Raw genomic sequence first — 109,170 nt, forward strand, 5'->3', positions numbered from 1 at the left:
GCGGATGATGGGGCGCGACCGCGAACACGAAGGGCATCGAGCCGATCGGGCGGGCAACGTAGCCGCCGCCGGCCGGGCCGTCACCGGCCACGCCCACCAGCAGGTCGACGCGGCGGTCGAGCAAGGCTTCCCACGGGCCGGACAAGGTTTCCTGCACGATGCGCAAGCGGGTCTGCTCGGCCACCTGGTAAAAGGCGCGGATGTGCTCGTGCAGCGCCAGCACCGAAAACATGGAATCGATGCCGATGCCCAGTTCGGTCTCCCAGCCGGATGCGACCCGGCGTACGCGGTGCTCCAGGTCTTGCGCGGCCTTGAGCAGGTAGCGCCCTTCGGTGAGCAATTCGCGCCCGGCCGGGGTGAGCAGGATACGCGGGCCGTTGCGCTCGAACACCTGCACGCCCAGGTCTTCTTCCAGCTTGGCGACCGTGTAGGAAATGGTCGAGGGCACGCGGTGCAATTCCTGCCCGGCTTTGGAGAAGGAACCGCGACGGTCGATGGCGTCGACGATCAGCAGGGCTTCCAGGCTCAGTTTTAACATTCGATTTTTTCGATCATAGAGGACGAAATTTTCCGTTTTTTGATTCGCTTAACCCGGCCTATACTAGCTTCATCGGTGCAGCGAACTTGAAATCCACCGATCAGGTGAATTCGAAATTATTGCACATTAACTTAAAAGAAACGGAGCATATCATGTTGGAAATTCGTCAAGGCGCGGAACGTGGCAACGCAAATCATGGCTGGCTGCAATCGAAACATACCTTTTCGTTCGGTCATTATCACGATCCGAAACACACGGGGTTCGGTCCGCTGCTGGTGATTAACGAAGATAAAGTGGCGCCGTCGCAAGGTTTTGGCACCCACGGCCACCGCGACATGGAGATTATTTCCTACGTGCTGGAAGGGGCGCTGGAACACAAGGACAGCATGGGCACGGGCTCGGTCTTGCATTACGGCGATGTGCAGCGGATGAGCGCCGGCAGCGGCGTGCGCCACAGCGAGTTCAACGGCTCGGCGACGGAACCCGTGCATTTCCTGCAGATCTGGATCCAGCCGAACGTGACCGGCATTGCGCCGAGCTACGAGGAAAAGCACTTTGCGCCGGAGAGCAAAATCGGGCAGTTGCGCCTGATTGCGTCGAGTGACGGGCGCCAGGGTTCGGTGCTGATTCACCAGGATGCCGCGATCTATGCGGGGATCCTGAATGGCGGCGAGGTGATCGAGCACACGCTGGCCGAGGGGCGCACCGGCTATGTGCATCTGATCCGCGGCTCGCTGATGGTCAACGGCGTGCGCCTCAATGGCGGCGACGCCTTGAAACTGACGCAGGAGCGCGCGCTCAGGATCGAGAACGCCGAAGCGGCCGAAGTGCTGGTGTTCGACCTGCCTTATTAAGCCGAACCTGACGAACCCGGCGTGGCGCGCCGGCGGCCGCCACGCCCGGCGCCTACGCGGAAAACGTGCGCAGGCGCTTGGCCACGTCGGCCAGCCGGTACGGCTTGGTGACCAGGTCGAACTGCGCGAGCCCTACGCCGAACTGCTCGCGCAGCGCGGCGCCCATATAGCCGGAGGTGAGCAGGATGTTGATGTGGGGCAGAAGCTGCCTGGCGGCCTGCGCCAGCGCCACGCCGTTCATGTCGGGCATCACGACATCGGTAAACAAAACCTTGATGTCGCGGTGCTGCTCCAGCAGGCCGATCGCCTCGGCGCCGCTGTTGGCGGCAATGGCCTCGTAACCGAGACTCTGGAAGATGGCCACCGTCATGTCGAGCACGTCGGGCTGGTCATCGACGATGAGCGCCTTGTCGAGTCCGGACGCTGCCGGTTCGACCCCGTCCTCCCCGGCTTCAGCCGGGAAATACAGCGATATGCAAGTGCCCTCGCCGGGTGTCGACGCGATCGCGACGTGGCCGCCCGATTGCTGCATCAAGCCATACACCTGGCTCAGGCCAAGGCCGGTGCCTTTGCCGACCGGCTTGGTCGTGAAAAACGGTTCGAGGGCGCGCGCCGCCACCTCGGGCGGCATGCCGGCGCCATTGTCGTTGACCGAGATCAGCGCATAGGTGCCGCCAGGAAGCTGGCCGACCTCGTTATCGCCCAACTCGACCTGGCGCGTCTCGAGAGTAACCGCGCCGCCGTCGAGCAGGGCGTCGCGCGAATTGATCACCAGGTTCAGCAGCGCCGATTCGAACTGCGACACATCGGTGCGGACCTTACCGATGGGCGCCTTGCGGATCACGAAGGTGGCCGCGCTGGGGATCGCGCGCCTGAGCACGGCCTCGAAGGAGGCGATCACCCGGGACAGATCGAGCAATTCCAGGGTCAGCGGCTGCTGGCGCGCGAACGCCAGCAATTGACCGGTCAGCGCGGCGCCGCGCTGGGCGGCGCGCTCCATGCTGTCGATGATCTTGCGGTGCTGGACCGACTCCGGGGACGTTGCGCGCATCAGGTCGATACCGCTGCAAATGACGCTCAACAGGTTATTGAAGTCGTGCGCGATGCCGCCTGTCAGCTTGCCGATGGCTTCAAGTTTTTGCGATTGAGCAAGCGCTTCGCGGGTGCGCTCGAGCGTGATGGCCGCTTCGCGCCGCTCGCTGATATCGCGCGTGATCTTGGCAAAACCGATCAACTGCCTGCTCGAGTCGTACACCGGATCGATCACCACGTGCGCCCAGAACGTGGCGCCGTCGCCGCGCACGCGCCAGCCTTCGGTCTCGTAGCGTCCCTCGTGCTCGGCCGTCCAGAGCGCTTTTTCCGGCATCCGGTTGCGCTTGTCTTCCTCGGTATAGAAGCGCGAAAAATGGCTGCCTTCGACTTGCGCCAGATCGAGCCGCTTGATGCGTCGGGCGCCCTCGTTCCAGTTGGTGATGAGCCCGTCGGGCGACAACATATAGATGGCGTAATCGGTCACGCTCTGCACCAGCAGCCGGAAGCGCTCTTCGCTGGCATGCAGCGCTTCGAGCGTGCGGCGCTTTTCGGTGATGTCGCGCGTGATCTTGGTGTATCCCAACAGAACATCGTCGGCCCCGAAAATGGGATCGATGACCACGCTGGCCCAGAACAAGGACCCGTCCTTGCGCACGCGCCAGCCTTCGTCTTCGAACTTGCCGGTGGTGCGGGCGGCGTGCAGCGCCCGTTGCGGGACACCGTTGGCCCTGTCTTCGGGTGTGTAGAACGCCGAAAAATGCGTACCGATAATCTCATCCGGCGTATAGCCCTTGAAGCGTTCCGCGCCCGCGTTCCAGCTCACGACCTCGCCATCGGCCGACAGCATGTAAATCGCATAATCGGTGACCTTCGAAATGAACAGATTCAGGCGGTCGGCCTCAAGATAAGATTGAGACATGGCAATTTGATAAGCAAAAATACAATTGTACGCGCTTTTGTCCAGCCTGGATTTCCCATTGGAAGGCCCTTCCCGGCGCCGGCGCGACCATTCCCTGCCTGGCGCAAACGCCGCGCGGCGCCGCCTTTTAGAGCCCCTCGCCCAACGGCTGCCCGGGTTTTCCGCTACACTTGCGGCTACAGCAATAGTTTTGAGAACATCGCCATGCCCTCCCCTGCCACTGAAGAACTACTCGATTACACCACCTCCTGCGCGCTGCCCACCCCCTGGGCGCAGTTCACCCTGCACGCTTTTGTCGAGCACGCGACTGGCAAGGAGCACCTGGCGATGACCCTGGGCGACATCGGCGACGGCCAACCGGTCCTCGCGCGCGTCCACTCCGAATGCCTGACCGGCGACGTGCTGTTTTCGCAACGCTGCGACTGCGGCGCCCAGCTCGAAGGCGCGCTCAAGCGCATCGCCGAGGAAGGCCGCGGCATCCTGCTGTACCTGCGCCAGGAAGGACGCGGCATTGGCCTGGTCAACAAGATGCGCGCCTACCGCCTGCAGGAAGCCGGCGCCGATACGGTCGAAGCCAACCTGGCCCTGGGCTTTCACGCCGACGCCCGCAACTACGAGCTGTGCCAGCCGATGTTCGGCCATTTCGGCATCGATTCCCTGCGCCTGATGACCAACAATCCGCGCAAGATCGACGCCATGGAAAAACTCGGCATCAGCGTCAGCGAGCGCGTGCCCCTGCTGGTGAACCGCAACGCCTTCAACAACAGCTACCTGAACACCAAGGAAGCCAAGCTCGGCCACATGATGAGCGTCCTGGCCGAGCCGGTCGCGCAGGACGGCGAACTCTAAGGGAACCCCGCCGACGCGCAAATAAGCTAAGCTGGTGGCAAGATAGCGGAAACAGTGCTTGCCACCGAAGGATTGCATGAAATTTGTCAATACTGCAGTGCTTGCTTATTGCTTCGCGGCCCACGCCATCGCGGCGGCGCCGCCCTCGAAGCCTGCTGCGCCGCCCCGTCCGCCAGCTTCCCTCGCCATTCCCGCCGTCGTCCCGCCCACCGCCCCGGCCGTGCTGCCGCCCGGCGCCCAGCCGCCGGCCACGCCCATACCCGAAGTCGACGAGAACGCCGCCCTGCCGCCCCCCTCCTCGGCCGCGCAAAAAGTGTATTCCGCCGCCAAGGGCGACCTGTTACAAATCCGCATGCTGCTCAAGAACGGGCGCAGCCAGTCCACCGTCGGTTCGGGCTTCATGGTCGGCACCAGCAATCTGGTGTTGACCAATTATCACGTGGTCTCGCAAATGGCGATCGACCCGGATGTGTACGTGGGCGAATACATCGATACCGACGGCAAGAGCGGCCCGGTCGAGCTGCTGGCCGTGGACGTGCTGCACGACCTGGCCGTGGTGCGCATCAACCGCAACGGCAGCGGCTTTTTCAATATCCCCGACAAACTGGTGAAGCTGACCCAGGGCCAGTATCTGTATTCGCTGGGCAATCCTCTCGACCTCGGCTTCGCTATCTCGGAAGGCTCCTACAACGGCATCATCTCGCGCAGCTTTTACGACCAGTTGATGTTCACCGGCCCGATCAACTCGGGCATGAGCGGCGGCCCCAGCGTGACCGTGGGCGGCGACGTGGCCGGGGTGAACGTGTCGAAGCGGCGCGATGGCGAGCTGATCAGCTTTCTGGTGCCGGTGCGCTACGCCCAGGAACTGCTGAGAAAAGTGCGGGCGCAGACCGGCAAACCCAAGGATTTCAATCCCCTGATCGGCGAGCAATTGCTGGCGCACCAGCGCGCCATGATCGACCGCCTGCTCGATTCGCCGCTCTCGCTCAAGACCATGGGGCCGTACCAGGTGCCGGTGCGCGAGTCGGAGCAAGTGCGCTGCTGGGGACGCTCGAACGTCAAGGCCGAAGCCACCTTCAACGCCGACACCATGGCCTGCGCGATGGAGTCGGCCATTTTTGTGTCGGACTCGCAACAGACCGGGCATGTGTCGATGACGCACCAGTACGTGCGCTCGGCCATCCTGGACCCGGTGCGCTTTGCGGTGCTGGCCTCGACCCTGTTCAAGACCGATAACCTGGGCAGCACCAAAGACACGCGCCTGACCGGGCCGATGTGCACCGAGAAATTCGTCAAGACCAAGTCGCTCCCGCTGCGCGCGGTGACCTGCGTGCGCGCCTACCGCAAGTTCGCCGGCCTGTACAACTTCACCCTGCTCACCGCCAGCACCGACGACGCCCGCGCCACCTTGCAGAGCCGGCTCGACGTATCGGGCGTGTCGTACGAAAACGGCATGCGCACCACGCGCGCCTTCCTTGAAGCGCTGGCGCGCGGGAACAATAAATGAAGGCGCCCTACTTCATCGAAACCCTGGCGCGCAACGGCGACGTGCTGCACCGGCACCAGGTCGACACGCTGCCGATCCGCTTCGGGCGCGGCTACGACAACGACTTCATTCTCGACGACGCCTTCGCCGCGCCGCGCCACGCCGTGCTCGAAGCGGGCGACGAGGGCCAGGCCGTGCTGCGCGACCTGGGCACCAGGAACGGCGTGGTCCACCTGGGCAAGCGCAAGGACAGCCTGGTGCTGACCGGCGACACCGTCATCCGCATCGGCCACACCACCTTGCGCGTGCGCGGGGCCGACTTTCCGGTCGGGGCGGAGATGGTCGACCGCACCATGCACGGCTGGGAGGGGGGCATTCCCGGCATGGTCGGCCTGCTGCTGATCGGCGCCTTTGCGCTGATCACCACCTGGCTTTCCGACACCCAGGCGTTCCAGTTGATCCGCTACCTGCTGCCGCTGGCGTACGGCATCGGTATCGGCCTGGTATGGAGCGGCGCGTGGGCCTTCGCCAACCGCCTGTTCGGCCGCCACGCGCGGCTCGGGCGCCACCTGTTCATTTTCGGCTGCGGCCTGACGGCGGTGCTGGCCTACAAGCTCGGGGCGAGCGCCATGGCCTATGCGTTCTCGCTCGAAGCGCTCACCGCCTACAGCGCCCATGTGGCCATCGCCATCGTGGCCGGCGTGATCTTCTTCCACCTGGTGACGGTCAAGCCGCACCAGAGCCGGCGCTTTGCGCTGGCCTGCCTGATCATGGCGCTGGTCGGATCGGGCCTGACCCTGATCAGCAACCAGCTGCGCACCGGGCGCGTGGCGGACGAACTGTTCATGTCGGTGCTGATGCCGCCCTCGACGCGCGTCAGCCCCGATCACAGCGTCGACGAATTCATGACCGATGTCGCCGCCATGAAGGCCAGGCTCGACGCGGAGCGCGGCAAGAAGATCAAGGGCGACGGCGGCGACGACGATTGACGCGGCGCTTCAGGTTTTTTTGGCCATCAGCGGATGCAGCATCTCGCCACGCGCCAGCATCGCCGCAAAATTGGCGATGTGGCGCGCGCGCGTTTCGGGCTTTTTGGCGGTCTGGATGCGAAACAGCATCGCGTAGCGGTTCTGCGAATTGAGCGTGGCGAAGAACTCGCGCGCGCCGGGGTCCGCATCGAAGGCCGCCTCCAGCTCGGGCGGCACCTGCGCCGAACTGGCCGGCGCGTAAGCGGCGTCCCAGCGGCCATCCTGTTGCGCGCGCTCCACTTCGGCCAGGCCGGCCGGCTGCATCTTGCCCTCGGCGATGTAGGCGAGCGCCTTGGCGCGGTTGACCTGCGACCAGATACTGCGCGCGCCGCGCGGCGTCCAGCGCTGCAGCCAGTAGTGCTGGTCCTCGGCTTTCTTCTGGCCGTCGATCCAGCCGAAACACAGTGCCACTTCAAGCGCCTCCTGGTACGACACGGTTGGCTGCGGCGCGCCCTTCTTGGCGTGGCGCAGCCACAGGCCGCGCGAACCGGCGTGGTGCTCGGCCAGCCACTGCGCCCACGCGGCTTGCGAGGCGAATGCGCGCGGGGTGGCGTCCTGCGCCAGTGCTGTCTCCATCTTGATGCTCCCGATTCTTTGACATGAACCACAGAATACGCAATCATCAGCGCTTCGACCAGCCCCCCGCATCGCGCACACCTGCCTACTCATGCGATTACAACGCTCCACCATCGTCACCGGCGTCGCCTGGCTGCTGTTCTGGTCACTGCTGGTATCGGTCGCCATCGAAGATTACCTGCGCGACGGCGGTACCAAGCTATGGCAGCCGGTGCTGTGGGAAAGCTCCTCCATGGTGGCCGCAACCTTCTTGCTGGCGATCCAGCGCCGCTTCACGCGCCGCTACGACTACCTGCTGGCGACGCCCTGGCGCTGGTTCGGCCTGCAGGCGCTGTTTTTGCCGATGTACTGGGTCGCCTTCGTGCCGATCGCGTTCGGCATCCGCCATGCTGTGTATGCGCTGGCCGGGGCAAGCTACGAGCACGAAGGCTGGGTCGAAACCGTTGTCTACGAATCGCTCAAGCTGTCGTCGTTCATCGGCTTGTTCACGGTGATGGTGTTCGGCATCCTGTCGTACCAGCAGCTGCTGGAAGAAAAGCTGCGCGCCGAACAGGCCAGCGCCCTGCTGCGCCAGGCGCACCTGCAACGCCTGCGCCAGCAGATGCAGCCGCATTTCCTGTTCAATGCGCTCAACACCATCTCATCCCTGATGCACACCGACGTCGCGCGCGCCGACGCCACCCTGATCGAACTGGCCGACGTGCTGCGCGCCACGCTCGACGTGGGCGAACTGCAGGTGGCGCCGCTGTCGACCGAACTGCGGCTGGTGCGCGGCTACGCCCGCGTGATGGAAGAGCGCTTCGCGGAGCGCGTGAGCATCGCATGGCGCATCGACGACGCTGCGCTGGAGTGCCAGGTGCCGGTGATGAGCATCCAGCCCCTGCTCGAAAACATTTTCAAGCACACCGTGGAACAGCGGCGCGAGACGGTCCGCATCGTCATCTCGGCCAGCCGCCACGACAAGCTGCTGGTGGTGACGCTGGACGACGATATCGGCACGCTGGCGCCAGGCGCGCCGCCGGGGGTGGGCCTGTCCAACCTGCGCGAGCGCATGGCAGCGCTGTATGGCGACAGCGCCAGCATGCAACTGTCGCCGCTTGCGCCGGCCGGCGTGCGCGCAACAATGACCGTGCCATGCGCATCCTGATCGTCGACGACGAGCGCCCCGCGCGCGACAAACTGCGCCACCTGCTGGCGCAGGAAGACGGCGTGGACGCCATTGCCGAGGCGCGCGACGGGGTCGAGGCGATGCAGCGGATCGCGGCGTTCGTACCGGATGCGCTGTTCCTGGATATACAGATGCCCGAAGTGAGCGGCCTTGAACTGGCCGCCTCCTTGCCCGCGCCGGCGCCGCTGATCGTTTTCGCGACCGCCTTCGATCAGTATGCGCTCAAGGCATTCGACGCCAACGCCATCGATTACCTGCTCAAGCCCTACGACCAGGCCCGCCTGCGGCGCGCCATGCAGCGCCTGCGCGAACGCTTCCAGGCGCGCTGTGCGCAAACCCTGCCCCCCTTCGCCGGCGAGCACGCGTTGCGGCAGTTGCTGGTGACCGAACGCGGGGTCACGCGCGTGATCCGCGTCGACCAGATCGGGTGGATCGAAACGGCCGACAATTACGTCATCCTGCACACGGCGGGACAGCCGTTGATGCGCCAGACGCTGGCCGGGCTGCTGGTCAAACTGGGACCGGGCTTCATGCGCTGCCATCGCCGCGCGGCGGTGCAACTGGCCTGGGTCGAGCGGGTCGAGGCGCTCGACAAGGGCGACTGCGAACTGGTCCTGCGCGACGGCGCGCGCGTGCCCTGCAGCCGCCAGTACCGGGGCGCCGTGATGGATCGCCTGTAAGTAAGTGCGCCGTTTCGCCCCACCGTCATCCCGGCTCGCCACATTCCTGTGGCGTGCCGACCGGCCTTGATTCACGCTCGGTTTTTTTCACCTGCGAGCGCGCCATGACAACTTCTCCCGCCCGACTCTGGTTTCTCGACTGGGTCCGCATCATCGCATTTTTCGTCCTGATTCTTTACCACGTCGGCATGTATTACGTGACGTGGGACTGGCATATCAAGAGCCCCTTCGCCAGCGATGCCATCGAACCGCTGATGCTGCTCTCGTCCCCGTGGCGACTCGGCCTGCTGTTCATGGTGTCGGGCGTGGCCTCGAGCCTGATGCTGGTGAAAACCGGCGCCGCACGTTTTTTGGGCCAACGCAGCGTGCGCCTGCTGGTGCCGCTGGTGTTCGGCATGCTGGTGATCGTGCCGCCGCAGGCCTACCTGGAGGTGGTGGGAAAATTGGCCTACCAGGGAAGCTACGCCGACTTCATGCGCCTGTACCTGGGCGCCTACCACGGCTTTTGCAAGGGCGACGATTGCCTGGACCTGCCCACCTGGAACCACCTGTGGTTCGTGGCCTATCTGTGGGTGTACACACTGGTGCTCGGTGGCCTGGTGGCGGCGCTGGGCGGAAGCGTCGACCGGCTGGCCGCGCGCGTGGCCGCCTCGCTGGTGGGCTGGAAGATCATTGTGCTGCCGTTCGTGGTCCTGGCGATGGTGCGTCTGCTGTTGCAGCCCTACTTTCCGACCACCCACGCGCTGGTGGACGACTGGTTCAACCACGCGAACTACGTGCTGCTGTTCCTGCTGGGCGCCACGCTGGCCCGGGCGCCGCAGTTCTGGCCGCGCCTCGAGCCCTTGCGCTGGAGCGCACTCGGCATCGCGGCGGCCTGCTGGGCAACGCTGACCATCTGTTTCGCGCTGCCGGATAGCTTGTTCATTGCGCAAGCGCTGGAGCAGATGTGGAATCTGCAGCGCATCCTGTATTCGCTGTTCTCATGGAGCGCCATCGTTGCCGTATTCGGCTTCGCGTACCGTCACCTGAACCGCGACAGCGCCAACCGGCGTTACCTGGTGCAGGCGGTGTTCCCCGTGTATATCGTGCACCAGACGCTGATCGTCGTGATGGCACATGCAATCGCGCCGGCCAGGCTCGCGCCCGTCATCGAAGCGCTGGTGTTGATCGTGCTCACCTTGTGTCTCAGTTTTGCCGTCGTCGAAGTCGCGCGACGTTCGCGCGTATTGCGGCCGCTGTTCGGCATCAACCCCGTGCCAGCGCCCGCAAAGACCGGGCGCAGCGCGCAGGAAGCGCAGGAAGCGACAATGCAATGAACAAGGTAACGACGCACCGAATTGCCGGCGGGGGCAACACGCCCTCCCCGGCAACGGTCTTGCTAATTCCGACCGGCCCTGTGCCGGTCAGGCGCACCCCTCGCGCTTATTATTGATGATGTCTTGCTGTTCAGGTGTTCTTGCCGGTGCTCGCACCACCCGATTTGCTACCCGTGCTGGCGGACTGGCCTGCCGGCGACGCGCTGGTGCCGTGCGTCGCGCTGCTGCCTTGCATGCTGCCGTGCTGGTCGCTCTGGCTGCTGCCTGCCGAACCGCCCTGCGCGCTGCCGCTCTGGCCGCTCTGCATGCTGGTGCTGCCGCGCACTTCGGTGCTGCCGTTACCGCGCCAGGCGCCGCCCTGTTGCGTGAACGGATCACTGAACTTGCGCATGTTCTCCTGTTGGTTTTGCATGCTGCGTTCGGTTTCTTCGGAAGCGACGCGCGCCACTTCATCCGCCAGGGCGCGCGCCGTGCGGGTGGTTTCCTGCACGTGCTGCTCGGTCACGCGGGCCAGTTCGACCTGCGCATCGGCCGCCACGCGCGAGATGTGCTGCTGGTAGGCGCGCAGTTTTTCGGTGGCGGGCTGGGCGCGCGAGGCGGCAGCGCTGATCACGTCGGTCTGGCGGTCGGCCGTCAGAATTTGCTGGCTGGTCATGGCGGTTTCTTCCAGCAAGGTCTGGGTCAGCTGGATGTTCAGGGCACACAGTTGCTGGAACGAATTGAACAACGATTTCGACATATCGTTGAGGAAGGATACCTGCGCGTCGAAGTGGGTACGCACAGCAGGAGTTACCGATTGCGAATATGGAAACATGTAGTCCTCTTTTATGTAATGAATCAAATACAAGAAGTTGCGGCGCGGCGATAAGCGGCCTTGTTCAGCTGACCTTTTAGCGCGCCGCCGCAGCGCATGCCTGGTGAAGACTGTTTGTCGCCAATCAAAACGATGCGCCAGATCGTCTTCAGCACGAGTCACTAGGCTAGGGGACTAACATCTTGCGGGTTTGATATATATCAAACGTGTTCAAGTCGGCAACGTTGCCAACCGCTTTCTGTCTTGAAATGGTGCATTTGTGCTGCATCGCACCAAAAGCATGCCCGTGCCGGCCGGATTATCAGGCCGGCCAGGGGCTGGCAGTGGCTTGCGGACGTGGCACGGGCCTTGCTTGGATGCATGCTATTAACCAAACAAGGGAGCGTTGACGATGCTACTTAAAAACGACTTGCTCTATTACCCGGCGCAGGCGCGCACGGTCCGCATTTTGTGGATCGACAGCGCCGCCAGCGTTGCCTACACCTTCGACGTGGGCGTGAAAGGTGCGCATCCCGAGCTCGCGCCGCTGCATTGCCTGCACGCCGACCTGGGCGCGCGGCGCGCGCAGCTGATGCTGGTGGACCCGTATGCGGCGCGCGGCGATCCGTCCCTGCTGCCGGCGCGCCACCGCCAGGTGCGCGACCGCGCGTGGGCCGTGGTGCAAGGCTTGATCGCCGACGAACCGGCCATCTACCAGGCGCGCCACCGGGGGCGCATGGTGATGGCGCAAAGCGCGCTGCACGGCGTGTCGCACCCGTCCATCTACCGCTACCTGCGGCGCTACTGGGAGCGCGGCCAGCATCCCGATACGCTGCTGCCGGACTATAAAAACTCCGGCGCGCCGGGCAAGACGCGCGGCTCCAGCGCCGGCGTCAAACGCGGGCGCCCGCGCAAGGCCGGCACTCATCCGGGACTGAACGCCGACGACGGCATCCGCCGCACCTTTCACGCCGCCGTGGCGCGCTACAGCGCCACCCACGCGCAGTTCTCGCGGCGCGGCGCGTACCGCCAGATGATCGAGGATTTTTTCGATCCGCGCGAGGCCGACCGCTTGCCGACTTTCGGTCAATTCAATTACTGGATCGAAAAGGATGCACCGGGTGCGAGCGCCTCGGCGTGAACCGGCGCGCGGGACGACGCAGCTTACCCGGTCGTCTTGTCGTCGTCGTAGGCCGGCAAGGATTCGCCGCAATCCTTGCAGTACTTCGCATCCGGCTCGTGTCCTTCGCTCAGGCACGACGGACAGGTGCGCGTGGTCGGCCGCCAGTTCATGCGCTGCGACGTCATCTCGGCCGTCACAATCCCGGTCGGCACCGCCAGCACGCCCCAGCCCAGCAGCATCATGAACGCGGCGATCAGGCGCCCCAGGTTGGTCTGCGGCGTCAGGTCGCCGTAGCCGACCGTGGTCATGGTCACCGTGGCCCAGTACATCGCCATCGGAATGCTGGTGAAGCCGTTTTTCGGCCCCTCGACCACGTACATCACGGTACCCAGGATGAGCACCGCCATCATCACCACCGACAGGAACACGAGGATCTTGCGCCCGCTGGCGCGCAGGGCGCGGCCCAGGCGCAGGTATTCGGTGATGTACAGCGTCAGTTTGAAGATGCGGAAAATGCGCAGCAGGCGCAGGATGCGGATGTCCAGGAACGCCGACGCTTCCGGCACCAGCAGCGCAAAGTAGGTCGGCAGCACCGACACCAGGTCGATCACGCCGAAAAAACTGGTCGCGTAGCGCCATGGATGGCGCACGCAGCACAGGCGCGCGATGTATTCGGCCGTAAACAGCAGCGTGAAGGTCCACTCCAGCATATTGAGCGGGCGCTTGATGGCGCCGGTCGCCGCTGGCACGCTGTCGAGGATGACCACGGCGATGCTGAGCAGGATGACGGCCACGAGCAGCACGTCGAAATGCCGGCCGGCGCTGGTATCGGCTTCGAAAATGATCGTATAGATGCGTCGGCGCAGCCCGCTATCGGGTTTGCCGAAGACAGGCGGCGTGTGCGGAGCGATGTCCGCGGCGGCAGGCGTGGTGGTGTCGGTCATGGTGCCGGCAGGGTAGCACGGACGAGGGACGCCGGGCGGCGCCCCGTTTTAATTAATCGGCGTGGCGTTCGACCCAGACCGCGAAGGCGTCGACGAACTTCTGCAAAAAGGCCTTGGTGCTGTCGTTGGTGAGGTTGTCGCCGTCGTACTGGCTGGCGACATTGGCCAGGTAGGCTTCGGGCTGCTGCATGGCGGGCATGTTCAGGAACACCAGCGACTGGCGCAGGTGATGATTGGCCCCGAAGGCGCCGAGCGCGCCCGGCGTCACGCTGACCACGGCGCAGGGCTTGCTGCCCCAGGCGCTCTGGCCGTACGGACGCGAGCCGACGTCAATGGCGTTTTTCAGGGCGGCCGGCACCGAGCGGTTGTATTCGGGAGTGCAGAACAGGACCCCGTCGAATTCCTTGAGCTTGTCGCGGAATTCGGTGTAGACGGGCGGCGGCGCCGCGTCGTCGTCCTGGTTGTACAGCGGGAGCTGGCCGATCTCGATGATCTCCATTTCCAGCGTGGGCGGCGCCAGCAGCATCAGGGTCTTGGCGACCTTGCGGTTGAAGGAGTCCTTGCGCAAGCTGCCAATAATGACGGCGATTTTTCGTGAGGCCATGGCGGTCCTTTCGGGGGTGGTTGGTTGGTCGGAGATGCGTGATTTGCAAATCTTAACAATTTTCACAGTACCACGCGCGCGCGCTCCCGAACACCCCCGGAAGGCTTAATAGGCGATGGTAAAACGCTGGCGGCGGTGCGCCGGCTGTTCCAGCTCGTCGATCATGGCCACCGCGTAGTCTTCCACCGAAATGGCGCTGTTGCCGGCGCCATCGACCAGCAACTGGTCGCCGCCGAGGCGGAACACGCCACTGCGCTCACCTGGCGAAATCATCGCCGCTGGACTGAGCATGGTCCAATCGAGCGAGGCTTCGTCGCGCAGCAGATTGAGCGCTTGGCGCGCGCCTTCCGCGCTGGCGCGGTACGCGTCCGGAAAGCCTGGGGTGTCGAGCAGTTGCACGCCAGGCGCGACCTCGAGCGAGCCGGCGCCGCCGACGACCAGCAGGCGTGGCGCGTGCGCCTCCTTGACGGCGGCGATGATATTGCGCACGCCGGACAGGTAATACGACTGCACATCGCCGTGGGCGTGGCCGCTGAAGGCCGACAGCACCGCGTTCGCGCCGGCCAGTTGCGCGGTGAGCGCGGCGACGTCCATCACGTCAGCCTTGCGCGCCGTCAGGCGCTCGCGCGCGGCCAGCTTGTCGGGACGGGTCGCCAGCGCGGTGACGGCATGGCCACGGTTGAGTGCTTCATTCAATAAGGCTGTGCCGATGAATCCGGTGGCGCCGATCAAAACGATGTTCATTGCAATGCTCCTGCTGTGGGGTTGGTATGGAGAGCATCATGCCAGCAAGCATTGATCAGATAAACAGTGTCTTGCGCATTTCATTGTTACCGTTTTCTTATCAATGCAGCGGACTGGGCAATTTGAAGGCGGCTTGCGCTGACGCAAAGCGGACGCTGGCATAACGCCGATTATCGACAACACGCCTGACCGGGCGCATGAAACCGTGTCGTCGCGCGGTGCGGGGCGCCACCCACAGGAGGCACAGCATGGACAAGCATAGCAGTCTGCAAGGCAGGACAAACAGTGCGAGTTACGACCGGCCGCGCGTGGTCGTGCGCTTTCGCGAAGGGGTGCGCCTGGCGGACCGTCCCGACCTGGGCGAGCAGATCGAAAACACCGGCATCGGCCCGTGGCGGCGCCTCCTGGCGCAGTTCCCCGACCTGAAACTGAGCCCGGTCTTCACCGTGCTCAAATCGGACGACCTGCGCGAGCTGCAGCGGCGCGCGGCCGCCACGGACACGTCCTACCGGCCGGCCGACTTCAACACCTTCTATTATGTCGACGCGCCGCCCGAGACCGACCTGATCGAACTGGTACGCACGCTGCTGCGCTGGAACAGCGTCCAGACGGCCTACATCGACCAGGGCGGCCCCGACCCCGCCGTCAACGCGGCCAACGATCCGCGCTCGGTCAACCAGGGCTACCTCGATCCTTCACCGGACGGCATCGACGCCGAATACGCGTGGACCTTTACCGGCGGCGACGGCGCCGGTCAGCGCTTCATCGACCTCGAACGCGGCTGGACGCTCAATCACGAAGACCTGGCCGCGCACGGCGCCACCCTGCTGCACGGGACCCTGCTCGACACCTCGCGCGCGCACGGCACCTCGGTGCTCGGCGAAATCTGCGCGGTCGATAACGCGATCGGCTGCGTCGGCATTGCGCCCAACATCGCCTCGGTCGATGTGGTGTCTTTCCACGGCAGCACGCGCCCGAACGCCGTCATCGCCGCCATCACCAACCTCGCCTTCGGCGACACCTTGCTGCTCGAAGCCCAGGTCGCGCTCAACGGCACCGCCCTGCTCGGCCCCATCGAAGCCTACGATGCCGAGTACGAGGCGATCCGCCTGGCCACGGCGCTCGGGATCATCGTGGTCGAAGCGGGCGGCAACGGCACCAATAACGGCGGCACGCCGGCGCTGAACATGGATACCTACACCACGCTCGGCGGCCAGGCCATCTTGCACCGCGATCCGGGCAATCCGCAGTTCCGCGATTCGGGCGCGATCATCGTCACCGCCGCCAGTTCAACCGCGCCGCACACGCGCCTGGCCTACGGCCCGCACGGCAAGCGCATCGACTGCTATGCCTGGGGCCAGGGCATCAACACCTGCTCGTCGAACGACGCCGGCTCCACCACGGCCTACACCACGGGCTTTTCCGGCACCTCGGGCGCCTCGCCGATCGTCACCGGCGCGGCGCTGGCGGTGCAGGGGCGCGCGCAGGCGCAGCTGGGCTACCGGCTCAGTCCGCGCCAGATGCGCGCAGTGCTCAGCGACCCGGCCACCGGCACCCTGCCCTCGGCGCTCGAAACCACCCAGATCCGCGTCATGCCGAACCTGCGCAAGATCTTCGACACCTTCTTCAACGCCGGGCCGGACGTGTACCTGCGCGACTTCGTCGGCGATACGGGCCTGCCGCACACCGGCGCCATCTCGGCCAGCCCGGACATCATCCTGCGGCCCACGCCCGTGCCCTCGCCGCAGGCCAGCTTCGGCGCGGGCAGCGGCACCGAGAACAATGCGGGCCTCGGCTACAAGGCCGAAGCGGGCCAGGACAACTATATTTATGTGCGGGTGCTGAACCAGGGCGGCTCCGCCGCCGTCAACGTGCAGGCCACCGTGTACTGGGCGCCGGTGGCCACCCTGATCACGCCGGACCTGTGGAACCTGGTCGGCGCCACGGTCCTGCCGAACGTGCCGACCGGCGAGCAGCTGACGGTATCGAGCGCGCTGGTGTGGGCCAAGGCCGGCATTCCCGCACCGGGCCATTACTGCTTCGTCGGGCTGGTGGGAACAAGCGGCGACCCGGCGCCGGGACCGGCCGACTTCCTCAACTTCGATAACTTCCGGCGCTTCATCCGCGAGAACAACAACGTCACCTGGCGTAACTTCAACGTCGAGAACAACGATCCGGACGTCGAAGACCCGACGCTGCCGCGCGGCTTCAAGGCGCTGGCCTTCCTCGCGCCCGGCGCCCCGGACCGCGCCCGCAACATGGCACTGGAAGTGGTGGCGCGCCTGCCGGAAGGCGCGCGGGCAGTGCTGGAAGTGCCGCTGGTGTACTTCGAGATGCTGCGCGAGCGCCGCCAGTACGGGCGCGTGAAGATCGACAGCGAGCGCCGCGTGGCCTTTTTGGCGATCAATGCGAGCGGGCGCACGGCGTTCGGCGAGGTGCCGTTTCCCGCCAAGTCGCGCATGGCGATGCGCCTGCTGGTCGAGATCCCGGAGCAGTACCGCGAACGCACGTTCCAGGTCTACGTGCGCCAGTTGTTCGAGCGCGAGGAAATCGGCAGGGTTACCTGGCAACTGGAGCCCAGGCGCGACGGCAATTGATACGCCGGGCGTCATGGACGATAATGGATTGTTACCCGATCCTTATCAATGCCCATGGCGCCTCTCGACCAGATTGACCTGAACAGCCTGACCATCTTCGACGCCGTCGCCGAAGCGGGCAGTTTCACGGCGGCGGCCGAGCGGCTGGGCGTGGCCAAGGCCAGGATCAGCGTGCAGATCGCGCGCCTGGAACGCCAGTTGGGGGTGTCGCTGTTTACCCGCACCACGCGCCAAGTGGCGCCCACCGAGGCAGGACGCGCGCTGCATGCGCAGTGCCAGCCCTTGCTGCGCGCCCTGTCGGACGCGCTGGCGCAAGCCGGTAGCGAGCAGGGCGAGTTGTCCGGCATGCTGCGCATCTCCACCACGGCGCTGCAGGTGGAACACTCGATCGGCCCGGCGCTGGTGGCGTTCATGGCGCGCCATCCACGCATCACTGTCGATGTGCGTACCGCCGACAAGGTGGCCGACATGGTTGCCGAAGGCATCGACCTGTCGTTTCGCATGGGCTGGCTGCGCGACTCGACCCAGCGCGCCATCAAGCTGGGCGAGTTCACGCAGCATGTGGTGGCGTCGCCGGCGTACCTGGAACGGCGCGGTTATCCGGCCACGCCGCAGGACCTGGCGCAACACGACTGGGTGGCGCTATCGCTGATGCGCACCCCGCTGACCTGGACGTTTACCGGCGCCGATGGCGTCCAGGCCGTGGTGCACACCAATTCGCGCCTGCAGGTCGACTCGCCCGCCGCGCTGCTGGCGCTGATCGAACAAGGCGCCGGGGTGACGGTGATGGAAGGGCAAACCCTGCGCGCGAGTTTGAAGGCGGGCACGGTGGTCGAACTGCTGCCGCAATGGTCGCTGCCGCGCGGCGGCATGTACGCGGTGCTGCCGCCGGGACGCCAGGCGCCCGCGCGGGTGCGCGCATTTATCGAGTTCTATCGCGAGTTCTTGAGCGCGTTGTAAGAGACGCAAGCGGTAAACTATATTGATCGTCCCCGGACCGCGTCAGCAGGATCGAAGGAGTCTTCGCTGTGGATTTCGCCGTCATCATCCTGAACACGTGCATCGAGCGCCCTCGCGATGGAGATCATCTTGCGAATGACCGCCGGGTCAGGATTTTTTGTATAAACCTCGCCAAGTTCCCACCATAGCGGCCATTTCTCGGCGTGCGACACCACCAGCCAGTTTTCGGACCCTGGATTTTCGTGATCGGGTTCGATCTCGCTATCGCCAGACGCGTAGTCCAGCCACTCCGCTAACGAGATCGCCGGACCATGTTCATCAGCCCAGAACTGCCTGCGTGTTATGTGGAAATCGTAGCCCATCACTTGCATTTCTTAAGATGAAAAGTGGACTAAATCCTGCCGCGCCTGAACTCGGCCAGGAACTTTTTCGCCTGCGCCGCCGTCAGCACCACCACCGGGTCGCCATGCCAGGCGTACAAGAACGGCGTGCCCCCAAGACGGTCGGTCAGCTTGGCCGACAGCAGGAAGCGGGTGCCGGCCGGATGCAAGGCCGGGTCGACCAGCGCGCGCGCGCACTGCACGCGCAGGCTGGGGGCGAAGGCTTGCCCCGCCATCGGGCGGATGCGCAAGGCGCCGGTGCGCCCATCTTCGAACGACTCGACCGCAACGTCGCGGTAAGCCCAGGTATCACGGGTCATGCTGATGCTTTCGCAGGGACGACCGGCGCGCGCACCACATGCGCCTCGCGGATCGGCAGGTTGATCAGGGCGGCCGCCAGGGCCAGCACGATGTCGGCGTACCACATCCAGGTGTAGTCGCCGTAGGTCACGAACGACAGGCCGCCGAGCCAGGCGCCGAAAAAGCCGCCCACCTGGTGCGACAGCAAGGTCAATCCGAACAGCGTGGACAGATAGCGCATGCCGAACAGTTTGCCGACCAGGCCCGCCGTGGGTGGCACGGTGGCCAGCCAGGTAAAGCCAAGCGCGCCGGCGAACACGTAGAAGGTGGTGGCCGTTTTCGGCGCCAGCAGGTAGATGACGATGATCACGGCGCGGCTGGCGTACATCAGGGCCAGCAAGGACTTCATGCGGTAGCGGGTCGAGAGCGCGCCGGCGCTCAAGCTGCCGGCGATGTTGAATAGGCCAATCAGGGCGAGCGCGGTGGCCGATACTCCCGGCGACAGGTTGCACAGGGCGACTTCGCCCGGCAGGTGCGTGACCAGGAATGCGATGTGAAAGCCGCAGGTGAAAAAGCCGGCGTGCAGGCACAGGTAGCTGCGGTCGCGCAGCGCGATCCTGATCTGCGCACCGAGGCCGATGCCGGGCGCCTCGACCGGCTTGGCCGGGACCACGGCTGCGGGATCGGCCTTGGCCATCCCCGCGCCCTTGCGCAGCGGCCAAGCCAGCGGAATCGTCAGCAAGGTGGTGGCCGCCATGGTCAGCATCGCCATCACCCAGCCGGCGCTGTTAATGATCGCCTGCATCAGCGGGGCGAACACGAACTGGCCGAACGAGCCGCCGGCGTTGATGAAACCCGCCGCGAACGGACGGCGCGCGGCCGGCAAACGCTGCGCGGTGGCGCCGATCAGGATCGAGAAGCTGCCCGCGCCCGCCCCCGCCGCGCTTAAAAAGCCCATGGTAACGATCAGGCCCCACTGCGACGAGACGAACGGCGTGAGCGCCATGCCGGCGGCAAGCATGACGGCGCCGACGATAATCACCCTGGCCGAGCCCCATTTGTCGGCCACCGCGCCGAACACCGGCTGCGCCGCGCCCCACATGAACTGGCCGATCGCCATGGCAAAGCTGATCGAGGCGATTCCCAGCCCGGTCGCGGTGTTAATCGGAGACATGAACAGGCCGGTGGTCAGGCGCGCGCCCATGGTGATCATCAAAATCGCCGAGGCGGCGAGGATCAGCAGCCACGCGGCGCGCGGGGTCATCTCAGTCTGGGTGGGCATGATTCAGGTTCTCGATCAGGGGCGTTAGTCGGGCAAGCGTGGTGTCCAGTTGCGTGTGCAGGGCGCGCACGGCGTCGCGCCCGACCAGTTGTTCGAAGGCGCGCTGGGCGTCGCACCAGGCCAGGTAGGCTTGGCCCAGTTTTTCCTGGCCGGCGTCGGTGATGGTGACGATGCGCTGGCGGCTGTCGGCGCCGGGGCGCGCCGCGACCCAGCCCGCGTCGGTCAGCGGCTTGAGGTTGCGCGTGAGCGTGGTGCGCTCCATGCCGAGGCGCTCGGCCAGTTCGGCCACCGGCAGCGCGGCGCGCGCCACGTTGGCGAGCACGCTGTACTGGGTGGTCTTGAGGCCCACGGCGGCCATGTGCTGGTCGTACACGCGCGACATGGCGCGCGTGAGCTTGCGCAGCTTGAAGCAGGTACAGCCCAGGGGCTTGTCGGTGGTATCGGTCATGGTTTCGGGAAATAGGTGCAGGTACACTGATTATTCGAAGTATATTACAATCGATCTGCCTTGTGTGCATGGCCCGACTTTTTAATCAGCGATAAGAGGATGATGATGGAACAAACAGACAAACGCCAGCAATGGCTGGACGACGCCGCGACAATGCGCGCCAGGCTGGCCGCGCCGGGCGTGGCCGACCGCGCGCAACTACGCAGCCGCAGCGGGATCGAGTTCCTGGAAGCGATCGGCAGCGGCGCCCTGCCCCCGGCGCCGATCGCGCAGTTGATGGGCATTGTGCCGATCTCGGTGGAGCCGGGTCGCACCGTGTTCCAGGGAACGCCGGAGCTGGCGCATTACAATCCGAGCGGCGTGGTGCACGGCGGTTATGCGGCCACCATGCTCGACACCGCGCTCGGCTGCGCAATCCATACGATGCTGCCGGCCGGCAAGGGATACACGACCCTGGAGTTGAAGGTGAACTATCTCCGCGCGATGACGGACCAGACCGGGCCGGTGCGGGCCGAGGCGACCGTGGTCAGCGTGGGTGGACAGGTGGGCGTGGCCGAAGCGCGCATCACCGATGCGAACGGCAAGCTGTATGCCTTTGCGACCACGACTTGCCTGGTGTTCGATATCAGCGCTGGGTGATGGTGGAGAGATTGCCGCTGCCGTTTTGCAGCACGCTGGCGGTAAAGGCATTGCCGGTTTGCGTGATGCGCGAGAAATTGCCTGTCGTCCAGTTGAGTACACCATTCTGCACCGTGGTGGCGCGGTTGTAGTTGCCGGCCTGGAGGATCTCGGAGACGCTGCCGTTGAGCGTCGATGTTGCAGAGGCAAAGTTCTCGTTTCCAGCCTGGACGATGGTCGAGCCGTTGACTGCCCCGCTTTCATCGGCGCGCGCGACGTTGCGTTCGCCGTTTTGCGTGATCGACTGGTCCACCGTGAAGATGGTGCCTTTCTGGCGCACCCAGGCGTCGTTCAATTTGCCGGTCTGCGCCACCCTGACGAAGGAGTAGGCGGCGTCATCCTGGTCGATGAACACCTTGTTGAAGGTGCCGTTCTGGTCGATCTCCGGTCCGCCGTAGCCCGAGAAGTACTGATAGACCACGATCCAGTTAGCCGAACCGGTCTGGCGCGCCGCGACCGAAAACGTGGGCAGCTCTTGTTGATTGAGCGAGGCGTAATTGTTGCTGCCGCGCTGATGGAGCGACAGTTGCGAACTGTTCACGTTGTCCTGCCTGAACACGCCCACATTGCCCTGTCCAGACTGGAACATATGGCTATCGCTGCGGTCGGCGTGCTCTTGCAGGACGCTGGCAACATTGGCGCGGCCCTCCTGGCTGACCTCGACACGCCCGACAGTGGCGATCTGGACGATGCCGCCATCGCGGATGACGGGGTCGCCGATATAGTTGTCGGCGCCGCGCTGTACCACGCTCACTTGCGCGTAATCGGTGCTCTCGCGCTGCTCGACAAGACTCTTGTTGCCGCTGCCCTGCTGGGTGGTGTTAACGGACGTCTGCGCCGCCGCCGGGCCGCTGGCGCACGCCATGCCCGTGGCGAAGGCGATCGCCGTAAGTGCGGATTTCATGATGGGTCTCCCTGTGTTTGAACCTGACGAATCAGGTTCAAGTGTAGGGGTCGCGTTTTCAGGTCCGCCTGACGGCGATCAAGCTTCCCGGTCGCCGGGCCAGGCGGGCCTTGCTCACCGGTCCTTACGCGGTGACGGACTTGATCAACAGGCAGATCGCCTCGGCGGCCATGCCCTCTTCCCGGCCCAGGTAGCCGAGCTTCTCGTTGGTCTTGGCCTTGATGTTCACTTGCTGGGGCGAGACGCCAATGTCTTCGGCAATCCGCGACACCATCTGCGCAATATGCGGCGCCATCTTCGGCGCCTGGGCGATGATGGTGGCGTCGATATTGCCGATCGTGTAGCCGGTGGCGACCACGCGGTGCGCCACTTCGCGCAGCAGGGTGCGCGAATCGGCGCCGGCGAACATCGGGTCGGTGTCCGGGAAGTGCTTGCCGATGTCGCCCAGGCCGGCCGCGCCGAGCATCGCATCGATGATCGCGTGCAGCAGGACGTCGGCGTCCGAATGGCCGAGCAGGCCCATACGGTGCGGGATTGCGACCCCGCCGATAATCAGTTTGCGGCCCTCGACGAGGGCGTGGCAGTCGTAGCCGGTTCCGACGCGGAACGGCGGTGCGGGATTGTAGGATGCCAGTGCCATGGTCTCACTCATTTCAGGTTAAGGCGCGGCCAGGTACATCTCGGCGATCCGGATGTCCGCCGGCAGCGTCACTTTTAAATTACGGGGATGTCCTTCGACCAGCTTGGGCGAAAAGCCCAGGGCCTCGACCGCACTGGCGTCATCGGTGATGACGCTGGCGTCGGTGGCCGCTGCGAGTGCATCGCACAGCAGCTTGTAGCGAAACATCTGCGGCGTCTGCGCCAGCCACAGACCATCGCGGGCGACGGTGGTGATGCTGGCGGCATTCGCGCCGCTGCGCTTGACGGTGTCCACGACCGGCAGGGCCAACAGGCCCCCGACCGGATCGTCGCCCACCGTGGCGATCAGCTTGTCGATCAGCGCGGCGTTCAGGCCCGGCCGCGCCGCGTCGTGCACCAGCACCCAGTCGTGCTCGTGCAACTCGCCCTCCAACGCCCGCAGGGCGTTGCGGACCGACTCCATGCGGCTCGCGCCGCCGCAGCGCAGCACGGAGGCTGCGCCGGACGGCACGATGGCGTCGATATACTCGTCGCGCGCGCTGACCACGACGTAGGTATGGGCGATCAAGCCGCTCGACAAAAACGCGTCGAGGGTGTGACGCAGCATCGGCTTGGCGCCGATGGGCAGGTATTGCTTGGGGCAGCCCGACGCCATCCGCGCGCCAATGCCGGCGGCGGGGATCAGGGCAAAATAGCGCGGTGCGGAATGCTTCATGGCTGTTGTCGTCGTCAATGTCGTTTAGCCGGTCTTATAAGGGACTGTACCTCACCTTTGCAAACTTTGCTCAGGCGCGCATACTCTTGCGGCGTGTCGATGGCGGCCTGCAAAAGCTCCACTTTCGCCATCTCGTTCTTTATGTACGTCATCCAGCCAGTATTGATTTCCTGCTGCAACAGGGCGCGAGCCCGGCCCGCCGGCGCGTAGAGCGGCTTGTTGTCGAACCGTTTGGACAGCGCCGCGCGCACCGTGACTTCCACTTTCGGCAAATGGTCGAGATAGGTCTTGAGGTGGCGCATCTCATGCGCAAGAATCTCCTGATATGCGCAAGAACCGGGAGAAAACTCGCGTCCGACGTAGACCACGATGGGGCTGTAGAACAGCGAAACCGTGATTTTCGGCGCCACGCACTCGTAGCCGCTCAAGGGGTCTTTCAGCATCGCACCGTTGAGGCCGATTGACATGCGCGACTCGGTGCGGGTCAGTCCCAGCACGAAAGAGTTGGGGCGTCCGGGTTTCATGGCGGTCAGGCCGTGCAGCGACACCGTGTTGTTGATGGTGTAGCCGTTCTGCGCCGACGTCAATACCGACACCGCCTTGTCGATCGAATCTTCGCAGCGCACCTGGAACGCGGTGCGCGCGGCCCAGCAAGGGTGCGAGCCAAGCAAGCCCAGTGCGAACGCAAACGCGGACGCCAGGATGTTCATGGTCGCTCAGGCCGGGGTCCAGCTTCCGGCGATCAGCTTTTCGAGCCAGAAGGCGCCGATGATGGTTTTCACGTCGGTGACCTGGCCCGTGCGCACCATCTCGAGCAGTTCGGGCACGCTGGCGCTGAAGATCTCCAGGAACTCGCCGTCGTCCAGTTTTGCCGGGCCGGCCGTCAGGCCGCGCGCGACGAACAGCTCAAGGTGCTCGTCCGAGTAGGCAATGGCGTTGTGGATCGTACTGACAAATTGCCAGTCGGTCGCCGTGTAGCCGGTTTCCTCCTGCAGCTCGCGCCTGGCGCAGGCCAGCGGTTCCTCGCCCGCATCGATTTTTCCAGCTGGGAATTCGATGAAGACGCGGCCGAGCGGATAGCGGAACTGGCGTTCGAGCAGCACGCGGCCATCGTCCAGGATCGGCAGGATGACCACGGCGCCCGGATGGCGGATGTATTCGCGGGTGGCGACGGCGCCGTTGGGCAAGGTCACGCGGTCGTGCGAGACCTTGAGAAAGCTGCCGTCGTAGGCGACGCCACCATCGATACGTCGCTCTGTCAGGTGATCCTCAGTCAGGTGCGAGTCCAGGTGCGAGTCCATGTGCGGCTCCTTGCGGTTAATGTTGGCGCTTGCGCAGGTAGCGCATCACGAAGCCCGGGAACGCCAGCACCACGAACAGCGGCACGGTGATCATGTAGAACTCCTTGACCTGCACGAAGACGTTACCGATGCGCGACTCGAGCAGGTAGGCGATGCCGCCCACCACAAAGTACAGCACCAGTAATTCGGCCACGCGCAGCCAGCCCGACTTGTTCGGCGCCTCACCGGGCGCGCTGTTCAAGGGGATGACGCCGAACAGCCGTTCGTTGATGAACGGCAGGTTGGCCGCCGCCAGGGCAATGGCGATGGCCAACCAGCTCGATGACGACACGTCCATCAGGAACCGATAGTCTTCGTCATCGCGTTCAGGCATGCGGCCAGCAGCGGACCGGCGAACACGCCGAGCAGCACGGTAGCGATACCATTGATGGACAGGACCGCGCGCATGTCGAAGGGCGCGACGATCGGGGTGGTGTCGGTCGGCTCGTCGAAGTACATGACCTTGACCACGCGCAGGTAGTAGAACGCGCCGATCAGCGAGAACATCACCGCCACCACGGTCAGCCACACGGCGCCGGTCGAGAGCACCGCTTCGAGCACCGCGAACTTGGCGGCAAAGCCCATCATCGGCGGCACGCCGGCCAGCGAGAACAGCAAGATCGCCATGACGATCGCGAACCACGGGCTGCGCTTGGCCAGGCCCTTGAAGTCGTTCATTTCTTCGGCTTCGAAGCCGCTGCGCGAGAGCAGCATGATCACGCCGAAGGTGCCGAGCGTGGTCAGGACGTAGGTGATCGAGTAGTACATGGCGGCGCTGTACGCCGAAGCGGCGTTGCTGGCGTCGGCCATGGCTTTCGGATCGAGCGGATTGGCGACCACGCCGGCCAGCAGGCCGAGCAAGACAAAGCCCATTTGCGCGATGGTCGAATAGGCCAGCATGCGCTTGATGTTGGTCTGGGCGATGGCGGTCAGGTTACCGATCGCCAGCGACAGCACGGCCAGCACCATCAGCATCTGCTGCCAGTCGATCGCCATCGGCAGCAAACCTTCCACCAGCAGGCGGATGCAGATCGCAAACGCCGCCAGTTTCGGCGCGCCGCCCAGCAGCAGGGTCACCGCGGTCGGCGAACCCTGGTACACGTCGGGGACCCACATATGGAAGGGCACCACGCCAAGCTTGAACGCCAGGCCGGCCACCAGGAACACCAGGCCAAACACCAGGATGTGCGCATTGGCCTTGGCCGACGATGCCGCTTTCGAGATTTCGCCGATGTCGAGCGAACCGGTGGCGCCGTACAGCATCGAGATGCCATACAGCAAGAAGCCGGAAGCGAGCGCGCCGAGGATGAAGTACTTCATCGACGCTTCGGTCGACACGGCGTGGTCGCGGCGCAGCGCAACGAGTGCGTACAGCGACAGCGACATCAGTTCCAGGCCCAGGTAAATGATCAGCATGTTGTTACCGGAGATCATGATCATCTGGCCGAGCAGCGAGAACAGCGCGAGCACATAGAATTCGCCGCCCAGGTTGCCCGACAACATGCCACGCGCGGTGGCATAGGTGCGCGAGTAGACCAGCGTGATGCCGATGGCCAGGTAAGTGAACATCTTCAGCAGGTTCGACATCGGGTCCGACACGAACATGTTATGGAAGGTGTAGACCGTGGTGCCGGCCGCGTAGTCGGCGTAGCTCAAGGCGGCGCAGCCGAGCAGCGCACCGAGCGAGAGCAGGTACGTGACGATGCGCTTCTCTTCCTTGAGGAACATGTCGATCAACAGGATGCTTGATGCGGCGATCAGCAGGAAGATTTCGGCGTAAACCGGGATCAGGTTGGGATTCGTAGTCTGGATCATAGTCTTCTTTAGTGCGGCAGTTTCGACACGGCGACATGCTCGAGCAGGTCGGCGACCGAGGTTTGCATCGTGTCGGTGAACGGCGCAGGGTACAGGCCCATCGCGATCACGGCGATGGCCAGGATGCCGAGCATGACGAATTCGCGCGTGTTCAGGTCCGTCAGTTCGGCCACGTGCTTGTTGGCGACCTTGCCGAAGACCACGCGCTTGACCATCCACAGCGAGTATGCGGCGCCGAAGATAAGGGCGGTTGCGGCCAGCATGCCGATCCAGAAATTGAATTCGACCGCGCCCAGGATGACCATGAACTCACCGACGAAACCGGAGGTGGCCGGCAAGCCGCAGTTGGCCATCGAGAACAGCACGATAAAGGCGGCGAAGCGCGGCATGCGGTTGACCACCCCTCCGTAGTCGGCGATCTGGCGCGAGTGCATGCGGTCGTACAGCACGCCGATACACAGGAACATGGCGCCCGAAATGAAGCCGTGCGAGATCATCTGCACGATGCCGCCCGAGACCGACATCTGGTTGAACATGAAAAAGCCCAGGGTGACGAAACCCATGTGCGCGATCGACGAATAGGCGACCAGTTTTTTCATGTCCTTCTGGACCAGTGCGACCAGGCCGATGTAGATCACGGCGATCAGCGACAGGGTGATGATGAAGCCACCCATGTAATGCGATGCATCAGGGGTGATCGGCAGCGAAAAACGCAGGAAACCGTATGCGCCGAGTTTGAGCATGATCGCGGCCAGCACGGCCGAACCGCCCGTTGGCGCTTCGACGTGGACGTCCGGCAGCCAGGTGTGGACCGGGAACATCGGCACCTTGACGGCAAACGCCATCAGGAAGGCCAGGAAGATGAAGATCTGCTCTTTCATCGACAGCGGCAGCTTGTGCCAGGCCAGGATGTCGAAGGTGCCCGAGACGTTGTACAGGTAGACGATGGCGACCAGCGTGAGCAGGGAACCCATGAAGGTGTACAGGAAGAACTTGAACGAGGCGTACACGCGGTTCTCGCCACCGAACACGCCGATGATGATGAACATCGGGATCAGGGTCGCTTCGAAGAAGAAGTAGAACAGCAAGCCGTCCATGGCGCAGAACACGCCGATCATCAGGCCCGACAGGATCAGGAAGGAACCCATGTACTGGGCCACGCGCTTTTCGATCACTTCCCACGCCGAGATCACGACGATCACGGTGATGAAGGCCGTCAGCGGCACGAACCACAGCGACAGGCCGTCGATCGCCAGCGAGTACATGATGTTGAAGCGGCCGATCCACGGCGTGCTTTCGGCGAACTGCATGCCGTGCGCGGCGTTGTCGAAGTGCTGCAGCAGCGGCAAGGTGACCAAAAAGCTGGCGATGGACGCGATCAGCGCCAACCACCGGGTCAAGCCCGGCTTGTTGTCGCGGCCAACCGCAAGAATGGCCGCGCCAAGGACGATCGGAAGCCAGATCGCCAGGCTCAGATACGGAGGAAAATTAGAAATCGTAGACGGCATCATGTTTTATTGTCTTTGCGTGTCTGTTAAGCGTGCCAGAACGGGAGGAAGTACATCAGCGCGCCGAGCACACCGATGATCATCACAAACGCGTAGTGGTAGATGTAACCGGTCTGTCCGAGACGGACGATGGACGAGAACCAGCCAACCAGTTTCGCGCTTCCGTTGACGACCAGGCCATCGATGAGGCCCTTGTCGCCGATATTCCACAGGCCGTTGCCAAGCAGGCGCGCGCCACCGGCGAACACCACCTCGTTGAACTTGTCCATGTAGTACTTGTTGTCCAGCAGCGTATGGACCGCCTTGAAGTGGCGGTAGAACCAGGCCGGCACGCGCGGATTGACCATGTAGCAGTAGTACGCCGCAGCCACGCCGGAGATCGCCAGCCACAGCACCGGCGAGGTCAGGCTGTGCGTGACCATGGCCAGCGGGCCGTGGAATTCTTCGGCCAGGATGTGCATTGCCTTGTGATTCTCGCCAACGGTAATGACCTTGTCGAAGAACTTACCGAACAGCATGGGACCGATGGTCAGGTAGCCGATGACCACCGAAGGAATCGCCAGCAGGATCAGCGGCAGGGTCACCACCAGCGGCGACTCGTGCGGCTTCTGGCCAGGGGCCAGGCCGTGGTGCGCATGGTCGTCGTGTTCCTCTTCATGGTGCGCGTCGGACTCGTGCGCATCGGCGTGCTTGGCGTCATGCTTGGCGTCGTGCTTCTTATCGTGCTTGGCGTCGTGCTTCTTATCGTGCTTGGCGTCGTGGGCATGATGGTCGTGCGCATGCGCCTTGCCGAAACGCTCTTCGCCGTGGAATACCAGGAAGTACATGCGGAACGAGTAGAACGCCGTGACGAACACGCCGGCCATCACCGCAAAGTAGGCGAAGCCCGAGCCCCAGATGGTGCTCGCGTGGACCGCCTCGATGATGCTGTCTTTCGAGTAGAAGCCCGAGAAGAACGGGGTGCCGATCAGCGCCAGGGAGCCGAGCAGCGCGGTGATCCAGGTAATCGGCATGTACTTGCGCAGGCCGCCCATGTTGCGGATGTCCTGGTCGTGGTGCATGCCGATGATGACCGAGCCGGCGCCGAGGAACAGCAGCGCCTTGAAGAAGGCGTGGGTCATCAGGTGGAACACGGCGACCGAGTAGGCCGACGAACCGAGCGCCACGGTCATGTAGCCGAGTTGCGACAGGGTCGAGTAAGCGACCACGCGCTTGATGTCGTTCTGGATGATGCCCAAGAAGCCCATGAACAGCGCGGTGATCGAACCGATCACCAGCACGAAGGACAAGGCGGTGTCGGACAGTTCGAACAGCGGCGACATGCGCGCCACCATGAAGATACCGGCGGTAACCATGGTGGCGGCGTGGATCAGGGCCGAAATCGGGGTCGGGCCTTCCATCGAGTCAGGCAGCCAGACGTGCAGCGGGAACTGGGCCGACTTGCCCATCGCGCCGATGAACAGGCAGATGCAGGCCACCGACAGCAGCATCCAGTCGCTGCCCGGCAGCGTCATGGCCGACAGCGCGCCGGCCTGGTCGAACACTTCCTTGTAATTCATGGTCTGTGCCGACGCCAGCAACAGTCCAATACCGAGGATGAAGCCGAAGTCGCCGACGCGGTTGACCAGGAACGCTTTCATGTTCGCGTAGATCGCGGTCGGGCGGGTGTACCAGAAACCGATCAGCAGGTACGAGACCAGGCCCACCGCTTCCCAGCCGAAGAACAGCTGCAGGAAGTTGTTCGCCATCACCAGCATCAGCATCGCGAACGTAAACAGCGAAATGTAGGCGAAGAAGCGGTTGTAGCCTTCGTCTTCGGCCATGTAGCCGATGGTATAGATGTGCACCATCAGCGACACGAAAGTGACCACGCACATCATCATCGCCGAGAGCGAATCGATCTGGAAGCCGACTTCCATCTTGATTTTGCCGACGGTCATCCAGTTGTAGATGGTGCCGTTGAAGCTGGCGCCGTCGAGAACGTCCATCAAGGTCATCACCGACAGGACCAGCGCGATCAGCACGCCCAAAATCGTGACGGTATGCGACGTTTTACGGCCGACCAGGTTACCGAAGAATTTTGTTCCGAACAAGCCCGCAATCACAGCACCAGCCAGCGGCGCCAGTGGTACGGCAAGAAGGACGTTAGGGTTAAGAAGTTGCCCCGCCATGTTGAACCTTAATCGTTATGTATTCGAGTATGAATGTAAGCGCCGGACGGACCGGATTAACCTTTGAGGGTATCGAGGTCTTCCACGTTGATCGTGTCCAGATTACGGAACATGACCACCAAAATCGCGAGGCCAATTGCCGATTCGGCAGCGGCGACGGTCAGGATGAAGAAGACAAAGATCTGCCCCGCCGCGTCGCCCAGGTAATGCGAAAACGCGATGAAGTTCAAATTCACGGCCAGCAGCATCAATTCAATCGCCATCAGCAGGACGATGACGTTCTTGCGGTTCAGGAAAATCCCGACGATCGAGATCGCAAACAGCAGTGCGCCCAGGATCAGGTAGTGTGCGAGCGATAAAGTCATTTTGTCTCCTTGGGGACGGCGACCGGTGGCGTGACGTCCGCCGAACCGGCCTGGGCTTCGGCGGCGGCCAGCGCGGCCGCTTTGGCAGCCGCATCGATGGCGGGCTGGTCGACCGTTGCCATCTTCACGATGCGCAGGCGGTCGTTACGCTTGACGCGCACGGCGTCGCCCGGATGGAAGGCCTTGGTATCCTTGCGGCGACGCAGGGTCAGCGCGACGGCGGCGACAATGGCCACCAGCAGGATGGCGGCGGCGATCTCGAAACCAAGGATGTACTTGGTGTAGATCAGCAGGCCCAATTCCTTGGTGCCGCCGATGTTCGCGCCGACGGCCTCGGCCTCCTGCTCGAACTTCATGAAGCCGCGCCACAGCACGGCCGCCATTTCCAGCACGATCACCACGCCGATACCGGTGGCCAGCGGCAGGTAGGACCAGAAGCCCTCCCGCATGCGGTCCATATTGATATCGAGCATCATGACCACGAACAGGAACAGCACCATCACCGCGCCCACATACACGAGCACCAGCACGATCGCCAGGAACTCGGCCTTGAGCAGCAGCCAGATGCCGGCCGCGTTGAAGAACGCCAGCACCAGGAACAGTGCCGCGTGGACCGGATTGCGGGCAGTGATTACACGGGTCGCGGCGGCAAGCATAATCGCCGAGAACACGTAGAACATGACAGTTTTAAATTCCATAACTAACCCAGAGGACTTGCAGTTAAATGTGCTAAAAGATTAGCGGTAAGGGGCATCGGCCGCGCGCGCGGCGGCAATGTCGCCCTCGTAGCGATCGCCAACAGCCAGCAACATCTCTTTCGTATAGTACAGATCGCCGCGTTTTTCGCCGTGGTATTCCAGCACATGCGTCTCGACGATCGAGTCGACCGGGCAGGATTCTTCGCAAAAGCCGCAAAAAATGCACTTGGTCAAATCGATGTCGTAACGCGTGGTGCGGCGCGAACCGTCGTCGCGCTGTTCCGATTCGATGGTGATCGCCATGGCCGGGCACACCGCTTCGCACAGCTTGCAGGCGATGCAGCGCTCTTCCCCGTTGGGGTAGCGGCGCAGCGCATGCAGGCCGCGGAAACGCGGCGACATCGGGGTTTTTTCTTCCGGATACTGCACGGTGATCTTGCGCGAGAACGCATAGCGTCCGGTCAGCGCCAATCCCTTGATCAGTTCGGTCAGCAGCATGCTGCTGAAAAAGTCTTTCACTCGTTCCATTATCTCTTCCTTACTTCCAAATATTCCAGGATGTCTGCATCCAGCCAGCGACCAGGACCAGCCACACCAGGCAGATTGGAATGAAAATCTTCCAGCCGAGGCGCATGATCTGGTCATAGCGATAGCGCGGGAAGGTGCCGCGAACCCAGATGAACAGCGAGACAATCACAAAGGCCTTGGCGAACAGCCAGAAGAAGCCGAGGAAACCGCCCAGTACGCCGCCAACTTCGAGGAAGGCGAACGGTGCGTGCCAGCCGCCCAGGAACATGATCGAGGCCAGGGTGCCGATCAGGATCATGTTGGCGTATTCGGCCAGCATGAACATGGCGTACGACATGCCCGAGTACTCGACCATGTGGCCGGCCACGATTTCCGATTCGCCTTCGACGACGTCGAACGGGGAACGGTTGCATTCGGCCAGGCCCGAGGTCAGGTACACCACGAACAGCGGCAACAGCGGCCACACGTTCCACGACAGCATGGAGACGCCGTGCGCCACGCCCCAACCCATGTTCTGGCCGGCGACGATGTCGGAGAAATTCAGGCTGCCCGAGACCATCAAAACCACCACCAGCACGAAGCCGATCGGAATTTCGTACGAAATCATCTGGGCCGAGGCGCGCATCGCGCCCATGAACGAGTATTTCGAGTTCGACGCCCAGCCGGCGATGATGATGCCGTACACCTCGATCGAGGTGATCGCCATCAGCAGCAGCAGGCCGGCGTTGATGTCGGCCAGGGCCACGCCCGGACCGAAGGGCACCACCACCCAGGCGGCCAGCGCCGGCATGATGGTCATGATCGGACCGAGGATAAACAGGCCGCTCGACGCCTTGGTCGGCACCACGATCTCTTTGAACAAGAGTTTGAGCGCATCGGCGATCGGCTGCAGCAAGCCCATCGGGCCCACGCGGTTGGGGCCGACGCGGATCTGGATCCAGCCGATCAGCTTGCGTTCCCACAAAGTCGCGTAGGCAACCAAGCCCATCAGCGGCAGCAGGACGCACATGATCTTGACCATGGTCCAGATCAGCGGCCACACGTAGCCGATGTTGGTGGCACCCCAGGCGTTGACGCCATCAATCATTTCAGGCAGAGCCATCAGACCCCCTCCCCTGCTTTTTCAACTGTGATCGCACCGAACATCGCGCCCAAGGTGGCGGTCAGCGGATGCGCCGAGGCGACACGCACGGTGTTGGCCGGCAGGCGGGCATCGACGCCGGCCACCAGGATGGCCGAGCCCGAACCTTGCGACACTTTTACCTTGGCGCCGGCCTGCACGCCCAGCTTGGCGGCCAGGTCGGCCGGCAAGATCACCAGTGGCGCGTTGGCGTCGGCGGTGCGCAGCAGCGGCTCGGAACGGCGCGCGATGGCGTCGGCAAAGTAGATCGGCACATCGGTGACGCGTTCCAGCGCGGTGCCGGTGCCGTAGGCGGCGCTTTTCAAGGCGGCCTTGCCGGTGTTGTTCAGCTTGGCCGACAGGTCGGTCACGTCTTTGCCGAACAGCTCGTCGCGAATCGCTTCGGAGGTGTCGTACTCGAAACCGGACAGGCCCAGCAGGTTGCCTAGCACGCGCAGCACTTTCCATGCCGGGCGGGTGTCGCCGAGCGGCTTGACGGTGCCGTTGAAACTTTGCGCGCGGCCTTCGCAGTTCACGAACGTGCCCGAGGTTTCGCTGAATGGCGACACCGGCAGCAGCACGTCGGCGTACTCGAAACCATGCTGGAAGGCCGACATGACGACGACCATTTCGGCGCTGTCGAGCGCGGCGCGCGCTTGCTGCGGGTTGGCGCAATCGAGTTCCGGCTCGGCGTTGAGCAGCACGTAAGCTTTTTTCGGTACCGAAAACACTGGCGCCGCGTTCTTGGCGAACGCGCCGACCAGGTAACCGCCGACCGTGTTGGCGGCCTCGGTCAGGTAACCGAACTTGGCGCCGGTCTGTTCGGCGATCCACTGCGCAGCCGCGTGCAGCGCGGACGCTTGCGGATGGTGGGCGGCGGCGTTGCCGAGCAAGACCACGCCCGGCAGGTTTTCGTCGCCGGTGTTCAGGCTGGCGGCAATCGCCTTGGCGGCATCGCTTGCTTCGATGTTCTCGAAACCGGCCGGCGCGGCCACGCCCTTGGCGGCGGCGACCGCGGCCACGATGCTCGACAAGGCGGCGAGCCAGTCGGACGGCGCGGCGATGATCTTGTTGGCGGTCGGGATCAACAGTTCGTCATCCGATGCGTGCACCAGCGACAGCTTGGCGCCGCCCTTGACGGCAGCGCGCAGGCGCGTGGCGACCAGCGGATGATCCTTGCGGATGAACGAACCGATGACCAGTGCGCGCTTAACAAGCGACAGCTCGGCGATCGGCATGCCCAGCCATGGCGTGACCTGGCCGTCCAGCGCGAAGTCGCTCTGGCGCAGGCGGAAGTCGACGTGCTCGGAACCGATGCCGCGGATCGCCTTTTGCAGCAAATGCAGCTCTTCGACGGTCGAATGGGCGGTGGCGACGGCGGCGATGCTGTCCGCGCCATGCTCATGCTTGATGTTGCGCAAGCCGTGCGCCACGTATTCGAGCGCGGTCTGCCAGTCGGTCTCGGCCCACTGGCCGCCCTGCTTGATCATCGGCTTGGTCAGGCGCGACTGGTTGTCCAGCGCTTCGTACGAGAAACGGTCTTTGTCCGAAATCCAGCACTCATTGATGCTGTCGTTTTCCAGCGGCAGCACGCGCATGACTTTGCCGCCCTTGACCTGGACGATCAGGTTGGTGCCGAGCGAATCGTGCGGGCTGACCGATTTGCGGCGCGACAGTTCCCAGGTACGGGCGCTGTAGCGGAACGGCTTGGAGGTCAGTGCGCCGACCGGGCACAGGTCGATCATATTGCCCGACACTTCCGAATCGACGGTCTTGCCGACGAAGGAGGTGATTTCGGCATGTTCGCCACGGCCCAGCATGCCCAGTTCCATGACGCCGGCCACTTCCTGGCCGAAACGTACGCAACGGGTGCAGTGGATGCAACGGGTCATTTCCTGCATCGAGATCAGCGGGCCCGCATCTTTCGGCGGAACCACGCGTTTTTCTTCTTCGTAGCGCGAGTTCGACTTGCCGTAACCGACCGCCAAGTCTTGCAACTGGCATTCGCCGCCCTGGTCGCAGATCGGGCAGTCGAGCGGGTGGTTAATCAGCAAGAATTCCATCACGGATTTCTGTGCCTGTACCGCCTTTTCGCTGTTCGAACGCACGATCATGCCCGCCGAGACCGGCGTGGCGCAAGCCGGCAAAGGCTTGGGCGCCTTCTCGACTTCGACCAGGCACATGCGGCAGTTGGCTGCGATCGACAATTTCTTGTGATAGCAGAAGTGCGGAATGTAGGTGCCCAGCTTGTTGGCCGCGTCCATCACCATGCTACCCGGTGGGACTTCTACCTTCTTACCGTCAATTTCAATTTCAACCATGAGATTTCTCTGGCCTTAGATATAAGCGGGCACCAGACAGTGCTTGTGCTCGATGTGATATTCAAATTCTTCGCGGAAGTTCTTCACGAAAGCGCGTACCGGCATCGCCGCCGCATCACCGAGGGCGCAAATGGTGCGGCCCTGGATGTTGTCGGCGATCGAGTTGAGCATGTCCAGGTCGTCGGGACGGCCCTGGCCGTGCTCGATGCGGTGGACCATGCGGTACATCCAGCCCGTGCCTTCGCGGCACGGCGTGCACTGGCCGCAAGACTCTTCATAATAGAAATACGACAGGCGCAGCAGCGACTTGACCATGCAGCGCGTCTCGTCCATGACGATCACGGCGCCCGAACCGAGCATGGAGCCGGCCTTGGCGATCGAATCGTAGTCGAGATCGGTGTTCATCATGAGCTCGCCACGGATCACCGGGGCGGACGAACCGCCGGGAATGACCGCCTTGATCTTTTTGCCGCCGCGCATGCCGCCAGCCAGTTCCAGCAGCTTGGCGAACGGCGTGCCGAGCGGCACTTCGTAGTTGCCCGGCAAGTTGACGTCGCCCGAGATCGAGAAAATCTTGCTGCCGCCATTGTTCGGCTTGCCGATGGCGGCGTACTTCTCGCCACCCATGTTCAGCAGGAAGGGCACGGCGGCAAACGTTTCGGTATTGTTGATCGTGGTCGGCTTGCCGTACAGGCCGAACGAGGCCGGGAACGGCGGCTTGAAGCGCGGCTGTCCCTTCTTGCCTTCGAGCGACTCGAGCAGCGCGGTTTCTTCGCCGCAGATGTAGGCGCCGTAACCGTGCGCGGCGTGCAGCTGGAAGCAAAATTCGCTGCCCATGATCTTGTCGCCCAGGAAGCCGGCGGCGCGCGCCTCGTCCAGTGCGTCTTCAAAGCGCGCGTATTCGGCCCAGATTTCGCCGTGGATGTAGTTGTAGCCGACCGTGATGCCCATCGCGTAGGCGCCGATGGCCATGCCTTCGATCAGCGCGTGCGGATTGTAGCGGATGATGTCGCGGTCCTTGAACGTGCCCGGCTCGCCTTCGTCGGTATTGCAGACGAGGTATTTCTGGCCCGGGAACTGGCGCGGCATGAAGCTCCACTTCAAGCCCGTCGGAAAACCGGCGCCGCCACGGCCGCGCAGGGAACCGGCCTTGAGTTCGGCGATGATCGCTTCCGGCGTGATTTTTTCTTCCAGGATACGGCGCAGCGCGGAATAGCCGCCACGGTTCACGTAATCCTGCAAGTGCCAGTTCTGGCCGTCGAGGCCGGCCAGGATGACCGGGTCGATGTGACGTGAATGGAGCGATGTCATTTCTTGAGTTCCTCGACCAGTGCATCGATTTTGCTGTCCGACATCAGGCTGCACATGCGCTTGTTATTGACCAGCATCACCGGCGCATCGGCGCAGGCGCCCATGCACTCGCCTTCGACCAGCGTGAACTGGCCGTCGGCCGAGGTGGCGCGGTAGCCGATGCCGAGTTTTTCTTGCAGATAGTGACCGGCGTGCTCGCCGCCCGACAGGGCGCACGGCAGGTTGGTGCACACGGAAATCTTGTACTTGCCGACCGGCTTGACGTTGTACATATTGTAGAAGGTCGCCACTTCCTGCACGGCGATGGCGGGCATGCCGAGGTAATCGGCGACATCCTGCATCACTTCCGGCGGGAGCCAGCCTTTTTCATCCTGCGCAATGGCGAGCGCCGCCATGACCGCGGACTCTTTATGGTCGGGCGGATACTTGGCGACTTCACGGTCGATTTTTTTGTAAGACTGCTCTGATAACAACATGGTTGTGCCTCAAATGGTCGACTGCTTAGCGGTCGATACTGCCGAATACGATGTCCTGGGTGCCGATGATGGTGACGGCGTCGGCGAGCATGTGGCCGCGCGCCATTTCATCCAGGCTTTGCAAGTGCGCATAGTCCGGGGCGCGGATCTTCAGTCGGTACGGCTTGTTGGCGCCGTCCGACACAATGTAGATGCCGAACTCGCCCTTCGGATGCTCGACCGCGGCATACGCCTCGCCCGGCGGCACGTGGAAGCCTTCGGTAAACAGCTTGAAGTGGTGAATCAGCGACTCCATGTTCGACTTCATCTCGGTGCGGCGCGGCGGCGCAACCTTGTGGTTGTCGGTCATGACCGGGCCCGGATTGGCGCGCAGCCAGCGCGACGCCTGCTGGATGATGCGGTTCGACTGGCGCATTTCTTCCACGCGCACCAGGTAGCGGTCGTAGCAATCGCCATTGGTGCCGACCGGCACGTCGAAATCCATCTTGTCGTACACGGCGTAGGGCTGCTTCTTGCGCAAGTCCCACTCCACGCCCGAGCCGCGCAGCATGGGGCCGGTAAAGCCCATGGCCTTGGCCGCTTCCGGGCTGACCACGCCGATGCCGACGGTACGCTGTTTCCAGATACGGTTGTCGGTCAGCAGGGTTTCGTACTCGTCCACATAGGTGACGAAACGCTTGGAAAAGTCGTCGAGGAAGTCGAGCAGCGAGCCCTGGCGGTGTTCGTTCAGTTCATCGATGGCCTTGGCGCTGCGGATGATCGATGCCTTGTGCTTGGGCATCGCGTCCGGCAGGTCGCGGTACACGCCGCCCGGGCGGTAGTAGGCCGCGTGCATGCGCGCGCCGGACACCGCTTCGTAGCAGTCGAACAAGTCTTCGCGGTCGCGGAAGGCGTACAGGAAGGGGCCCATGGCGCCGACGTCGAGCGCGTGCGTGCCGAGCCACATCAGGTGGTTCAGCAAGCGCGTGATTTCGTCGAACATGACGCGGATATATTGGGCGCGCACGGGCACCTCGATGCCCAGCAGCTTTTCGATCGCCAACACGTAACCGTGCTCATTGCTCATCATCGACACATAGTCGAGACGGTCCATGTACGGCACGGTTTGCAGGTAAGTGCGGGTTTCGGCCAGTTTTTCGGTGGCGCGGTGCAACAGGCCGATGTGCGGATCGGCACGCTGGATGACTTCGCCGTCGAGCTCGAGCACCAGGCGCAGCACGCCGTGCGCGGCCGGGTGCTGCGGACCGAAGTTGAGGGTGTAGTTCTTAATTTCAGCCATTATTTCATCCCGTAGGTTTCTTCGCGGATCACGCGCGGAATGATTTCACGCGGCTCGATCGTCACGGCTTGGTAGATCACGCGCTTCTGTTCCGGGTCGTAACGCATTTCGACGTAACCGGAAATCGGGAAGTCCTTGCGGAACGGATGGCCGATGAAGCCGTAGTCGGTCAGGATGCGGCGCAGGTCGTTGTGACCTTCGAACAGGATGCCGAACAGGTCGAACGCTTCGCGCTCGTACCAGTTGGCGGCGCGCCACAGTTCGACCACGGAGGCGAGCACCGGGGTATCGTCGTCTTCGGCGAACACGCGCACGCGCACGCGCCAGTTGTGTTCGATCGACAGCAGGTGCGAGACGGCCGCGAAACGCGCGCCTTCCCAGGTACCTTCGCCGTAGGTGGAGTAATCCACGCCGCACAGGTCGAGCAATTGTTCGAAATGGAGGGCCGGATTGTCGCGCAGGGTCTGCATCGCGGCGTAATAGCCGGCGGCCTTGACCACTACGGTCACTTCGCCCAGCGCCACCGTAATAGCGGCGCCCTCACCCAGTGCGGTACGCAGGGCGAGTTCAAGGGCTTCGAGTTTTGTCGTCATGGTGGAAACCGCTTCTTAACGTGCGATGGTATTGGTGCGCTTGATCTTGTTCTGCAATTGCAGAATCCCGTACAGCAGCGCTTCGGCGGTCGGCGGACAGCCCGGCACGTAGACATCGACCGGCACGATGCGGTCGCAACCGCGCACCACCGAGTACGAATAGTGATAGTAGCCGCCGCCGTTGGCGCACGAGCCCATCGAGATGACCCAGCGCGGCTCCGGCATCTGGTCGTAGACCTTGCGCAGGGCCGGCGCCATCTTGTTGCACAGCGTGCCAGCGACGATCATCACGTCGGACTGGCGCGGCGAGGGACGGAACACGACGCCGAAGCGGTCCATGTCGTAGCGGGCCGCGCCCGTGTGCATCATTTCGACGGCGCAGCAAGCCAGGCCGAACGTCATCGGGAACATCGACCCGGTACGCGCCCAGTTGATCAGCTTGTCTGCTGTCGTGGTGATGAAACCTTCGTTTAATACGCCTTCAATTGACATGGCTTATTCCCAATCAAGGGCACCTTTCTTCCAGATATACCAAAAACCGACCACAAACTCGGCGATGAAGACCATCATCGTCACGAAGCCGGACCAGCCCAGTTCACGCATGGAAACGCCCCATGGGAAGAAGAATGCCGTTTCCAGATCAAACAAAATAAACAGGATTGCCACCAGGTAGTAGCGGACGTCGAACTTCATGCGCGCGTCTTCGAACGCTTCGAAGCCGCACTCGTAAGGCGACAGCTTGGCGGAATCGGGCTTATGGGGAGAGAGCAGATATCCCAGTACCTGCGGGACGACACCGACACCGATGCCAACCAGGATGAACAACAGGACGGGGAAGTAATTATCGAGGTTCACTTGATGGAGCCTATCTTGAACGATCGGTTAATGAAACACTGCATGTCGCAGCGCCCTACCGCACGAACCTGGCTTGAACCTTGCCACCAGGACCGTACGACTGATCCTCGCAAAAAAGCCAGCTTAGGCATAAACATGTTCGCTTATGCAACCTTGCTGGCTTTTATATTCTTGGTGCCGACGGCGAGACTCGAACTCGCACAGGCTTTCGCCCACTACCCCCTCAAGATAGCGTGTCTACCAATTTCACCACGTCGGCATTGAGTCCGCTATTCTAACATTGTTACATCACTGTATTCAATGCAAAATTGCGCGAAAACAAGGATAAAACAGAAAAACTTTACTTCTTTTTGATACCGGCCAATATACAGCCTTACTGCCTGCACTAATACTCTGTGCGCGGGCAGTATTCTAACAGAAAACGATTACTTTGGCAGCTGATTAGCAGGTGCTGGCGGAACAATTGCTGGCGCAGTCGCCGGAGCGGCCGCCGGCGTAGTGCCGCCGGTGGTGACCGACGCTGGCGGCGCGGCTGGCGTCGCCACCGGTGCGGCTGGTGCGACTGGCGCAGCGGTCGGGATCGCGGCCGAGCCGGTCACTGGAGCTGGCGCGGTCACTGCGGCGCGGTCCATCAGGCCGCCGCCGGTGGTGCCGGTGTGGGTCTTGGCAAAATACGCCAGGCCCAGGGTGGCGCCGAAAAACACCGCGGCGGCCACGCCGGTCGACTTCGACATGAAGTTCGACGAGCCGGTGGCGCCGAACAGGCTGCCGGAAGCGCCGGAACCGAAAGCCGCACCCATATCGGCGCCCTTGCCATGCTGCAGCAATACCAGGCCGATGATCGCCAGAGCGGAAAGAACCTGTACAACAACTACCAGATTGAACAACGTGTTCATTGCTTATTCCATTCCAAGTTTAACAACAATAATAGTTCAATTGGCCGCATGAAGAATGGCGAGGAAATCCGCCGCCTTCAATGCCGCCCCGCCGATGAGGCCACCGTCAATATCTGGCTGGGCCATCAATTCAAGGGCGTTATCGGGCTTCATGCTGCCGCCGTACAAAATCTGCACTGTCTCGGCCGCTACTGCATTCTTCGCCATCAGTTGCGCGCGCAACTGGGCGTGGACTTCCTGGGCCATGGCCGGCGTGGCGGTCTTGCCGGTGCCGATTGCCCAGACTGGCTCGTAGGCGACGACGATCTGCGCCACGCGCTCGCCCACCAGGTCGAGCACGGCGCCGAGCTGGCCCGACACCACGGCCACGGTCTGGCCGGCGTCGCGTTCGGCCAAGGTTTCGCCGACGCACACGATCGGGGTCATGCCGGCGTCGAGCACGGCGACGGCTTTTTTCGCCACCAGCTCGCTGCTTTCGGCATGGTAGGCGCGCCGCTCGGAGTGGCCGACGATCACGTAGGCGCAGGCGAAATCGGCCAGCATGGCAGCCGAGACTTCGCCGGTGAAGGCGCCGCCCGGCTGCGCCGAGACATCTTGCGCACCCCAGGCGAGCGCGCTGCCGGCCAGGCCATCCTGGCACTGGGCCAGATAGGGCGCCGGCGCGCACACGGCGCAAGCGGCGTTAGTAGTGTCAGCGGCATTGACGCCCGCGACGATGCCGGCCAACAGGCTTGCATTCGCGGCACGGTTGCCGTTCATCTTCCAATTTCCTACGACCAGTTTGCGACGCATAGTAGCCCAGATTTAATTAACCCGCTATTTTAACCCCCGATCCGATGTCGGTCAAACAAAGGCCGGGGTCAGTTGCCAGCCGATCACAGCACTTGCAACATGATCTTCCCGATATGGGTAGAACTCTCCATCAGGGCGTGCGCCTGGGCGGCCTGTTCGAGCGGAAAAGTCTGGAAAATCACGGGGCGGATCTTGCCTTGCTCGATCAGCGGCCAGACCTTGTCGCGCAGTTTGGCGGCGATGGCGCCCTTGAAGGCGACCGGACGCGGCCGCAGGGTCGAGCCGGAGATGGTCAGGCGACGCCGCAGCACCTGGCCGAGGTCGAGATTGGCCTTGGCGCCGCCCAGCAGCGCGATCAGGGCGATGCGGCCATCGTCGGCCAGGCAATCGATTTCGCGCGGAATATAGTCGCCGCCGACCATGTCGAGGACGACATCGACGCCCTTGTTGTCGGTGAGCGACTTGACGAGCGCCACGAAATCCTCGGTCTTGTAGTCGATGCCGCGTTCGGCGCCGAGCGACTCGGTGGCGCGGCACTTGTCGGCGCTGCCGGCGGTGGCGAACACGCGGTGGCCGAGCGCGGCGGCGAGCTGGATGGCGCTCACGCCGATGCCGGAGGTGCCGCCCTGCACCAGCAGGGTTTCGCCCCCGGACAGGTGGGCGCGGTCGAACACATTGCTCCAGACCGTGAAGAAGTTTTCGGGCAGGGACGCCGCTTCGAGCGGGGACAGGCCCTTCGGCACCGGCAGGCACTGCTGCAGCGGCGCGGCGCAGTATTCGGCGTAGCCGCCGCCCTGGACCAGGGCGCACACCATGTCGCCTTTGGCGAAGGTGCTGCCGGCCAGGTCGCCGTCGACGATTTCGCCGGCTACTTCGAGGCCGGGCAGGTCGGAGGCGCCGGGCGGGACTGGATAGTGACCGAGGCGTTGCAGCACGTCGGGACGGTTGATGCCGGCCGCGTGCACGCGGATCAGCACTTCGCCGGCTTTCAGCTCAGGAACGGGACGCTCGCACAGTTGCAATACATCGGCCGGACCGGGCTGTTTGATTTCGATGGCACGCATGGGATGGGGCTCGCTTGGGGGCAAAAGGCGATTGTACGGGATGTGGGGGATGCGTGTTTTTGCACGGCGCCGCCATCTACGCGATACCCAACACTTACGTAGCTAAAGCGGACAGCGTCGTCAATTCGTTTTTCAGCAAAGTGGGAAGTTCTGAAAAAGGCTTGAAATCATCCTCCTCACTTAACGCGGAAAAATCCATCGGCGCCTTTGCGGAAACAGTGCAACGGAGTCGCATATTCAAGGGGGCATCCGGGTTCACGCATGTCACTTTCACCGCAAGAGTGCTGCGCGCGCCCTGGAGCAGCTTGCCCAGATCCTTGACATAGTATTTCGGGCAAAATCCCGCGAGAAAAATCGGATTTTCCGTTCTTAAGGTCAAAGCATATGGATCATGCCGATTCTGGCTGTCTTGCATTAAAAATAGGTTGGCACCCTCCTCTAACTTGTCGATCAGCGCAATTGTTTCCCCCGGAAGAAACGAGAGACTTCTGGCAAAAAAATCCAAGCGATATTCACCATCTTTACTCATTTCTGGAGGGCGAAACAACTCAAGCGAATCGGTTCCGCGAATCCCGCCCGTTAACGCAAGAATCGACATGGGATCATTGCTTCCTTTTTCTAGCCCAAGCCATCGAAGATTGTCGGAGAATTCAGGCCGCGACTTGCTAATCAATCGATTAGAAAAAATTGGAAACAGCGCATCGGATTCGTAGACCACATCAAGGCGCCGTAAGCCACTAAAAGGAAGAAAATTGCTTGCTCGACAAGCACCTTGAGTATAGTTAAGACGATAGCCTCCCGAAACCGTTTGCTCGAGACATGCCACAGGAATCCATTCTCCCGAGCTAGGCTGCTGCCATGCAACATATAACTGTTTCATTTTTTCGCGAATTTAATGAGCCGATTTTGATTTGATATTAGCAACTGCGCAGTGAACTCCTCGGCCACCGATGTCATGTATCCATTGGGAATTTTCTCAATCAGCTCGTGGATATCTTTTGTTGATATGTTTTCCAACTGCCTCGTCCAAACGAGGCAAGCATTCGGATAGGATTTCCACATCAATTCAACCAACTCGAATGCAAGATAAGCCCTGGACTTTATGCCGCTCGCGACATTAGGATATAGCGCCGACCTTGCTCTTGCGAGAAAAGCTTCTAATGATGCCCCTTTATCCTTAGTCGTCAGCATCGTGGTTCTACGAGCATCTGTTTCCGTTCGTGCCAGACTGGAACCATGATCGTACGATGGAGCCAGATACAGCTCGCCTTTATCATGGACAACGCCCCAATTTTCATCATGTCGATCTTGATTGCAAATCCAGGCGTCAAAAAGAAGATAACCGACGAAGACATCAAGCGCCTTATCAATACCATCTATGTGGGCATAGGTTTGAGGGACGCGCAGTTGATCTTCATGTTTTTTCAGATATGCAAAAACTCGAGATACGGTATGGCTGCGCTGTCTATAAAATCGCAGTTTTTCCGCATCCTGAATCGCAGTAGTGCGACCGCCGACCAACTGATTACCGTGAATTAATTCAGCAGAACTTGGGACAAAAGATGGGGAAAGCACCCCGCAGCGCTCACCGTACCGTGCAAGCTCGTACGATGCATGCGGAAGTCCCATAAGCTGGGCAAGTTCAGAGGCAAGTTTTTCCGCCCAGTTCTCACCGGTTCCCGGCCGTCCTTCTTTAAACAGCGTAAGGCCTCTCAGTGGATCATTGTACCAAAACTTGGACTTGGAACCCATCTGCTCCTGAAATTCGGCGGCACCGGGTGGGACCTCATAAATAGTGAACATATGAGTGATGAATTCTTTGGCACGACTGATGGATGTTGCACAATAGCGCGGGGGCTGCATTGATCAGTCCCCCCGTCGTTTTACCAAGTTCAATTAGAGCAGAAGCGACGAGAAACAGGTACGTTTCGTCCCAACATCGGGCGATAAAGCAACGAGCGGCCGCAGGGATAGCAAGGTTTACCCCGCCCCGCCCCCACTGCGCGACTGCGTCGGCAAGGGCGTGCCCGGCTTCCACGCGCGCGACAAGGCTTGCGCCTCGTCGATCTGCTCCTGCGTCATGCGCCTGGCGATCGCCGCGCGCTGTTCGGTCGCGTTGGCGTTGCCGCTGGCCGCCGCCAGGTTCCACAACATATACGCCAGCACCTTATCCTGCGGCATGCCGGCCGCGTGATAGCGGTACATCAAGCCCAGCGCATGCTGCGCCTCGGCATGACCCTGCTCGGCGGCCTTGCGGAACCAGCCGATCGCCGCCTTGTGATCGAGCGGCACGGCGTTGCCTGTGTAATACATCGCCCCCACCACATACTGCGCGTCGGCCTTGCCCTGCTCGGCCGCCTTGCGGTGCCACAGCATGGCCTGCTTGTAGTCGCGCGCCACCCCGCGTCCCATGTAATACATGAGCCCGAGCAAATGCTGCGCGTCCACATGCCCCGCCCTCGCCAGCGGCGCGACTTCTTTCAGCGCACGCGTATAGTCGCGCGCATTGTAGGCGTTGGCGCCTTCGGTAAACCCGGCGACCGCGCTGCCGTGCAGGCCGGCCGCGATCAGGATCGCAAGGAAGACTTTTTTCATGGTGCGAGTCATGTGGCGCGCATGCATGACGCTCATTTCCAAGTGACCTTGCCAAGGCCTTCGACGCTGACGTTGCGGCTGGGCGGCTTGCCGTACACCGTCACCGACCCCATGCCGTTCAGGCGCAGGTTGGCGCTCTGGCGCGCCATCACCGTGGCGTTGCCCAGTCCGTTCAGGTCGACATTCACGCTGTCGACCTGGAAGTGCTGCGCATCGAGTCCGCCCAGCCCGCCCAGGCTGGCCCTGAGCCACTTGGCGCGTCCGCTCAGCCTGACATAGCCCGCCCCGCGCAACGCCAGTTCCACGCCCTCGCTGGCCACACCCTGCAAGTCCAGGCTGCCGACCCCGCCCAGGCTGGCGCTGACGACGCGGTAGGTGCAGTTGACCTTCATCGAGCCGGCCCCTTCCAGCGACAAGTCGAGCTCGTCGCCGGCAAAGCCGCTGATCTCGGCCGAGCCAAAGCTGTCGGACGACACTTCGCGCAAGCTCGGGAGGGTCAGTTCGGCCCGCGCACGCGCGCCGCGCGCGGCGCCGCCAATGCTGATGGTGTCGCCGTGCTGCTCGGTGGTAACGCTGCCCAGGATGCGCCGGGCGCCGCTGATGACCAGGCTGGGCACGGCGCCCTGGCGCAGGTGCAGGTCGATCGCGCCGTCGAGCCGGACACGCTGGGCGCTGGCGTCGATCGTCCGTGTTTCGGTCGCACTGTCGTCGGCGGCGCCGGCCGTGGCGAGCGAGGCCAGGGCCAAGGCCGCCGCCAGCGCGCCGGCTTTGAAAAAATCAATCATGGTGCGTCTTTCGCGTTTTCTTATCGTGGCTTGCCTGGCGCCTGCGCCAGCAACAAGTCGGACGGCGTTCCAGCTTATTGCGGCAGCCGGGCTTTTTCGGCGGCGCTCAGGCGGCGCGCGCTGACCACGACCACCGGAATGGCGGACTCTACATTAGCGCTGGCGGCCAGCGGCGCGCTACGCTGGGTTGGCGCCGGCGCGCCGGCCGTGGCGAAGGTGCTGGCGCCGATCACGGCGACGACGGCAAGAAAAATGGCTTCCATGTGTTTGGCGATGTTCATGATGCGCTCCTCGTGTTCGGTTTGGTGCCGTGGCGGTATGGTGTGACTTTAGCCACATAGGGCGCATCTCTCCAGCCGATTGCGATGAACTGCATTTTTCGCCACCTGGTCCAGCGAAAATGCGCGATGAGGCGTCACGCGCAGGTTTGCCAGTTGACGAGCCCGCGCTTGCGTCCGATACTCGTGCACCATGTCCGCGCCCGCTTCCACGTCCACCACCGCCCCCTCGCCCGATGCGATTGTCGTCGGCAGCGGGCCGGGCGGCGCCAGCGTGGCGCGCGAACTGGCCGCACGCGGCCTGCGCGTGCTGATCCTGGAACAGGGCAGCGCCGCCCCATTGAAAGGCACCCTGGCCCAGATGGCGCGCATCGCCGCCGTTCCCGGCAAGGGCGCCTTTATCCACCGCGACGCCTCGCTGCTGGTGCAAGGCATCAACGCCGGCGGCAGCTCCAGCATCAATTTCGCCACCGCCGCCGATCCGCCCCTGGCCCGCTTCGCCACCCTCGGCATCGACCTGGGGCCGGCCTTGCACGCGCTGCGCGCCGAACTGCCGATCGGCCCGCTTCCGGATTCCCTGGTCGGCCCGGCGGCGAGCCGCATCATGCAAGGGGCCCTGGCCTTGGGCATGGACTGGCGCAAGCTCGACAAGATGATCCGCCCGCAACTGTGCCGCCCGGGTTGCTGGCGTTGCGTCTACGGCTGCCCGTTCGGGGCCAAGTGGAGCGCGCGCGACTTCATCGAGCAGGCCTGCGCCCACGGCGCCACCCTGCTCGACCAGGCCCGCGCCACGCGCGTGCTGGTGCAGGACGGCAAGGCGGCCGGGGTCGAATACATGCGTGGAGGCAAGCTGGAACAGGCGCTGGCGCCGCTGGTGATCCTGGCCGGCGGTGGCGTCGGCAGCCCGCGCCTGCTGCACGCCAGCGGCTTGCGCGCCCAGTCCAGCAGCCTGTTCAGCGATCCGGTGGTGGCGGTGATGGGCACGGTGGACGGCCTCGACGGTGGCGCCGAGGTGCCGATGGCGGCCGGCATGCGCCTGGACGAGGCCGGCATCTCGCTGGCCGACATGACCCTGCCCAAGCCGATGTACCAGGCCTTCACCGCGCAGGCGGGCCGCTTCGACCGCCTGTTCGCGCACCGGCGCACGCTCTCGATCATGGTCAAGATCGCCGACCAGGCCGGCGGCGCGGTGGGGCCGCGCTGGGTCGACAAGACCCTGCACCAGCGCGATCGCGACAAGCTGGCCCGGGGCGAAGCGCTGGCGCGCGCCATCCTGGCCGGCTGCGGCGCCACGCACGTCTTCAAAAGCCACCATTTCGCCGCGCATCCGGGCGGCAGCGTGCGCATCGGCGACGGCGTCGACGCCACCCTGCAAGCCGGCGCGGCAGGCGTGTATGTGTGCGACGCCTCGGTCATTCCGGGGCCGTGGGGCTTGCCGCCGACCTTGACCTTGCTGTGCCTGGGCAAATGGCTGGGCCAGCGCCTGGCGCGCTAGTCAACTGGCCAGCGCGCCGTTCAGCGCCGCATGCACCAGATCGTCGATTTCACCCGTGATCAGGGTCATGGAGCTGGCCACCACCGAAAACTCCTTGCCGGCCTGGCCGGCGCGCGCGGCGACGATCTGGGCGTTAAAGGCGACCATGCGGGCCTGCTTGGCGATGGTCTTGATGTCCCCCATCATCACCTGCAACTGGCGTTTTTGCAGCTGGGCGTGGCGCTTCGATTGTTCTTCATACACCAGGGTCAGCCCGTTGAGCACGCTCAGCAGGGTGGTGGCGCTGCGCACCAGCTCATCTAGCAGCGCGGGCGCGCCGCGCCCTTCGCCGACGATGGCGTCGAGCGTCGATCCGGCCAGCGCGATGAAGTCGCGGATCACGCGGTCGCCCTGCAACACGCCAAAATAGGCGTCGCGCAAGGGGGCGCAGAACACGCCCGGCAAGCCACCCTTGCCTTCGACCAGGGTCAGGTGCGTTTCGCGAAACTGCGCCAGCGTCTCGCGCGCGGTGGCCGCCGCGCCGTCATGGCCCATCGAGGCCAGTACGGCGTACAACACCACGCGCTGCGAGGTGAAGCGGCGCCGGCCTGACAGGTTGATAAGTGCGCCAAAGACATCGCCGGACAGCTTGGCCCCGGCAAATCCATCGTCGCGCGGGCGCACCAAGGTGCTCGCATCTTCCAACATGGTGTTCTCCTTCTCAGCGCCGGTAGCGACTTTGCCAGCCGGACAGAGGCAGCAGATGCAGGTTCCGTGCCAGCGCCCCCGGGGAATTTTGCTATCGGCTTCACCAAGTTAGCGCAATGCGGCACAAGGCGAGCACCAAAGCGGACCGCCGCATCCCAACATGATGCGCGCCTGCCGTATTGACCTCGCTCAACTGAACAATAACTTATGATTTACTTAAAGCATGACTTCCATAATTTCTCGTCTTTTTGTAGGAATAGGACTACATACACAAATGATATAGACAGAAATGGTGCTCTGCAACAGAGGTCAAGCGAGCTCTTCACTATGAAGATGCGCCTGTAATAGTATTTCCATATCAATAAAGCGTTCTCTGTAGAAAATTGCAACGAGATGTAAAGAAACGAGCTCATCCTTACCGCGGTCACAAGCCAATGTTAGATTGGCCTCTCGCGTACACATACGTGATCCAAGCCACAATCCGGCCTTAACAAAAGGCAAATTTAATAGGTGCAATATGATGAACAAATCTAAAGTTTTCCTGTCGGCCATCGCGCTGGCATCCGCTGCCCTGGTATCGAGCCAGGCATCCGCTGTCGAGATCATCAATACCTCGACCCTGGAATTCGTCGATAACTTCGCTGAAGCCGACGGTTTCTTCGCCGGTGGCAACAAAGGCAACACCTTCACCGACAACTACAGCTTCACCCTGGGCCAGGCTGGCGAATTCGCCGCCGGCATTTTCTCGGTGACCGGCAGCGCTAAAACCGGCCTGGACATCACCGCGTTCAACCTGATCGACAGCACCGGCTCCCTGTTCGGCGGCACCCTGCTGTCGACCGGCGCGACCGACCAATGGTCGCTGTCGACCTCGAGCCTGAACGCCGGCACCTACACCCTGCAAGTGAAGGGCAGCATCCTGGGGAACACCGTGGGCCGCTACTCGACCAACATCGCTCTGGCGCCGGTACCTGAGCCAGAAACCTACGCCATGATGCTCGCCGGCCTCGGCCTGCTGGGCTTCACCGCTCGCCGCCGCAACAAAAAGGCAGCAGCCGCCGCACTGGCAGCGTAAGCTTTACGCGCCCCGCATAAAGACCCTCGCGTCCCCCCTGGCGCGAGGGTCGCTATGCGGGGTTTTTTCGCATGCATATGTTTGCTTAAAAACCAACGTACGTTAAGATACTTCGCCATGCAGCGGGCCCCGCCCCTGCGGCCGAGCTGGTTCCCCAGGTACTTATCGTGAGGTTTTTCATGCGCATGCGCCAACTCCCCGTTCTCATCGCCGGACTTTGCCTGTCCCTGTCCGCATTCGCGGCCACCAGCGACAGCTGGAACGTTCCCGTCAACATCAAGAAGCTCGACAACGGCCTGACCGTGATCGTCTCGCCCGACCACACCTCGCCCACCGTTGGCGTGAGCGTGGTGTACCACGTCGGCATGCGGCTCGAACCGAAAAACCGCACCGGCTTCGCCCACCTGTTCGAACACCTGATGTTCCAGGGCACGCCGAACGCACCGAAGGGCGTGTTCGACAAGACCATCACCGGCGGCGGCGGGCGCAAAAACGGTTCGACCGGGCCCGACTTCACCAACTATATAGAGACCGCGCCGGTCTCGTCGATCGAGTCGATCCTGTGGCTCGAAGCGGACCGCATGAAAACGCTCGACTTCAACGAAAAGACCCTGAAGAACCAGCAGGATGTGGTCAAGGAAGAAATTCGCGTCAACGTCAAAAACCAGCCGTACGGCGGCTTCATGTGGATCGACATCAACCAGCAGGCGTTCCAGAAGTGGGAAAACAACCACGACGGCTACGGCAGCTTCGAAGACCTGGAAGGCGCCAGCCTGGACGACGTGCGCAATTTCCACCGCGATTACTACGGCCCCAACAACGCGGTACTGGCCATTTCCGGCGACGTGACCCCGGCCCAGGGCTTTGCGCTGGCCAAAAAATACTTCGCCGCCATCCCGAAACGCCCGACCCCGCCCGCCACCGACTTTACCGAGCCGCTGAACACGGCCGAAAAACGCATCGAGCAAAGCGATGCGCTGGCCCAGGTGCCGGCCATTGCCGCCGCCTGGAAGATGCCAGCGCGCGGTAGCAAGGACCTCGCGCCGATGGCGGTGCTGGGCGAACTGCTGGCCGGCGGCGACGCCTCGGTGCTGTACCAGGGCCTGGTCAAGGGGCGTGAAGTGGCGCTCAACCTGGAAAACCTGTACGGGCTGACCAGCCCGTGGGAATTCGACGGCCCGACCCTGTTTACCGTGTTCGCCCTGTACAAGCCGACCAGCAACGCCGACGCCGTGCTCAAGGGCATCGATGAAGAAATCGCCAAAGTGGCCGCCGGCGGGGTCGATCCGGCCACGCTCAAGCGCGTCAAGACGCGCATGCTGGCCAACTGGTACAACACGCTCGAAAGCTTCATGGACCGCGCCGACACCCTGGCCAAGCTGCAAACCCTGTGGGGCGACGCCAACGTGGCCAACCAGATTCCGGGCTGGATCGATGGCGTGAGCTCGGAAGACATCCAGCGCGTCGCGAAAACCTACCTGACCCGCGCCAACCGCACCGTGATCGACCGCAAGCCGGTCGCCAAGACCGCCGCCGTGGCCGCCCCTGCCGCCGCCGCGACGGCCGCACCCGCCCCCGTGAAGAACTAAGGAGAGCCGCCATGAAAAAACTGATGCTGGCAATGAGTATTTCCCTGCTGTTCGGTACGGCCGCGCAAGCCGCCGCTGCACCGGCCCCGGCCGCCACCAAACTGCCGCCGTATGGCAAGGACAAGCCGATCCCGGCCCCCAAGATCATCAAGAAAACCCTGGCCAACGGCCTGCAGGTGTGGGTCGTGCCGCGCCAGGGCTTGCCGCGCGTGGACTACGTGCTGGCCGTGCGCGGCGCCGGACTGGCCGCCGACGAGCGCAAGCTGCCCGGCTTCGCCACCCTGATGGCGGGCCTGCTCAACGAAGGCAGCACCAGGCGCGACTCGCGCGCCATCGCCGAAGCGGCCCAGGGCCTGGGCGGCGAAGTCGGCGCCGGCGCCAGCCACGACGGCGTGGTGGTCTCGGCCAACGCCCTGACCTCGAACGCCGGCCCGATGCTGCAACTGCTGGCCGAAGTGGCGCGCATGCCGGCCTTCCCCGCGCAAGAAGTCGAACTGGGCAAGGGCAACGCGCTGGAGGGCTTGAAAGTATCCGAAACCAACCCCGGTTTTCGCGCCGAACGCGCGCTGAACAAGGCGGTCTTCGCCGATCACCCGTACGGCAACACCAGCCCGAGCGTGGAATCGATCAACGCGGTCACGCCGGAATTGCTGCGCGCCGAGCACGGCAAGCGCTTCCGTCCCGACCGCAGCCTGCTGGTGATCACCGGCCGCATCGACGAGGCCGAAGCCATCAAGCTGGCCAGCGCCGCCTTCGGGGACTGGAAGGCCGACGGCCCGGCCCTGCCCGAAACCCCGGGCGCCACCCTGGCCGCCAAGCCGGTGCGCATCCTCCTGCAACGCGACGGCAGCGTGCAGTCGACCATGCGCCTGGGCAGCCCGGGCATGGCCGCCAGCGCCATCGACTACGTGCCGCTGCGCCTGACCAGCACTATCCTCGGCGGCGGTTTCAGCAGCCGCGTGAACCTCAACCTGCGCGAAGAAAAGGGCTACACCTACGGCGCCTCGGCCGGCGCGCGCATCTTCCGCAACGGCGGCAGCATTGTCGGCGGCGCCGATGTGCGCAACGAAGTGACCGGCGACGCGCTCAAGGAATATTTGCACGAGTACACCCGCATCGGCGCCGAACTGGTGCCGGAAGCGGAAATGAGCATGAACAAGCGCTACGTGGCCGGCGGCTACCTGATCAGCAACCAGATGCAGGCCGCCGTGGCGCGCACCCTGGCCAACAACTGGCTGGTCGGCCTGCCGCCGGAATTCCTCGGCCAGTACGTGCCGCTGATCCAGAAAGTCACGCCCGAACAGGTGCGCGAGATGGGCAAGAAGTACTTTGCTCCGGAACTGCAATCGGTGGTGGTGGTGGGCGACAATGCCGCCGTGGCGGAGCAGTTGAAAAAATACGGCGAATTCAGCGTCCAGCCGAAGTAAGCCGGCGCAGGCGCGGCGCCCGCCAGGGTGCGCCCGCCACATCGATCGGCCCGGGGCCGCCGCTGCGCAAGCACCGGCGGCTTCTTTTTGCCCGCATTACATCAAGCGTCGATGCGCCTGCAGGTGACTTCCACCATCGCTTCGGGATAAGTCGGGTCGAGCGGAATCGAACGCATCGCGCTGGGGCCGATCTCAAGAATGGTCGACTTGAAGGTCGACTTCTTGCGCTGTTCGGCGTCAAGCACCTGTTGGCCCGCTGCCGTGCTGATGCGTGGGTCCGAGGCCGAGATGAACGTCGACGCGTGATAGTCCGAGACCAGGGTGTTTCCGTCGAGCCGCCAGGCTCCCGCGTCCGAGGCCACGAATGTCAGGGTGGGACGGTCGCTGGAAGTGATGACCGTGGTGGCCAGGGAGGTAAACGTCAGATCGGCCGCGCGCTTGATCACGCTGACCACCGTGATGACCGCTGACGGCGCTTTCATCGCCGTCGGCCCGCACTCCCACGTTCCGGTAAGCGAGGTTTCCGAGAGCGCGACGGGAGCGGCCGCGGCCGGAGAAACAGCGGCGAGAAGGACGATAAAAATGGCTGATTGTGAACGCACGTGGTTTCCTGTCGGTGTACGAAGCGGTTTTTCTGCGGCATCGGGAAGTCTGTCCAGCCCGGCGCCGCGCGGTGCCCTGTCCTGCAATGTTGCATTCTAGTCTATGCGGACGATCGGGGTCGACCTCGTCGCGCAGCGCCGGACCGGTGGTTTACGCAAGCAATAGTTGCAATTGGTTATCTGCGTAAGAGATAATGTAGGGCAACTACGTGAGGGTTCTGTTACCGCCTTTATATGGTTCCGCAGAACACGACGCCCGCCGGCGCTTTTCATCGTGTGCCATCGTGTCGAGCGCATGAAGGCGCACCACCTGTCCGAATCATCATGCCATACACCCGCCTTTTCATCGCGCCATTGCTGCTGGCGGTCCTGTCCGCCTGTAGCACATACGTGCCGCCGCCAAGCAAGCCGACCGCGACCCTCGTCATGTACATGGAAAACGACACCCCCACCCCGCGCATGCGCATCGGCAGAGCCCTTGCTTTCGCCGATAGCGAATGCGGAGGCCCGCACACCAGCCATGTCATCAACAGCGCCATTTCCATGGATGATGTCGATGAAATACCGCGCAAGCAGATTGCAGCGGAGCAGGAATTTACCTTCGCCCTGGAAGCTTCGCACGTTCTCTGGGGCGGCAATTCGGGCTGTTCCGTCACCGCCACCTTCACGCCCAAGGCGGGCCAGACCTACGACGCCCGCATGTACACACGCGGCAACTCGCAACGTTGCGAAATGATCATCGTGGACCAGGACAACCACGAGGTCCCGTCCACCAGGCCGGCGTATTCCTGCATGCCGGGGATGAACGGCATTAACAAAAATGGCCAGGGCTGGTACAAGGCGATCAGCGTCTCAGTCACGATTATCAGGTAAGGCGTGCGCAGCGCGACATCCCGAAAGTGCATCATGAAACTCATCAAACCGTTTTCTCTCGCCCTCCTCCTGACGCTGGCCGCCTGCAGTGACTACCGCGAGCGCACTTGGTTGACGTATCAGGGCCGGGATGCCGGCGGCTACGAAGAAGAAGCGGGCCCCGGCAAACTGATCAAAGTCAGCTATACCGGCCCGTTGGGAGTGCATGTGTATATGGCCGCCAACTCGGTACTCTACAGAAGCGCCGAAATCACCCAGCGCGAAGGAAAAGCCTATTTTGCGCTGTACAACGACCTGCCATCGGCGCTGAAAGACCGGCGCAGCGAGAAAGCCATCTTCTCGACCGTCGGCGGCCGGGCCTTTTCCTACGCCTATATCGTGCCCTTCCAGGACAATGCACCGGGCCTGCTGTCGGCTGCCGAAGTGATCGCGCGGCTCGAGATCAAGGTCAAAGGCAAGCCGCGATGACGCCGGCTCCCATCCTGATGAAGTGGTCCGTGATCCTGGCCCTGCTGGGCGCGGCGGGCTGCGGCGAAGCCCCGCTCTACCATCCGGCCCCCATGCCGGCCGATGCCTCGGCGCTGGTCGACGCGTCCGGCAACATCGTCAAATGGATTTGCGCCAAGGGCGAGCGGCACCGCCTGGTAGGCGATGCCAACGGCGATGCGCACATCCCCGCCGGCGCGCGCGTGACCGTCGGCGCCTATTACAATCAAGACAGACTGAGATGCCTGGCAGCGGCGAGCTTCATCCCCCAAGCCGGGCAGCGCTACCGCATCGACCTGCAAATTGCCGCCGAACATTGCACTCCCACGATCTACATCGACGATCCCGGCACCGTCATCGGCGTACGGCTCGCGCGCGGCGTGCAGCCAGCGCGCGGCTGCGATCTTTGAGCTGCGGCCTTGCTCCAGGCAAGCAGCCCGATTCAAGCAAACACATCGATGCGGCCGCCTGCCGCCACGCTGGCAAGCGGTGCATTAGTGGTGGTGTTGGCGCCATCGGCCTGCGCGATGCGCTGCTGCACCTGCGTAATGCGCGCAGCGATGGCTTCAATGTCGGACTTGCCTTTGGGCGTGTCGGCGCTGGCGCAGTTGACGCAGTCGGATAACTGCTGCTGGTAGCGCTGCAATTGCGCTTGCAGGGCGACCGGCGACGGTTTCGCAGCGCCATAGGACACTGCGGCACTGCTGCTGGCAATGGCGATGGCTTGGACCATGCGATCTCCCGATGAAAACGCCCGGCGCCGAGGCCGGGCAGTTCGATTACTTCTTCATTTCATCCTTGGCCATGGCATCTTTCTTCATCTCGTCCTTGGCCATCGCATCTTTCTTCATGCCGTCTTTTTTCATCGCATCCTTGCCCATCGCATCTTTCTTCATACCGTCCTTGGCCATGGTGTCCTTGTGCATGCCATCCTTGGCCATGTGATCCTTCTGCATGGCCGGCTTGTGCATCCCATCCTTGGCCATCTCATCCTTCTTCATGGCGTCCTGGGCGAACACGGCGCCGGACAGGGTCAGGGAAACGGCGATCAGGGCGGTGGTGATGGTCTTCATGGTAAATCCTTTAGAGTGAGTAAAACAAGAAAAGTACTGCTTGCGGGCGGTCCGGGACAGCGATCGATGCTCGGTCAACTGCCGCCGAACCAGTTATACCCCTGGTTTTCCCAGTAGCCGCCAGGGTAGGTATTGGTGACGGAAATGGCCTGGATGTGTTTGGGATTCTTGTAGCCGAGCTTGGTCGGCATGCGCAGCTTCATCGGAAAGCCGTAGCGCGGCGGCAAAGGCTGGTCGTCATAGGTGAGCGCCATCAAGGTTTGCGGATGCAGGGCCGTCGCCATGTCGATGCTCGTAAAATAGTCGTCGGCACAGTGAAATCCCACGTATTTCGCGCTCAGGTCGGCGCCCACGTGACGCAGGAAGTGTCCGAACGAGACTCCGCCCCATTTGCCGATGGCGCTCCAGCCTTCCACGCAGATATGGCGCGTGATCTGGTCCTGCTGCGGCAGCGCGCGCAGGCGGGCCAGTGTCCACGGCTTGCGCTCGGCCACCATGCCGCTCAGCTCCAGGCGCCAGGCCTCGCCATCGACCTCGCGGATCTGCTCCTCGCCGTAAAAGGCATTGAATGGAAACGGCCGCGTGATCATGCTGGCCGGATACGTGGGCGCCAGGCGCGCCGGATCGAACAGCAGGCCCTGCACACGGTCGTTCAGGCGCGAGATGCCGGCCAATGCCTGCTCGATGCTGTCCTGGTCGCTGGTGGAGCAGCCGGTCAGCAGGCTCAGGCCGCCTAGTGTCAGGCTGCGCTGCAGGAAGGCCCGGCGCGAAGGCTGGGCGATGCGCTTGACGGCGTCGGCCAGCATGGCGGCGCCCTCGGCGGGAATGGCGATGGCGCGTGGTGTGAACAGTGTCATGATAGGTTTTTCCAATCCTCGATCGTTAGCGGCCACGCAGCATGGCCAGCAGCGTGCGCGGCACCAGCGCCACCATCGCCACATGCACGACAATGAAGCCGCACAGGCCGGCCATCGCAAAAAAATGGACCTGGCGCGCGCCTTCGTAGCCGCCCATCAGCATGCGCAACAGGGGGAACTGCACCGATTTCCAGAGCACCAGCCCGGACAGCACCAGCACGATGCTGTCGAGCATGACGAACAGGTAGGCCAGGCGCTGCACACTGTTGTAGCGGCGTGGATCGGCGTGGGCCAGCTTGCCTTTCAGCGCTGCGCCCATATCGCGCAGCAACTGGCGTGGCGACACAGGAAAGAACTGGCGCCGCAGCCTGCCCGACGCCAGGTTAAGCAGCAGATACAGGATGCCGTTGGCCAGCAGCAGCCACATCGCGGCGAAATGCCATTGCAGCGCGCCGCCCAGCCAGCCGCCCAGGGTGATGTGCGCGGGAATCGAGAAGCCCAGAAAAGCGGTCGCGTTATAGATGCGCCAGCCGCTCGTCACCAGCAGCAGCACGGCCACCGCATTGAGCCAGTGCGTCAGGCGCAGCCAGAGCGGATGGATGATGCGCGCATCGGCACTCATGGCGTACTCCGCGCGGCGCCGGGCAAGGCCCTTTTGACTTGCTCGCAATAAGCGGCATATGATGCCGGCGCGGCAGCGGGCGCGGTCGACACGGTAATGATGGGAAACGGATGCATGTTTTGCCTGTGATGAATGACTCTGACAGGTAATTCGAAGCAAGACCGGCATTGGTTACAGTTCAGCAAAAAAATTTTTGCGAACTATTTTTATTTATCAAACGCTGTTACTTAAGGCACCGATGGAACGAATACCTGAGGTAAGCGTGTTGCACAGGACGGAGTTACGCTTGCATGCGCTGTTCTTGCAGGGGCTCGACGGCGACAACGTGGCCTACCGCGCCTTTTTGCAGGCGACCGCGTCGCATTTGCGCGCGTTCCTGCGGCGGCGCCTGGGCGCTTGGCCGGATGAAGTGGAAGACCTGGTGCAGGAATCGCTGCTGGCGATCCACAACCAGCGCTTGAGTTACGATACCGCCGTGCCACTGACGGCGTGGATGGTAGCGATCGCCAGGTACAAGCTGATCGACTGGCTGCGCCGCCATGCCCGGCGCGACGCGATGAACGAGCCCTTGCCCGACGAAGACGCATTCTTTTCCAGCGCCGACGCCGATGCGGGCGAAGCGCGGCGCGACCTGGGCAAGCTGCTGGCCAGCCTGCCCGACAAGCAGCGCGAGGCGATCGTGTACACCAAATTGGACGGCTTGTCGGTGCGCGAAGCGGCCGCCGCCTTGCAAATGACCGAAGCGGCGGTCAAAGTAGCGGTCCACCGCGGCTTGAAAACCCTGGCAACCCTCTTCAAGGATGCGCTATGAACACCGATGACTTGATTACCATGCTCGCCAGCGGCCCCGATGTGCGCGTGCAGCGCCGGTCCGCGCGGGTCACCCTCCTGCCGCTGGCGGCGGCCTTGCTGGTCAGCGGCATCATCGTGCTGGCCGGGCTCGGCTTGCGCGCCGATCTGGCCCAGGCGGCCAGCTTCTCGCCTTTCTGGATCAAGCTGGGCTTCTCCGTGGCGCTGGCGGCGGCCGGCGCCCTGGCGCTCAAGCGCCTGTCGACCCCGGGCGCGCGCAGCGCCGCGCCGGCGTTCCTGTTGAGCGCACCGGTGCTGCTGATCTGGTGCTTGGGTGCAACGGTCCTGTGGCAAGCCGCGCCCGAGCTGCGCGCCGAGCTGTTCTGGGGCCGCACCTGGCGCACCTGCCCCTTGCTGATCTCGCTCATTTCCCTGCCGCTGTTCGGCGCCGCGCTGCACGTGGTGCGCGCCCTGGCGCCGACCCGCTTGCGCCTGGCGGGCGCGGCGGCAGGATTCGGGGCGGGAGCGGCCGCCGCCGCCGTGTATTGCCTGCATTGCCCGGAAGCAAGCTCAGCGTTTGTGGGCGTCTGGTACCTGCTGGGCATGTTGATGCCGGCCATGCTGGGGGCACTGATCGGCCCGCGCGTGCTAGCCTGGTAGTTTGCATTTTTCATGCCATGCGCATCACTTCTGCGCAACAAAATGGGTATTGAGCCAGATCAAAGTTTGTGCAGAAAAAAGCACGTATAGTCGTTTGTAGCAAGCGGGGCTCAACCAACCTTTGAGCCTTGTCAAACATTGTGCAACTTTCTTTGACCGGGAGAACGACGCGCATGCAAGCCCGACTGCCTCTCCCGCTCTGGATTCACCCCTTCGAACACGTCAGCGCCGCCCTGTGCGCCAAGGTGGCGGCGGCGCTGGAACAGGCCGGCATGCAGCTCGATCCCGGCGGCGCGCGCGCATCTGGCTTCGGCCTGGCCCTGCTCGACGGCATCGATGCCGCCGTGCTCGAGCGGGTGCGCAGCCTGGCCGCCGGCGCCACCGTGCTGGCCATCGCCGTTGGCGCGCGCGCCCCGGCCACGGCCGACATGTGGGCGTTGCTCGAGGCCGGCGCTTTCGACGTGCTCAACTGGACCGACGCCAGCGACGCCGCCGCCCGCGTGCGGGCCCGGCTCGAGCGCCGCGACGCCCTGCAGCGCCTGGCCGACTCGCCCGAGGTGCGCACCACCCTGGTCGGCGCCAGTCCCGCCTGGCGCGCGCTGGTGCACAGCGTGGTCGAGGTGGCCGCCTTCACCGAGTCGCCGGTCCTGATCACCGGCGAGACCGGCACCGGCAAGGACCAGGTCGCGCAACTGATCCACCGCCTCGGCGGGCGCGGCGAACTGGTCGTGCTCGACTGCACCACGCTCACGCCCGAGCTGGCCGGCAGCGAACTGTTCGGCCACGAGCGCGGCGCCTTCACGGGAGCGGCCAACGCGCGCGACGGCGCTTTTGCGCTGGCCGACGGCGGCGTGCTGTTCCTCGACGAAGTGGGCGAGCTGCCCCTGCCCCTTCAGGCACAACTGTTGCGCGTGCTGCAGGAGCATACGTATAAGCGGGTCGGCAGCAACACCTGGCAGCGCTCGCGCTTCCGGCTGGTGTGCGCCACCAACCGCAGCCTGGAAGAGGAGGTGGCGAACGGGCGCTTCCGGGCCGACCTGTTCCACCGCATCGCCGCCTGGCGCTGCCGCACCCCGCCCCTGCGCGAACGCAGCGACGACGTGCTGCCGCTGGCGCAGCACTTCCTGGCGCTGCTGGCCGGCCCCGGCGCGGCCTGCGAATTCGACGACGCCGTGCGCGAATACCTGCTGCTGCGCGAATACCCCGGCAATGTGCGCGAACTGCGCCAGACCGTGGCGCGCCTGTGGTGCCGCCACAGCGGCCCCGGGCCGATCACCATCGGCGACCTGGCGCCCGACGAGCGGCCCGCGCGCGGCGCGCCCGCCAGCTGGCCCGACGTGCGCTTTGAAAGTGCGATCCGCGCCGCGATCGACCTGCGCATTGGCCTGGCGCGCATCAGCCAGGCCGCGGCCGACATCGCGATCCAGCTGGTGCTGGAACAGGAAGGCGACAACAACCAGCGCGCCGCCCTGCGCCTGGGCGTGACCGACCGCGCGCTGCAGATCAGGCGCAAAGCCTGGGCCGAGGCACACTGATGCGTCACTGACGCCCGATCAGGCGCAGCAGATTTTGCCCCAGCACCAGCGCCTCGTCGTCCGGCGCCAGGCCGAGCATGCCGATCTTGGCCAGTTCCACGCCCGGATGCAGCCACGGGCCGTCGGAGCCGAACAGCAGCTTGTGCGCGCCGGCGCGGCGCACCGCCATTTCCAGCAGGTCGAAACGGCGCACGCCGGCGCTGTCGGCGTAGATATTGCGGTGGCGCGCCAGATGGTCGACCAGCGCCAGCTGCGCGCTCCAGTCGTCGGCAAAGCTGCCCAGGTGCGGCAGGATGAAGTTCACGTCCGGGAACTGGCTGGCCAGCAGTTCGGCCACCGCCACCTCGCCGGTCACGTCGTACAGCACCGGCAGGCGAAAGAAGCGCGCCGTTTCGCACACCTCGCGCGAGATGCGCGCATCGTGCCGGTGCAGCTTGATGCCCACGAAACCGTACTCCTCGACGGCCACCCGCACCAGCGCGCGCACCCGCCCGCGGTCGCGCTGCGCATGCACGAACGCGAAACCGTAGAAGCGGCCCGGATCGGCCGCCACGATGCGCGCCACGCTGCGGTTGGCCTGCGCATAGTCGGAGTGAAACGCGGCCAGCAGCACCGTGCGCGCGATGCCGGCCCGGCGCGCCCGCGCCAGGTAGCGTTCGAGGCCGGCGTCACTATCCCACGGGCCCGAAAAGCCGTCGCCCTCGCCCGCGTGGCAATGGCAATCGATGATCATAGATCGAGCACGATCTGGCCGCGCCCCTGGCGGCGCCAGGTGCCGCTGTCGGCGCCACTGGCGCCGCCGGCCAGGCCCGGCTGGCGCATGCGCGGCAAGTGGCAGCGCAGCGCCGCGTCGACCGCGTCGCGCGCGGCGCGCTGCGGGTCCATGCCCTGCCCCGCCATGCCGGCCTGCTGGGCGGCGGTGCCGGCGATGCGCACGAAGCGGCGCGCCATTTCCAGCTCGCGCTCCTCGCCATCGAGACCGGCCGCTTCCATCTCCAGTGCCTTGGCGACGGCACTCCCGAGCGCGCCGCCAAGCATCGTGCCCACACCCGGAATCGGTATGAAGGAGCCGAGCGCCTTGCCCACGAACGGCAGCGCGGTCTTGGCCAGGCCCTTGAGCACGCCGCCGAGCGGCTTGGCGACCTTGCCGATGACGGAGCCGACCTTTTTCACGCCCTTCCAGATCCCCTTGAACATCTTGCCGAGGAACTGCTCGAGTTCTTCCTCGCTGGCGACCGACATCAATTCCATCGCCAGCGCGATTTCTTCCTGCTCCCCGAAGGGTCCGGGCGCTGCGAATTCGAGCACTTCCAGTTCGCCGGCCGTCTGGCGGCATTTGGCGCAACCACATCCTGATTCTTGCATGACGATCTCCTTCGGTTGATGAAGCGTTTGCATACGTTAAAGTAAGTCAGCCCCAGAACTCGCCGAGCAACTCGGCCTCCAGTTCCTTGCGCTGGTTGGTCAGCACGCCCGGCGGGTCGCCGGGCTTGCGCGGTTTGACACCCATCTGCGCATGCAGGTCCTTTTCGGTCTTGCGCCGCGCGGCCGCCGACGGCGCCGGCGCCACGAACACCCGATGCTTGCCCACGTCAAGCCCCAGCATGGTGGCGCACAGCAGATGCTGGCGCAGGCGGCGCCCCACGTTGTCGCTCTGGCCGCTGTAGGCGCGCTTGCCGGCCGGGCCATCGAACTCGATCAGGTACAGTCCCGCCAGGTTCGCTCCCACCTTCGCCACCGCGTCGCGCAGCGGACCGTAGGATGTGTAGCTTGGCGCGGCGGCCATCCTGGCCAGGGCGGGCGCGATGCTGGTGGGCTGTTCGTCCTGCGGTTCGTCATCCTCGATGGCGTAAGGAGCCGGTTCCGGCCACGGCGCCAGCACCGGATAGCGCCAGCCGCCCCAGGCCGGCCAGCGTGGCGCGCGCGCCTTGGCGGACCAGGTGCGGCCCGACGACGGCCGTGGTGCGCGCGCCGGCGCACCACGGCGGCCACCACGCTCTTGTTCCATTTCAAAAGCCACCATTTCAAATTCCGTATTCATATTCCCTCCTTGTATGTCTGGCCGTCGGCGCCTGCGCGCGCAGGCAGGCCGCCAGCAGCGCCAGTGCGCGTTCGATGTCGTCCGGCGCGTGGCGCGCCGTGACGATGAAACTGAGCGTGGCCCGCGCACCCGCGCGCTGCAGCACCGCATCGACGCCGGCGCGGCGCAGGCAGGCGTGCAGCGCATCGCCATCGATATCGCGCCGCAGCGCCAGCGTCTGCACCGGAAACGCACTCGCATGCAGCGCAATGCCATGCCTGGCCGCCCCAAGGCGCCACTGGGCCACGCGCCGCCACAGGCGCGAGCGCAGCTGGTCGCCGTGCGCGCGATTGATGCGCAACGCCGCCAGCGCGGCCCGGATCGCCGCCACCGACGGCGGGCTCGAATGCACGCGCGCCTGGCTTGATTGCCCGAAGCGGCGCACCAGCTCCGTGCTGGCGCACAGCACCGCCAGCGGCGCGCCGAACGCTTTCGAGAGCGAACTGCCGACCACCACGTGCGGCCCTTGCACGCCGTGCCGGCGCAGCGAACCGCCGCCGGCGGCGCCGAACAGGCCGACCACCTGTGTGTCGTCGAGCACCAGCCAGCCGCCCGCCTCGCGCATCAACGCCGCGTAGGCGGCCAGTGGCGGTGGTCCGGGCGCGCCGGGCGAATAGCCGTCGGCCAGGATCAAGGGGCGCCGTCCCTGCTGGCGTGCGCTGCGCGCCAGCCTGCGCGCGCCGTCCACGTCGGCCGGCGCGAACACCGTCAGCGGCGTGCCGCGCGCGGCCGCCCGTTCGGCGCCGGTGCGCGCGATCGGATAGCTGGCGCCATCGACCAGGATCGCCAGCGGTTCGCGCGCCAGCAGGTCGAACAGGTCGCAGAACAGGTGCAAGGTCGATGGCAGCAGGGTCGCCGCCTGGCAGCCGCACAGCAGCGCCAGCGCTTGCGCCAGTTGCGCGGCCCCCGGCGGCTCCATGCTGGCCGCCGGCCGCCCCAGGGTCAGCGCGTCCCAGCCGCCCAGGTCCGCGCTGGGATGGCGCATGCCGAGATACAGGGCGCTGGAAAAGTCGAGCATGGCCTACGCCATCCTCGCTTGCTGCTCCAGGCGGCGGCGCAGCAGGATCGAGGGCAAGGTGCCTTCCGCCTTCGGATCGCGCGCATCGACCGTCAGGTCGACCCCGGTGGCGGCGCGGTAGGCGTGGATGTAGCCCTGGATCTGCGGACGCCAGAAGCGCGCCCAGTTGAAGGCCTGGGTCGGCTCGTAGATGTCGCTCCAGGCGCCGTAGCGCACCGACAGCAGCACCTGTTCGCCGAACATGGCCAGGCTGCGGAAGTGCATCACGCTCGTATCGGACCATCCCTGCAGCTTTTTCATGGCGTCGACCCGATCCATCCACGGTTCCGGATAGGCGACCATGATGCGGGTCGGGAGGAACTCGCGGAACTCGGGCCGCGCCAGCATCCACTGCTGCATCAGCATTTCGATGCGCGCCGTCGATGGCAGGTCGCCGAACTGGTTGTGCGCGCCCTGCGACAGGATCAGGTGCACCTCCTTGAGGCCATTGAGCACCGGGAAGGCGTCGGCCTTGACGGTGGTGTCGTCGTCCTGGCGATAAAAGGCGGTGCACAGGCGCAGCAAGTAATGAAAGGCTTCGAGGAATTTCGAGCGCGTGTCGGCCGGGCGGAAATGCTGGACCGCCTTGCCGTCGAGCCGCACGCCGTAATGGTGGTCGTACTCGTAATTGCGCCGCACCACGGTGAGGCGATGTTGTTCATCCTGCGTGTAACCCCAGATGAGGTTATTCAGGGGGCGCAGCGGGTCGATTTCGAGGTTCGCCAGCGGGTCGTCGCGGCCCAGCGCGCGCACGTTCTGGAAGCGCTGGGTGATCGCGTTCATGGTCTGCACCAGCATGCCCTCTTCGTGCCAGTAGGACCAGATCAGCTCCAGCAGGCAGGGATTGGCCAGCTTTTGCTGGACGATGCCGAAGCACAGATCGGCCTCGCCCTCGATCCCGCGCAGCAGGTGGATCGGCACGTCGGGCAGCTTGCGCCGGATGATCGCCAGGTACGGCAGCACCTTGGTGCCGTCCACCGTGGTTTCGAGGTAGTCGGCGTTGAAGGTGGTTTCCAGGTCGCGCGTGGCCGGAATATCGCGCCGGTCGAGGTAGGCCTGGTCTTCGACCGGATTGAACATGTTCGGTTGGCTCAGGACCCCGCAGTTGACCATCACGAACGCTTCGGTCGCCACCTTGAGCACGCGGTAGGCTTCCGAATCGTTGAAGGGCAAAGCGCGGCGCTGGCGCAACTGCTCGAACAGCTGGCTTTTTGCGTCGAAGGCGGCAGTACGGTTGGCCGGGGTGCAGAACAGCGCATCCATGAAGTTCAGGTAGTTCGTAAACGACATCGCATCGGTGCTGTTGCGGATCAGGGTCCACAGCGGCAGGTCGTCGGTCGGCTCGGTCTCGGTGCGCGTCATCGAAACGCCGATGTTGCCCGAGATCGGGCTCGGCGTGCGCTCGTCGGCGACAAAGCCCTGGCGGATGCCGATCATGGCCGGCGCAGCCAGTGGCGCCATGTTGATGCCCGGCGCCAGCGCGGCCGCCGAGGGCCTGCGTTCGAACGCCAGCACCGCCTCGAACTGCTGCGGCCCGGCGTGGCGCACCACGCGCGAGAGCACGTACGGATCGTCCTCGCGCGCGATCCATCCGGGCGTGGGCAGCAACCGCACATGGGGCTTGAGGTCGGACTGGTTGCCGGAAAAGCGGATCGTGGCCACCACCCGGTCGGCCACGCGCGCCACGCTGCAGGTGTTGGCCTGGCAGTCGACCGTTTCGTAACTGAGTTCGGCGCGCAGTTCCAGCGCCAGCTGGAAGCAGACCACGGCGCGGCAGCCGCCATCGACCTTCACGCAGCGCGGCTCGGTCAGCGGGTAGTGCTCGTAGACGACCACGTAGCTGCCCGGCGCCAGGTTGGCCACCGTGGCCTCGCCCGCGCTGCCGGTGACGGCGGTCGCTTCCAGGACTTCGTACGACGGCGTCCAGCGGGCCGCCTCGAAACTGTCGATGCCGGCCGGGTGGCGATACACGCTGACGGCGCCATTCGACACCGGCGCGCCGGTCTGGGCCTCGTGCACGGTCACCTCGAGCGACCCGGTACGGGCGTCCTTCAGATTGTTCTTGCTGCTCATGTCATTCTCCTCAATGGAAAGTCAAAGGTGCCCGGGCAGGCGCCGGCGCTCGCGTATCCAGCGAGGCGCACAGGAAGCTCGTATCGAGCGTGCTGCGCAGCGCCCAGTGCGTCAGCAGTTTGGCCAGCAGGACGTTTTCTTCTTCCGGCCCGACCAGGCCATCGGCGCGCGCCTGGCCCAGCACCGCGAACACCAGCGATGGCGGGGCGCGGTACATTTGCGCGGGCGCGTTCTCCCAGCGCCGGTACAGCGATAACAGGGCCGCCGGCTGGCGCGACGCCACGTCGAGCACCTCGGGCAGGGTTTTGCCGCGCAGTGCGGCGGGCCGGTGCCGGATCAGCAGCTGCACGAACGCCGGCATGCCGCGCCGCAGCCGCCGCAAGAGATCGACCGTCTCCGGCGCCAGGGTCGCGCTCGGGTAGTAGTCGTGCCACACCGTGGCCAGGCGCTCCCATTGCGGATGCGGATACAGGGCCTGCCCCATCGCGCAACTGAGCATCACGCGGATCCACGGAATCGGATGCGGGTCGTCGGGGCTTAAGCGAAACACGAACACGCGCGGCAGGCTGACCACGCCGATCAGGCCCAGGGTCGAGACCACGCCGACCCGCGCCACCGACCAGAAGTCGGCCACGATCTCGGAGATCCAGCGTTCCCACCACTGCCACACTTCGCGCTGGTCGGCATCGCTTTGCTGCATCGCCTGCAATTGCGGGCGCAGCGAATTGACCAGGTCGAGCAGGGCCGCGCCCTGGTGCCCGACCTCGTGGATGAGGGAAGAGGCGATGCCGCTGCCGATCATGCGTTCGCGCGGCACCCGCACCACCGCCACCGGGTTCTCGCCGCCGCCCGGCAGGCGGGTGCGCGCGCGCCGGATCGCCGCGCCCGGCCCCCGGTCCAGGTAGCAAACCACGGGCGGCAGGCGATAGTAGTTACCGGGCAGCGCCAGGGCGTCGGCCGCGACCGCGTCCAGGCCCGACAGCCACACCCCGTTTTCGTGCTCGCTGCGCTGGGTGATGACGTCGTTGAACAAATCGAACTGGGTCAGGGTGGCGTTGAACTTCAGGCGCAGGAAGGTAAAGCGGCGCTGGGCCTCGGCCGCCGTGGCGCTCGCGCGCGCGCCGGCCAGCCAGTGCTGGAAGGCCGACACCAGCGCCTGCAGCTCGCGCCGCCCCGTGACCAGGTAGCGCTCGAGCGCCGACTGGGCCGACGGCAGCAGCGCGGCGGCCGGCACCATGGGCTCGATCAGGGCAAAGGGGCGGACCCGCGCCAGCCTGGTTTGCAGGGAGCGCGCCTCCTGTTCGAGCAGCGACGCGGCATACGGGCTCATGACGGTCAGGCGCCGTAGATGACGATCTTGTTGCCCTGGCGGCTCCAGCGTCCACTGGCGCCACGGCCCCCGCCCGCCGACATGCCGCCACCCGCCGCCATGCCGCTGCCGCCCAGCCCTGCCCCGCCGCCGCAGCTGCCGCAGCCGCCCGAGGCGCCGCGTTTGAGCAGGCCGGGCGCATGCTGGCGCGCCGCCGCCATGGCAGCACTCTGGGCAATCGCGCGCGGGTCGCCCGAGCCGCTCGCCTGCGACGCCTTCTGCACCGTGTCGGCGGCCAGGCGCACGAACTGGCGCGCGCCTTCGTACTCGCGGTCTTCGCCGCTCATTTCACCTTCCAGGCCAAGCGCGCCGCCGGCCGCCGAGGCCAGGCCGCTGCCGATCTTGGCGCCCAGTGGGCCGCCGAAATAGCCCCCGATGGCGCCACCGGCCAGCGGCAGCGCTTTTTTGGCCACGCCTTTGAGCACGCCGCCGACGGCTTGCCCGATCGGCGAGCGGATGACGCGGCCGGCGGTGGAGCCGACCTTGCGGATGAAGTCACCGAGGAACTGGTCGAGCTCCGCTTCGCTGTTCACGTTCAGCAGTTCCTGCGCGAATTCGGCTTCCTGCTGCTCGTTCAGACTGGCCTCGCCACTCCACTCGCCCTGGCCGAATTCGAACTGTTCGCCCTCGAAGCTGGAGGTTTCCTGGCCATATTCCATGGTCGTGCGGTCGATGTCATGCATGATGCGCTCCTCTAGAAAAATGAAACAACAAGGTGAAACAACGAAGTAAAACAACACAGCGCCCGGATGGACAATCCGTCCGGATCAGCAATCGTGAAGAATCAGTTGGCCCGCCTGGCGGGTCCAGCGTCCCTGCGTGGCCGGGCGCGCGTGCACATGCGGCAGCAAGCCCGGTGCGACCTGGCGCGCGGCGGCCTGCACGGCGGCGCGCGCGGACCGCGGCGATGGGTGGCCATCCTCGCCCGCACGGCCGGCGTGGCGCGCGGCGTGGTCGGCCAGGCGCACCAGCTGGCGCGCCAGGATGAATTCCTTGTCCTCGGGGCTGAGCCCTTCGAGTTCGAGGCCGAACATGCGCGCACCGAGGTTGATGCTCACCGTTTTCGCGCTGGCGCCACGCGCAAGGCGGCGCTGCGGCGACAGGATCGGTTGCACGGCGCGCAGCAGTTCGGTGACCAGCAAGGGACCCATGGGCGAGCGGGCCACGCGCGCACCGAGCACGCCGGCGCCGGCGATGGCGCGGCTTAGCACGCGGCGCAGGTCGGCCGGTTCGGCCGCTTCGAGCAGTTCGGCGGCCAGCGCCAGGTCGGCGCTGTCGTCCGAGAGCGGGCCGGCCTCGTCCTCCTGCGCGCGCGGCGCGGGATGGGTGAAGATGTCGAACACCGGACTGTATTCAAGCAAGCGACGGTTCACGGGCGGCCCCTTTCATCTGTGCTGGATGCGCGGGGAAGAAAGGTGATGCTGCCGCGCGTCGTGCTTTATCCATTGCAAGGGCTGTGCCAGCGTGCGTGAGGGGCAAACGGCCGGCTTGCCGGCGTCGGCGGCGAAACGCGTTTCGTGGAAGCGGTATAGTGACGCCGGCACGGCGAAAAGCGTTTCGCGATCGCGCCGGCCTCCCACTGTGAAGGAGAAAGCATGCGTCAATGGATGTTTGCAATCGGTACGATGCTGGCCGCATCGGCAGTCTGCGCGGGCGAAGCGGCTGGCCAGGCCGGCACGGCGCCGGTGGCGCAGCAGCAGCAGCAGCAAGGCACGCACCCGCACATCGCGGCAGAACTGCTGGCGATGGTGGAGCGCGACCAGGAAGTGCGGCGGCGCCAGGACGCCGCACGCGATTCGGAATCGATCAGGGCCGAGATGATCGCGCTCGACGCGCAGCACGAGCCGAAGATCAAAGCCATTCTTGCGGACATTGGCTGGCCGGGCGTCAAGGCGGTGGGTGCGCAGGGCAACCAGGCCATGTGGCTGCTGGTGCAGCATGCCTCGCCAGCCCTGCTCAAGCAAACGCTGCCGGCGATGAAGAAGGCGGCGCGGGACGGCGAACTGCCGTGGTCGACGGTGGCGCTGAGCATCGACCGCGACCTGCTCAACGACTATAAGAAGCAGCTCTACGGCAGCCAGTTAGTCATCAATAAAGCGGGCAAGCCGGAACTGAGCCCGGTCGAGGATGAAAGCCGGCTCGACGAGCGCCGCGCCAGTATCGGCCTGGAACCCATCGCCGCTTATCTGCGCCGGTTCGAGGCGCCATAGCGTGTTGCCGGCACGGCGGGTCAGGCCGTCTCCGGATGAAGCGTCAAGCGCGCCCATCCCGCCGTGCGGTTCTTCTCCAATGAGGGTGGTGTAAAACCGCGCTTGGTGCGCCCGATGGGCGCCAGCGTCCACAGCCCGACTTTTTCGTCCTCCGGGATCTCCTTTTCATGCTCCCGGTCCGATCCCCATTGGTGGTCGCACACTTGAAACCCTGCAATATCCTTGGGCCAGGCCAGTGCGCTATACAAAGGATCGTCCGCCATCACCAGCAAGCCTTCTTCCACATGCAAGCCCTGCGCCACCCGATCCGCCAGGCACAGCAGCAGGGCGGACGGGAACTGATTCGCGGCCGATTTGTCGAGCATGTTCCACGCTGGCGGAAGAACAATGAACAGTTCGATCATCGGTGCGTGAAGATTGAATAGCCCGATGGTGAACAACATCTTGCTCTTGTTTTTGTTCACCAGCGCCACGCGCTGCACCACGTCCGCGCCAGGCACAATCGCGCTCAAGGCAACCGGCAAGACGCGGCCGTAGCGGCTATCGATAAATTCCAGGATGGGGCCGCCGTACTCCTTCGACCAGTCGGTCTTTTCCAACAGCGAAGGCGCGTTCCTTGCGCGCAGCAGGTCTTCGATCTGCGCATGCCCCCAGACCAGCGCCAGATCGAGCGGCGTGCGGTGCAGGCGGGTGTGCAGCCGGGTCAAATCGGCGCCGGCGTCGACCAGCAGCCTGGCGATGTCGGCATGGCCGGGGATGATCGCATGCATCAACGGACTCAAAATGCTGCCGGGATCACCATCCGGCGCGGCGCCATTGGCGAGCAGCCACGTCACCGTGGCGAGATGGCCGTGGTAGGCGGCCTCATCTAACGCAGTGTCGGACCGCCCGCGCCGCTGATTGACATCGGTCCCCCGTTGCACGAGCAATTGGCAGATCTGCGTCTGTCCGCAGCGCGCCGCGTAGGCCAACAGGGTGGCCTTCGTCACAATGTCGTATTCGAGTTCCATGATGTCGGGCTGGGCATCCAGGGCAGAGCGGAGGCCTTCGATATCGCCGCTCTCGACCAACGCGCGTATCCGATCGAGGCGGGCGAACGATGCCGTCACAGACGGGTCTTGGTTTTTCATATTCAACATGCTCCAGATGCCCTCGCGCGAAAACGCAGTTCATAATTGCCGGTATAGTAACCTGAACAGCGCGGCAATCTTTCCGGCGCGCCCGCCCGAGTTACCTTCCACCAAGGAGAAACAATGCAAGTCCGTCATGATGTTCTGTTTCACGCACTGCACGCCGATGGCCTGCTGATGCTGGCCAATTGCTGGGATGCGGGCAGTGCGCGCATTGTGGCCGCGACCGGGGCAAAGGCGCTGGCGACGAGCAGCGCCGCTGTCGCCTGGTCGCACGGGTTTGCGGACGGCAGCACGCTTCCGCGCGACTTGCTGATGGCCTCCGTGAAGGGCATCGTGCGCGCCTCTTCCCTGCCCCTGACGGTCGATGCGGAAGATGGCTACAGCGACGATCCGGCGCAGGCGGCTGCGCTGGCAGGCGAGTTGATCGATGCGGGTGTGGTCGGGATCAATATCGAAGATGGCAACGGCACGCCTGAACTGCTGGCGGACAAGATCCGGGCGATCCGGGCAGTTGCGGACGCACGCGGCGTAAACCTGTTCATCAATGCGCGCGCCGACGTGTATTTGCGCGGGATCGACGCCAGTGAACGCGTGCAAGAGACCATCCGCCGCGCCGCCCTGTACGAAGCGGCCGGGGCCAGCGGCCTGTTCGTGCCCGCCATGGTGGCCGAGGACGACATCGCCACCGTCATCAAGGCCACGCGCCTGCCGCTCAATGTGATGGTGCGCGACGGCGTGCCGCCGCTGGCGCGACTGGTGCAGCTGGGCGTGCGCCGCCTGAGCGCGGGTTCGGCTATTTCCGAGGCGATGTTCGGCTGTGTGGATGCGCTGAGCCGGCAGTTTTTGGACAGCGGCAAGGTCAACGAGGCCGGGTTGCCGCGGATGGGCTACGGCGCATTGAACAGCCTGATGGCCCAGTAACGCGATGACGCTTTCGCTTTAACTACGCGACGACACAGCACTAGTTGATATAAGCTCTGATGTCAGAGTGTGAGTGAGTCTCCCCGCTCTATAAATCCAGACGAGACCCGCGTAGGCACCCGTCACGGTCGGCCTGTAAAAGGCGAGTAGTGGCAGATTAGGCAGCGGCTAATCCTTCAATCAGTCGATTGTTGTCAGTTTTACGGAGGAGCGATCCTCCACTTCTTCCAGGCCCTGTGTCCGACCGACACAGGGCTTTTTGTTTTTTCCTTGGCACGGTGAGCCCGGCCGCAGCCCCGCCTTCAAAAACAGATTGTTCCAGGCTGATGGGTCCGGGCGTGCATCCCCGGCACCCGTTCCTAAAACGCCGACTTGCCAAATCGCGCCACGCCCTGGTTCACACCGGGCGGATCGAGCGTTTCCAGCTTGAGCGGCAGCGGCTCGCCGATCCAGTGCGCCAAGGTGGTGTGATCGGCCACATCGTCGTCGGTCAGCGGATGCACCAAAGCGCGCAAACCGGACGCTTCGAGCAGCGCAATGACCGCCGGCAGCATCGCTTCACTATAGTGAATCTCGTACTCCGGCAGCGGATGCGGGCCGACCGCATGCTCTCCCAGTTCGCCGACAAAAAACAGTTCCGGAATCGCGCCGCTGTCTTTCGCGTCGAGCAAGCGCTGGCGCAAGGCCAGTGCCTGCGCGCGTGTCGCGGCGTCGTAGTAAATGTGGGCGTGGTATGGGGCGTTCAATTCATCCATGAAAATCATCCTTTCCAAATAGAGGCAGCCCGAAAAAAACCGCCAGGGCTTGCGCGCTGGCGGTTTTTTAACAGGCGTTATGCGATAACGATTACTGAGGAGCCGCTTCCGCGCCTTCGGCAGCTTTCATCGACAGCTTGAGACGGCCGCGGTCGTCGGTTTCCAACACCTTGACGCGCACTTGCTGGCCTTCTTTCAGGTAGTCGGCAACCGCGTTCACACGCTCGTTGGCGATCTGCGAGATGTGCAGCAGGCCATCCTTGCCTGGCATGACCTGGACGATCGCGCCGAAGTCGAGCAATTTGAGCACGACGCCGTCGTAGGTCTTGCCCACTTCGACCGAGGCGGTCAGTTCTTCGATGCGGCGCTTGGCTTCCTGGCCGGCGGCGGCGTCGACCGACGCGATGGTGACGATACCTTCGTCGCTGATGTCGATCTGGGTGCCGGTTTCTTCGGTCAGCGCGCGAATGACTGCGCCGCCCTTGCCGATGACGTCACGGATTTTTTCAGGATTGATCTTGATGGTGATCAGGCGCGGTGCGAAATCCGACAGTTCGGTTTTCACGTGCGGCATGGCCTTCTGCATTTCGCCGAGGATGTGATCGCGGCCTTCTTTGGCTTGCGCCAGAGCCACTTGCATGATTTCCTTGGTGATGCCCATGATCTTGATGTCCATCTGCAGCGCGGTAATGCCATTGGCGGTACCGGCTACCTTGAAGTCCATGTCGCCCAGGTGATCTTCGTCGCCCAGGATGTCGGACAACACGGCGAACTTGCCGCCTTCCTTGATCAGGCCCATGGCGATACCGGCCACGTGCGCTTTCATCGGCACGCCCGCATCCATCAGCGCCAGGCAGCCGCCGCAGACCGAAGCCATCGACGAGGAACCGTTCGATTCGGTGATTTCGGACACCAGGCGCACCGAGTAGCTGAAATCTTCAGGGTTGGGCAAGGCGGCGATCAGCGCGCGCTTGGCCAGGCGGCCGTGGCCGATTTCGCGACGCTTCGGGGTGCCGACACGGCCGGTTTCGCCGGTGGCGAACGGAGGCATGTTGTAGTGCATCATGAAGTCGTCGGTGTACTCGCCCATCAGCGCGTCGATCTTCTGGCTGTCGCGTGCGGTGCCGAGGGTGGCCACGACCAGCGCTTGCGTTTCGCCGCGGGTGAACAGGGCCGAACCGTGGGTGCGTGGCAGGATGCTGGTGCGGATCGCGATCGGACGCACGGTGCGGGTGTCGCGGCCGTCGATGCGTGGCTCGCCGTTGAGGATCTGCGAACGCACAACTTTGGCTTCGATGTCGAACAGCACGTTGCCGACGTCGACATTGTCCGGCTGGGCGATGCCGGTGGCGGCAGCGTCGGCGGCCAGGGCGGCGTAGACTTCCTGGAACGATGCCTTCAGCTTGGCGGTACGGGCAACCTTGTCCTTGATCTGGTAGGTTTCGTTGATGTTCGTTTCAGCCAGTTCTTTCACGCGGGCGATCAGCGCTTCGTTCTTGGCCGGAGCGGTCCACTCAACTTCCGGCTTGCCGCCGTCGCGCACCAGGTCGTGGATCGCATCGATCACGACTTTCATCTGGTCGTGGCCGTAGACCACGGCGCCGAGCATGATTTCTTCGGACAGTTGCTTGGCTTCCGATTCGACCATCAGCACGGCCGTTTCGGTACCGGCGACAACCAGGTCCATCTCGGACGTCTTGAGCTGGGTGGTGGTCGGGTTCAGGATGAACTGGCCGTTGGCGTAGCCAACGCGCGCGGCGCCGATCGGGCCGCTGAACGGAATGCCCGACACGCACAGGGCGGCGGAAGCGCCGATCATGGCGGCGATGTCCGGATCGATCTCAGGATTGACCGACAGCACGTGGATGATGATCTGGACTTCGTTCAGGTAGCCTTCTGGGAACAGCGGGCGGATCGGACGGTCGATCAGGCGGCTGGTCAGGGTTTCTTTTTCGGAAGGACGGCCTTCGCGCTTGAAGAAACCGCCTGGGATTTTACCGGCAGCATACGTTTTCTCGACGTAGTCGACCGTCAGCGGGAAGAAATCCTGGCCTGGCTTGGCGTCTTTGCGCGCAACCACGGTAGCCAGGACAACGGTGTCTTCGATCGACACCATGACGGCGCCGGAGGCTTGACGGGCGATTTCGCCGGTTTCCAGAGTAACTTGATGTTGGCCGTACTGGAAGGTTTTCGTAACTTTATTAAACATGGGTAATCCCTTTCTATTTGCCGACAGATTTTCAGGCGCTGTCGTCCACCTCACCACAGGCAACATTGCTTGTTGCCTTTACTACTTTTTCGGGACTAAAAATGCAAAAATGCCCGCGACAGCAAGCTGTGCAGGCATTTCTTGATCAACTTGAATCGGCAAAAATTACTTGCGCAGACCGAGTTTAGCGATCAGATCGCGATAACGGGTAGCGTCTTTGCTTTTCAGGTAGGACAGCAGGCTCTTACGACGATTGACCATCATGATCAGACCACGGCGCGAGTGGTGATCTTTCGCGTGGGCTTTGAAGTGGCCGTTCAGTTCGTTGATGCGTGCGGTCAGCAGAGCGACCTGAACTTCAGGGGAGCCGGTGTCGTTTTGCGCACGGGCGTTGTCCGCGATAATCGCGGCTTTGTTGATATTTTCTACGGTCATGATAATACCTTTCACATGCGGTGCACGAGTCGCAACCCGACACACCGTGAACTTCGATTGATGAACCAGCCAAAACGGCCAGACCCGCAAGTATATGCGAAAAGCGCCCGGGCTGCCAGAAAAGCTTGCGCCGGACCGGTGTCGGAGGGGGATTTGAGCTTCCCAACGGTAGCGATTGCGCAAAAACCGCTCAAAACCGCCCTGCTTTCACGGCGACGCGCCGGCTCAGGACGCGTACATGGCAACAATCACTTGCTCGTCGTACCCCTCCGCCACCATCCGGGCGCGTACCGCCGTCACCAGGCTGTCGGGCTCGAATGGCATTTCTTCGGGCAACTTGCCCAGCGCGGTGGCCATCATGGGATGCTCAAGCACCGGATTGTCAAGGCCGAGCGATTGTCGCAGCTTGAACAACAGCAGGATTTCAATCGGCGTGCGCTTCAAGCCGCCAAAATCGAAAAAGATCTGCCTGGGGCTCTGCGGCTGGGAGCGGAACGTATGAATATCGCAAGCGCCCAGGCACAGCGGCGCCAGCAAGGCCGGGGCCGGCGTGCGCCAGGTGTCGAACAGGGCGCTGAGGATGGGTTCGGACAAGGCATCGCCGCTGCCCTGCGGCGCCGCTTCCCCAAGGAAGTCTGCCAACAAGCGAAACATGAAATGACAAACCGGGAAACGATCCGCATTTCCGACATACCCGCGCCGATGCGCAGACAGTTGCATGCGCGCGAGCGTGAGCGCCTGCTCCTTGCAGCCGAGCACCAGCCCCAATGCCGTCATCAGGACGCTTTCGGGGCGCAGGGATTGCAAGGTTCTGCCTGAGTGACGGCATTCAAACTTCGCATGGTTGGCCATATCGATCATTTGCTTCGTGTAACTAGCGGCAAATGCATGAACACCGGTGCTTGACGCCCAGCGTTTTTGTTTGATGCTGCTGATCTCGAACCAGCCCAGCGTCACCATGTCGCACGTGCTCAATGTCGAGCTGAGAAAAGAGGATTCCCACGCTTGCCGCGGCGGATCGGTTGGCTCGGGCGGAAACAGGGGTTGCACGATGGTCGTGCCACGGGAAGCGAAATGCATCAGCTCGCTGCGATAGGCCGACGCATCATTGCGCCGCATCTCCTCGATAAAACGCCAGTGCATTTTCCACGATTTTTCCCACTTCGGGTCGATACCCGGACCTTCGACTTTCTCCATGATGCATTCCTCAACACGCGTTTATCTGTTACCTCCAGTCATTTTGCCTGATCGGCGCCAGCGCGGCCAGAACCGCAAGTCGTGAAGATTTCCTCCGGCTGGTGCATGATGGGGTTTTGAGCGATTCCAAGGTGGTTTTTATGCAAGCACGAGCAAAAATGGCAATCCTGAGCGTGGTGCTGAGCCTGGCCGGCTGCGCGGCGATGATGCGTACCCCGCCGGTGCCGGGCGACACGCTCGACGTGGTGCGCGCCAAGTTCGGCGAGCCGACCGCGATTCACGCCCTGCCCTCGGGCCAGGTGCTGGAATATGCGACCGGGCCGTTCGGCCAGTTCACCTGGATGGCGCGCATGGGGCCGGATGGCAGGCTGGCCGCGTTCGAGCAGGTGCTGGGCGACGTCGGCTTCGGGCGCATCAAGATCGACCAGGCAACCAGGGCCGACGTGCTGGCGACCGTCGGCCGCCCGGCCGAGCGCTCCTACCTTTCGCTGTCGGACCTGGAAGTGTGGTCTTACCGCTACAAGGAGAGCGGCGTGTGGAACTCGATGATGCACGTGCACTTCGACCGCAACGGCATCGTGCGCAAGATGATCAGCGGGCCGGACCCCATGTACGAGGAAAAGCGCGGATTTTTCAGGGATTGACTAACTGCAGGGGCGGGAGCGCTGCCACCCGTCCCTGCGGGGACGATGGCGATCAGCCAGGCACTTTCCCATCGGCACTTTGGCCCGCCTTGCGCCACGCACCGGGTCCGCACCAGTCAATGATCAAAGCGCCGAGCAAGTCTGCGTTCGCATCCGTTTCGAAGGCATATGCCATCACCCCCGCGTAATCGCCCTTTTTGAGCCATGCAACGGTATCCGGGACAGATAACGGCGAAGGAGCCTCGAAGCCGAGGACCAGTGCATTTGCCTTCATGTACTTCGTATAGGGAGGAAGACGTGTGTCGGGGTCGTTGCCATAGCTCATTTCCCAACCGTAGGTGAGCGTTTCTCCAAGTTGCACATGTTGGTAAGTGCTCTGGAAGTAGCCGAGGTCGTCGAAAAGCGCCTTGGAAAGGATCTTGTCGGGCATCGCCTCCTTGATCATGCTGGTCGTCATGACGAGCGCCGTATCGGACACCGGCGCTACGCTAGAGTACTCATCGTCGATGTCGATACCGTCCAGGCCATAGGTGCGCACCACGGATGCCAGCTGATCGACGAAATTGCCGGCCAGTTCGGGCGTAGCAAAATTGCTCCAGCCGGCGGCGTCATGGTTGTTCAGGAATGTCAACAGCACCGTGACGCCTCGCGATTGCAACTTCTCGATCGCACCCGATCCCAGCGTTGCCAGCGTGGCGTCGTTGGCGCAGGCGTAGGTGCCTCCCGGCAGAGGGTTGATGGCGGGTGCGAGCGCCGTGTAACCGGGTTTGATCGACATGTTGAGATTGGCCGCGAAGATGCAAGCGACATCGACTGCGGCATTGCCGTCGGCGTCGACGTAGTCCAGTACTTTAAGCAAGTTGTCCCTGCTGATGTTGTTCACGTAGGCAACGCTCATCCCGTTTTTGGTGTAGCTGTCCGCCTGAGGGGCGCTGCCGGTTGACGGCGTTCCGGCAAAGAAAACGCAATCGCCGGCGTTAAATTGCCTCGGTGCCGGCCAGGCGGGATCAGAGACCACCATCGGCTCGCGACAGTGGAAAAAATAGCCAATCTCGGGGTTAAGAAGTGCTTTTCGGCGCGCCTGCTCCGGCGTACAGTCCGGCGCAACGCTCACCAATGAAATCCAGGCTGCTTGCGTTACTGCTGTGTTGACAGTTTTAGTCCATGGCATCGTCGAACTCCTTATTGTAGGGGTGACGCGGACGCGAAAGGCGCCACGCGCTCATCGGAGGCAAGCGGCATGACTTGCCGTCCCGCTGCCCAATTGCCGTGAGTTGCCGACCACCACCATGCAAATAGCGCTTTACGCGTCTCGCCAATGCCGGTTGCGGCCACAGACTGCAAACCAGGAAAAGCGGGAGCCAGGTAACGACAAGCAACTCCTCCGTGGAAGCAATATCTGTACCGAATACAAATGTCGAATGTAATCAACGGTCGGCGAGCAAGCGCACGATCATGTGTTAAGTTTTTCGACACTATTCCTGATAAGCCATCTCCTCACACTGCGCTGCGGTAACGCTATGTGGGGAGAGAAACGGCGATCCGGGGATGCGCTGGCATTGTCCGCAAGATGATCAGCGGAGCGGACCCGATGTACGCGGAACAGCGCGGCTTTGTCAGGGATTGAGGGGCGGCGCGCCCAGGGTCTCATCGGACCGCGTGACGGGAAACTCGAAACTGCGCATCACCCCGGCCCGGTCCTCGACCGACAGCACCACGGTCTTGAGGCCTTCGACCAGTTCGATTTTCGGCGTCGGTTCCTTGTACCAGGCGACCCAGTTGGTCGTGCTCTGGAACGTTTCCGGCCAATTCATCCCCAGCAAACTGGTTTCGAACAGGCGCGCGCCCGACTTGTTGAACACAACGACGTGATAGGGATTGTGAATTTGCAGCTTGGACAGGCCGACGATGTAATTCGATGCCGGATCGATCCACAAATAGGTCAGCGCGGGCACCGGGCGGCGGAACAGTTCCGCGCCGGACTTGCTGTCCAGCACACGCAAGCTGGAATACGTATTCGTGGCAAGGAAGGGATTCTGGTCCGTTGTTATCATCTGCAAGCGCGCAGCGCGCGTCTTGCCGCTCCAGTCGTGGTGGTGCTCCACCCGCAGGGCTGCGGATGCGGCGCTCAGGTCGATCACCTTCTGGTAAGCGAAGCTGTCGGCGCGGGCCGCCGGAGCAGCGAGTGCGACGGAACAAAAAGCGATGGCGAGAAATTGCCTGCGATAGCGAGAGGTCATCAACGGTCATCCGGTAAGGTTAAGTTGCGCCGCGACTATACCATTACCCCCTTATGGCCACGCCGGCTATTCCCCCGCGCGCCTGCCGGCCTGTGTGCCCGGCGCGCGTGGAGGCGGCGCGCGCCAGCGACTGTCGCTCTTGAGCAGCACGACCGCCTCTTGCAAAAAGCGATACAGGGCCGGTTGGCCGAGCGGCACCAGCATGCTGCGCTCGTACGATGCCGTGCGCGGCCGGCTGGCCACATGCAGCAGGGCCGGGTCGATGAGGTGCTCGTGCTTGAGCGCATCGAGGGTGGAACGGTCGACCACGGTAAAGTCCAGGCGCCGGTGCGCGCCGATCATTTGCAGCGCATTCTTGATCTGCGGCACATCGATGCGGGTGATGTCGCCGGCGGCAATCAGCGGCTCCAGGTCCGGAAAACGGTGACCGCCCGGCGCACCGAAGCGCTTGCCGCGCAGCGAGTCCGGCCCGTCGTATTCCAGCGGCGCCGCGCGTGGCGACACCACCAGCGATTCATCGTCCATCAGCGGGCCGGTCCAGAAATAGCGGGTGCGCTCCGGATCGCCGAAAAAGCGCGGATGCACCCAGGCAACGACCATCGTCAGCTTCCCTTCCTGCAACAGCACGTCGAGCCGGCGGCGCGGAATATACACCGATTCGAAGCGGTAGCGCCCGCCGGACATCTCGCTCAGCCGGCTCGCCAGACGCGCGTTGAGCCCGGCGGAAGGCTGGCCCGGCACGAACCAGGGCACGTAGTCGTAATAGGTGGCCAGTTGCACGGTCTCGGCCGCTTGCGCGAGGCGCAGCGCCAGCACCGGCAACAGCATCGGTAGCAGGAGAATTCTCAACCGCATGAGCACGCCATCGACTTATCCACCCGTTAGCCACTCCCATGCCGTGTTGAAGGAACAGAACATCCGCCCTATTTAACCACGCCCAGGCGGCAGGCGGCGCGCCTGGCGGCACCATGCGTACCGCCAGGCGCCTCTTTCACCAAATCATCAAAAGTGCCCAGGCCAATTTCTTTACGCGGATGAAACTAAAGATATACTCGGCCCCATGGTCCCCGCCTTCACGCCCCCTTCCACCCGCCGCCGTTACGCCGCCATCGCACTGACATTGCTTGCGCACGCCTTGCTGGTGTTGGGCTGGCAATATGCACGCCGCGTCCCGACCGTCGATAACGATGCGGGCCGGAGCATTCAATGGGTCACGATCACAGCGCCAACGGCGCCAGCGCCGACCGTCGCGCCGCCACCGCCCCCCAGGAAAGCGGCCAGCGCGACTGCGAATGCCCCGGCGCCGCGCGCTGTCGCCGCCACGCCAGCGCCAGTACCGCCCGAGCGAGTGGCCGAGACGCCTCCCGAACTTGTCGTGCCGGATGATGCGCCAGCCGCGCCGGCGCCGAGTGCGGCCGAGATCATGCGGCAAGCCCGGCGCAGCATCGGCAAGATCGACCAGGACTTGCGCAAGGCCCATCCGGGGCAACCGATCAGCGCGCCGGTCAGCAATGGCGCAACGCGCCTCGCGCAGGGCTTGCAGGCGGCCGCCGACGCCGCCCCCAACCGCTGGTACGAGGCGCCCAAGGTCACCGAGATCATCGACCCCGGCCCGTACGCGCGGCGGCGCTACCGCGTGGTGGGAGCCAAGGGCACCTACTGCATCACGGTCGAATCGAACCATGCGCCGGACGGGCTCGATATCAGCAGCAAAGGCATCCAGCACAAGAAGACCAACTGCGAAGAAAGCGAGCAGGCCGCCACCAAGCAGGCATGGTGAAAGAGCGCGTCAGCCCGGATGCGCCAGCGCCACGCCGTGGCCGAGCGACAGTTCGAGCAGCGCGCCTTGGGTGTCGGAGGTGGCCAGTTGAAGGCGTGGCTGCGCCGTGACGCCGATTGCCGATGGGGCCAGATAGCGATAAGCGCGCGTATGCGCCGTCATCAAGTCGCTTTGTAGCACTCCGTCCACGGCACGGTGGTCAGGGACTGGCCGTCGATCATGGTCCAGTTGGCGCCTGCGGCGAAGCTGACCCACAGTTTGTTCCTGCTCGCGTAAGCCATGCTGCCGTCATCGCCGACGAAGAAAGGGGGCGACTCGTTGCTCACGGCCTGGTCCAGATCCACGAGCTTGTCGGCCTTGCCACCGCTGGCGCGGTACAAGGCGGCTGCTTGTACTCCCCACTGCTGCGAATCCTCGCCGCCGATGAAGTACAGGGTATGTCCTTGCGCACCGACCAGCACCACGTTGTACGGTGCGGGCGATCCACCGAAATCGAGGTCCACCCTGGTCCAGGGCCCGCCAGCGCCGGCCTTGCGTACCAAATGGCGGCGGTGGCCGGTGGCGCGCGTGGCCAATTGCACGCCGTCGGCGCCGGTGTGCACGAAGGATTCCGCCGTGACGCCAGCGGCAAGCACGGGAGCGCCGCTGATCGCCTCCCAGGTCTTGCCACGGTCGGCGCTGCGTACCGTGCCAAAACTCGCGCCCACCACGATCTGGCCGGTGGCGCTGGTGCGGGCCCAGTAGATTTTCTGGAACGTGCAGGAACTGGCTTGCGCGGCGCCGGCGGCGACGCACAAACCGGCGAACAAGAGCGAGGAGAAGCGCATGCGGCTACTCCTGCGCATTGACCCGTTCGATCTTCGAGTGCAGTTTGTTCAGCCCCGACAGATAGGCCTTGGCCGAAGCGACGATGATGTCCGGGTCCGAGCCGACGCCGTTGACGATCCGCCCCGAGCGCGACAGGCGCATCGTGACCTCGCCCTGCGACTGGGTGCCGTTGCTGATCGCATTGATCGAAAACAGCACCAGTTCGGCGCCGCTGACCGCTTCTTTTTCGATGGCGTTGACGGTGGCGTCGACCGGGCCATCGCCCTCGCCTTCGCAGGCGAACTCCTTGCCGCCGATTGCAAACACCACTTTGGCGCGCGGGATTTCGCCGGTTTCGGAGCGCTGCGAGAGCGACACGAAGCGGTAGTGTTCATCTTGCTGCGCGTGTTCTTCATCCGACACCAGGGCCATGATGTCTTCGTCGAAAATCTCGGACTTGCGGTCGGCCAGTTCCTTGAAGCGGGCAAAAGCGGCGTTCACTTCAGCCTCGGATTCGAGCACGATGCCAAGTTCGCGCAGGCGTTCCTTGAAGGCGTTACGGCCAGACAGTTTGCCCAGCACGATCTTGTTGGCGGCCCAGCCCACGTCTTCGGCGCGCATGATCTCGTACGTTTCGCGTGCTTTCAGAATGCCGTCCTGGTGGATGCCCGATGCGTGCGCAAAGGCGTTCGCGCCGACCACCGCCTTATTCGGCTGCACCGCAAAGCCGGTAATCTGCGACACCATTTTCGACGCCGCCACGATCTGGGTCGTGTCGATGCCCAGTTCCAGCCCAAAGTGGTCGCTGCGGGTGCGCAACGCCATGACCACTTCTTCCAGCGCGGTGTTGCCGGCGCGTTCGCCCAGGCCGTTGATGGTGCATTCGATCTGGCGCGCGCCGCCGATCATCACGCCGGCCAGCGAGTTGGCCACCGCCAGCCCAAGGTCGTTGTGGCAGTGGACCGACCAGATGGCCTTGTCGGAGTTGGGAATGCGCTCGCGCAGGCGACGGATGGTGGCGCCGAATACCTCGGGCACGGCGTAGCCGACGGTGTCGGGGAAGTTGATGGTGGTGGCGCCTTCGGCGATCACCGCTTCGAGCACGCGGCATAAAAAATCTTCGTCGGAGCGGCTGCCGTCTTCGGGCGAAAATTCAATGTCGTCGGTGTACTGGCGCGCGCACCGAATCGCAATCTTGGCCTGTTCGAGCACCTGTTCCGGCTCCATGCGCAGCTTCATCTGCATGTGCAGGGGCGAGGTGGCGATGAAGGTGTGGATGCGTTTGCGTTCGGCCGGCGCCAGCGCTTCGGCGGCGCGCGCGATGTCGCGGTCGTTGGCGCGCGAGAGCGAGCAGATGGTCGACTCGCGCACCGCACTGGCGATGGCGCGGATGGCCTCGAAGTCGCCCGGCGAAGCGGCGGCGAAGCCGGCTTCGATGACGTCGACGCGCATGCGCTCCAACTGGCGCGCGATGCGGACCTTTTCATCCTTGGTCATCGATGCGCCGGGCGATTGCTCGCCGTCGCGCAGGGTGGTGTCAAAAATGATCAGGCGATTCGAATTCGTCATGGCGGCTCCATTGGGCAGGGTAAAAAGGCGAGCTTGCGCCGGCCGCCATCGGATCGATGGTCAGCGGCGTTCGCTCTGGTCGACAGGTTCGTCGTCGGTCTGCACGATGCTCACCGGCTTGCCCTTGGCAAGGCGCCATGCGTACACCACATAACCGGACAAACCATAGATAACAAACAGCGGCATCAGCACTTTTGGCGGGTCGATCGAGACCAGCGCCAGCGCCAGCGCGATCAGGAACACGACGATGAAGGGCACCGACTTGCGGAAGTTGACGTCCTTGAAGCTGTAGAACGGTACATTGGTGACCATGGTCAGGCCGGCGAACAGCGCGATGCCCCACGAGATCCACGGCAGTTGGGCGCCGGAAAACCCGAGGTCGGTCATCATCAGCACGAAGCCGGCCACCATGGCGGCGGCGGCCGGGCTGGGCAAGCCCTGGAAGAAGCGCTTGTCGACCACTTCGATATTGGTGTTGAAGCGCGCCAGGCGCAAGGCGGCGCCGGCGCAGTAGACGAAGGCGGCCAGCCAGCCGAATTTGCCGAGGCCGCGCAGCGACCATTCGTAGATCACCAGCGCCGGCGCGGCGCCAAACGAGACCATGTCGGCCAGGCTGTCGTACTGGGCGCCGAATTCGGATTGGGTGTTGGTCAGGCGGGCGATGCGCCCGTCGAGGCCATCGAGGATCATGGCGATGAAAATGGCCCAGCCGGCGTGTTCGAAGCGCTGGTTCATGGCCATGACGATGGCGTAAAAGCCGCAGAACAGCGCGGCCGTGGTAAAGGCATTCGGTAACAGGTAGATTCCCCGGCGCCGCATCGGGTTGCCTTCGGCATCGACCCGGCGGCCGATCTTGCTGAAGCGGGACAGTTTGCCGCCCTTCGCTTTCGGGACTGAGGGCTTTCTGCGGCGTGGGAAGGTCGGCATATGTTTCCGTTTCAAGTAATGGGATCGCTGCATCCAAGTAAGTGCGCATAAATTCTTGTAATTTCTGCACACTTACTTAGCCGCGTCCGAAGGTGGAGGCGGCCGCCATGAAGTTGGCTGGTTTCCCACTTATTATAGTGGGAGCACCGTCAACTTAGCGATCAGATACTTTTACTTGAATTTCACCTTTCCTACAAGACGCATCTGCAAGGTGGTTTCGCCCGGTTCGAAGCTTGGCTCGGCCACTTCGGTGCTTTCAGCCTTGGCGGAGCGCAACATCATCGGGGCGCTGTCTTGCTGGGCGTAGTTGCCCGAACCTTCGTAGTCCAGCGTATCGATCACCGCTTCGCTCATCTTGCGGCCCATCGCGCTGGCGATCGCGGCAACGCGCTCGTTCAGGTTCTTGTAGGTGGCGATCAGGCGCTCGTCGTCGAGCTTGCGGATGGTAGCGGGCGCCAGGCCGAAGTTCAGGCCGTTCAGTGCCAGGACCTTTTGCACGGCGGCCGTCATTTTCGGCAGGTTGGCGAGGTTGGTGGTTTTCACTTCCAGATACTGGCCGACCCTCCAACCGGTCGGCACGAGCGGGCGCGGCTGCGGCTGGCCGTCAGGACGGGGCACCACTTCCGGATAGATCGGGTAAGTGTAGTAGCCGACCGTTTTGAGGATCGCTTTCGGGTCTTCGCGGCGCACGATGTCGGTGCCCTGCTTCATCTTCTGGTTGACGCGCGAGGCGGCGGCGGCTTTGTCCTTGTCCTGCTCTTCGATAAAGAAGGTGGCGACCACCTGGTCGTTCGGATGCGTGACTTCACCGTAGGCGGGAACGATCACCAGCGCGCCGGCGGTCGCGAGCGTGTTCTGGGCGAACGCTGGCAAGGCAAAGGCGACGGCGGCGATGAGTGCAATTTTTTTGAGGGACATGATTTTCTCCAGGTGAATGGCAAGCATGCGAGGTAGCGGTACCTCATCAGCTTGGTTAACCCGGACGATAACCGGAATCGGACGAACCACGTACCGTTGTAATCAAAATTTGCAAATTTGGGAAGGTTGCTTACATTTGGGATACATCGCTCCCGCGCGGCGGGAGCGATGCGGGCGACACTTAGTTCTTCGACTGGTCGACCAGCTTGTTCTTGGCAATCCACGGCATCATCGCGCGCAGTTTTGCGCCAACTTCTTCGATCGGGTGCTCGGACGTCAAACGACGGCGCGAAATCAGGGTCGGGGCGCCGGCCTTGTTTTCCAGGATGAAGCTTTTTGCGTACTCACCCGTCTGGATATCTTTCAGGCACTGACGCATCGCATCCTTGGTCGCCGACGTTACCACTTTCGGACCCGTCACGTACTCGCCGTACTCGGCGTTGTTCGAGATCGAGTAGTTCATGTTGGCAATGCCGCCTTCGTAGATCAGGTCGACAATCAATTTCAACTCGTGCAGGCACTCGAAGTACGCCATTTCCGGCGCGTAGCCCGCTTCGGTCAGGGTTTCGAAACCGGCCTTGATCAGCTCGACCGCACCGCCGCACAGAACCGCTTGCTCACCGAACAGATCGGTCTCTGTTTCTTCACGGAAGTTGGTTTCGATGATGCCGGCACGGCCGCCGCCGTTGGCCATGGCGTACGACAGGGCGATATCGCGCGCCGAGCCGGACTTGTCCTGGTAGACGGCGATCAGGTGCGGCACGCCGCCACCGGCTGCGTAGGTGCCGCGCACGGTGTGGCCCGGGGCCTTTGGCGCGATCATGATCACGTCGAGGTCGGCGCGTGGCACGACCTGGCCGTAGTGCACGTTGAAGCCGTGCGCGAAGGCCAGCACCGCGCCCTGCTTGGCGTGCGGCGCCACGTTCTCGGTGTACACCTGGGCGATGTTTTCATCAGGCAGCAAGATCATGATGATGTCGGCGGCTTTGATCGCGTCATTGACTTCGGCAACTTTCAGGCCGGCTTGCTCGACCTTGGTCCAGGAAGCGCCGCCCTTGCGCAGGCCGACGGTGACGTTGACGCCCGAATCGTTCAGGTTCTGTGCGTGCGCGTGGCCTTGCGAGCCGTAGCCGATGATGGCAACGTTCTTGCCTTTGACGAGGGAGAGGTCGCAATCTTTGTCGTAAAAAACGTTCATGATAATTTTCCTATAATTTTTGGTGTGGGACGTGCGCGCCCTGGATCAGGACCGTGGGCACGGATTAAACTTTGAGGATGCGTTCGCCGCGGCCGATACCCGATCCACCGGTACGCACCGTTTCGAGGATCGAGGCGCGGTCGATGGAATCGATGAACGCGTCGAGCTTGCCTTTGTTGCCGGTCAGCTCGATCGTGTAAGTCTTTTCCGTGACGTCGATGATGCGGCCGCGGAAGATGTCCGCCGTGCGCTTCATCTCTTCGCGTTCCTTGCCGACCGCGCGCACCTTGATCAGCATGAGCTCGCGCTCGATGTGCGCGCCTTCGGTCAGGTCGACCACCTTGACCACCTCGATCAGGCGGTTCAGGTGCTTGGTGATCTGTTCGATCACATCGTCCGAGCCGCTGGTGACGATGGTCATGCGCGACAGGGTGGCGTCTTCGGTCGGGGCGACGGTCAGGGTTTCAATGTTGTAGCCGCGGGCGGAAAACAGCCCGACCACGCGCGACAGGGCACCGGCTTCGTTTTCGAGCAGGACAGAAATGATATGGCGCATTACAGGTCCTCCGAGCCGAGCAGCATTTCGGACAAGCCCTTGCCGGCCTTGACCATCGGCCAGACGTTTTCGGACTGGTCAGTGATGAAGTTCATGAACACGAGGCGGTCTTTCATGCCAAACGCTTCTTTCAGCGCGCCATCGACATCGCCCGGCTTTTCGATCTTCATGCCGACGTGGCCGAACGATTCGGCCAGCATCGAGAAGTCCGGCAGCGAATCCATGTAGGACTCGGAATAGCGCGAACCGTAATCGATCTGTTGCCACTGGCGCACCATGCCGAGGAAGCGGTTGTTGAGCAAAATGATTTTCGGCGTCAGGTGATATTGCTTGCAGGTAGCCAGTTCCTGGATGCACATCTGGATCGAGCCTTCGCCGGTGATGCAGGCAACTGTCGCGTCCGGATTGGCCATCTGCACGCCCATGGCGTACGGCAAGCCCACACCCATCGTGCCCAGGCCGCCGGAATTGATCCAGCGACGCGGCTTGTCGAACGGGTAGTACTGGGCCGCCCACATCTGGTGCTGGCCGACGTCGGAGGTAATGAAGGCGTCGCCCTTGGTGATTTCCCACACCTTTTGCACCACCGACTGCGGCTTGATGACCAGGTCGGAATCGGCGTATTTGAGGCACTCGCGCCCGCGCCATTCGCCGATCTGCTTCCACCAGTCCTTGAGCGGCGCGGCGTTGACCTTGGCGTCGGCGGCGTCGAGCTGCGCCAAAAATTCGATCAGCACGTCCTTGACGTTGCCGACGATGGGAATATCGACCTTGACCCGCTTGGAAATCGACGATGGATCGATGTCCACGTGGATGATCTTGCGCGGGTTGGAGGCGAAGTGTTTCGGGTTGCCGATCACGCGGTCGTCGAAGCGCGCGCCGATGGCGATCAAGACGTCGCAGTGCTGCATCGCCATGTTCGCCTCGTACGTGCCGTGCATGCCGGGCATGCCGAGGAACTTGTCGCTCGAGGCGCGGTAGGCGCCCAGGCCCATCAGGGTGTTGGTGACCGGAAAACCAAGCTTGTCGACCAGCTTGTTCAGCTCGGGCGAGGCATTGGCCAGGATCACGCCGCCGCCGGTGTAGATCATCGGACGTTCGGCCTGCAGCAGCAATTGCACCGCCTTGCGGATCTGGCCCGAATGGCCCTTGTCGATCGGCTTGTACGAGCGCATTTCGATATCCTTCGGATAGTCGTAGGCGCACTTGTGCATGCTGATGTCTTTGGGAATATCGACCAGGACCGGACCGGGACGGCCGGTGCGCGCAATGAAGAACGCTTTCTTGATCGTGGCGGCCAGGTCTTTCACATCCTTGACGAGGAAGTTGTGCTTGACGCAGGGACGCGTGATGCCGACGGTGTCGCATTCCTGGAATGCATCCTGGCCGATCGCGGTGCTGGGCACCTGGCCGGAAATGACGACCATCGGAATCGAATCCATGTACGCCGTGGCAAGACCCGTGACGGCATTCGTGACACCCGGACCGGAGGTGACCAGGGCCACGCCGACGGTGTTCGAGCTGCGCGAATAGGCGTCTGCCGCATGCACGGCGGCCTGTTCGTGACGTACCAGGACGTGTTGGAATTTGTCTTGCTTGAAGATGGCGTCGTAGATATACAGTACGGCGCCGCCTGGATAACCGAAAACGTGTTTAACGCCTTCTTCCGCCAGACAACGGACGAGTATTTCGGACCCCGTGATGGTGGCCGATGATTCGTTGTTCATGATACATTCCTTTCAAGACCCATTGGGAGGTGATCGGATGCTCTTTCCTAACGAAATTCGCGTGGCGCGACAGTGCTCAGGCTTCCCTTCTTTCTGCGGTCACGGCGATCTTTCACGTACCCATAGATACGTTACGAACCGGCGCTAAACGCAACTCGTTTGGCGTGAGTTTCTGTAGCGATTACTGCGAACCTCTCGCGCTTGTGGCGCGGGTTAGAGCAAACTGCCTACATATGAAAGCGCGTCAGGTCGAGCTTGGCCTTGTGTGGCGTTTTCGACTTGACCATACAGCTTCGGGGTTGCAAAGCGTCATATACCTTACTGCGTTGCACCATTGCGGTCAAGTTAAATCGGTCCGGCGTTGCCGCTTTCGCATCGCCGGGCAGGGCTGGAATGGTAAATACCATGCAAACAGGTCCATTCTTTGCTAGCATGCGTCAGTTTTCTCCAATGCCACAGGCTATGCCCCTGCGGCGCGTCCCTTCCCACCCTCGTTCGCATGGCCACAGACAAAGAGTTATCCGATTTTCTTGAGAATGTCGAACGGCGCGCCTTCAAGCAAGCCGTGTACGCCGTGCGCAAGGATGAAGCTGCGCTCGATATCGTGCAGGACGCGATGATCAAGCTCGCCGAAAAATATGGAGACAAGCCGGCCGCCGAGCTGCCGATGCTGTTCCAGCGCATTTTGCAAAACACCATCCTCGATTACTTCCGCCGCGAAAAAGTGCGCAATACCTGGGTCAGCCTCTTCTCGGGCATGGGCCGGCGCGAGGGAGAAGACGAAGAATTTGATATACTTGAATCGTTTGAGGCGGAACAAGGTTCGGCCTCGGCGGAGTCGAGCGCGGACCAGGTCGAGCGCCAGCAGACCTTGAGCCTGATCGACGCCGAAGTACAAAAACTGCCGGCGCGTCAACGGGAAGCCTTCCTCATGCGTTACTGGCAGGACATGGACGTGGCTGAAACAGCCGAAGCGATGGGATGTTCCGAGGGAAGTGTCAAAACGCACTGCTCGCGAGCGACTCATACCCTCGCCGAATCGCTGAAAGCCAAGGGAATAAAATTATGAACACCGACGATCTGAACTTTGCGTACAAAGTACGCCACGCCCTGAACGACCATCTCGACGCGCTGCCCGCTGCGACGACCGACCGCCTGGCGGCCGCGCGCAAGGCCGCCATGGCCCGCAAGAAGCCGCACGCCCCGGTCAAGGTTGCGCAAACCCAGCTGGCCGGCAATATCGGCGCCCTGTTCTCGTTTTCCTCGCTCGGCCGCATGAGCGTGGCCATTCCACTGATGGCGCTGGTCGCTGGCCTGGCCGGCATTTATCAGTACGAAGAACAGCAGCGCCTCGAAGAAATCGCCGAGCTCGACGCGGCTGTGCTGTCCGACGAGTTGCCGCTGACGGCCTACCTGGACCAGGGCTTCAACGCCTACCTCGCCCAGCGCGCCCAATAAGGATGACGCGCGCGACTTCGTCCCGGCCCTTGCTGGCGCTTGCGCTTGCATTGTTGACAACACACGGCATCGCCACAGCCCAGCTGGCCGCACCGGCGCCCGCCGGCGCGCCCTTGCCGGCGCCTACCGCCGTGCCGCCGGGGCAGCCGGCAAAGCCGGTCGTGGCGCCCATTTCCAAGCCGGCGCCGTCGATTGCCGCCAAGCCCGCACCGCTTGCGGGCAAGCCCATGTGGAAAGACCTGTCGCCGCCCCAGCAAGTCGCGCTCGACCCGCTCAAGGGCGAGTGGGACCGCATGGAGTCGGTGCGCAAGCAAAAATGGCTTGATATCGCCAACCGCTATTCGTCCATGAAGCCCGATGAGCAAGTGCGCATGCAGGAACGCATGCGCGCCTGGACCCGACTCACACCCGACGAACGGCGCGTGGCCCGCGAAAACTACACGCTGAGCAAAAAGATCGACAAGAGCCAGAAATCGGCCGAATGGGAGAAATACCAGCAATTGCCCGAAGAAGAAAAGAAAAAGCTCGCGCTTGACGCCGCCGCCGCCAAAAAGCAGGTCACCAACTTGCCGCCGGCAACGCAGCTCAAGCCGCTCGCGCCAAGCAAGCCGCCCCCGGCTGGCTGTCCGCCTGGCACCATCCGCAACGCCCCGGCGGCCGTGCCGCGCTGCATCGCGAGCCCGTCGGCGGGCGCTCCGCTGGCTGTGCCGGCCATCACCGCCCCACCTACCACAGCGCCGACCGCCCCTGCGCCGGCCAATCCAGTTTCCAATGCAAAATAGTAAGACCCCGGTTGCCACACCTACCCTGAAACGTCGTCTGATCTGCATGGTGTACGAGCTGTTCCTGCTGACCGCCGTGGTCATGTTCGGCCTGCTCATTTTCCTGCTGATCACGCAGAAAATGAGCCAGGGCGTGATCGAGCATGGCCGCACGGTCGTGCTGTTCCTCGTGCCGGGCGCCTATTTCATCTATTCCTGGACCGGCAGCGGCCATACCCTGGCCATGAAAACCTGGCGCATCAAACTGGTCAAGGTCGGCTATGCGACAGTGCCGCTCAAGGCTGCCCTGGTGCGCTACCTGCTGGGCTGGGGCTGGGTGCTGCCGGCGCTGGTCATCTGCTGGCGCTTTCACCTGACCGGCAAGAGCCAGGTGGCGACCGCGCTGGCGATCAATATCGTGGCATGGGGCATGACCGTGTTTCTCGACAAGGACCGCCAGTTCCTGCACGACCGGCTGGCCGGCACCCGCCTCATTTCGCTGCCCAAGCCGGCCCAGGCGTGATCACGGGGGCGACATGAGCGAGGCCTTGTGTCCCCTGTGCGGCCGGCCCCTCGGCACACGCAATGTCGACCGCCATCACCTGATCCCCAAGACCTACAAGGGGCGCGAGCAGTTCGATATTCACAAGATCTGCCACCAGAAAATCCATTCGACCTTCACCGAACATGAATTGTTCAAGTCCTTCCATACCTGGGAGGCCTTGCGGCAGCATGAGGATATCCGGGCGTTTATCGACTGGGTCGCAAAAAAGGACCCAGCGTATTTCTCGCGCAATGTGCGCTCGAATAGCAAAAAGACGCGTCGAGCATAATCCGCTTGGCTCTTCATTATCAATCGGTTAATATCGTGCTTGAGAAGGCTTAGGTTGGGCTTCCTTCTACCAATAGACCAGTCTGATCGATTTCCTTCTCACCTTTAAAACGGATCATGGTTCGCGCCTGACTCCGTTTTTTTCATTTGGACCAGCATGCTTCCCGATTTTTCCGCAACACACGCGATTCTTTTGCGCCGTCGCTTGACGCTGTTCATCCCTGCCGGCGCCGGGCAGTTGCCGGACACCTTGCTGCAAGCCTTCGACCTCAACCTGGCCGAACTCGGCTATGTCGCCTCGCAGCGCCTGCGCGCGCGCCTGGGTACGCTCGATGCGCAAGGGCTGACCGACGCCCAGGCCTGGATGTGGGATATCCTGGCCACGGAAGTGGGCGGGCACCGTCAGCACACGCCCCTGTTCCGGCGCTTTCCCGATGACGTGCCGAGCGACACCGGCGCGCTGTGGGTGCGCAAGGTCCTGACGCATTTCATGCAGGCCGAGGGACAGCCCTGCCTGCACTGCGGCCAGTGCAACACGACGCATGTGCTCAAGCCGTGCCGGCACGTGGTGTGCGACGCCTGTTTCGACGGCAGCAGTTACAGCGCCTGCCCCGTCTGCGAGCACCATGTCGACCGGACCTCGCCTTTCTTCACGCCCGACGAGGCGCTGCCACTGCCAGCCGAGCGCGTACGCCTGAAACTGCTCGACCTCGCTGACGACCTTGACGGTGCGGTGCGGGCGCTGGTGCTGTCGATGTGCGAACGCAAGCAGGTCATGTCGCCGGTCGATACGGACGACTTCAAATCGCTGATCAGCGATTACGGACTGGACGTGCTCGCGTGGATTCCAGGGTGCATTCCAGTGCGCGAGAATATCGCCCTGCTGTTCGGCACCTTGCTGCAAGGCTGCGCGCCTGGCGCCGTGATGGCCGCTGCGGCAGCGCACATCGATACCGCCACCGACGTCATCCGCCTGATTGCCGCTTACTCCGGCGTCTCCCCCTCCCTGCAAGGATTCATCAAGTACAAGAGCGTCGCGACAGAGCAACTGAGCGGCTTCAAGCGCTTTGCCGAGGTGGCCACGTGGGGGACGACGATCATGCTCCAGACGCATGTCAAGCGCTTCAAGGTAGCCAAACTGGGCCGCCCGCTGCGCCGCGAGCTGCTCGGTTTGCTGGAACGTTTGCCGCTCAACTCGCTGGTCGAAGACATGCTGCGCCATCAGTCTTACTGGGTGTGGGTTGGCCAGTTCCTGCATCCCCACGAATATCAACAGCGCTATCCGCAGGTGGCGTTCGCCTTCAGCGTGATCCGCAAGAAGGGGGCGGACGGCACTCCTGGACCGGCATTTGAAACCTACTACACCAGGCTGGAAAAGGCGGTCATGCGCAAGGACGCCATTGGCATGGTCGACCTGCTGCGGCAGCGTCCTGGCGAACTGGCGCGCCGCTTCGACCATGCCCTGCGCGTGGCCGATGGCGACAGCGCGGCGACCGAGCAACTGCTGGCCGCCTTCGAACGGTGCGTGGCGCAGTTTTCGACGCCCGTCCTACTCACCTTGCGCGCCCTGCTGCCAACCCGCGCCCGTGCCGGCGCAACCCGCATGTTCTGGCCGGCGGGAACGGTGGCCACTGGCATCATGGCGCCCGACCGGCGCGGCGCCCTGCCGCAGCCGGTGATCGAGCAGTCGCTCACCCTGATCGAGCGCGCCCTGCTGGCGCGTTTCTCGGCCAAACCGCACGTCAGCGACTTCCTGATCGACCGTGCGCTGGCCGATATCATCGTGCCGTTCAACGAACGCACGGCAAGCCGCTCGGCGGTTCAACTGCCGCGCGGGTCCACGCTCGCCGTCCCCGACGGCAAGAAGGCGCGCCTGTTCCTGCACTGGTGCGAACCGCCCGAAGGCGGCGCCTATTCCAACACCGACCTGGATCTGGCGATCGGATTCTACGACGAACATTGGAACCTGATCGGCGAATGTTCATACCGCGACCTCACCTGGCTGGGACGCGATGGCGAGACTGTCGCCGTCAGCTCCGGCGATCTGCGCGACGCGCCGTTTCCCGACGGCGCGACCGAGTTCGTCGACCTCGATTGCGCGCTGGCGCGGAGCAATGGGGTGCGCTATGCGGTCATGGAGATCAACAGCTTCTGCGGCATGCCCTTCGAGGCACTCGAACATGCGTTCGCCGGGCTGATGTTCCGCGACGATATGCAAGGCGCGCACATGGACCCGCGCACGGTGGCGCTCAGGTTCAACCTGCAAGGCGAGCACGGCACCTTCATGCCGCTGGTGTTTGACCTGCAACAGAACCGCTTGCATTGGCTGGAGGTGTATGCGGAAGATGGCTTCGACTACAACAACGTCGAAACGGCGAACACGGCCGTCAGGGTCATCTGCCCCGCCATGATCGCGTACTTCGCCAGCGGCGTGCGCACCAACATGGCCGAACTGGCCCTGCTGCATGCGGCGGCGCGTGCGCAGCGCGTCATCTTGCGCGGCGACGGCATGCAGGCGATGGCGCGCCGCGACGGCGAGGACGATGCCAGCTTCCTGGCGCGTCTGCGCGCGTGGAACGCGAACGAGGTGGACGCTGTCACGAGCCTGCCGCAACAGCCGCTGTTTGCCGCCTTGCTCGACGCCGACATCACGCTGCCCGAGAACAGCGTCGTGTACGCGCTCAGGCCCGGTGTGACGGCGACGACCATCGCCGCCAGCGACCTGATTTCCTGAAGACGGGACCCGGCATGCCAAGCGATTTTACAGAAACCCGGGCGCTGCTGCTGCGCCGCCAGGCTACCGTCTTCGCTGCGCAAGGCGCCGACCTGCAGCCCGACGGCTGCATGCAACTGTTCGATATCGACCTGGCCAAGCTCGGCTATGCCCTGTCGCAGCGCCTGCGCGCGCGCCTGCAAACCCTGAGCCTGCCCGTACTCAATGCAACGCGCGAACACATCTGGAGGACACTGGCGGCCCAGCTCGGCGCCAACCGCCAGCACACGCCGCTATTCCGCCGCTTTCCCAAGCTGGTGCCGCACAACACCGCAGCACTGTGGAGGGACCGGGTCCTGACGCACTTCATGCAGGCGCCCGACCAGCCCTGCCTGCATTGCGGCCAGCGCGGCACCACGCATGTGCTCAAGCCGTGCCAGCATGTGGTGTGCGACGCCTGCTTCGACGGCGGCAATTACAGCGCCTGCCCGATCTGCCATCGTCACGCCGACCGCGATTCGCCATTCTTCCTGCCCGACCCCGCACTGACCCACGGCGCGGCGCCGACCCATCTCAAGCTGCTCGACCTCGGCGCCAGCATGATTGATGCCGCGCAGACGCTGGTGCGCGCCATGTGCGAACGCAAACAGGTGATGTCGCCGGTCGACACGGACGACTTCAAGGCCCTCGCCGGCGACTACGGCCTGCGCCTGCTGGACTGGGTCCCCGGCCAGATCCCGGTGCGCGAAAACATCGCCCTGCTGTTCGGCACCCTGCTCAAGCACTGCGAGCCGGCCGCCGTGCTGGCCGCCGCCGCTGCGCATGTCGGCACCGCGACGGACGTGATTCGCCTTGTGGCCGTTTACTCCGGCGCCGATCCGTCGCTGCAAGGGCAACTGGTGTACCGCCAGGTTCCGATTGAAAAGATGCGGGGCATGGCGCGCTTCAAGACCTTGTTCACGCCGGGGTCGTACTGGAACGCGCGCGAGCATTATCCGCTGCCGATGACCATCAAGCGCTTCAAGATGGTCAAACTGAGTCGTCCGCTGCGCCGCGCGCTGCTCGCCCTGCTCGAGAGCTTTCACCCCGACTCGCTGACTGAAGACATGCTGCGCCACCGCACGTACTGGGTCTGGCTGGGCCAATTCCTGCACCCGCACGAGTATCACAAGCGCTATCCGAAGGTGGCGTTTGCGTTCAGCGTGGTGCGCAAGAAGGGGCCGGACGGCACCCCCGCGCCGCAGTTCGAGACCTTTTATGCCGGCCTGGAAAAAGCCATCATGCGCAAGGACGCCGTCGCCATGGTCGCCCAACTGCGCAAGCGCCCGGGGGAACTGGCGCGCCGCTTCGATCACGCCCTGAGCGTGGCTGGCGACGACAATACCGCCAGCGGCGCCGTGCTGGACGCCTTTGCGCAGTGCGTGGCGCAGTTTGCGACGCCGGTCCTGCTGACCTTGCGCGCCCTGCTTCCGACCCGCCTGCACGCATCGGAGAGGCGCATCTACTGGCCCAAGGGGAGCGTGGCGACCGGATACATGGTGCGCGAGCGGCGATCACCGCTGCCGCGCCAGGCCGTCGGCGACGCGGTCGCCCTGATCGAACGCGAACTGCTGGCGCGCTTTTCAGCCAAGCCGCACCTGGACGATTTTCTGATTGACGCCGCGCTGGGCGACATCATCGTGCCGTTCAACGAACGCACGGCAAGCCGCTCGGCCATCGGGCTGCCGCGCGGCTCGGTGGTGGCCGTACCGACGGCCAAAAAGGCCCGCCTGTTCCTGCACTGGTGCGAACCGAAAAACGGCGACCGGACGGACCTCGATTTGTCGGTCGCGTTCTACGACGACGAGTGGCGCCACGTGGGGGTGTGTTCTTACTACCAGCTCACCTGCACAGGGCCCGATGGCAGCGTCATCGCCACCAGCGCCGGCGACCTGACGGATGCGCCCTTCCCCGACGGTGCGAGTGAATTCGTCGACCTCGATTGCGACCTGGCGCGCCAGAACGGCGTGCGCTATGCGGTGGCGGTATTGAACAATTACTCGGGCATGCCATTCGAAGGCCTGGAACACGCATTCGCCGGCCTGATGTTGCGCGACGATGTGGAGGGCGAACACTTCGATCCGCGCACGGTCGCGCTGCGTTTCGACCTGGCCGGGTCCAACGGCGTGTTCCTGCCGATGGTGTTCGACCTGCGCGAGAACCAGCTGCACTGGCTCGACCTGTACAGGTCCGGCGAGTTCGAGTTCAATAACGTGGCCACGTCGAGCAAGGACATCACCACCGTGTGTCCGGCCATGATCGCCTATTTTGCCAGCGGCATCCGCATGTCGATGTACCACCTGGCCCTGCTGCATGGCGCGGCGCGGGCACAGCGCGTGATGGTGCGCGATGAGGCAGGAAGCCTGCGCGCGCTGGCGCGCCATGCAGGGGAAGACAACGCCAGCTTCCTCGGGCGCCTGCGCAGATTCGGGCCGGCCGATGTCGACAGCGCACCATCGCTGGGCGAGGCGCCGCTGTTCGCCGCGCTGCTCGACGCCGACCTTGCGCTGCCGGAAAACAGCATCGTGTATGCGCTCAGGCCCGGTGTGACGGCGACGACCATCGCCGCCAGCGACCTGATTTCCTAGGGCCTGGGGTCAGAAGCGCTCGTAGTCGTGCAGGTAGCGCCACTGCCCGGACGGCAGGCTGGCCATCGGCACGCGGCCGATGCGCAGGCGCTTGATGCTGACGATGCTCAGGCCCACCAGGCGGCACATGTGCATCAACTGGCCGGGCTTGACGTTCTTGAGCGCGAAGCGCAGGCGCGTTTCGTTCTGCCAGCTGACCTTCATCGGCGGGATTTCCTTGCCGTTGAAGGTGAGGCCGTGATTGAGCAGCGCCAGGCCGCCTTCGCGGATGTCGCCTTTGACTTCGACCACGAACTCCTGCTCGACGCGCGCGCCTTCGTCGACGAGTTTGCGCGCCACGCGGAAGTCCTGGGTGAACACAACCAGGCCGCTGGCTTTTGTCTCCAGCGGCGAGGTCAGGGTCAGGTTGCCCAGGTGGCGCTTCAGGAAGCGCTGCTTGCCGTGTTCGGCCACCTGCAGGTTCTCTTGCGTGAGCAGGTTCAGGGCCGCTTCGGCGTCCGAGTCAGCCCCGGCGCTGTAGCCGGCCGGCTTGTGGAACAGGATGGTGACGGGCGTCAGCTCGACCAGGGTGGCGTCGGCATGGATGACGACGTCCTGCTCGTCGGCCACGCGCGCGCCGGCTTCTTCGACAACCACGCCGTCAACGCTGATCCACCCTCCGGCGATGTACTTGTCGGCTTCCGCGCGCGAGCACGGCATCATTTCGGAAACGCGCTTGGCGAGGCGGATGGTGGAATCGTTCATGTAGCTCAGTGCCAGTCTTTGAAAAATGTGGTGAATACGGCGACGACTCTGTCGACGTCGGCGGCCGTGATGTTCAGGTGCGTGACCAGCCGCGTATGCTGGCCGACGGTGGCGCGGATATGCTCGCGCGCGAGCGTGGCGCGCAGGGCCTCGCAAGCCGCTGGCGGCACCTCGATGTAGAAAATATTGGTCTGCGGCGTTGCCACCTTGAGCTGGGCGATCTGCGCCAGTTCGCGCGACAGCCTGGCCGCGTTGGCGTGGTCATCGGCCAGGCGCTGCACGTTGTGCTCCAGCGCATAAAGACCAGCGGCTGCGATCATGCCGGCCTGGCGCATGCCGCCGCCGAGCATCTTGCGCCAGCGCTTGCCCTGTTCGATAAACGCTTTGTTCCCGAGCAGGACCGAACCGACCGGAGCCCCGAGGCCCTTCGACAGGCACACCGACACGCTGTCGAAACCGGCGCAGGCCTCGCGCAGGCTGATGCCCTGCTTGACGGCGGCGTTGCAGATGCGCGCGCCATCGAGGTGGGTGGCCAGGCCGCGCGCATGGGCGAGCGAGGTGGCCGCCGCCATGTAGTCGGCGCCGAGCACGCGCCCGCCGATGGTGTTTTCCAGCGCCAGCAAGCGGGTGCGCGCAAAGTGCATGTCGTCGGGCTTGATGTAGGCGTCGATGTCGGCCAGCGCGATGCTGCCGTCCGGCTGGTTGGCGATCGGCTGCGGCTGGATGCTGCCCAGGACCGCCGCACCGCCGCCTTCGTACTTATAGGTGTGCGCTTCCTGGCCGACCAGGTATTCGTCGCCGCGCGCGCAATGGAGCAGCAGCGCGATCAGGTTGCTCTGCGTGCCGGATGGCGCGTACAGGCCGGCCTCGAAGCCGAACATGTCGGCGGCGGTATCCTGCAAGCGGTTGACGGTGGGGTCGTCGCCGTACACGTCGTCGCCCACGGGCGCAGCGTGCATGGCGTCGCGCATGGCGTCGCCCGGTTGGGTGACGGTGTCGCTGCGCAGGTCGATCCAGGGCGTGGCGTGGCTCATGTCGTCGCTTCGGCTTCGGCTAAATGCTGCGTGTAGAATCGCTCGCCCATTTCTTCCAGGCCGAGCGTGGCGAGGACTTCCCGCAAGCGTTCGGTGGGACGCTTGCGCGGCAGGTTCTTGTAGCTGGCGATGATCAGCTCATTTTTCATCGAGTGCTCCCAGCCCACCAGCTCCGTCACGTTGACCTGGTAGCCGTGCGCTTCGAGCTGCAGGCAGCGCAGCACGTTGGTGACCTGGCTGCCGAATTCGCGCGTGTGCAGCGGGTGGCGCCAGATTTCGGTCAGGGCGCTCTTGCCCAGGTCCTTACCCTTGTTTTTCTTGAGGACGGTGGCCACTTCGGCCTGGCAGCACGGCACCAGCACCATGAATTTGGCGCGCTTTTTCAGGGCGAAGTCGATGGCGTCGTCGGTCGCCGTGTTGCAGGCGTGCAGTGCGGTGACGATGTCGATTTGCTCCGGCAGCTTGTCGGAGCGGGTCGATTCAGCCACCGACAGATTCAGGAACGACATGCCGGGAAAGCCCAGCTTGTGCGCCAGCGCGGTCGACTTTTGCACCAGCTCTTCGCGCGTCTCGATGCCGTAGATGCGCGAGCCGTCGTCCAGGCCTTTGAAAAACAGGTCGTACAGGATGAAGCCAAGGTAGGACTTGCCGGCGCCATGGTCGACCAGCGAAATGGCGGCGTGATCTTCCTGAATCTCCTTGAGCAGCGGCTCGATGAACTGATACAGGTGGTACACCTGCTTGAGTTTGCGGCGGCTGTCCTGATTGAGTTTGCCGTCGCGCGTGAGGATGTGCAGTTCCTGCAGCAGCGCGATCGACTGGCCCGGACGGATCTCGGGCGCCAGCGTTTCAGCCGGCTTTGCCTTCTCGGCCGCAGCCGTATTTTCAGCGCGCTTCATCGATCCACGCCCCTTGTATCGCTTCGAGTACCTTCTCGCCGCCGCGCGTGCGGTCGTCGTCGAAGCCGTCGAGTTCAAGCACCCAGTTGTGCAGGTCGACGAAACGCACCGCGGCCGGATCGACCTCGGGAAATTTGTCGCACAGCGCTTCGGCGATGGCCGTAATGTCGCTCCATTTCATGGCGCTCTCCCGATCAATGGTTCTTTTCAGCCGCATGATTGATCGTGTACTTCGGAATCTCGACCACCAGGTCTTCGGTTCCCACGATCGCCTGGCACGACAGGCGCGAGACCGGCTCCAGGCCCCATGCGCGGTCGAGCAGGTCTTCTTCTTTTTCTTCGGGCTCGTTGAGCGAGGCGTAGCCTTCGCGCACCAGCACGTGGCACGTGGTGCAGGCGCAGACGCGGTCGCAGGCGTGCTCGATTTCGATATCGTTTTCGAGCATGATGTCGCACACCGACTTGCCGGCGGGCGCCTCGATGACGGCGCCTTCAGGGCAGAAGACGGGATGGGGGAGGAATACGATTTGGGGCACGGTGATTGTCCTGGTAGTGTGTTCGTGGGACCCGGCAGTGCCGGGTCCGGGGTGTTCAGACTTCGTCGAGCGTTTTGCCGGCCAGCGCGCTGCGCACGCTCTGGTCCATGCGGCGCGACGCGAATTCTTCGGTGCCGTGGGCCAGCGCGTCGACCGCGGCGTGCAGGGCAACTTGTTTTGCCGCCGGCTCGCTGTCGTCGATATTCGATGCGGCCAGTGCGGCACGCACGCCGTCCATCAGCGTGTCTACCGAGCCGCGTTCGTCGGCGGAGAGCAGCGCGGCGTCGCCATCGAGGGCCGACTGCGTGGCCAGCAGGATGCGCTCGGCCTCGACCTGTTCTTCGCGCAGCGCGCGCAGCACCATGTCGCCTTGCGCCGAGGTGTACGAATCCTGCAGCATGCGCGCCACTTCATCGTCGGCCAGGCCGTACGATGGCTTGACCGTGATCGACGCTTCCACGCCGGAACGCGTTTCGCGCGCCGCCACCGACAGCAGGCCATCGGCATCGACCTGGTAAGTAATGCGGATGCGCGCGGCGCCGGCCACCATGGGGGGAATGCCGCGCAGCTCGAAGCGCGCCAGCGAACGGCAATCGGACACCAGTTCGCGCTCGCCCTGCAGCACGTGCACCGCCAGCGCGGTCTGGCCATCCTTGAAGGTGGTGAATTCCTGCGCGCGGGCGCACGGAATGGTCGAATTGCGCGGGATGATTTTTTCGACCAGGCCGCCCATGGTTTCGATGCCGAGCGAGAGCGGAATGACGTCGAGCAGCAGCCAGTCGTCACCGGCGGCGCGGTTACCGGCCAGCAGGTTGGCCTGGATCGCGGCGCCCAGCGCCACCACTTTATCGGGATCGATGTTCGCGTGCGGGATGGTCTTGAAAAATTCGGTGACCGCGCGCCGCACGTGCGGCATGCGGGTGGCGCCGCCGACCATCACCACGCCATCGACATCGTCGACCGACACGGAAGCATCGCGCATGGCTTTTTTGATCGCGGTCATGGTCTTGTTGACCAGGTGCTTGGTGATGTCGGCAAAGACTTCAGCGCTGATTTTCACCTGCACGATCTCGCCGGAGTTGAGGATGGCGTCGACGGTGGTGTCGACGTTGGTCGACAACAGTTCCTTGGCCTGGCGCGCCTTGACCATCAGGACGGCCGTGTCTTCGTCCGACAAGGGGGCCAGCCTGGCTTGTTCGCAGATCCAGCAGAACAGGCGGTGATCGAAATCGTCGCCGCCCAGGGCCGAATCGCCCCCCGTGGAAAGCACTTCGAACACGCCCTTGGACAGCTTGAGGATCGAAATATCGAAAGTGCCGCCGCCAAGGTCGTAGACGGCGAACACGCCTTCGGAGCCGTGGTCGAGCCCGTAGGCGATCGCCGCCGCGGTCGGTTCGCTCAGGAGGCGCAGCACGTTCAGGCCGGCCAGCTGGGCCGCGTCCTTGGTGGCCTGGCGCTGGGCGTCGTCGAAATAGGCGGGCACGGTGATGACCGCGCCGACCAGTTCGTCGCCGAGCGAGTCTTCGGCGCGCTGGCGCAAGGTGGCGAGGATCTGGGCCGAGATTTCAACCGGGCTTTTGATGCCGGCCACGGTCTTGATCTGCACCATGCCGGGCGAATCCTGGAAATCGTAAGGCAGGTTTTCGGCGTAGGCGATGTCGGCCAGGCCGCGCCCCATGAAGCGCTTGACCGAGACGATGGTGTTCTTGGGGTCGGTGGTCTGGTGGGCCTGGGCCTTGTAGCCGATGTTGGCGTGACCGTTCGGCAGGTAGCGCACGATGGACGGCAGCAGCGGACGGCCCTCTTCGTCACTCAACACTTCGGGACTGCCGCTGCGCACGGTGGCGACCAGCGAATTGGTGGTGCCCAGGTCGATGCCGATGGCCAGCCGATGCTGGTGCGGCGCGGTCGACATGCCGGGTTCTGAGATTTGCAAAAGTGCCATGTGATTACCGATTTCTTATTATGTGCGAATGCTCACGTCGTTCCCGGCAATGCCGGAACCGACTTCCCGCATGCGCGGAAATAGATGGCACCTATGCTCGCAGGTGCTATGGATTCCCGCCTGCGCGGGAACGACGTGATAGTGGCCCGCCTGGCGCAAGCGCTCAAAGGCGTGGCTATTGCTCAAGCGCGTCGAAGGCAAAGCTGAGTTCTTCACCGAATTTTTCCAAAAACATCAGCGCCCTCACCCCCTGCGCCGCTTGCTCGTAATCGCCCGCGTCAAGCTGCCCGCCGATCTGGACCAGGCGCGATTTGCGCTCCTGCTTGACCTGCTCGTCGAGTTCTTCCAGCGCGCCGAGATCCTTGCCCGCGCGCGCGTCGCCGAGCGCCTCGCGCCATTCCATCTGCTGCATCAGGAACGCCATCGGCATGGCCGTGTTCGATTCCGTCTGCAAATCGACGCCGTTCTGCTCGCACAGATACTGCGCGCGCTTCTGCGGATTTTTCAGGGTCTGGTAAGCCTCGTTGGCACGCGTGGCCCATTGCATGGCGACCCGTTTTTCGGCGTCGGTGGCGTTGACGAAGCGGTCGGGGTGGACCTGGCCCTGGACGTCGCGGTAGGCGGCGTCGAGGGCGCCCGTGTCGAGCGAGAAACGGGGCGGCAGGTTGAAGAGATCGAAGTGATTCTGCATGGGTGCGGCTACCTGACCGCGGTCAGATGCGGAAGCTTTCGCCGCAACCGCACTCGTCCTTGACGTGCGGATTGTTGAAGCGGAAGCCTTCGTTCAAGCCCTCGCGCGTGAAGTCGAGCTCGGTACCGTCGATGTACGGCAGGCTTTTCGGGTCGACAAAGACCTTCACGCCATGCGACTCGAAGACATTGTCTTCGGCCGCCGCTTCATCGACATATTCGAGCTTGTAGGCCAGGCCCGAGCAGCCCGTGGTGCGCACGCCAAAACGCAATCCAACACCCTTGCCGCGACGTTCAATAAAGCGGTTGATGTGCTTGGCTGCTTTTTCGGTCAGTGTGATTGCCATGTTTCCCTCCGCGTGTGACTGCGCTTAAGCGACAGCCGGATGCTTGGTCTTGTAGTCCAACACGGCCGCCTTGATCGCGTCTTCCGCCAGGATCGAGCAGTGAATCTTGACCGGCGGCAGTGCCAGCTCTTCGGCGATCTGGGTATTCTTGATCGACAGCGCCTGGTCCAGGGTCTTGCCCTTGACCCATTCGGTCACCAGCGACGACGAGGCAATCGCCGAGCCGCAGCCGTAGGTCTTGAATTTGGCGTCTTCGATCAGGCCATCGGCGCCGACCTTGATTTGCAATTTCATCACGTCGCCGCAGGCCGGCGCGCCGACCATGCCGGTGCCGATCGTTTCGTCGCCCTTGTCGAAGGCGCCGACGTTACGTGGATTTTCGTAGTGGTCCAACACTTTGTCCGAGTATGCCATGGTAAAACTCCTGAATATTCAATACGGTTAGTGGGCTGCCCATTGGATCGAACTGATGTCGATGCCTTCTTTGAACATGTCCCACAGCGGCGACAGTTCGCGCAGCTTGTGGACTTTCGACTTGAGCAGGTCCACTGCGAAGTCGATGTCGGCTTCGGTCGAAAAACGGCCGATGGTAAAGCGGATCGAGCTGTGCGCGAGCTCGTCGCTGCGGCCCAGCGCGCGCAGCACGTACGATGGTTCCAGGCTGGCCGAGGTGCAGGCCGAGCCGGACGACACGGCGATATCCTTGATCGCCATGATCAGCGATTCGCCCTCGACGTAATTGAAGCTCACGTTCAGGTTGTGCGGCACGCGGTGTTCCATGTCGCCATTGATATAGACTTCTTCTATCTCTTGCAGGCCCTTGGCGAGGCGGTCGCGCAGGGCGGTCACGCGCGTCAGTTCGCTGTCCATCTCTTCTTTTGCGATGCGGAACGCTTCGCCCATGCCGACGATCTGGTGGGTCGCCAGGGTGCCCGAACGCAAGCCGCGCTCGTGACCGCCGCCGTGCATCTGCGCTTCGAGGCGCACGCGCGGCTTGCGCCGCACGTACAGGGCGCCGATCCCTTTCGGACCGTAAGTCTTGTGCGCGGTAAAGGTCATCAGGTCAACCTTGCTGTTGGCCAGGTCGATCTGCACCTTGCCGGTCGCTTGCGCGGCGTCGCAGTGGAAAATGATGCCTTTCGAGCGGCACAGCGCAGCCAGTTCTTCGATCGGCTGGATCACGCCGATTTCGTTGTTGACCAGCATGACCGACACCAGGATCGTGTCCGGGCGGATCGCCGCTTCGAGCTGGGCGACCGTGATCAGGCCATTGTCTTGCGGCTCGAGGTAGGTGGCGTCGAAACCGACGCGTTCGAGTTCGCGCACGGTGTCGAGCACGGCTTTATGCTCGGTCTTGACGGTGATGATGTGCTTGCCCTTGGTCTTGTAGAACTGGGCCGCGCCCTTGATCGCCAGGTTGTTGCTTTCGGTCGCGCCGGAAGTCCAGATGATCTCGCGCGGATCGGCGCCGACCAGCGCGGCGACGTGCACGCGCGCTTCCTCGACCGCCGCTTCCGCGGTCCAGCCGTACATGTGGCTGCGCGACGCCGGATTGCCGAACTGCTCGCGCAGGTAAGGAATCATTTTGTCCGCGACCCTCGGATCGATCGGCGTGGTCGCCGAATAGTCCATGTAGATCGGGAAATGCGGGGCAGTCACGAAAGTCTGCTCGAGGTTTTTGTCCAAAGGCGCGTTCATCAAATCACTCCAATATGCTTCAATTTTGTCCGACGGCGGCGTGCGGCCGGTGTACGTGCACGACGTTTTGTTCAGAATTCTTTTGCTTTTGCTGGTCGACCAGGTCTTGCAGCGAGACCGAATCGAGATAGTCGACCATCTTTTCGTTGAGCGTGGCCCACAGTTCGTGGGTCATGCAGCGGGTGCCGGTGGCCGCATCGGCGCCGTGGCAATTTTCTTTGCCGCCGCACTGGGTCGCGTCGAGCGGCTCGTCGACGGCGATGATGATGTCGGCGACCGTCACTTTGTCGGCGCGGCGGGCCAGGCTGTAGCCGCCGCCGGGACCGCGAATCGATTCGACGATCTCGTGACGGCGCAGCTTGCCGAACAATTGCTCCAGATACGAGAGCGAAATGGCCTGGCGCTGGCTGATGCCCGACAGCGTGACGGGACCCTTGCCCTGTCGCAGGGCAAGATCGATCATCGCAGTTACAGCAAAACGGCCTTTTGTGGTCAGACGCATCACAATCCCGGTCACAGTGGTAAAATATTGCCTCGTTTCAATCAACACAGGTCGATGCGGACTGCATGAAAGACCTGATTACTTGATCGAATTAGTCAAGTATACCAAAGATGGGACGTCTTGTCTTGCAACGTCCATTTTGCCCGCCCATGGCGGCGGGGGCGCGCGGCGCCCGGCGGCTTACTGCGACTTGGCGCAATCGCCGGACTCGGTCAGCGCGACGGGAATCACTTTTGCTTTTCCACCTGACATGTCGATCCGGCCCAGCCGCAGCGCGCACCGGTCGGGGCCCACCTCGGTCTCGATTTCATAATCGGTGCCCTGCTCTGGAACGAAGGAAGCGGTCGGGAAACGGCAGACAAAGTCTGTGGACCGGATGCCGGACACATACCCGGCCTGGAGCGCGACAGGCTGGCCAGGGATCAGCGCATATTCCCTGTAGAACCCTTGACTCAACCACCTCCCCGTGCGCGTCTTCATCGCTTCCAAGGTGGGCGTTTCCGGAATGCCGATCGAGACTGAGGTCTTGCTGCGGAAGATAGCGTTCGATCTGCCGGCACCGCTGGACGCAATCACGCCGTCACCCTCCGGGCAAGTCCGGTTGCGGTAGAAGCGCACGTCCACCTGGGCGTCGTCGATGATGCGGATGCGCGTGTGCAAGCGGGCTTTGCGGGCGGAGCGGGCCGCCGGGGTCGCTTGCTCGGCCGGCGTCGCCTGCTCGCCCGGCGCGGCCGCATCCTGGGCCGCGCTGGCAAAGCCGGCGCATCCCATACTTACTAAGCTGACTGCCAGCAAGAGCTTGTTCATGTCACACCTTCCTTAAAGGCAGGCTAGCAACAAGCCCTGCAGGTCACGACCCAGCGGCGCGCAGCAAATGCATCGGCCCGAACAGCGCTTGCATCCCAGCGTGCTGGATAAACGACAAATTATACGGATGCTCCGAGCTCAATTGCGGAAAACTCTTAGTTTCCGGCAATTTCTGGAGTTGCTCCGCAATTTTGCCCCACAAAACCAGGGTTGGCTTGGGTTCGCGGCCCGCCAGCGCCGCCATGACGGTTTGCAGGAACGGCAGCCAGGCGCGCGCATCGATCACCGGCGGCACGTGCGCACGGAACACCAGTGAGGCGTTGAGCAGCAGAAAGCCCTGGCGGGTCAGATTGTGCTGCAATTCGGCCAGGGTCTGGATGCTGCCGCTATCGGCCGCCGCCGCCGCAGCGGCCACCGGCGCCAGCGCCGCGCCCCCGGTGTCGTCGGCGTTCAACTGGCCATCGGCCACCAGCAGCAGTTTCATGAAATTGCGCAGCGAGGTCGCCTTGTTGACAGGCTTGGACAGCCCGCTCTCGCACCACAGTTTGCCGACAGCGCCATCCATGAAGCAGACGCCGGTCGCACTCTCGGCGCGCGGATACGGCCCCTCGCCGACCAGCACATAGCGCACCTGCTCGAGCGGCAGGGCAAAGGCGGCGAACAGGCGCTGTTCGGTCGGCAGGTAGGTGTCGGCGGCCAGGGTCGGCAGGTACAGCGGCTCGGCGCGCATGACCGCTTCGAGCCCCTGGCGCAGGACGGGCTGCCAGGACAGGTCGGCACGCGAAACGGCGTCGAGGATGGCGGGAGGAATGGGTTGGACGGACATCGGAACCTGCCGGTAAAAGGAAGGATTGTAGCCGACAGCGGTCCCGGCGCCGCGCCGAAAGATGCAATTTCAACCACGCGGCCCTTTTTTGGGAAACAGTGCATGATGCTGCCAACCCGATTGGGATGATGTAGTAACAACTAACCTGTTCAGCTTTGGAGACTCATATGCAAACCATTCAAGATGTCATGACCCGCGATGTTCAACAAGTTTCGCCGGAAGACAGCGTGCACCGCGCTGCACAGATCATGAAAGAATTCAATATCGGCTCCGTGCCGGTCGTCGACGGCGGCAAGCTGGTCGGCATGATCACCGACCGCGACATCACCGTGCGCTCCACCGCCGCCGGCAAAGCGCCGGAAACGAGCCGCGTGGGCGATTCGATGAGCACCGAAGTGCGCACCTGCTACGCGACCCAGTCGGTCGACGACGTGCTGACCCAGATGGGCGACGTGCAAATCCGCCGGGTACCGGTCGTGGACCAGCAATCGCACTCGCTCGTTGGCATTGTGTCGCTGGGCGACATGGCAACCAAGCAAACGACCGGCATCGGCCAGGCCTTGCAAGAAATTTCATCGCCAACCGACGCTGCCGCAAAAGCAAAATAAGCCAGGTTGACGCTTGCCGTGGGCGGAGCCGTGCGCCTCGCCACGGCAACACCCGCGCCGACGCCGATACGCACGCGCCTGGCTCGGTAAAGTACGCTTTAGCGCCAGCGACGTGCGCCGCTCCCCCCCCCTCCCCAACATCACGCCGCACTGCACCCCAATTCCTTCGAGCGCCCCGGCCCGGCAGGATGCACTTAGGCATGCCGCCGCCCTGGCGCAGTCAATCGAGCACGCTTGATCATACTTGTTCTCCCGGCATGGCGAGCGCAATCGGCTCACCTCTGTATAGGACCGCACCGGTGCCGGCTTGGTTCCCGGGTTTTGATATGGTCTTGCGCGCCGATCTGCTCCTGTTGCGCGCACGGCGCAGCGGCTATGCTCGACGGAATCGGGGCGCTTGCCTCGCGCCTTATCGAAAGGGGAATAACATGCTTGACAAGAATCCTGTCCAGGCGACCGAACGGTCTTTTTTCGCGACCCTGGCGGCGATCGCCTGGTCGTTCGTCGGCCTGCGCCGCAAATCGGATTTCGACCGCGACGTGACCGCGCTCAATCCCGTATATGTAATCCTGGCCGGCCTGATCGGGGTGGCGCTGCTGATCGCCACCTTGGTCGGCGTGGTGGCCTTCGCCACCCGTTGAGCACGCCTTACTCGGCGTCGGGCTGGCGCGCCGGATGCGCCTCGGCGAACGCCGGCAAGGCCGCGCACATGGCGTCGATGCGGGCAATGGTGGGATACGGCGCCAGATCCACATGGAAACGGCGCGCGTTGAACACTTGCGGCACCAGGCAGCAGTCGGCCATGGTCGGCGTATCGCCGTGGCAAAAACGCCCGGTGTCGCGCGAATTGGCCAGATGCGCCTCGAGCGCGGCCATGCCCTCGCGCAGCCAATGCACATACCACTCGGTCTTGGCTTCTTCCGACAAGCCGACCTGATGCACCAGATGGCGCAGCACGCGCAGATTGGTCAGCGGATGGATGTCGCACGCCACCATCAGCGCCAGCGAGCGCACGCGCGCCCGGCCCAGCGCGTCGCGCGGCAGCAGGGGCACTTGCGGATGCACCTCTTCCAGGTATTCCAGGATCGCAATCGACTGCGTCAGGGTGGCGCCCTTGTCCTGCAAGCTCGGCACCAGCCCGCTCGGATTGATGGCCAGGTATTCGGGCGCCAGTTGCTCGCCGCCATTGCGCAGCAGATGCACGGGAATGGCCTCGTAACCGACCCCTTTCAGGTTCAGCGCGATGCGCACCCGGTACGCCGCCGAACTGCGGAAATAGGTGTACAGCTTCATGGCTGGCGCTCCTGGTAGACGGTCACGGTCTGGTCGATGGCGCCGAAGATGCTGGCCCCGGCGGCATCGAACATTTCGATACGCACGCTGTCGCCGAATTTGAGGAACGACGTTTTGGGTGCGCCATGCTCGATGGTTTCGTACATGCGCACTTCGGCCAGGCAGCAGTAGCCGACCCCGCCATTGTCGATGCTCGACCCGTGCAGGTTGCCCTGCTTGTTCGATACCGTGCCCGAGCCGATGATGGTGCCGGCCGCCAGTTCGCGCGTCTTGGCCGCATGCGCCACCAGTTGCGCGAAGTTGAAGGTCATGTCGTCGCCCGCGTTCGGCTTGCCGAAGGGCTTGTTGTTGATCCGCACGTTCAGCGGCAGGCGCAACTTGGTCTCTTGCCAGGCGTCGCCCAGTTCGTCGGGCGTGACGCACACCGGCGAAAACGCGCTGGCCGCTTTCGACTGGAAGAAACCGAAGCCCTTGAGCAATTCGTTCGGAATCAGGTTGCGTAGCGACACGTCGTTGACCAGCATCACCAGGCGCACGGCCGCGGCGCTGCGCTCGATGCTCGCCCCCATCGGCACGTCGCCCGTGATGACGGCCACTTCCGCTTCGAGGTCGATGCCCCACTCCTCGGACAGCGCATAAATCGGGTCGCGCGGGCCGATGAAGGAATCCGAACCACCCTGGTACATCAGCGGATCGGTGTAGAACGATGCCGGAACCTCGGCGTTGCGCGCTTTTCGAACCAGTTCGACGTGGTTGATATAGGCCGAACCGTCGGCCCACTGGTAGGCGCGCGGCAACGGCGAATGGCACAGGGCCTGGTCGAAGGGCTGAGCGTCCCAGGTCGCGTTCTCGTTCAGGGAGGCGTAGACGCCCTGCAAGCGTTCGACCACATCATCCCAGTTGTCGAGCGCGAACTGCAAGGTAGCGG

Annotated in this window: 119 protein-coding genes and 1 tRNA gene (2 of these 120 running past the window's edge); 34 read left to right on the forward strand and 86 right to left on the reverse strand. The window is 63.6% G+C overall.

Going from position 1 to position 109,170, the window contains the following annotated elements; all coding sequences use genetic code 11:
* A protein-coding gene (locus tag F0185_RS15740; protein ID WP_167225934.1) for a LysR family transcriptional regulator crosses the window boundary here: on the reverse strand, positions 1-538 show its 5' portion. The gene continues 398 nt to the left of window position 1, outside the view; the window shows 538 of its 936 coding nt (coding positions 1-538); it begins with the start codon at positions 536-538; its stop codon lies beyond the left edge, outside the window.
* Positions 539-690: 152 nt separating this feature from the next.
* Between F0185_RS15740 and F0185_RS15745 the strand changes: the two genes are divergently transcribed.
* On the forward strand, positions 691-1,392 hold the full coding sequence (locus F0185_RS15745; protein WP_167225936.1) for a pirin family protein: 702 nt from the start codon (positions 691-693) through the stop codon (positions 1,390-1,392).
* Between the two features lie 52 nt (positions 1,393-1,444).
* Here the strand turns inward: F0185_RS15745 and F0185_RS15750 are convergent, their stop codons facing one another.
* Entirely contained in the window at positions 1,445-3,343 is a 1,899-nt protein-coding gene (locus F0185_RS15750; protein WP_229477056.1) for a hybrid sensor histidine kinase/response regulator, read from the reverse strand.
* A 204-nt stretch (positions 3,344-3,547) separates the two neighbouring features.
* On the opposite strand from F0185_RS15750, the gene ribA reads away from it, so the two are divergent.
* The 3 genes from ribA to F0185_RS15765 all read left to right on the forward strand — a co-directional run bounded on the left by ribA (position 3,548) and on the right by F0185_RS15765 (position 6,667).
* Positions 3,548-4,192 carry a GTP cyclohydrolase II gene (ribA, locus tag F0185_RS15755; RefSeq protein ID WP_167225938.1) on the forward strand — a complete coding sequence of 215 codons (645 nt, stop codon included), beginning with the start codon at positions 3,548-3,550 and terminating at the stop codon, positions 4,190-4,192.
* Between the two features lie 76 nt (positions 4,193-4,268).
* Positions 4,269-5,699, forward strand: coding sequence for a trypsin-like peptidase domain-containing protein (locus F0185_RS15760; RefSeq protein WP_167225940.1), 1,431 nt, complete (start codon positions 4,269-4,271; stop codon positions 5,697-5,699).
* Positions 5,696-6,667, forward strand: a complete 972-nt coding sequence (locus F0185_RS15765) for an FHA domain-containing protein (RefSeq protein WP_167225941.1) — start codon at positions 5,696-5,698, stop codon at positions 6,665-6,667. Before F0185_RS15760 ends, F0185_RS15765 begins: the two co-directional genes overlap by 4 nt.
* Before the next feature lie 9 nt (positions 6,668-6,676).
* Here F0185_RS15765 and F0185_RS15770 read toward each other — a convergent pair whose 3' ends face one another.
* On the reverse strand, positions 6,677-7,282 hold the full coding sequence (locus tag F0185_RS15770; protein ID WP_167225943.1) for a YdeI/OmpD-associated family protein: 606 nt from the start codon (positions 7,280-7,282) through the stop codon (positions 6,677-6,679).
* A gap of 91 nt (positions 7,283-7,373) precedes the next feature.
* Here F0185_RS15770 and F0185_RS15775 point away from each other — a divergent pair, with 91 nt between their 5' ends.
* The 3 genes from F0185_RS15775 to F0185_RS15785 all read left to right on the forward strand — a co-directional run bounded on the left by F0185_RS15775 (position 7,374) and on the right by F0185_RS15785 (position 10,446).
* Positions 7,374-8,429 (forward strand): sensor histidine kinase, encoded by a 1,056-nt coding sequence (locus F0185_RS15775; RefSeq protein ID WP_167225945.1) that lies wholly within the window; start codon positions 7,374-7,376, stop codon positions 8,427-8,429.
* The gene (locus F0185_RS15780) at positions 8,417-9,130 is read left to right on the forward strand and encodes a LytR/AlgR family response regulator transcription factor (RefSeq protein ID WP_167225947.1); all 714 of its coding nucleotides are present in this window, start codon (positions 8,417-8,419) and stop codon (positions 9,128-9,130) included. The genes F0185_RS15775 and F0185_RS15780 overlap by 13 nt, the downstream gene beginning before the upstream one ends.
* A gap of 104 nt (positions 9,131-9,234) precedes the next feature.
* The gene (locus tag F0185_RS15785; RefSeq protein ID WP_167225950.1) at positions 9,235-10,446 is read left to right on the forward strand and encodes an acyltransferase family protein; all 1,212 of its coding nucleotides are present in this window, start codon (positions 9,235-9,237) and stop codon (positions 10,444-10,446) included.
* Between the two features lie 130 nt (positions 10,447-10,576).
* On the opposite strand, the gene phaP is transcribed toward F0185_RS15785, so the two are convergent.
* Both phaP and F0185_RS35195 read right to left on the reverse strand, forming a co-directional pair.
* Positions 10,577-11,260 (reverse strand): TIGR01841 family phasin, encoded by a 684-nt coding sequence (gene phaP / locus F0185_RS15790; RefSeq protein WP_167225952.1) that lies wholly within the window; start codon positions 11,258-11,260, stop codon positions 10,577-10,579.
* Positions 11,261-11,283: 23 nt separating this feature from the next.
* Positions 11,284-11,415 carry a hypothetical protein gene (locus tag F0185_RS35195; RefSeq protein ID WP_267876011.1) on the reverse strand — a complete coding sequence of 44 codons (132 nt, stop codon included), beginning with the start codon at positions 11,413-11,415 and terminating at the stop codon, positions 11,284-11,286.
* Positions 11,416-11,651: 236 nt separating this feature from the next.
* Between F0185_RS35195 and F0185_RS15795 the strand changes: the two genes are divergently transcribed.
* Positions 11,652-12,380: a hypothetical protein gene (locus tag F0185_RS15795; protein WP_167225954.1), complete on the forward strand. Its 729-nt coding sequence runs from the start codon at positions 11,652-11,654 to the stop codon at positions 12,378-12,380.
* Between the two features lie 23 nt (positions 12,381-12,403).
* On the opposite strand, the gene F0185_RS15800 is transcribed toward F0185_RS15795, so the two are convergent.
* From F0185_RS15800 to F0185_RS15810, 3 genes are all read right to left on the reverse strand, one after another.
* Positions 12,404-13,306 (reverse strand): ion transporter, encoded by a 903-nt coding sequence (locus tag F0185_RS15800; RefSeq protein ID WP_167225956.1) that lies wholly within the window; start codon positions 13,304-13,306, stop codon positions 12,404-12,406.
* Positions 13,307-13,358: 52 nt separating this feature from the next.
* Positions 13,359-13,910, reverse strand: coding sequence for an NADPH-dependent FMN reductase (locus tag F0185_RS15805; protein ID WP_167225958.1), 552 nt, complete (start codon positions 13,908-13,910; stop codon positions 13,359-13,361).
* Positions 13,911-14,015: 105 nt separating this feature from the next.
* Positions 14,016-14,654: an NAD(P)-dependent oxidoreductase gene (locus F0185_RS15810; RefSeq protein ID WP_167225960.1), complete on the reverse strand. Its 639-nt coding sequence runs from the start codon at positions 14,652-14,654 to the stop codon at positions 14,016-14,018.
* Between the two features lie 248 nt (positions 14,655-14,902).
* Between F0185_RS15810 and F0185_RS15815 the strand changes: the two genes are divergently transcribed.
* Together F0185_RS15815 and F0185_RS15820 are read left to right on the forward strand one after the other, a co-directional pair.
* Positions 14,903-17,251 carry a S8 family peptidase gene (locus F0185_RS15815; protein WP_167225962.1) on the forward strand — a complete coding sequence of 783 codons (2,349 nt, stop codon included), beginning with the start codon at positions 14,903-14,905 and terminating at the stop codon, positions 17,249-17,251.
* A gap of 48 nt (positions 17,252-17,299) precedes the next feature.
* Entirely contained in the window at positions 17,300-18,211 is a 912-nt protein-coding gene (locus F0185_RS15820; RefSeq protein WP_223164518.1) for a LysR family transcriptional regulator, read from the forward strand.
* Between the two features lie 17 nt (positions 18,212-18,228).
* On the opposite strand, the gene F0185_RS15825 is transcribed toward F0185_RS15820, so the two are convergent.
* Genes F0185_RS15825 through F0185_RS15840 form a run of 4 tightly spaced genes read right to left on the reverse strand, consistent with a single transcriptional unit; the run spans position 18,229 to position 20,621 of the window.
* The gene (locus tag F0185_RS15825) at positions 18,229-18,576 is read right to left on the reverse strand and encodes a hypothetical protein (protein ID WP_223164519.1); all 348 of its coding nucleotides are present in this window, start codon (positions 18,574-18,576) and stop codon (positions 18,229-18,231) included.
* Positions 18,577-18,602: 26 nt separating this feature from the next.
* On the reverse strand, positions 18,603-18,911 hold the full coding sequence (locus F0185_RS15830) for a hypothetical protein (protein WP_166886604.1): 309 nt from the start codon (positions 18,909-18,911) through the stop codon (positions 18,603-18,605).
* Positions 18,908-20,173 (reverse strand): MFS transporter, encoded by a 1,266-nt coding sequence (locus F0185_RS15835; RefSeq protein WP_223164520.1) that lies wholly within the window; start codon positions 20,171-20,173, stop codon positions 18,908-18,910. The genes F0185_RS15830 and F0185_RS15835 overlap by 4 nt, the downstream gene beginning before the upstream one ends.
* On the reverse strand, positions 20,157-20,621 hold the full coding sequence (locus tag F0185_RS15840) for a MarR family winged helix-turn-helix transcriptional regulator (RefSeq protein ID WP_229477057.1): 465 nt from the start codon (positions 20,619-20,621) through the stop codon (positions 20,157-20,159). Before F0185_RS15840 ends, F0185_RS15835 begins: the two co-directional genes overlap by 17 nt.
* Before the next feature lie 105 nt (positions 20,622-20,726).
* Between F0185_RS15840 and F0185_RS15845 the strand changes: the two genes are divergently transcribed.
* Positions 20,727-21,260, forward strand: a complete 534-nt coding sequence (locus tag F0185_RS15845; protein ID WP_167225966.1) for a PaaI family thioesterase — start codon at positions 20,727-20,729, stop codon at positions 21,258-21,260.
* Here the strand turns inward: F0185_RS15845 and F0185_RS15850 are convergent.
* The 29 genes from F0185_RS15850 to F0185_RS15990 form a co-directional block, all read right to left on the reverse strand.
* Positions 21,247-22,203: a hypothetical protein gene (locus F0185_RS15850; protein WP_167225968.1), complete on the reverse strand. Its 957-nt coding sequence runs from the start codon at positions 22,201-22,203 to the stop codon at positions 21,247-21,249. The two genes, F0185_RS15845 and F0185_RS15850, sit on opposite strands and share 14 nt — an antisense overlap.
* Before the next feature lie 124 nt (positions 22,204-22,327).
* Positions 22,328-22,843: a 2-C-methyl-D-erythritol 2,4-cyclodiphosphate synthase gene (ispF, locus tag F0185_RS15855; protein WP_166886595.1), complete on the reverse strand. Its 516-nt coding sequence runs from the start codon at positions 22,841-22,843 to the stop codon at positions 22,328-22,330.
* Positions 22,844-22,861: 18 nt separating this feature from the next.
* The gene (ispD, locus tag F0185_RS15860; RefSeq protein WP_167225970.1) at positions 22,862-23,557 is read right to left on the reverse strand and encodes a 2-C-methyl-D-erythritol 4-phosphate cytidylyltransferase; all 696 of its coding nucleotides are present in this window, start codon (positions 23,555-23,557) and stop codon (positions 22,862-22,864) included.
* 14 nt (positions 23,558-23,571) lie between these two features.
* Positions 23,572-24,267 carry a hypothetical protein gene (locus F0185_RS15865; RefSeq protein ID WP_229477058.1) on the reverse strand — a complete coding sequence of 232 codons (696 nt, stop codon included), beginning with the start codon at positions 24,265-24,267 and terminating at the stop codon, positions 23,572-23,574.
* A gap of 6 nt (positions 24,268-24,273) precedes the next feature.
* Positions 24,274-24,858 (reverse strand): NUDIX domain-containing protein, encoded by a 585-nt coding sequence (locus F0185_RS15870; protein WP_167225972.1) that lies wholly within the window; start codon positions 24,856-24,858, stop codon positions 24,274-24,276.
* 16 nt (positions 24,859-24,874) lie between these two features.
* On the reverse strand, positions 24,875-25,189 hold the full coding sequence (locus tag F0185_RS15875; protein ID WP_166886936.1) for a DUF2818 family protein: 315 nt from the start codon (positions 25,187-25,189) through the stop codon (positions 24,875-24,877).
* 5 nt (positions 25,190-25,194) lie between these two features.
* Positions 25,195-26,712, reverse strand: a complete 1,518-nt coding sequence (gene nuoN, locus F0185_RS15880; RefSeq protein WP_167225974.1) for an NADH-quinone oxidoreductase subunit NuoN — start codon at positions 26,710-26,712, stop codon at positions 25,195-25,197.
* 8 nt (positions 26,713-26,720) lie between these two features.
* The gene (locus F0185_RS15885; RefSeq protein ID WP_167225976.1) at positions 26,721-28,223 is read right to left on the reverse strand and encodes an NADH-quinone oxidoreductase subunit M; all 1,503 of its coding nucleotides are present in this window, start codon (positions 28,221-28,223) and stop codon (positions 26,721-26,723) included.
* A 23-nt stretch (positions 28,224-28,246) separates the two neighbouring features.
* Positions 28,247-30,391 carry an NADH-quinone oxidoreductase subunit L gene (nuoL, locus tag F0185_RS15890; RefSeq protein ID WP_167225977.1) on the reverse strand — a complete coding sequence of 715 codons (2,145 nt, stop codon included), beginning with the start codon at positions 30,389-30,391 and terminating at the stop codon, positions 28,247-28,249.
* Between the two features lie 56 nt (positions 30,392-30,447).
* On the reverse strand, positions 30,448-30,756 hold the full coding sequence (gene nuoK / locus F0185_RS15895; protein ID WP_126075091.1) for an NADH-quinone oxidoreductase subunit NuoK: 309 nt from the start codon (positions 30,754-30,756) through the stop codon (positions 30,448-30,450).
* Complete coding sequence (locus F0185_RS15900) at positions 30,753-31,454, reverse strand: NADH-quinone oxidoreductase subunit J (protein ID WP_167225979.1); 702 nt, start codon at positions 31,452-31,454, stop codon at positions 30,753-30,755. The genes nuoK and F0185_RS15900 overlap by 4 nt, the downstream gene beginning before the upstream one ends.
* A gap of 39 nt (positions 31,455-31,493) precedes the next feature.
* Positions 31,494-31,982, reverse strand: a complete 489-nt coding sequence (gene nuoI, locus F0185_RS15905; RefSeq protein ID WP_099876575.1) for an NADH-quinone oxidoreductase subunit NuoI — start codon at positions 31,980-31,982, stop codon at positions 31,494-31,496.
* 10 nt (positions 31,983-31,992) lie between these two features.
* The gene (gene nuoH, locus F0185_RS15910) at positions 31,993-33,084 is read right to left on the reverse strand and encodes an NADH-quinone oxidoreductase subunit NuoH (RefSeq protein WP_167225981.1); all 1,092 of its coding nucleotides are present in this window, start codon (positions 33,082-33,084) and stop codon (positions 31,993-31,995) included.
* Complete coding sequence (gene nuoG / locus F0185_RS15915; RefSeq protein ID WP_167225983.1) at positions 33,084-35,423, reverse strand: NADH-quinone oxidoreductase subunit NuoG; 2,340 nt, start codon at positions 35,421-35,423, stop codon at positions 33,084-33,086. Before nuoG ends, nuoH begins: the two co-directional genes overlap by 1 nt.
* 15 nt (positions 35,424-35,438) lie before the next feature.
* Positions 35,439-36,734, reverse strand: coding sequence for an NADH-quinone oxidoreductase subunit NuoF (gene nuoF / locus F0185_RS15920; RefSeq protein ID WP_167225985.1), 1,296 nt, complete (start codon positions 36,732-36,734; stop codon positions 35,439-35,441).
* Positions 36,731-37,210, reverse strand: a complete 480-nt coding sequence (gene nuoE / locus F0185_RS15925; RefSeq protein ID WP_166886563.1) for an NADH-quinone oxidoreductase subunit NuoE — start codon at positions 37,208-37,210, stop codon at positions 36,731-36,733. The genes nuoF and nuoE overlap by 4 nt, the downstream gene beginning before the upstream one ends.
* 25 nt (positions 37,211-37,235) lie before the next feature.
* Positions 37,236-38,489: an NADH-quinone oxidoreductase subunit D gene (locus F0185_RS15930; RefSeq protein ID WP_166886560.1), complete on the reverse strand. Its 1,254-nt coding sequence runs from the start codon at positions 38,487-38,489 to the stop codon at positions 37,236-37,238.
* Positions 38,489-39,082, reverse strand: coding sequence for an NADH-quinone oxidoreductase subunit C (locus F0185_RS15935; protein ID WP_167225987.1), 594 nt, complete (start codon positions 39,080-39,082; stop codon positions 38,489-38,491). Before F0185_RS15935 ends, F0185_RS15930 begins: the two co-directional genes overlap by 1 nt.
* Before the next feature lie 15 nt (positions 39,083-39,097).
* Positions 39,098-39,574, reverse strand: coding sequence for a NuoB/complex I 20 kDa subunit family protein (locus F0185_RS15940; RefSeq protein ID WP_054263649.1), 477 nt, complete (start codon positions 39,572-39,574; stop codon positions 39,098-39,100).
* A gap of 3 nt (positions 39,575-39,577) precedes the next feature.
* Entirely contained in the window at positions 39,578-39,937 is a 360-nt protein-coding gene (locus tag F0185_RS15945) for an NADH-quinone oxidoreductase subunit A (protein WP_099876556.1), read from the reverse strand.
* Between the two features lie 172 nt (positions 39,938-40,109).
* Positions 40,110-40,196, reverse strand: a tRNA-Leu gene (locus F0185_RS15950).
* Between the two features lie 166 nt (positions 40,197-40,362).
* Positions 40,363-40,833: a preprotein translocase subunit SecG gene (secG, locus tag F0185_RS15955; protein ID WP_167225989.1), complete on the reverse strand. Its 471-nt coding sequence runs from the start codon at positions 40,831-40,833 to the stop codon at positions 40,363-40,365.
* Positions 40,834-40,869: 36 nt separating this feature from the next.
* Entirely contained in the window at positions 40,870-41,625 is a 756-nt protein-coding gene (gene tpiA / locus F0185_RS15960; protein WP_167225991.1) for a triose-phosphate isomerase, read from the reverse strand.
* Between the two features lie 83 nt (positions 41,626-41,708).
* Positions 41,709-42,689 carry an NAD(P)H-quinone oxidoreductase gene (locus F0185_RS15965; protein ID WP_167225993.1) on the reverse strand — a complete coding sequence of 327 codons (981 nt, stop codon included), beginning with the start codon at positions 42,687-42,689 and terminating at the stop codon, positions 41,709-41,711.
* A 94-nt stretch (positions 42,690-42,783) separates the two neighbouring features.
* A complete protein-coding gene (locus F0185_RS15970; protein ID WP_167225995.1) occupies positions 42,784-43,569 on the reverse strand; it encodes an HIRAN domain-containing protein in 786 nt (261 codons plus the stop codon).
* A complete protein-coding gene (locus F0185_RS15975) occupies positions 43,566-44,552 on the reverse strand; it encodes a HipA domain-containing protein (protein ID WP_167225997.1) in 987 nt (328 codons plus the stop codon). Before F0185_RS15975 ends, F0185_RS15970 begins: the two co-directional genes overlap by 4 nt.
* 117 nt (positions 44,553-44,669) lie before the next feature.
* Complete coding sequence (locus F0185_RS15980) at positions 44,670-45,284, reverse strand: tetratricopeptide repeat protein (protein WP_167225999.1); 615 nt, start codon at positions 45,282-45,284, stop codon at positions 44,670-44,672.
* 32 nt (positions 45,285-45,316) lie between these two features.
* A complete protein-coding gene (locus tag F0185_RS15985; protein ID WP_167226001.1) occupies positions 45,317-46,069 on the reverse strand; it encodes a GIN domain-containing protein in 753 nt (250 codons plus the stop codon).
* Between the two features lie 74 nt (positions 46,070-46,143).
* The gene (locus F0185_RS15990; RefSeq protein ID WP_167226003.1) at positions 46,144-46,350 is read right to left on the reverse strand and encodes a hypothetical protein; all 207 of its coding nucleotides are present in this window, start codon (positions 46,348-46,350) and stop codon (positions 46,144-46,146) included.
* 190 nt (positions 46,351-46,540) lie between these two features.
* Between F0185_RS15990 and F0185_RS15995 the strand changes: the two genes are divergently transcribed.
* Positions 46,541-47,842: a GMC family oxidoreductase N-terminal domain-containing protein gene (locus F0185_RS15995; RefSeq protein ID WP_167226005.1), complete on the forward strand. Its 1,302-nt coding sequence runs from the start codon at positions 46,541-46,543 to the stop codon at positions 47,840-47,842.
* Here the strand turns inward: F0185_RS15995 and F0185_RS16000 are convergent, their stop codons facing one another.
* Entirely contained in the window at positions 47,843-48,529 is a 687-nt protein-coding gene (locus tag F0185_RS16000) for a methyl-accepting chemotaxis protein (protein WP_167226007.1), read from the reverse strand.
* 520 nt (positions 48,530-49,049) lie between these two features.
* Between F0185_RS16000 and F0185_RS16005 the strand changes: the two genes are divergently transcribed.
* From F0185_RS16005 to F0185_RS16015, 3 genes are all read left to right on the forward strand, one after another.
* Positions 49,050-49,604: an FxDxF family PEP-CTERM protein gene (locus F0185_RS16005; protein WP_167226009.1), complete on the forward strand. Its 555-nt coding sequence runs from the start codon at positions 49,050-49,052 to the stop codon at positions 49,602-49,604.
* Between the two features lie 185 nt (positions 49,605-49,789).
* Positions 49,790-51,193, forward strand: coding sequence for a M16 family metallopeptidase (locus tag F0185_RS16010; RefSeq protein ID WP_229477059.1), 1,404 nt, complete (start codon positions 49,790-49,792; stop codon positions 51,191-51,193).
* Positions 51,194-51,204: 11 nt separating this feature from the next.
* The gene (locus F0185_RS16015; RefSeq protein WP_167226012.1) at positions 51,205-52,620 is read left to right on the forward strand and encodes a M16 family metallopeptidase; all 1,416 of its coding nucleotides are present in this window, start codon (positions 51,205-51,207) and stop codon (positions 52,618-52,620) included.
* Between the two features lie 101 nt (positions 52,621-52,721).
* Here F0185_RS16015 and F0185_RS16020 read toward each other — a convergent pair whose 3' ends face one another.
* Complete coding sequence (locus tag F0185_RS16020; RefSeq protein WP_167226014.1) at positions 52,722-53,222, reverse strand: hypothetical protein; 501 nt, start codon at positions 53,220-53,222, stop codon at positions 52,722-52,724.
* Between the two features lie 324 nt (positions 53,223-53,546).
* Here F0185_RS16020 and F0185_RS16025 point away from each other — a divergent pair, with 324 nt between their 5' ends.
* The 3 genes from F0185_RS16025 to F0185_RS16035 are packed head-to-tail and all read left to right on the forward strand — an operon-like array spanning position 53,547 to position 54,991.
* Complete coding sequence (locus F0185_RS16025; RefSeq protein ID WP_167226016.1) at positions 53,547-54,095, forward strand: hypothetical protein; 549 nt, start codon at positions 53,547-53,549, stop codon at positions 54,093-54,095.
* A 33-nt stretch (positions 54,096-54,128) separates the two neighbouring features.
* Positions 54,129-54,563: a hypothetical protein gene (locus F0185_RS16030; RefSeq protein ID WP_167226018.1), complete on the forward strand. Its 435-nt coding sequence runs from the start codon at positions 54,129-54,131 to the stop codon at positions 54,561-54,563.
* Positions 54,560-54,991, forward strand: a complete 432-nt coding sequence (locus tag F0185_RS16035) for a hypothetical protein (RefSeq protein WP_167226019.1) — start codon at positions 54,560-54,562, stop codon at positions 54,989-54,991. Before F0185_RS16030 ends, F0185_RS16035 begins: the two co-directional genes overlap by 4 nt.
* A 32-nt stretch (positions 54,992-55,023) precedes the next feature.
* Here F0185_RS16035 and F0185_RS16040 read toward each other — a convergent pair whose 3' ends face one another.
* The 4 genes from F0185_RS16040 to F0185_RS16055 all read right to left on the reverse strand — a co-directional run bounded on the left by F0185_RS16040 (position 55,024) and on the right by F0185_RS16055 (position 57,133).
* Positions 55,024-55,314 (reverse strand): hypothetical protein, encoded by a 291-nt coding sequence (locus F0185_RS16040; protein WP_167226021.1) that lies wholly within the window; start codon positions 55,312-55,314, stop codon positions 55,024-55,026.
* 46 nt (positions 55,315-55,360) lie between these two features.
* Positions 55,361-55,654: a pentapeptide MXKDX repeat protein gene (locus F0185_RS16045; RefSeq protein ID WP_167226023.1), complete on the reverse strand. Its 294-nt coding sequence runs from the start codon at positions 55,652-55,654 to the stop codon at positions 55,361-55,363.
* Between the two features lie 74 nt (positions 55,655-55,728).
* A complete protein-coding gene (locus F0185_RS16050; RefSeq protein WP_167226025.1) occupies positions 55,729-56,511 on the reverse strand; it encodes a molybdopterin-dependent oxidoreductase in 783 nt (260 codons plus the stop codon).
* A 25-nt stretch (positions 56,512-56,536) separates the two neighbouring features.
* The gene (locus tag F0185_RS16055; RefSeq protein WP_167226027.1) at positions 56,537-57,133 is read right to left on the reverse strand and encodes a cytochrome b/b6 domain-containing protein; all 597 of its coding nucleotides are present in this window, start codon (positions 57,131-57,133) and stop codon (positions 56,537-56,539) included.
* Positions 57,134-57,371: 238 nt separating this feature from the next.
* Between F0185_RS16055 and F0185_RS16060 the strand changes: the two genes are divergently transcribed.
* The 3 genes from F0185_RS16060 to F0185_RS16070 all read left to right on the forward strand — a co-directional run bounded on the left by F0185_RS16060 (position 57,372) and on the right by F0185_RS16070 (position 60,117).
* Positions 57,372-57,944: a sigma-70 family RNA polymerase sigma factor gene (locus F0185_RS16060; RefSeq protein ID WP_167226029.1), complete on the forward strand. Its 573-nt coding sequence runs from the start codon at positions 57,372-57,374 to the stop codon at positions 57,942-57,944.
* Positions 57,941-58,582 (forward strand): NrsF family protein, encoded by a 642-nt coding sequence (locus tag F0185_RS16065; protein WP_167226030.1) that lies wholly within the window; start codon positions 57,941-57,943, stop codon positions 58,580-58,582. Before F0185_RS16060 ends, F0185_RS16065 begins: the two co-directional genes overlap by 4 nt.
* Positions 58,583-58,755: 173 nt before the next feature.
* Positions 58,756-60,117: a sigma-54-dependent transcriptional regulator gene (locus F0185_RS16070; RefSeq protein WP_167226032.1), complete on the forward strand. Its 1,362-nt coding sequence runs from the start codon at positions 58,756-58,758 to the stop codon at positions 60,115-60,117.
* A gap of 4 nt (positions 60,118-60,121) precedes the next feature.
* Here the strand turns inward: F0185_RS16070 and F0185_RS16075 are convergent, their stop codons facing one another.
* The 8 genes from F0185_RS16075 to F0185_RS16110 all read right to left on the reverse strand — a co-directional run bounded on the left by F0185_RS16075 (position 60,122) and on the right by F0185_RS16110 (position 68,069).
* Positions 60,122-60,850, reverse strand: a complete 729-nt coding sequence (locus tag F0185_RS16075; protein WP_166886510.1) for an amidohydrolase family protein — start codon at positions 60,848-60,850, stop codon at positions 60,122-60,124.
* Complete coding sequence (locus F0185_RS16080; protein WP_167226034.1) at positions 60,847-61,482, reverse strand: hypothetical protein; 636 nt, start codon at positions 61,480-61,482, stop codon at positions 60,847-60,849. The genes F0185_RS16075 and F0185_RS16080 overlap by 4 nt, the downstream gene beginning before the upstream one ends.
* 46 nt (positions 61,483-61,528) lie before the next feature.
* Positions 61,529-62,158: a GIY-YIG nuclease family protein gene (locus F0185_RS16085; protein ID WP_167226036.1), complete on the reverse strand. Its 630-nt coding sequence runs from the start codon at positions 62,156-62,158 to the stop codon at positions 61,529-61,531.
* On the reverse strand, positions 62,142-63,215 hold the full coding sequence (locus F0185_RS16090) for an aminotransferase class I/II-fold pyridoxal phosphate-dependent enzyme (protein WP_167226038.1): 1,074 nt from the start codon (positions 63,213-63,215) through the stop codon (positions 62,142-62,144). The genes F0185_RS16085 and F0185_RS16090 overlap by 17 nt, the downstream gene beginning before the upstream one ends.
* Before the next feature lie 3 nt (positions 63,216-63,218).
* Positions 63,219-65,327: an MSCRAMM family protein gene (locus F0185_RS16095; RefSeq protein ID WP_167226040.1), complete on the reverse strand. Its 2,109-nt coding sequence runs from the start codon at positions 65,325-65,327 to the stop codon at positions 63,219-63,221.
* A gap of 10 nt (positions 65,328-65,337) precedes the next feature.
* Positions 65,338-66,657 carry a hypothetical protein gene (locus tag F0185_RS16100; protein ID WP_167226042.1) on the reverse strand — a complete coding sequence of 440 codons (1,320 nt, stop codon included), beginning with the start codon at positions 66,655-66,657 and terminating at the stop codon, positions 65,338-65,340.
* Positions 66,658-66,662: 5 nt separating this feature from the next.
* Positions 66,663-67,379 (reverse strand): hypothetical protein, encoded by a 717-nt coding sequence (locus F0185_RS16105; protein WP_167226044.1) that lies wholly within the window; start codon positions 67,377-67,379, stop codon positions 66,663-66,665.
* Between the two features lie 84 nt (positions 67,380-67,463).
* Positions 67,464-68,069 carry a hypothetical protein gene (locus F0185_RS16110; protein ID WP_167226046.1) on the reverse strand — a complete coding sequence of 202 codons (606 nt, stop codon included), beginning with the start codon at positions 68,067-68,069 and terminating at the stop codon, positions 67,464-67,466.
* 222 nt (positions 68,070-68,291) lie between these two features.
* On the opposite strand from F0185_RS16110, the gene F0185_RS16115 reads away from it, so the two are divergent.
* On the forward strand, positions 68,292-68,906 hold the full coding sequence (locus F0185_RS16115) for a DUF6624 domain-containing protein (RefSeq protein WP_167226048.1): 615 nt from the start codon (positions 68,292-68,294) through the stop codon (positions 68,904-68,906).
* Between the two features lie 20 nt (positions 68,907-68,926).
* Here the strand turns inward: F0185_RS16115 and F0185_RS16120 are convergent, their stop codons facing one another.
* Positions 68,927-70,036, reverse strand: a complete 1,110-nt coding sequence (locus F0185_RS16120; protein ID WP_167226050.1) for an ankyrin repeat domain-containing protein — start codon at positions 70,034-70,036, stop codon at positions 68,927-68,929.
* Between the two features lie 123 nt (positions 70,037-70,159).
* Here F0185_RS16120 and F0185_RS16125 point away from each other — a divergent pair, with 123 nt between their 5' ends.
* Entirely contained in the window at positions 70,160-70,960 is an 801-nt protein-coding gene (locus tag F0185_RS16125) for an isocitrate lyase/PEP mutase family protein (RefSeq protein ID WP_167226052.1), read from the forward strand.
* A gap of 359 nt (positions 70,961-71,319) precedes the next feature.
* On the opposite strand, the gene F0185_RS16130 is transcribed toward F0185_RS16125, so the two are convergent.
* The 4 genes from F0185_RS16130 to F0185_RS16145 form a co-directional block, all read right to left on the reverse strand.
* Positions 71,320-71,715, reverse strand: coding sequence for a DOPA 4,5-dioxygenase family protein (locus tag F0185_RS16130; RefSeq protein ID WP_167226054.1), 396 nt, complete (start codon positions 71,713-71,715; stop codon positions 71,320-71,322).
* A gap of 91 nt (positions 71,716-71,806) precedes the next feature.
* A complete protein-coding gene (gene pnp / locus F0185_RS16135) occupies positions 71,807-73,924 on the reverse strand; it encodes a polyribonucleotide nucleotidyltransferase (protein WP_166886470.1) in 2,118 nt (705 codons plus the stop codon).
* Positions 73,925-74,089: 165 nt separating this feature from the next.
* Complete coding sequence (gene rpsO, locus F0185_RS16140) at positions 74,090-74,359, reverse strand: 30S ribosomal protein S15 (RefSeq protein WP_054263682.1); 270 nt, start codon at positions 74,357-74,359, stop codon at positions 74,090-74,092.
* Between the two features lie 225 nt (positions 74,360-74,584).
* Positions 74,585-75,556: a hypothetical protein gene (locus F0185_RS16145; protein WP_167226056.1), complete on the reverse strand. Its 972-nt coding sequence runs from the start codon at positions 75,554-75,556 to the stop codon at positions 74,585-74,587.
* 158 nt (positions 75,557-75,714) lie between these two features.
* Between F0185_RS16145 and F0185_RS16150 the strand changes: the two genes are divergently transcribed.
* Positions 75,715-76,200 carry an outer membrane protein assembly factor BamE gene (locus F0185_RS16150; RefSeq protein ID WP_167226058.1) on the forward strand — a complete coding sequence of 162 codons (486 nt, stop codon included), beginning with the start codon at positions 75,715-75,717 and terminating at the stop codon, positions 76,198-76,200.
* Positions 76,201-76,252: 52 nt separating this feature from the next.
* On the opposite strand, the gene F0185_RS16155 is transcribed toward F0185_RS16150, so the two are convergent.
* The 3 genes from F0185_RS16155 to F0185_RS16165 all read right to left on the reverse strand — a co-directional run bounded on the left by F0185_RS16155 (position 76,253) and on the right by F0185_RS16165 (position 79,295).
* A complete protein-coding gene (locus F0185_RS16155) occupies positions 76,253-77,371 on the reverse strand; it encodes a glycosyl hydrolase family 18 protein (RefSeq protein ID WP_167226060.1) in 1,119 nt (372 codons plus the stop codon).
* A gap of 445 nt (positions 77,372-77,816) precedes the next feature.
* Complete coding sequence (locus tag F0185_RS16160; RefSeq protein ID WP_187362554.1) at positions 77,817-78,440, reverse strand: hypothetical protein; 624 nt, start codon at positions 78,438-78,440, stop codon at positions 77,817-77,819.
* 66 nt (positions 78,441-78,506) lie between these two features.
* Positions 78,507-79,295, reverse strand: coding sequence for a substrate-binding periplasmic protein (locus F0185_RS16165; protein ID WP_167226062.1), 789 nt, complete (start codon positions 79,293-79,295; stop codon positions 78,507-78,509).
* A 205-nt stretch (positions 79,296-79,500) separates the two neighbouring features.
* Between F0185_RS16165 and F0185_RS16170 the strand changes: the two genes are divergently transcribed.
* The gene (locus F0185_RS16170) at positions 79,501-80,220 is read left to right on the forward strand and encodes a hypothetical protein (RefSeq protein WP_167226064.1); all 720 of its coding nucleotides are present in this window, start codon (positions 79,501-79,503) and stop codon (positions 80,218-80,220) included.
* A 9-nt stretch (positions 80,221-80,229) separates the two neighbouring features.
* Here the strand turns inward: F0185_RS16170 and F0185_RS16175 are convergent, their stop codons facing one another.
* The 8 genes from F0185_RS16175 to F0185_RS16210 all read right to left on the reverse strand — a co-directional run bounded on the left by F0185_RS16175 (position 80,230) and on the right by F0185_RS16210 (position 87,922).
* Positions 80,230-80,382, reverse strand: a complete 153-nt coding sequence (locus F0185_RS16175) for a hypothetical protein (RefSeq protein ID WP_167226066.1) — start codon at positions 80,380-80,382, stop codon at positions 80,230-80,232.
* Positions 80,382-81,047, reverse strand: a complete 666-nt coding sequence (locus F0185_RS16180; RefSeq protein WP_167226068.1) for a hypothetical protein — start codon at positions 81,045-81,047, stop codon at positions 80,382-80,384. The genes F0185_RS16175 and F0185_RS16180 overlap by 1 nt, the downstream gene beginning before the upstream one ends.
* Positions 81,048-81,051: 4 nt before the next feature.
* The gene (locus F0185_RS16185) at positions 81,052-82,596 is read right to left on the reverse strand and encodes a 2-isopropylmalate synthase (protein ID WP_167226070.1); all 1,545 of its coding nucleotides are present in this window, start codon (positions 82,594-82,596) and stop codon (positions 81,052-81,054) included.
* Positions 82,597-82,656: 60 nt separating this feature from the next.
* Positions 82,657-83,523, reverse strand: coding sequence for a CDP-diacylglycerol--serine O-phosphatidyltransferase (pssA, locus tag F0185_RS16190; RefSeq protein WP_167226083.1), 867 nt, complete (start codon positions 83,521-83,523; stop codon positions 82,657-82,659).
* 171 nt (positions 83,524-83,694) lie between these two features.
* Positions 83,695-84,441 carry an SIMPL domain-containing protein gene (locus tag F0185_RS16195; RefSeq protein ID WP_187362555.1) on the reverse strand — a complete coding sequence of 249 codons (747 nt, stop codon included), beginning with the start codon at positions 84,439-84,441 and terminating at the stop codon, positions 83,695-83,697.
* Positions 84,442-84,622: 181 nt separating this feature from the next.
* On the reverse strand, positions 84,623-85,639 hold the full coding sequence (gene ilvC, locus F0185_RS16200; protein WP_054263690.1) for a ketol-acid reductoisomerase: 1,017 nt from the start codon (positions 85,637-85,639) through the stop codon (positions 84,623-84,625).
* Between the two features lie 64 nt (positions 85,640-85,703).
* Complete coding sequence (gene ilvN, locus F0185_RS16205) at positions 85,704-86,195, reverse strand: acetolactate synthase small subunit (RefSeq protein WP_054263691.1); 492 nt, start codon at positions 86,193-86,195, stop codon at positions 85,704-85,706.
* Entirely contained in the window at positions 86,195-87,922 is a 1,728-nt protein-coding gene (locus tag F0185_RS16210) for an acetolactate synthase 3 catalytic subunit (RefSeq protein WP_167226086.1), read from the reverse strand. Before F0185_RS16210 ends, ilvN begins: the two co-directional genes overlap by 1 nt.
* Before the next feature lie 499 nt (positions 87,923-88,421).
* Between F0185_RS16210 and F0185_RS16215 the strand changes: the two genes are divergently transcribed.
* The 7 genes from F0185_RS16215 to F0185_RS16245 all read left to right on the forward strand — a co-directional run bounded on the left by F0185_RS16215 (position 88,422) and on the right by F0185_RS16245 (position 96,313).
* Complete coding sequence (locus F0185_RS16215; protein WP_166886438.1) at positions 88,422-88,991, forward strand: RNA polymerase sigma factor; 570 nt, start codon at positions 88,422-88,424, stop codon at positions 88,989-88,991.
* Positions 88,988-89,380, forward strand: coding sequence for a DUF3619 family protein (locus F0185_RS16220; protein ID WP_167226088.1), 393 nt, complete (start codon positions 88,988-88,990; stop codon positions 89,378-89,380). Before F0185_RS16215 ends, F0185_RS16220 begins: the two co-directional genes overlap by 4 nt.
* A gap of 50 nt (positions 89,381-89,430) precedes the next feature.
* Complete coding sequence (locus F0185_RS16225) at positions 89,431-90,162, forward strand: DUF3106 domain-containing protein (RefSeq protein WP_229477060.1); 732 nt, start codon at positions 89,431-89,433, stop codon at positions 90,160-90,162.
* A complete protein-coding gene (locus F0185_RS16230; protein ID WP_167226089.1) occupies positions 90,152-90,664 on the forward strand; it encodes an RDD family protein in 513 nt (170 codons plus the stop codon). Before F0185_RS16225 ends, F0185_RS16230 begins: the two co-directional genes overlap by 11 nt.
* Positions 90,665-90,677: 13 nt before the next feature.
* A complete protein-coding gene (locus tag F0185_RS16235) occupies positions 90,678-90,974 on the forward strand; it encodes a hypothetical protein (RefSeq protein WP_167226091.1) in 297 nt (98 codons plus the stop codon).
* A gap of 156 nt (positions 90,975-91,130) precedes the next feature.
* The gene (locus F0185_RS16240) at positions 91,131-93,707 is read left to right on the forward strand and encodes an MXAN_6230/SCO0854 family RING domain-containing protein (RefSeq protein ID WP_308623672.1); all 2,577 of its coding nucleotides are present in this window, start codon (positions 91,131-91,133) and stop codon (positions 93,705-93,707) included.
* Positions 93,708-93,721: 14 nt separating this feature from the next.
* Positions 93,722-96,313, forward strand: a complete 2,592-nt coding sequence (locus F0185_RS16245) for an MXAN_6230/SCO0854 family RING domain-containing protein (protein WP_167226095.1) — start codon at positions 93,722-93,724, stop codon at positions 96,311-96,313.
* Between the two features lie 9 nt (positions 96,314-96,322).
* Here the strand turns inward: F0185_RS16245 and F0185_RS16250 are convergent, their stop codons facing one another.
* The 13 genes from F0185_RS16250 to F0185_RS16310 all read right to left on the reverse strand — a co-directional run bounded on the left by F0185_RS16250 (position 96,323) and on the right by F0185_RS16310 (position 106,341).
* Positions 96,323-97,057 (reverse strand): rRNA pseudouridine synthase, encoded by a 735-nt coding sequence (locus F0185_RS16250; RefSeq protein WP_167226097.1) that lies wholly within the window; start codon positions 97,055-97,057, stop codon positions 96,323-96,325.
* Positions 97,058-97,062: 5 nt separating this feature from the next.
* The gene (gene ltaE, locus F0185_RS16255; RefSeq protein ID WP_167226099.1) at positions 97,063-98,091 is read right to left on the reverse strand and encodes a low-specificity L-threonine aldolase; all 1,029 of its coding nucleotides are present in this window, start codon (positions 98,089-98,091) and stop codon (positions 97,063-97,065) included.
* A complete protein-coding gene (locus tag F0185_RS16260; protein WP_167226101.1) occupies positions 98,088-98,990 on the reverse strand; it encodes a class I SAM-dependent methyltransferase in 903 nt (300 codons plus the stop codon). The genes ltaE and F0185_RS16260 overlap by 4 nt, the downstream gene beginning before the upstream one ends.
* Positions 98,977-99,171 (reverse strand): Fe-S cluster assembly protein IscX, encoded by a 195-nt coding sequence (gene iscX, locus F0185_RS16265; protein WP_167226103.1) that lies wholly within the window; start codon positions 99,169-99,171, stop codon positions 98,977-98,979. Before iscX ends, F0185_RS16260 begins: the two co-directional genes overlap by 14 nt.
* 13 nt (positions 99,172-99,184) lie before the next feature.
* Positions 99,185-99,526 carry an ISC system 2Fe-2S type ferredoxin gene (gene fdx / locus F0185_RS16270; RefSeq protein WP_166876655.1) on the reverse strand — a complete coding sequence of 114 codons (342 nt, stop codon included), beginning with the start codon at positions 99,524-99,526 and terminating at the stop codon, positions 99,185-99,187.
* A 55-nt stretch (positions 99,527-99,581) separates the two neighbouring features.
* Positions 99,582-101,471, reverse strand: a complete 1,890-nt coding sequence (hscA, locus tag F0185_RS16275; RefSeq protein ID WP_167226105.1) for a Fe-S protein assembly chaperone HscA — start codon at positions 101,469-101,471, stop codon at positions 99,582-99,584.
* Between the two features lie 175 nt (positions 101,472-101,646).
* Positions 101,647-102,162 (reverse strand): Fe-S protein assembly co-chaperone HscB, encoded by a 516-nt coding sequence (gene hscB, locus F0185_RS16280; protein ID WP_167226107.1) that lies wholly within the window; start codon positions 102,160-102,162, stop codon positions 101,647-101,649.
* A 22-nt stretch (positions 102,163-102,184) separates the two neighbouring features.
* Positions 102,185-102,508 carry an iron-sulfur cluster assembly protein IscA gene (iscA, locus tag F0185_RS16285; RefSeq protein WP_166876663.1) on the reverse strand — a complete coding sequence of 108 codons (324 nt, stop codon included), beginning with the start codon at positions 102,506-102,508 and terminating at the stop codon, positions 102,185-102,187.
* Positions 102,509-102,532: 24 nt separating this feature from the next.
* On the reverse strand, positions 102,533-102,922 hold the full coding sequence (gene iscU, locus F0185_RS16290) for a Fe-S cluster assembly scaffold IscU (protein ID WP_099876445.1): 390 nt from the start codon (positions 102,920-102,922) through the stop codon (positions 102,533-102,535).
* 27 nt (positions 102,923-102,949) lie between these two features.
* Positions 102,950-104,206 (reverse strand): IscS subfamily cysteine desulfurase, encoded by a 1,257-nt coding sequence (locus F0185_RS16295; RefSeq protein WP_167226109.1) that lies wholly within the window; start codon positions 104,204-104,206, stop codon positions 102,950-102,952.
* A gap of 19 nt (positions 104,207-104,225) precedes the next feature.
* The gene (gene iscR / locus F0185_RS16300) at positions 104,226-104,708 is read right to left on the reverse strand and encodes a Fe-S cluster assembly transcriptional regulator IscR (protein WP_166876672.1); all 483 of its coding nucleotides are present in this window, start codon (positions 104,706-104,708) and stop codon (positions 104,226-104,228) included.
* Between the two features lie 180 nt (positions 104,709-104,888).
* Positions 104,889-105,515 carry a hypothetical protein gene (locus F0185_RS16305; protein WP_167226111.1) on the reverse strand — a complete coding sequence of 209 codons (627 nt, stop codon included), beginning with the start codon at positions 105,513-105,515 and terminating at the stop codon, positions 104,889-104,891.
* A 43-nt stretch (positions 105,516-105,558) separates the two neighbouring features.
* The gene (locus F0185_RS16310; RefSeq protein ID WP_167226113.1) at positions 105,559-106,341 is read right to left on the reverse strand and encodes a uracil-DNA glycosylase family protein; all 783 of its coding nucleotides are present in this window, start codon (positions 106,339-106,341) and stop codon (positions 105,559-105,561) included.
* Positions 106,342-106,508: 167 nt separating this feature from the next.
* Here F0185_RS16310 and F0185_RS16315 point away from each other — a divergent pair, with 167 nt between their 5' ends.
* Both F0185_RS16315 and F0185_RS16320 read left to right on the forward strand, forming a co-directional pair.
* Entirely contained in the window at positions 106,509-106,949 is a 441-nt protein-coding gene (locus F0185_RS16315) for a CBS domain-containing protein (RefSeq protein WP_167226115.1), read from the forward strand.
* Positions 106,950-107,377: 428 nt separating this feature from the next.
* Positions 107,378-107,590 (forward strand): DUF2970 domain-containing protein, encoded by a 213-nt coding sequence (locus F0185_RS16320; protein ID WP_166886391.1) that lies wholly within the window; start codon positions 107,378-107,380, stop codon positions 107,588-107,590.
* A 7-nt stretch (positions 107,591-107,597) separates the two neighbouring features.
* Here the strand turns inward: F0185_RS16320 and maiA are convergent, their stop codons facing one another.
* A complete protein-coding gene (gene maiA, locus F0185_RS16325) occupies positions 107,598-108,242 on the reverse strand; it encodes a maleylacetoacetate isomerase (protein WP_167226117.1) in 645 nt (214 codons plus the stop codon).
* Positions 108,239-109,170, reverse strand: the 3' portion of a protein-coding gene (locus F0185_RS16330) for a fumarylacetoacetate hydrolase family protein (RefSeq protein WP_167226119.1). Its footprint extends 94 nt past the window's final position; the window shows 932 of its 1,026 coding nt (coding positions 95-1,026); its start codon lies off the right edge, out of view; its stop codon occupies positions 108,239-108,241. The genes maiA and F0185_RS16330 overlap by 4 nt, the downstream gene beginning before the upstream one ends.

Origin of the sequence: Massilia rubra, assembly GCF_011682065.1 — a bacterium.
Classification (GTDB): Bacteria; Pseudomonadota; Gammaproteobacteria; order Burkholderiales; family Burkholderiaceae_D; genus Telluria_A; species Telluria_A rubra.

Excerpts from the sequence above, each read along its gene's own strand:
- F0185_RS15885 (WP_167225976.1), bottom strand. The coding sequence starts at position 28,223 with ATGATGCCGTCTACGATTTCTAATTTTCCTCCGTATCTGAGCCTGGCG.
- F0185_RS16155 (WP_167226060.1), bottom strand. The coding sequence starts at position 77,371 with ATGCCATGGACTAAAACTGTCAACACAGCAGTAACGCAAGCAGCCTGG.
- F0185_RS16240 (WP_308623672.1), top strand. The coding sequence starts at position 91,131 with ATGCTTCCCGATTTTTCCGCAACACACGCGATTCTTTTGCGCCGTCGC.
- F0185_RS15850 (WP_167225968.1), bottom strand. The coding sequence starts at position 22,203 with ATGAAATCCGCACTTACGGCGATCGCCTTCGCCACGGGCATGGCGTGC.
- nuoF (WP_167225985.1), bottom strand. The coding sequence starts at position 36,734 with ATGACATCGCTCCATTCACGTCACATCGACCCGGTCATCCTGGCCGGC.
- F0185_RS15765 (WP_167225941.1), top strand. The coding sequence starts at position 5,696 with ATGAAGGCGCCCTACTTCATCGAAACCCTGGCGCGCAACGGCGACGTG.
- F0185_RS16150 (WP_167226058.1), top strand. The coding sequence starts at position 75,715 with ATGGCAATCCTGAGCGTGGTGCTGAGCCTGGCCGGCTGCGCGGCGATG.
- F0185_RS15830 (WP_166886604.1), bottom strand. The coding sequence starts at position 18,911 with ATGACCCGTGATACCTGGGCTTACCGCGACGTTGCGGTCGAGTCGTTC.
- F0185_RS16210 (WP_167226086.1), bottom strand. The coding sequence starts at position 87,922 with ATGAACAACGAATCATCGGCCACCATCACGGGGTCCGAAATACTCGTC.
- ltaE (WP_167226099.1), bottom strand. The coding sequence starts at position 98,091 with ATGAGCCACGCCACGCCCTGGATCGACCTGCGCAGCGACACCGTCACC.
- iscA (WP_166876663.1), bottom strand. The coding sequence starts at position 102,508 with ATGGCAATCACACTGACCGAAAAAGCAGCCAAGCACATCAACCGCTTT.
- nuoL (WP_167225977.1), bottom strand. The coding sequence starts at position 30,391 with ATGGCGGGGCAACTTCTTAACCCTAACGTCCTTCTTGCCGTACCACTG.
- F0185_RS16145 (WP_167226056.1), bottom strand. The coding sequence starts at position 75,556 with ATGGAGAAAGTCGAAGGTCCGGGTATCGACCCGAAGTGGGAAAAATCG.
- pssA (WP_167226083.1), bottom strand. The coding sequence starts at position 83,523 with ATGCCGACCTTCCCACGCCGCAGAAAGCCCTCAGTCCCGAAAGCGAAG.
- F0185_RS16055 (WP_167226027.1), bottom strand. The coding sequence starts at position 57,133 with ATGAGTGCCGATGCGCGCATCATCCATCCGCTCTGGCTGCGCCTGACG.
- F0185_RS16005 (WP_167226009.1), top strand. The coding sequence starts at position 49,050 with ATGAACAAATCTAAAGTTTTCCTGTCGGCCATCGCGCTGGCATCCGCT.
- F0185_RS16120 (WP_167226050.1), bottom strand. The coding sequence starts at position 70,036 with ATGAAAAACCAAGACCCGTCTGTGACGGCATCGTTCGCCCGCCTCGAT.
- secG (WP_167225989.1), bottom strand. The coding sequence starts at position 40,833 with ATGAACACGTTGTTCAATCTGGTAGTTGTTGTACAGGTTCTTTCCGCT.
- F0185_RS16125 (WP_167226052.1), top strand. The coding sequence starts at position 70,160 with ATGCAAGTCCGTCATGATGTTCTGTTTCACGCACTGCACGCCGATGGC.
- F0185_RS16295 (WP_167226109.1), bottom strand. The coding sequence starts at position 104,206 with ATGAACGCGCCTTTGGACAAAAACCTCGAGCAGACTTTCGTGACTGCC.
- F0185_RS15965 (WP_167225993.1), bottom strand. The coding sequence starts at position 42,689 with ATGCGTGCCATCGAAATCAAACAGCCCGGTCCGGCCGATGTATTGCAA.
- F0185_RS15795 (WP_167225954.1), top strand. The coding sequence starts at position 11,652 with ATGCTACTTAAAAACGACTTGCTCTATTACCCGGCGCAGGCGCGCACG.
- ispD (WP_167225970.1), bottom strand. The coding sequence starts at position 23,557 with ATGAAGCATTCCGCACCGCGCTATTTTGCCCTGATCCCCGCCGCCGGC.
- hscB (WP_167226107.1), bottom strand. The coding sequence starts at position 102,162 with ATGCAGAATCACTTCGATCTCTTCAACCTGCCGCCCCGTTTCTCGCTC.
- F0185_RS16220 (WP_167226088.1), top strand. The coding sequence starts at position 88,988 with ATGAACACCGACGATCTGAACTTTGCGTACAAAGTACGCCACGCCCTG.
- F0185_RS15840 (WP_229477057.1), bottom strand. The coding sequence starts at position 20,621 with ATGACCGATACCACCGACAAGCCCCTGGGCTGTACCTGCTTCAAGCTG.
- F0185_RS16050 (WP_167226025.1), bottom strand. The coding sequence starts at position 56,511 with ATGACACTGTTCACACCACGCGCCATCGCCATTCCCGCCGAGGGCGCC.
- pnp (WP_166886470.1), bottom strand. The coding sequence starts at position 73,924 with ATGTTTAATAAAGTTACGAAAACCTTCCAGTACGGCCAACATCAAGTT.
- F0185_RS16010 (WP_229477059.1), top strand. The coding sequence starts at position 49,790 with ATGCGCCAACTCCCCGTTCTCATCGCCGGACTTTGCCTGTCCCTGTCC.
- F0185_RS15970 (WP_167225995.1), bottom strand. The coding sequence starts at position 43,569 with ATGAAACAGTTATATGTTGCATGGCAGCAGCCTAGCTCGGGAGAATGG.
- F0185_RS16060 (WP_167226029.1), top strand. The coding sequence starts at position 57,372 with ATGGAACGAATACCTGAGGTAAGCGTGTTGCACAGGACGGAGTTACGC.
- F0185_RS15865 (WP_229477058.1), bottom strand. The coding sequence starts at position 24,267 with ATGAACATCCTGGCGTCCGCGTTTGCGTTCGCACTGGGCTTGCTTGGC.
- F0185_RS16015 (WP_167226012.1), top strand. The coding sequence starts at position 51,205 with ATGAAAAAACTGATGCTGGCAATGAGTATTTCCCTGCTGTTCGGTACG.
- F0185_RS15995 (WP_167226005.1), top strand. The coding sequence starts at position 46,541 with ATGTCCGCGCCCGCTTCCACGTCCACCACCGCCCCCTCGCCCGATGCG.
- F0185_RS15760 (WP_167225940.1), top strand. The coding sequence starts at position 4,269 with ATGAAATTTGTCAATACTGCAGTGCTTGCTTATTGCTTCGCGGCCCAC.
- tpiA (WP_167225991.1), bottom strand. The coding sequence starts at position 41,625 with ATGCGTCGCAAACTGGTCGTAGGAAATTGGAAGATGAACGGCAACCGT.
- F0185_RS16235 (WP_167226091.1), top strand. The coding sequence starts at position 90,678 with ATGAGCGAGGCCTTGTGTCCCCTGTGCGGCCGGCCCCTCGGCACACGC.
- F0185_RS16170 (WP_167226064.1), top strand. The coding sequence starts at position 79,501 with ATGGTCCCCGCCTTCACGCCCCCTTCCACCCGCCGCCGTTACGCCGCC.
- F0185_RS15815 (WP_167225962.1), top strand. The coding sequence starts at position 14,903 with ATGGACAAGCATAGCAGTCTGCAAGGCAGGACAAACAGTGCGAGTTAC.
- F0185_RS16130 (WP_167226054.1), bottom strand. The coding sequence starts at position 71,715 with ATGGATGAATTGAACGCCCCATACCACGCCCACATTTACTACGACGCC.
- nuoG (WP_167225983.1), bottom strand. The coding sequence starts at position 35,423 with ATGGTTGAAATTGAAATTGACGGTAAGAAGGTAGAAGTCCCACCGGGT.
- nuoK (WP_126075091.1), bottom strand. The coding sequence starts at position 30,756 with ATGACTTTATCGCTCGCACACTACCTGATCCTGGGCGCACTGCTGTTT.
- hscA (WP_167226105.1), bottom strand. The coding sequence starts at position 101,471 with ATGGCACTTTTGCAAATCTCAGAACCCGGCATGTCGACCGCGCCGCAC.
- phaP (WP_167225952.1), bottom strand. The coding sequence starts at position 11,260 with ATGTTTCCATATTCGCAATCGGTAACTCCTGCTGTGCGTACCCACTTC.
- ilvN (WP_054263691.1), bottom strand. The coding sequence starts at position 86,195 with ATGCGCCATATCATTTCTGTCCTGCTCGAAAACGAAGCCGGTGCCCTG.
- F0185_RS16115 (WP_167226048.1), top strand. The coding sequence starts at position 68,292 with ATGCGTCAATGGATGTTTGCAATCGGTACGATGCTGGCCGCATCGGCA.
- F0185_RS16035 (WP_167226019.1), top strand. The coding sequence starts at position 54,560 with ATGACGCCGGCTCCCATCCTGATGAAGTGGTCCGTGATCCTGGCCCTG.
- nuoN (WP_167225974.1), bottom strand. The coding sequence starts at position 26,712 with ATGATCCAGACTACGAATCCCAACCTGATCCCGGTTTACGCCGAAATC.
- F0185_RS16310 (WP_167226113.1), bottom strand. The coding sequence starts at position 106,341 with ATGTCCGTCCAACCCATTCCTCCCGCCATCCTCGACGCCGTTTCGCGT.
- F0185_RS16085 (WP_167226036.1), bottom strand. The coding sequence starts at position 62,158 with ATGAATACGGAATTTGAAATGGTGGCTTTTGAAATGGAACAAGAGCGT.
- F0185_RS16045 (WP_167226023.1), bottom strand. The coding sequence starts at position 55,654 with ATGAAGACCATCACCACCGCCCTGATCGCCGTTTCCCTGACCCTGTCC.
- F0185_RS16075 (WP_166886510.1), bottom strand. The coding sequence starts at position 60,850 with ATGATCATCGATTGCCATTGCCACGCGGGCGAGGGCGACGGCTTTTCG.
- F0185_RS15930 (WP_166886560.1), bottom strand. The coding sequence starts at position 38,489 with ATGGCTGAAATTAAGAACTACACCCTCAACTTCGGTCCGCAGCACCCG.
- F0185_RS16305 (WP_167226111.1), bottom strand. The coding sequence starts at position 105,515 with ATGAACAAGCTCTTGCTGGCAGTCAGCTTAGTAAGTATGGGATGCGCC.
- iscR (WP_166876672.1), bottom strand. The coding sequence starts at position 104,708 with ATGCGTCTGACCACAAAAGGCCGTTTTGCTGTAACTGCGATGATCGAT.
- F0185_RS16260 (WP_167226101.1), bottom strand. The coding sequence starts at position 98,990 with ATGAAGCGCGCTGAAAATACGGCTGCGGCCGAGAAGGCAAAGCCGGCT.
- F0185_RS15980 (WP_167225999.1), bottom strand. The coding sequence starts at position 45,284 with ATGAAAAAAGTCTTCCTTGCGATCCTGATCGCGGCCGGCCTGCACGGC.
- F0185_RS16165 (WP_167226062.1), bottom strand. The coding sequence starts at position 79,295 with ATGCGGTTGAGAATTCTCCTGCTACCGATGCTGTTGCCGGTGCTGGCG.
- F0185_RS16065 (WP_167226030.1), top strand. The coding sequence starts at position 57,941 with ATGAACACCGATGACTTGATTACCATGCTCGCCAGCGGCCCCGATGTG.
- F0185_RS16180 (WP_167226068.1), bottom strand. The coding sequence starts at position 81,047 with ATGCGCTTCTCCTCGCTCTTGTTCGCCGGTTTGTGCGTCGCCGCCGGC.
- ilvC (WP_054263690.1), bottom strand. The coding sequence starts at position 85,639 with ATGAACGTTTTTTACGACAAAGATTGCGACCTCTCCCTCGTCAAAGGC.
- F0185_RS15990 (WP_167226003.1), bottom strand. The coding sequence starts at position 46,350 with ATGAACATCGCCAAACACATGGAAGCCATTTTTCTTGCCGTCGTCGCC.
- ispF (WP_166886595.1), bottom strand. The coding sequence starts at position 22,843 with ATGGCACTGGCATCCTACAATCCCGCACCGCCGTTCCGCGTCGGAACC.
- iscX (WP_167226103.1), bottom strand. The coding sequence starts at position 99,171 with ATGAAATGGAGCGACATTACGGCCATCGCCGAAGCGCTGTGCGACAAA.
- maiA (WP_167226117.1), bottom strand. The coding sequence starts at position 108,242 with ATGAAGCTGTACACCTATTTCCGCAGTTCGGCGGCGTACCGGGTGCGC.
- F0185_RS16160 (WP_187362554.1), bottom strand. The coding sequence starts at position 78,440 with ATGACCTCTCGCTATCGCAGGCAATTTCTCGCCATCGCTTTTTGTTCC.
- F0185_RS15870 (WP_167225972.1), bottom strand. The coding sequence starts at position 24,858 with ATGGACTCGCACCTGGACTCGCACCTGACTGAGGATCACCTGACAGAG.
- F0185_RS15800 (WP_167225956.1), bottom strand. The coding sequence starts at position 13,306 with ATGACCGACACCACCACGCCTGCCGCCGCGGACATCGCTCCGCACACG.
- F0185_RS16100 (WP_167226042.1), bottom strand. The coding sequence starts at position 66,657 with ATGAGCCCGTATGCCGCGTCGCTGCTCGAACAGGAGGCGCGCTCCCTG.
- F0185_RS15975 (WP_167225997.1), bottom strand. The coding sequence starts at position 44,552 with ATGCAGCCCCCGCGCTATTGTGCAACATCCATCAGTCGTGCCAAAGAA.
- F0185_RS15780 (WP_167225947.1), top strand. The coding sequence starts at position 8,417 with ATGCGCATCCTGATCGTCGACGACGAGCGCCCCGCGCGCGACAAACTG.
- F0185_RS16090 (WP_167226038.1), bottom strand. The coding sequence starts at position 63,215 with ATGCTCGACTTTTCCAGCGCCCTGTATCTCGGCATGCGCCATCCCAGC.
- F0185_RS16320 (WP_166886391.1), top strand. The coding sequence starts at position 107,378 with ATGCTTGACAAGAATCCTGTCCAGGCGACCGAACGGTCTTTTTTCGCG.
- F0185_RS15785 (WP_167225950.1), top strand. The coding sequence starts at position 9,235 with ATGACAACTTCTCCCGCCCGACTCTGGTTTCTCGACTGGGTCCGCATC.
- F0185_RS16070 (WP_167226032.1), top strand. The coding sequence starts at position 58,756 with ATGCAAGCCCGACTGCCTCTCCCGCTCTGGATTCACCCCTTCGAACAC.
- F0185_RS15810 (WP_167225960.1), bottom strand. The coding sequence starts at position 14,654 with ATGAACATCGTTTTGATCGGCGCCACCGGATTCATCGGCACAGCCTTA.
- F0185_RS16215 (WP_166886438.1), top strand. The coding sequence starts at position 88,422 with ATGGCCACAGACAAAGAGTTATCCGATTTTCTTGAGAATGTCGAACGG.
- nuoH (WP_167225981.1), bottom strand. The coding sequence starts at position 33,084 with ATGGCTCTGCCTGAAATGATTGATGGCGTCAACGCCTGGGGTGCCACC.
- F0185_RS16230 (WP_167226089.1), top strand. The coding sequence starts at position 90,152 with ATGCAAAATAGTAAGACCCCGGTTGCCACACCTACCCTGAAACGTCGT.
- nuoI (WP_099876575.1), bottom strand. The coding sequence starts at position 31,982 with ATGGAACGAGTGAAAGACTTTTTCAGCAGCATGCTGCTGACCGAACTG.
- F0185_RS16250 (WP_167226097.1), bottom strand. The coding sequence starts at position 97,057 with ATGAACGATTCCACCATCCGCCTCGCCAAGCGCGTTTCCGAAATGATG.
- rpsO (WP_054263682.1), bottom strand. The coding sequence starts at position 74,359 with ATGACCGTAGAAAATATCAACAAAGCCGCGATTATCGCGGACAACGCC.
- F0185_RS16175 (WP_167226066.1), bottom strand. The coding sequence starts at position 80,382 with ATGACGGCGCATACGCGCGCTTATCGCTATCTGGCCCCATCGGCAATC.
- F0185_RS15775 (WP_167225945.1), top strand. The coding sequence starts at position 7,374 with ATGCGATTACAACGCTCCACCATCGTCACCGGCGTCGCCTGGCTGCTG.
- iscU (WP_099876445.1), bottom strand. The coding sequence starts at position 102,922 with ATGGCATACTCGGACAAAGTGTTGGACCACTACGAAAATCCACGTAAC.
- F0185_RS15805 (WP_167225958.1), bottom strand. The coding sequence starts at position 13,910 with ATGGCCTCACGAAAAATCGCCGTCATTATTGGCAGCTTGCGCAAGGAC.
- F0185_RS15750 (WP_229477056.1), bottom strand. The coding sequence starts at position 3,343 with ATGTCTCAATCTTATCTTGAGGCCGACCGCCTGAATCTGTTCATTTCG.
- F0185_RS15940 (WP_054263649.1), bottom strand. The coding sequence starts at position 39,574 with ATGTCAATTGAAGGCGTATTAAACGAAGGTTTCATCACCACGACAGCA.
- F0185_RS15985 (WP_167226001.1), bottom strand. The coding sequence starts at position 46,069 with ATGATTGATTTTTTCAAAGCCGGCGCGCTGGCGGCGGCCTTGGCCCTG.
- F0185_RS15845 (WP_167225966.1), top strand. The coding sequence starts at position 20,727 with ATGGAACAAACAGACAAACGCCAGCAATGGCTGGACGACGCCGCGACA.
- F0185_RS15900 (WP_167225979.1), bottom strand. The coding sequence starts at position 31,454 with ATGGAATTTAAAACTGTCATGTTCTACGTGTTCTCGGCGATTATGCTT.
- F0185_RS16245 (WP_167226095.1), top strand. The coding sequence starts at position 93,722 with ATGCCAAGCGATTTTACAGAAACCCGGGCGCTGCTGCTGCGCCGCCAG.
- nuoE (WP_166886563.1), bottom strand. The coding sequence starts at position 37,210 with ATGTTGTTATCAGAGCAGTCTTACAAAAAAATCGACCGTGAAGTCGCC.
- F0185_RS15835 (WP_223164520.1), bottom strand. The coding sequence starts at position 20,173 with ATGCCCACCCAGACTGAGATGACCCCGCGCGCCGCGTGGCTGCTGATC.
- F0185_RS16000 (WP_167226007.1), bottom strand. The coding sequence starts at position 48,529 with ATGTTGGAAGATGCGAGCACCTTGGTGCGCCCGCGCGACGATGGATTT.
- F0185_RS16025 (WP_167226016.1), top strand. The coding sequence starts at position 53,547 with ATGCCATACACCCGCCTTTTCATCGCGCCATTGCTGCTGGCGGTCCTG.
- F0185_RS16095 (WP_167226040.1), bottom strand. The coding sequence starts at position 65,327 with ATGAGCAGCAAGAACAATCTGAAGGACGCCCGTACCGGGTCGCTCGAG.
- F0185_RS16080 (WP_167226034.1), bottom strand. The coding sequence starts at position 61,482 with ATGCAAGAATCAGGATGTGGTTGCGCCAAATGCCGCCAGACGGCCGGC.
- F0185_RS15770 (WP_167225943.1), bottom strand. The coding sequence starts at position 7,282 with ATGGAGACAGCACTGGCGCAGGACGCCACCCCGCGCGCATTCGCCTCG.
- F0185_RS16030 (WP_167226018.1), top strand. The coding sequence starts at position 54,129 with ATGAAACTCATCAAACCGTTTTCTCTCGCCCTCCTCCTGACGCTGGCC.
- F0185_RS15745 (WP_167225936.1), top strand. The coding sequence starts at position 691 with ATGTTGGAAATTCGTCAAGGCGCGGAACGTGGCAACGCAAATCATGGC.
- F0185_RS16195 (WP_187362555.1), bottom strand. The coding sequence starts at position 84,441 with ATGTCCCTCAAAAAAATTGCACTCATCGCCGCCGTCGCCTTTGCCTTG.
- F0185_RS15935 (WP_167225987.1), bottom strand. The coding sequence starts at position 39,082 with ATGACGACAAAACTCGAAGCCCTTGAACTCGCCCTGCGTACCGCACTG.
- F0185_RS16040 (WP_167226021.1), bottom strand. The coding sequence starts at position 55,314 with ATGGTCCAAGCCATCGCCATTGCCAGCAGCAGTGCCGCAGTGTCCTAT.
- F0185_RS15820 (WP_223164518.1), top strand. The coding sequence starts at position 17,300 with ATGCCCATGGCGCCTCTCGACCAGATTGACCTGAACAGCCTGACCATC.
- F0185_RS16105 (WP_167226044.1), bottom strand. The coding sequence starts at position 67,379 with ATGCATGACATCGACCGCACGACCATGGAATATGGCCAGGAAACCTCC.
- ribA (WP_167225938.1), top strand. The coding sequence starts at position 3,548 with ATGCCCTCCCCTGCCACTGAAGAACTACTCGATTACACCACCTCCTGC.
- F0185_RS16315 (WP_167226115.1), top strand. The coding sequence starts at position 106,509 with ATGCAAACCATTCAAGATGTCATGACCCGCGATGTTCAACAAGTTTCG.
- F0185_RS16185 (WP_167226070.1), bottom strand. The coding sequence starts at position 82,596 with ATGACGAATTCGAATCGCCTGATCATTTTTGACACCACCCTGCGCGAC.